At 68.8% G+C, this 113,255-nt stretch carries 109 protein-coding genes, 7 tRNA genes and 1 pseudogene (2 of these 117 cut by a window edge); 73 read left to right on the top strand and 44 right to left on the bottom strand.

All coding sequences use genetic code 11. The features are described 5' to 3' along the window. From PP359_RS02800 to orn, 5 genes are all read right to left on the bottom strand, one after another. Nucleotides 1-132: the beginning of a DUF2017 family protein gene (locus PP359_RS02800; protein WP_135949162.1), read on the bottom strand. Its footprint begins 354 nt before the window's first position; the window shows 132 of its 486 coding nt (coding positions 1-132); the start codon lies at nucleotides 130-132; its stop codon lies off the left edge, out of view. Then, the gene (clpS, locus tag PP359_RS02795; protein WP_499249863.1) at nucleotides 129-413 is read right to left on the bottom strand and encodes an ATP-dependent Clp protease adapter ClpS; all 285 of its coding nucleotides are present in this window, start codon (nucleotides 411-413) and stop codon (nucleotides 129-131) included. The genes PP359_RS02800 and clpS overlap by 4 nt, the downstream gene beginning before the upstream one ends. Then, nucleotides 410-760, bottom strand: coding sequence for a metallopeptidase family protein (locus PP359_RS02790; RefSeq protein WP_499249862.1), 351 nt, complete (start codon nucleotides 758-760; stop codon nucleotides 410-412). The genes clpS and PP359_RS02790 overlap by 4 nt, the downstream gene beginning before the upstream one ends. 25 nt (nucleotides 761-785) lie before the next feature. Then, nucleotides 786-861 (bottom strand) — tRNA-His (locus PP359_RS02785). A gap of 34 nt (nucleotides 862-895) precedes the next feature. Further along, the gene (orn, locus tag PP359_RS02780; RefSeq protein WP_036285393.1) at nucleotides 896-1,519 is read right to left on the bottom strand and encodes an oligoribonuclease; all 624 of its coding nucleotides are present in this window, start codon (nucleotides 1,517-1,519) and stop codon (nucleotides 896-898) included. Between the two features lie 86 nt (nucleotides 1,520-1,605). Here orn and PP359_RS02775 point away from each other — a divergent pair. Next, nucleotides 1,606-1,677, top strand: a tRNA-Arg gene (locus tag PP359_RS02775). Nucleotides 1,678-1,694: 17 nt separating this feature from the next. Here PP359_RS02775 and PP359_RS02770 read toward each other — a convergent pair. Then, entirely contained in the window at nucleotides 1,695-2,786 is a 1,092-nt protein-coding gene (locus tag PP359_RS02770; RefSeq protein WP_499249861.1) for a methionine synthase, read from the bottom strand. Further along, nucleotides 2,753-3,745, bottom strand: a complete 993-nt coding sequence (locus PP359_RS02765; RefSeq protein WP_499249860.1) for a putative oxygenase MesX — start codon at nucleotides 3,743-3,745, stop codon at nucleotides 2,753-2,755. The genes PP359_RS02770 and PP359_RS02765 overlap by 34 nt, the downstream gene beginning before the upstream one ends. A gap of 119 nt (nucleotides 3,746-3,864) precedes the next feature. Here PP359_RS02765 and PP359_RS02760 point away from each other — a divergent pair, with 119 nt between their 5' ends. Then, entirely contained in the window at nucleotides 3,865-4,806 is a 942-nt protein-coding gene (locus PP359_RS02760) for a LysR family transcriptional regulator (protein WP_112931426.1), read from the top strand. A 67-nt stretch (nucleotides 4,807-4,873) separates the two neighbouring features. After that, nucleotides 4,874-5,083 carry a hypothetical protein gene (locus PP359_RS02755; protein ID WP_036285410.1) on the top strand — a complete coding sequence of 70 codons (210 nt, stop codon included), beginning with the start codon at nucleotides 4,874-4,876 and terminating at the stop codon, nucleotides 5,081-5,083. Between the two features lie 53 nt (nucleotides 5,084-5,136). On the opposite strand, the gene yczE is transcribed toward PP359_RS02755, so the two are convergent. Next, nucleotides 5,137-5,781 carry a membrane protein YczE gene (gene yczE, locus PP359_RS02750; protein WP_499249859.1) on the bottom strand — a complete coding sequence of 215 codons (645 nt, stop codon included), beginning with the start codon at nucleotides 5,779-5,781 and terminating at the stop codon, nucleotides 5,137-5,139. A gap of 62 nt (nucleotides 5,782-5,843) precedes the next feature. On the opposite strand from yczE, the gene yczR reads away from it, so the two are divergent. Then, entirely contained in the window at nucleotides 5,844-7,259 is a 1,416-nt protein-coding gene (yczR, locus tag PP359_RS02745; RefSeq protein WP_204947233.1) for a MocR-like transcription factor YczR, read from the top strand. Nucleotides 7,260-7,280: 21 nt separating this feature from the next. Here the strand turns inward: yczR and PP359_RS02740 are convergent, their stop codons facing one another. Then, nucleotides 7,281-7,427, bottom strand: coding sequence for a hypothetical protein (locus tag PP359_RS02740; RefSeq protein ID WP_231477064.1), 147 nt, complete (start codon nucleotides 7,425-7,427; stop codon nucleotides 7,281-7,283). A 390-nt stretch (nucleotides 7,428-7,817) separates the two neighbouring features. Between PP359_RS02740 and PP359_RS02735 the strand changes: the two genes are divergently transcribed. From PP359_RS02735 to PP359_RS02720, 4 genes are read left to right on the top strand one after another with little or no spacing between them, the layout of a single operon-like run. Continuing rightward, the gene (locus tag PP359_RS02735) at nucleotides 7,818-8,351 is read left to right on the top strand and encodes a single-stranded DNA-binding protein (RefSeq protein WP_036316707.1); all 534 of its coding nucleotides are present in this window, start codon (nucleotides 7,818-7,820) and stop codon (nucleotides 8,349-8,351) included. A 19-nt stretch (nucleotides 8,352-8,370) separates the two neighbouring features. Then, nucleotides 8,371-8,862, top strand: a complete 492-nt coding sequence (locus tag PP359_RS02730; protein WP_499249858.1) for a DUF6993 domain-containing protein — start codon at nucleotides 8,371-8,373, stop codon at nucleotides 8,860-8,862. A 53-nt stretch (nucleotides 8,863-8,915) separates the two neighbouring features. Continuing rightward, on the top strand, nucleotides 8,916-10,595 hold the full coding sequence (ettA, locus tag PP359_RS02725; protein WP_039416832.1) for an energy-dependent translational throttle protein EttA: 1,680 nt from the start codon (nucleotides 8,916-8,918) through the stop codon (nucleotides 10,593-10,595). Next, nucleotides 10,588-11,061 carry an acyl-CoA thioesterase gene (locus PP359_RS02720; RefSeq protein WP_036320082.1) on the top strand — a complete coding sequence of 158 codons (474 nt, stop codon included), beginning with the start codon at nucleotides 10,588-10,590 and terminating at the stop codon, nucleotides 11,059-11,061. The genes ettA and PP359_RS02720 overlap by 8 nt, the downstream gene beginning before the upstream one ends. Before the next feature lie 20 nt (nucleotides 11,062-11,081). Here the strand turns inward: PP359_RS02720 and PP359_RS02715 are convergent, their stop codons facing one another. Next, nucleotides 11,082-11,948 carry an acyl-CoA thioesterase gene (locus PP359_RS02715; protein ID WP_499249857.1) on the bottom strand — a complete coding sequence of 289 codons (867 nt, stop codon included), beginning with the start codon at nucleotides 11,946-11,948 and terminating at the stop codon, nucleotides 11,082-11,084. 56 nt (nucleotides 11,949-12,004) lie between these two features. Here PP359_RS02715 and PP359_RS02710 point away from each other — a divergent pair, with 56 nt between their 5' ends. Further along, nucleotides 12,005-12,673, top strand: a complete 669-nt coding sequence (locus tag PP359_RS02710) for a DUF8185 domain-containing protein (RefSeq protein ID WP_295774697.1) — start codon at nucleotides 12,005-12,007, stop codon at nucleotides 12,671-12,673. Between the two features lie 33 nt (nucleotides 12,674-12,706). Here PP359_RS02710 and PP359_RS02705 read toward each other — a convergent pair whose 3' ends face one another. The 7 genes from PP359_RS02705 to PP359_RS02675 are packed head-to-tail and all read right to left on the bottom strand — an operon-like array spanning nucleotide 12,707 to nucleotide 19,734. Continuing rightward, nucleotides 12,707-14,368 carry an FAD-binding dehydrogenase gene (locus PP359_RS02705; RefSeq protein ID WP_295774699.1) on the bottom strand — a complete coding sequence of 554 codons (1,662 nt, stop codon included), beginning with the start codon at nucleotides 14,366-14,368 and terminating at the stop codon, nucleotides 12,707-12,709. A 42-nt stretch (nucleotides 14,369-14,410) separates the two neighbouring features. Next, nucleotides 14,411-14,869 (bottom strand): globin, encoded by a 459-nt coding sequence (locus PP359_RS02700; protein ID WP_036320094.1) that lies wholly within the window; start codon nucleotides 14,867-14,869, stop codon nucleotides 14,411-14,413. Further along, the gene (locus tag PP359_RS02695) at nucleotides 14,866-16,026 is read right to left on the bottom strand and encodes a mechanosensitive ion channel family protein (RefSeq protein WP_378793426.1); all 1,161 of its coding nucleotides are present in this window, start codon (nucleotides 16,024-16,026) and stop codon (nucleotides 14,866-14,868) included. Before PP359_RS02695 ends, PP359_RS02700 begins: the two co-directional genes overlap by 4 nt. 10 nt (nucleotides 16,027-16,036) lie before the next feature. Further along, nucleotides 16,037-16,759 carry a response regulator gene (locus PP359_RS02690; RefSeq protein ID WP_036320102.1) on the bottom strand — a complete coding sequence of 241 codons (723 nt, stop codon included), beginning with the start codon at nucleotides 16,757-16,759 and terminating at the stop codon, nucleotides 16,037-16,039. Then, nucleotides 16,756-18,000 carry a sensor histidine kinase gene (locus tag PP359_RS02685; protein WP_378793424.1) on the bottom strand — a complete coding sequence of 415 codons (1,245 nt, stop codon included), beginning with the start codon at nucleotides 17,998-18,000 and terminating at the stop codon, nucleotides 16,756-16,758. Before PP359_RS02685 ends, PP359_RS02690 begins: the two co-directional genes overlap by 4 nt. 10 nt (nucleotides 18,001-18,010) lie before the next feature. Next, a complete protein-coding gene (locus PP359_RS02680) occupies nucleotides 18,011-18,826 on the bottom strand; it encodes an ABC transporter permease (RefSeq protein ID WP_499249856.1) in 816 nt (271 codons plus the stop codon). Continuing rightward, nucleotides 18,823-19,734, bottom strand: a complete 912-nt coding sequence (locus PP359_RS02675) for an ABC transporter ATP-binding protein (protein ID WP_378793422.1) — start codon at nucleotides 19,732-19,734, stop codon at nucleotides 18,823-18,825. The genes PP359_RS02680 and PP359_RS02675 overlap by 4 nt, the downstream gene beginning before the upstream one ends. Nucleotides 19,735-19,872: 138 nt before the next feature. Between PP359_RS02675 and PP359_RS02670 the strand changes: the two genes are divergently transcribed. Further along, entirely contained in the window at nucleotides 19,873-20,247 is a 375-nt protein-coding gene (locus PP359_RS02670; RefSeq protein ID WP_167487143.1) for an SdpI family protein, read from the top strand. Nucleotides 20,248-20,251: 4 nt separating this feature from the next. On the opposite strand, the gene pepN is transcribed toward PP359_RS02670, so the two are convergent. The 3 genes from pepN to PP359_RS02655 all read right to left on the bottom strand — a co-directional run bounded on the left by pepN (nucleotide 20,252) and on the right by PP359_RS02655 (nucleotide 24,884). Beyond that, nucleotides 20,252-22,798, bottom strand: a complete 2,547-nt coding sequence (gene pepN, locus PP359_RS02665) for an aminopeptidase N (protein WP_499249855.1) — start codon at nucleotides 22,796-22,798, stop codon at nucleotides 20,252-20,254. A gap of 74 nt (nucleotides 22,799-22,872) precedes the next feature. Beyond that, on the bottom strand, nucleotides 22,873-24,519 hold the full coding sequence (locus PP359_RS02660; RefSeq protein ID WP_499249854.1) for a SulP family inorganic anion transporter: 1,647 nt from the start codon (nucleotides 24,517-24,519) through the stop codon (nucleotides 22,873-22,875). Next, complete coding sequence (locus PP359_RS02655) at nucleotides 24,516-24,884, bottom strand: ArsR/SmtB family transcription factor (protein WP_039416813.1); 369 nt, start codon at nucleotides 24,882-24,884, stop codon at nucleotides 24,516-24,518. Before PP359_RS02655 ends, PP359_RS02660 begins: the two co-directional genes overlap by 4 nt. 90 nt (nucleotides 24,885-24,974) lie before the next feature. Between PP359_RS02655 and PP359_RS02650 the strand changes: the two genes are divergently transcribed. Genes PP359_RS02650 through PP359_RS02635 form a run of 4 tightly spaced genes read left to right on the top strand, consistent with a single transcriptional unit; the run spans nucleotide 24,975 to nucleotide 28,735 of the window. Then, nucleotides 24,975-25,517, top strand: coding sequence for a ribose-5-phosphate isomerase (locus PP359_RS02650; RefSeq protein ID WP_036318338.1), 543 nt, complete (start codon nucleotides 24,975-24,977; stop codon nucleotides 25,515-25,517). Further along, nucleotides 25,517-26,515, top strand: a complete 999-nt coding sequence (locus PP359_RS02645) for an Fpg/Nei family DNA glycosylase (protein WP_347417325.1) — start codon at nucleotides 25,517-25,519, stop codon at nucleotides 26,513-26,515. The genes PP359_RS02650 and PP359_RS02645 overlap by 1 nt, the downstream gene beginning before the upstream one ends. A 7-nt stretch (nucleotides 26,516-26,522) precedes the next feature. Continuing rightward, nucleotides 26,523-27,233, top strand: a complete 711-nt coding sequence (locus PP359_RS02640; RefSeq protein WP_499249853.1) for an FMN-binding negative transcriptional regulator — start codon at nucleotides 26,523-26,525, stop codon at nucleotides 27,231-27,233. Nucleotides 27,234-27,238: 5 nt separating this feature from the next. Next, a complete protein-coding gene (locus PP359_RS02635) occupies nucleotides 27,239-28,735 on the top strand; it encodes an amidohydrolase (RefSeq protein WP_499250806.1) in 1,497 nt (498 codons plus the stop codon). Between the two features lie 59 nt (nucleotides 28,736-28,794). Here the strand turns inward: PP359_RS02635 and PP359_RS02630 are convergent, their stop codons facing one another. Then, the gene (locus PP359_RS02630) at nucleotides 28,795-29,256 is read right to left on the bottom strand and encodes a Dps family protein (protein WP_499249852.1); all 462 of its coding nucleotides are present in this window, start codon (nucleotides 29,254-29,256) and stop codon (nucleotides 28,795-28,797) included. Between the two features lie 156 nt (nucleotides 29,257-29,412). On the opposite strand from PP359_RS02630, the gene PP359_RS02625 reads away from it, so the two are divergent. After that, complete coding sequence (locus PP359_RS02625; protein WP_036318334.1) at nucleotides 29,413-29,952, top strand: gamma carbonic anhydrase family protein; 540 nt, start codon at nucleotides 29,413-29,415, stop codon at nucleotides 29,950-29,952. Nucleotides 29,953-29,997: 45 nt separating this feature from the next. Here PP359_RS02625 and PP359_RS02620 read toward each other — a convergent pair. Then, nucleotides 29,998-30,071: transfer RNA gene (locus PP359_RS02620), tRNA-Gly, on the bottom strand. Nucleotides 30,072-30,177: 106 nt separating this feature from the next. Between PP359_RS02620 and PP359_RS02615 the strand changes: the two genes are divergently transcribed. The 6 genes from PP359_RS02615 (at nucleotide 30,178) to PP359_RS02590 (ending at nucleotide 35,241) form a co-directional block, all read left to right on the top strand. Beyond that, nucleotides 30,178-30,251 (top strand) — tRNA-Pro (locus tag PP359_RS02615). 71 nt (nucleotides 30,252-30,322) lie between these two features. After that, nucleotides 30,323-31,816: a trigger factor gene (gene tig / locus PP359_RS02610; RefSeq protein WP_499249851.1), complete on the top strand. Its 1,494-nt coding sequence runs from the start codon at nucleotides 30,323-30,325 to the stop codon at nucleotides 31,814-31,816. 171 nt (nucleotides 31,817-31,987) lie between these two features. Then, complete coding sequence (locus PP359_RS02605) at nucleotides 31,988-32,572, top strand: ATP-dependent Clp protease proteolytic subunit (RefSeq protein WP_016465111.1); 585 nt, start codon at nucleotides 31,988-31,990, stop codon at nucleotides 32,570-32,572. A gap of 11 nt (nucleotides 32,573-32,583) precedes the next feature. Beyond that, a complete protein-coding gene (locus tag PP359_RS02600) occupies nucleotides 32,584-33,249 on the top strand; it encodes an ATP-dependent Clp protease proteolytic subunit (protein ID WP_016465112.1) in 666 nt (221 codons plus the stop codon). A gap of 155 nt (nucleotides 33,250-33,404) precedes the next feature. Continuing rightward, on the top strand, nucleotides 33,405-34,673 hold the full coding sequence (gene clpX / locus PP359_RS02595) for an ATP-dependent Clp protease ATP-binding subunit ClpX (protein WP_039416804.1): 1,269 nt from the start codon (nucleotides 33,405-33,407) through the stop codon (nucleotides 34,671-34,673). Nucleotides 34,674-34,677: 4 nt separating this feature from the next. Then, nucleotides 34,678-35,241, top strand: a complete 564-nt coding sequence (locus PP359_RS02590; RefSeq protein ID WP_239498587.1) for a hypothetical protein — start codon at nucleotides 34,678-34,680, stop codon at nucleotides 35,239-35,241. Nucleotides 35,242-35,290: 49 nt separating this feature from the next. Here PP359_RS02590 and PP359_RS02585 read toward each other — a convergent pair whose 3' ends face one another. Beyond that, on the bottom strand, nucleotides 35,291-37,348 hold the full coding sequence (locus PP359_RS02585) for a M3 family metallopeptidase (protein WP_499249850.1): 2,058 nt from the start codon (nucleotides 37,346-37,348) through the stop codon (nucleotides 35,291-35,293). A 71-nt stretch (nucleotides 37,349-37,419) separates the two neighbouring features. On the opposite strand from PP359_RS02585, the gene PP359_RS02580 reads away from it, so the two are divergent. From PP359_RS02580 to PP359_RS02570, 3 genes are read left to right on the top strand one after another with little or no spacing between them, the layout of a single operon-like run. Then, complete coding sequence (locus PP359_RS02580; RefSeq protein WP_036316170.1) at nucleotides 37,420-38,040, top strand: winged helix-turn-helix domain-containing protein; 621 nt, start codon at nucleotides 37,420-37,422, stop codon at nucleotides 38,038-38,040. Further along, nucleotides 38,037-39,335 (top strand): MFS transporter, encoded by a 1,299-nt coding sequence (locus PP359_RS02575; protein ID WP_499249849.1) that lies wholly within the window; start codon nucleotides 38,037-38,039, stop codon nucleotides 39,333-39,335. The genes PP359_RS02580 and PP359_RS02575 overlap by 4 nt, the downstream gene beginning before the upstream one ends. A gap of 47 nt (nucleotides 39,336-39,382) precedes the next feature. Further along, complete coding sequence (locus PP359_RS02570) at nucleotides 39,383-39,955, top strand: dihydrofolate reductase family protein (RefSeq protein WP_208656998.1); 573 nt, start codon at nucleotides 39,383-39,385, stop codon at nucleotides 39,953-39,955. 12 nt (nucleotides 39,956-39,967) lie between these two features. On the opposite strand, the gene PP359_RS02565 is transcribed toward PP359_RS02570, so the two are convergent. Further along, complete coding sequence (locus PP359_RS02565; protein ID WP_036285474.1) at nucleotides 39,968-40,216, bottom strand: hypothetical protein; 249 nt, start codon at nucleotides 40,214-40,216, stop codon at nucleotides 39,968-39,970. 1 nt (nucleotide 40,217) lies between these two features. Continuing rightward, the gene (gene valS / locus PP359_RS02560; protein WP_135949180.1) at nucleotides 40,218-42,800 is read right to left on the bottom strand and encodes a valine--tRNA ligase; all 2,583 of its coding nucleotides are present in this window, start codon (nucleotides 42,798-42,800) and stop codon (nucleotides 40,218-40,220) included. 264 nt (nucleotides 42,801-43,064) lie between these two features. On the opposite strand from valS, the gene PP359_RS02555 reads away from it, so the two are divergent. Beyond that, the gene (locus PP359_RS02555) at nucleotides 43,065-43,892 is read left to right on the top strand and encodes an endonuclease domain-containing protein (protein ID WP_499249848.1); all 828 of its coding nucleotides are present in this window, start codon (nucleotides 43,065-43,067) and stop codon (nucleotides 43,890-43,892) included. A 137-nt stretch (nucleotides 43,893-44,029) separates the two neighbouring features. Here PP359_RS02555 and PP359_RS02550 read toward each other — a convergent pair whose 3' ends face one another. Both PP359_RS02550 and PP359_RS02545 read right to left on the bottom strand, forming a co-directional pair. Further along, entirely contained in the window at nucleotides 44,030-44,599 is a 570-nt protein-coding gene (locus PP359_RS02550) for a GNAT family N-acetyltransferase (RefSeq protein WP_499249847.1), read from the bottom strand. Next, the gene (locus PP359_RS02545) at nucleotides 44,596-45,273 is read right to left on the bottom strand and encodes a pentapeptide repeat-containing protein (RefSeq protein ID WP_499249846.1); all 678 of its coding nucleotides are present in this window, start codon (nucleotides 45,271-45,273) and stop codon (nucleotides 44,596-44,598) included. The genes PP359_RS02550 and PP359_RS02545 overlap by 4 nt, the downstream gene beginning before the upstream one ends. Nucleotides 45,274-45,516: 243 nt before the next feature. Between PP359_RS02545 and ileS the strand changes: the two genes are divergently transcribed. Genes ileS through ndk form a run of 4 tightly spaced genes read left to right on the top strand, consistent with a single transcriptional unit; the run spans nucleotide 45,517 to nucleotide 51,095 of the window. Further along, the gene (ileS, locus tag PP359_RS02540) at nucleotides 45,517-48,936 is read left to right on the top strand and encodes an isoleucine--tRNA ligase (protein WP_499249845.1); all 3,420 of its coding nucleotides are present in this window, start codon (nucleotides 45,517-45,519) and stop codon (nucleotides 48,934-48,936) included. After that, nucleotides 48,933-50,285, top strand: coding sequence for a bifunctional folylpolyglutamate synthase/dihydrofolate synthase (locus PP359_RS02535; protein ID WP_347417335.1), 1,353 nt, complete (start codon nucleotides 48,933-48,935; stop codon nucleotides 50,283-50,285). The genes ileS and PP359_RS02535 overlap by 4 nt, the downstream gene beginning before the upstream one ends. Beyond that, entirely contained in the window at nucleotides 50,282-50,680 is a 399-nt protein-coding gene (locus tag PP359_RS02530) for a DUF4233 domain-containing protein (RefSeq protein WP_244295658.1), read from the top strand. The genes PP359_RS02535 and PP359_RS02530 overlap by 4 nt, the downstream gene beginning before the upstream one ends. A gap of 1 nt (nucleotide 50,681) precedes the next feature. Then, on the top strand, nucleotides 50,682-51,095 hold the full coding sequence (gene ndk, locus PP359_RS02525) for a nucleoside-diphosphate kinase (RefSeq protein ID WP_005053482.1): 414 nt from the start codon (nucleotides 50,682-50,684) through the stop codon (nucleotides 51,093-51,095). Between the two features lie 87 nt (nucleotides 51,096-51,182). On the opposite strand, the gene PP359_RS02520 is transcribed toward ndk, so the two are convergent. After that, nucleotides 51,183-51,797: a vitamin K epoxide reductase family protein gene (locus tag PP359_RS02520; protein ID WP_039416789.1), complete on the bottom strand. Its 615-nt coding sequence runs from the start codon at nucleotides 51,795-51,797 to the stop codon at nucleotides 51,183-51,185. A gap of 306 nt (nucleotides 51,798-52,103) precedes the next feature. Here PP359_RS02520 and PP359_RS02515 point away from each other — a divergent pair, with 306 nt between their 5' ends. Then, entirely contained in the window at nucleotides 52,104-54,587 is a 2,484-nt protein-coding gene (locus PP359_RS02515) for an Rne/Rng family ribonuclease (protein ID WP_499249844.1), read from the top strand. A gap of 24 nt (nucleotides 54,588-54,611) precedes the next feature. Here PP359_RS02515 and PP359_RS02510 read toward each other — a convergent pair whose 3' ends face one another. Then, nucleotides 54,612-54,884 (bottom strand): DUF4031 domain-containing protein, encoded by a 273-nt coding sequence (locus PP359_RS02510; protein WP_036318562.1) that lies wholly within the window; start codon nucleotides 54,882-54,884, stop codon nucleotides 54,612-54,614. Between the two features lie 192 nt (nucleotides 54,885-55,076). Between PP359_RS02510 and rplU the strand changes: the two genes are divergently transcribed. From rplU to nagE, 11 genes are all read left to right on the top strand, one after another. Continuing rightward, the gene (gene rplU, locus PP359_RS02505) at nucleotides 55,077-55,385 is read left to right on the top strand and encodes a 50S ribosomal protein L21 (protein ID WP_005053490.1); all 309 of its coding nucleotides are present in this window, start codon (nucleotides 55,077-55,079) and stop codon (nucleotides 55,383-55,385) included. Between the two features lie 18 nt (nucleotides 55,386-55,403). After that, entirely contained in the window at nucleotides 55,404-55,661 is a 258-nt protein-coding gene (gene rpmA, locus PP359_RS02500) for a 50S ribosomal protein L27 (protein WP_023950785.1), read from the top strand. Between the two features lie 108 nt (nucleotides 55,662-55,769). Next, the gene (obgE, locus tag PP359_RS02495; protein ID WP_499249843.1) at nucleotides 55,770-57,290 is read left to right on the top strand and encodes a GTPase ObgE; all 1,521 of its coding nucleotides are present in this window, start codon (nucleotides 55,770-55,772) and stop codon (nucleotides 57,288-57,290) included. After that, nucleotides 57,287-58,120 carry a glutamate 5-kinase gene (proB, locus tag PP359_RS02490; protein WP_036318567.1) on the top strand — a complete coding sequence of 278 codons (834 nt, stop codon included), beginning with the start codon at nucleotides 57,287-57,289 and terminating at the stop codon, nucleotides 58,118-58,120. The genes obgE and proB overlap by 4 nt, the downstream gene beginning before the upstream one ends. Nucleotides 58,121-58,169: 49 nt before the next feature. Beyond that, nucleotides 58,170-59,441 carry a glutamate-5-semialdehyde dehydrogenase gene (locus PP359_RS02485; protein ID WP_499249842.1) on the top strand — a complete coding sequence of 424 codons (1,272 nt, stop codon included), beginning with the start codon at nucleotides 58,170-58,172 and terminating at the stop codon, nucleotides 59,439-59,441. Between the two features lie 40 nt (nucleotides 59,442-59,481). Beyond that, complete coding sequence (locus PP359_RS02480; protein WP_039416779.1) at nucleotides 59,482-59,709, top strand: hypothetical protein; 228 nt, start codon at nucleotides 59,482-59,484, stop codon at nucleotides 59,707-59,709. Between the two features lie 9 nt (nucleotides 59,710-59,718). After that, nucleotides 59,719-60,321: a nicotinate-nucleotide adenylyltransferase gene (gene nadD / locus PP359_RS02475; protein WP_499249841.1), complete on the top strand. Its 603-nt coding sequence runs from the start codon at nucleotides 59,719-59,721 to the stop codon at nucleotides 60,319-60,321. Then, nucleotides 60,318-61,232, top strand: a complete 915-nt coding sequence (locus PP359_RS02470; RefSeq protein ID WP_499249840.1) for a hypothetical protein — start codon at nucleotides 60,318-60,320, stop codon at nucleotides 61,230-61,232. The genes nadD and PP359_RS02470 overlap by 4 nt, the downstream gene beginning before the upstream one ends. Next, a complete protein-coding gene (gene rsfS, locus PP359_RS02465) occupies nucleotides 61,229-61,606 on the top strand; it encodes a ribosome silencing factor (protein WP_036320905.1) in 378 nt (125 codons plus the stop codon). Before PP359_RS02470 ends, rsfS begins: the two co-directional genes overlap by 4 nt. 72 nt (nucleotides 61,607-61,678) lie before the next feature. Next, nucleotides 61,679-61,754, top strand: a tRNA-Ala gene (locus PP359_RS02460). 158 nt (nucleotides 61,755-61,912) lie between these two features. Then, complete coding sequence (nagE, locus tag PP359_RS02455; protein WP_499249839.1) at nucleotides 61,913-63,892, top strand: N-acetylglucosamine-specific PTS transporter subunit IIBC; 1,980 nt, start codon at nucleotides 61,913-61,915, stop codon at nucleotides 63,890-63,892. 59 nt (nucleotides 63,893-63,951) lie between these two features. Here the strand turns inward: nagE and PP359_RS02450 are convergent, their stop codons facing one another. From PP359_RS02450 to PP359_RS02440, 3 genes are read right to left on the bottom strand one after another with little or no spacing between them, the layout of a single operon-like run. Next, nucleotides 63,952-64,662: an SOS response-associated peptidase gene (locus tag PP359_RS02450; RefSeq protein WP_499249838.1), complete on the bottom strand. Its 711-nt coding sequence runs from the start codon at nucleotides 64,660-64,662 to the stop codon at nucleotides 63,952-63,954. Nucleotides 64,663-64,671: 9 nt separating this feature from the next. Then, complete coding sequence (locus PP359_RS02445; RefSeq protein WP_039415894.1) at nucleotides 64,672-65,733, bottom strand: App1 family protein phosphatidate phosphatase; 1,062 nt, start codon at nucleotides 65,731-65,733, stop codon at nucleotides 64,672-64,674. 4 nt (nucleotides 65,734-65,737) lie between these two features. Continuing rightward, nucleotides 65,738-66,421: a DedA family protein gene (locus tag PP359_RS02440; protein WP_499249837.1), complete on the bottom strand. Its 684-nt coding sequence runs from the start codon at nucleotides 66,419-66,421 to the stop codon at nucleotides 65,738-65,740. Between the two features lie 82 nt (nucleotides 66,422-66,503). Here PP359_RS02440 and PP359_RS02435 point away from each other — a divergent pair, with 82 nt between their 5' ends. The 6 genes and pseudogenes from PP359_RS02435 to holA all read left to right on the top strand — a co-directional run bounded on the left by PP359_RS02435 (nucleotide 66,504) and on the right by holA (nucleotide 74,637). Next, a complete protein-coding gene (locus PP359_RS02435) occupies nucleotides 66,504-67,826 on the top strand; it encodes an anthranilate synthase component I family protein (protein ID WP_499249836.1) in 1,323 nt (440 codons plus the stop codon). A gap of 70 nt (nucleotides 67,827-67,896) precedes the next feature. Continuing rightward, nucleotides 67,897-70,479: a leucine--tRNA ligase gene (gene leuS / locus PP359_RS02430; RefSeq protein WP_499249835.1), complete on the top strand. Its 2,583-nt coding sequence runs from the start codon at nucleotides 67,897-67,899 to the stop codon at nucleotides 70,477-70,479. 90 nt (nucleotides 70,480-70,569) lie between these two features. Then, the gene (locus PP359_RS02425) at nucleotides 70,570-71,178 is read left to right on the top strand and encodes a ComEA family DNA-binding protein (protein WP_499249834.1); all 609 of its coding nucleotides are present in this window, start codon (nucleotides 70,570-70,572) and stop codon (nucleotides 71,176-71,178) included. Then, nucleotides 71,175-72,674: pseudogene (locus PP359_RS02420) on the top strand (ComEC/Rec2 family competence protein); the annotation flags it as partial. The gene PP359_RS02425 and the pseudogene PP359_RS02420, both read left to right, overlap by 4 nt. After that, nucleotides 72,663-73,541: a ComEC/Rec2 family competence protein gene (locus tag PP359_RS02415; RefSeq protein WP_499250805.1), complete on the top strand. Its 879-nt coding sequence runs from the start codon at nucleotides 72,663-72,665 to the stop codon at nucleotides 73,539-73,541. The pseudogene PP359_RS02420 and the gene PP359_RS02415, both read left to right, overlap by 12 nt. A gap of 49 nt (nucleotides 73,542-73,590) precedes the next feature. Beyond that, entirely contained in the window at nucleotides 73,591-74,637 is a 1,047-nt protein-coding gene (gene holA, locus PP359_RS02410; RefSeq protein ID WP_036315495.1) for a DNA polymerase III subunit delta, read from the top strand. Nucleotides 74,638-74,705: 68 nt separating this feature from the next. Here the strand turns inward: holA and rpsT are convergent, their stop codons facing one another. After that, on the bottom strand, nucleotides 74,706-74,966 hold the full coding sequence (gene rpsT / locus PP359_RS02405) for a 30S ribosomal protein S20 (RefSeq protein WP_036285140.1): 261 nt from the start codon (nucleotides 74,964-74,966) through the stop codon (nucleotides 74,706-74,708). 238 nt (nucleotides 74,967-75,204) lie between these two features. On the opposite strand from rpsT, the gene PP359_RS02400 reads away from it, so the two are divergent. Then, entirely contained in the window at nucleotides 75,205-76,500 is a 1,296-nt protein-coding gene (locus tag PP359_RS02400; RefSeq protein ID WP_294945438.1) for an MFS transporter, read from the top strand. On the opposite strand, the gene PP359_RS02395 is transcribed toward PP359_RS02400, so the two are convergent. Together PP359_RS02395 and PP359_RS02390 are read right to left on the bottom strand one after the other, a co-directional pair. Further along, nucleotides 76,430-77,173, bottom strand: coding sequence for an alpha/beta fold hydrolase (locus PP359_RS02395; protein ID WP_135949778.1), 744 nt, complete (start codon nucleotides 77,171-77,173; stop codon nucleotides 76,430-76,432). The two genes, PP359_RS02400 and PP359_RS02395, sit on opposite strands and share 71 nt — an antisense overlap. Nucleotides 77,174-77,294: 121 nt before the next feature. After that, nucleotides 77,295-82,043, bottom strand: coding sequence for an ExeM/NucH family extracellular endonuclease (locus PP359_RS02390; protein ID WP_499249833.1), 4,749 nt, complete (start codon nucleotides 82,041-82,043; stop codon nucleotides 77,295-77,297). A 306-nt stretch (nucleotides 82,044-82,349) separates the two neighbouring features. Here PP359_RS02390 and lepA point away from each other — a divergent pair, with 306 nt between their 5' ends. From lepA to leuA, 13 genes are all read left to right on the top strand, one after another. Further along, on the top strand, nucleotides 82,350-84,200 hold the full coding sequence (gene lepA, locus PP359_RS02385) for a translation elongation factor 4 (protein ID WP_112931464.1): 1,851 nt from the start codon (nucleotides 82,350-82,352) through the stop codon (nucleotides 84,198-84,200). Between the two features lie 28 nt (nucleotides 84,201-84,228). Further along, a complete protein-coding gene (locus tag PP359_RS02380) occupies nucleotides 84,229-84,879 on the top strand; it encodes a DUF1990 domain-containing protein (protein WP_499249832.1) in 651 nt (216 codons plus the stop codon). Beyond that, nucleotides 84,879-86,096 (top strand): radical SAM family heme chaperone HemW, encoded by a 1,218-nt coding sequence (gene hemW, locus PP359_RS02375; RefSeq protein WP_499249831.1) that lies wholly within the window; start codon nucleotides 84,879-84,881, stop codon nucleotides 86,094-86,096. The genes PP359_RS02380 and hemW overlap by 1 nt, the downstream gene beginning before the upstream one ends. Before the next feature lie 58 nt (nucleotides 86,097-86,154). Further along, the gene (gene hrcA / locus PP359_RS02370; RefSeq protein WP_499249830.1) at nucleotides 86,155-87,192 is read left to right on the top strand and encodes a heat-inducible transcriptional repressor HrcA; all 1,038 of its coding nucleotides are present in this window, start codon (nucleotides 86,155-86,157) and stop codon (nucleotides 87,190-87,192) included. Between the two features lie 52 nt (nucleotides 87,193-87,244). Next, nucleotides 87,245-88,354, top strand: a complete 1,110-nt coding sequence (gene dnaJ, locus PP359_RS02365) for a molecular chaperone DnaJ (RefSeq protein WP_499249829.1) — start codon at nucleotides 87,245-87,247, stop codon at nucleotides 88,352-88,354. A 1-nt stretch (nucleotide 88,355) separates the two neighbouring features. Further along, nucleotides 88,356-89,108 carry a 16S rRNA (uracil(1498)-N(3))-methyltransferase gene (locus tag PP359_RS02360; RefSeq protein ID WP_499249828.1) on the top strand — a complete coding sequence of 251 codons (753 nt, stop codon included), beginning with the start codon at nucleotides 88,356-88,358 and terminating at the stop codon, nucleotides 89,106-89,108. Nucleotides 89,109-89,131: 23 nt separating this feature from the next. Beyond that, nucleotides 89,132-89,479: an HIT domain-containing protein gene (locus PP359_RS02355; protein WP_499249827.1), complete on the top strand. Its 348-nt coding sequence runs from the start codon at nucleotides 89,132-89,134 to the stop codon at nucleotides 89,477-89,479. Continuing rightward, on the top strand, nucleotides 89,472-90,614 hold the full coding sequence (locus PP359_RS02350) for a PhoH family protein (protein ID WP_499249826.1): 1,143 nt from the start codon (nucleotides 89,472-89,474) through the stop codon (nucleotides 90,612-90,614). The genes PP359_RS02355 and PP359_RS02350 overlap by 8 nt, the downstream gene beginning before the upstream one ends. Further along, nucleotides 90,611-91,078 (top strand): rRNA maturation RNase YbeY, encoded by a 468-nt coding sequence (ybeY, locus tag PP359_RS02345; protein WP_499249825.1) that lies wholly within the window; start codon nucleotides 90,611-90,613, stop codon nucleotides 91,076-91,078. The genes PP359_RS02350 and ybeY overlap by 4 nt, the downstream gene beginning before the upstream one ends. After that, a complete protein-coding gene (locus tag PP359_RS02340; protein WP_499249824.1) occupies nucleotides 91,075-92,394 on the top strand; it encodes a hemolysin family protein in 1,320 nt (439 codons plus the stop codon). The genes ybeY and PP359_RS02340 overlap by 4 nt, the downstream gene beginning before the upstream one ends. Beyond that, entirely contained in the window at nucleotides 92,391-93,293 is a 903-nt protein-coding gene (gene era, locus PP359_RS02335) for a GTPase Era (protein ID WP_036315535.1), read from the top strand. The genes PP359_RS02340 and era overlap by 4 nt, the downstream gene beginning before the upstream one ends. Nucleotide 93,294: 1 nt before the next feature. Then, nucleotides 93,295-94,242 carry a quinone oxidoreductase family protein gene (locus PP359_RS02330; RefSeq protein ID WP_499249823.1) on the top strand — a complete coding sequence of 316 codons (948 nt, stop codon included), beginning with the start codon at nucleotides 93,295-93,297 and terminating at the stop codon, nucleotides 94,240-94,242. 162 nt (nucleotides 94,243-94,404) lie between these two features. Next, on the top strand, nucleotides 94,405-96,165 hold the full coding sequence (leuA, locus tag PP359_RS02325) for a 2-isopropylmalate synthase (protein ID WP_499249822.1): 1,761 nt from the start codon (nucleotides 94,405-94,407) through the stop codon (nucleotides 96,163-96,165). A 37-nt stretch (nucleotides 96,166-96,202) separates the two neighbouring features. Here leuA and PP359_RS02320 read toward each other — a convergent pair whose 3' ends face one another. Next, nucleotides 96,203-96,889: a trimeric intracellular cation channel family protein gene (locus PP359_RS02320; RefSeq protein ID WP_036321079.1), complete on the bottom strand. Its 687-nt coding sequence runs from the start codon at nucleotides 96,887-96,889 to the stop codon at nucleotides 96,203-96,205. Between the two features lie 55 nt (nucleotides 96,890-96,944). Between PP359_RS02320 and recO the strand changes: the two genes are divergently transcribed. Genes recO through PP359_RS02305 form a run of 3 tightly spaced genes read left to right on the top strand, consistent with a single transcriptional unit; the run spans nucleotide 96,945 to nucleotide 99,180 of the window. Next, nucleotides 96,945-97,673, top strand: coding sequence for a DNA repair protein RecO (gene recO / locus PP359_RS02315; RefSeq protein WP_499249821.1), 729 nt, complete (start codon nucleotides 96,945-96,947; stop codon nucleotides 97,671-97,673). Next, the gene (locus PP359_RS02310) at nucleotides 97,670-98,485 is read left to right on the top strand and encodes an isoprenyl transferase (RefSeq protein ID WP_295819971.1); all 816 of its coding nucleotides are present in this window, start codon (nucleotides 97,670-97,672) and stop codon (nucleotides 98,483-98,485) included. Before recO ends, PP359_RS02310 begins: the two co-directional genes overlap by 4 nt. A 29-nt stretch (nucleotides 98,486-98,514) precedes the next feature. After that, nucleotides 98,515-99,180 carry a DsbA family oxidoreductase gene (locus PP359_RS02305; protein WP_039415916.1) on the top strand — a complete coding sequence of 222 codons (666 nt, stop codon included), beginning with the start codon at nucleotides 98,515-98,517 and terminating at the stop codon, nucleotides 99,178-99,180. Nucleotides 99,181-99,286: 106 nt separating this feature from the next. On the opposite strand, the gene PP359_RS02300 is transcribed toward PP359_RS02305, so the two are convergent. After that, entirely contained in the window at nucleotides 99,287-99,790 is a 504-nt protein-coding gene (locus PP359_RS02300) for a glutathione peroxidase (RefSeq protein ID WP_295778245.1), read from the bottom strand. 62 nt (nucleotides 99,791-99,852) lie between these two features. On the opposite strand from PP359_RS02300, the gene dusB reads away from it, so the two are divergent. The 6 genes from dusB to PP359_RS02270 all read left to right on the top strand — a co-directional run bounded on the left by dusB (nucleotide 99,853) and on the right by PP359_RS02270 (nucleotide 105,713). Further along, nucleotides 99,853-101,019, top strand: coding sequence for a tRNA dihydrouridine synthase DusB (dusB, locus tag PP359_RS02295; protein ID WP_499249820.1), 1,167 nt, complete (start codon nucleotides 99,853-99,855; stop codon nucleotides 101,017-101,019). After that, nucleotides 101,009-102,397: a deoxyguanosinetriphosphate triphosphohydrolase gene (locus PP359_RS02290; RefSeq protein WP_499249819.1), complete on the top strand. Its 1,389-nt coding sequence runs from the start codon at nucleotides 101,009-101,011 to the stop codon at nucleotides 102,395-102,397. The genes dusB and PP359_RS02290 overlap by 11 nt, the downstream gene beginning before the upstream one ends. Further along, nucleotides 102,397-104,295, top strand: a complete 1,899-nt coding sequence (gene dnaG, locus PP359_RS02285) for a DNA primase (protein WP_499249818.1) — start codon at nucleotides 102,397-102,399, stop codon at nucleotides 104,293-104,295. Before PP359_RS02290 ends, dnaG begins: the two co-directional genes overlap by 1 nt. Nucleotides 104,296-104,363: 68 nt before the next feature. Next, entirely contained in the window at nucleotides 104,364-105,134 is a 771-nt protein-coding gene (locus PP359_RS02280; protein ID WP_036318385.1) for an ATP-binding cassette domain-containing protein, read from the top strand. 73 nt (nucleotides 105,135-105,207) lie between these two features. Continuing rightward, nucleotides 105,208-105,280 (top strand) — tRNA-Asn (locus tag PP359_RS02275). A 58-nt stretch (nucleotides 105,281-105,338) separates the two neighbouring features. Beyond that, nucleotides 105,339-105,713 carry a bleomycin resistance protein gene (locus tag PP359_RS02270; RefSeq protein ID WP_036318384.1) on the top strand — a complete coding sequence of 125 codons (375 nt, stop codon included), beginning with the start codon at nucleotides 105,339-105,341 and terminating at the stop codon, nucleotides 105,711-105,713. A gap of 21 nt (nucleotides 105,714-105,734) precedes the next feature. Here the strand turns inward: PP359_RS02270 and def are convergent, their stop codons facing one another. Continuing rightward, complete coding sequence (gene def / locus PP359_RS02265) at nucleotides 105,735-106,301, bottom strand: peptide deformylase (RefSeq protein ID WP_378793350.1); 567 nt, start codon at nucleotides 106,299-106,301, stop codon at nucleotides 105,735-105,737. Nucleotides 106,302-106,343: 42 nt separating this feature from the next. On the opposite strand from def, the gene PP359_RS02260 reads away from it, so the two are divergent. From PP359_RS02260 to PP359_RS02250, 3 genes are all read left to right on the top strand, one after another. Beyond that, nucleotides 106,344-107,411, top strand: coding sequence for a DMT family transporter (locus PP359_RS02260; protein WP_039415921.1), 1,068 nt, complete (start codon nucleotides 106,344-106,346; stop codon nucleotides 107,409-107,411). Nucleotides 107,412-107,425: 14 nt separating this feature from the next. Next, nucleotides 107,426-107,502, top strand: a tRNA-Ile gene (locus tag PP359_RS02255). Between the two features lie 119 nt (nucleotides 107,503-107,621). Next, a complete protein-coding gene (locus tag PP359_RS02250) occupies nucleotides 107,622-108,134 on the top strand; it encodes a DUF3145 domain-containing protein (RefSeq protein ID WP_294982213.1) in 513 nt (170 codons plus the stop codon). Nucleotides 108,135-108,280: 146 nt separating this feature from the next. Here PP359_RS02250 and PP359_RS02245 read toward each other — a convergent pair whose 3' ends face one another. The 6 genes from PP359_RS02245 to aceE form a co-directional block, all read right to left on the bottom strand. Further along, entirely contained in the window at nucleotides 108,281-109,519 is a 1,239-nt protein-coding gene (locus PP359_RS02245; protein ID WP_294982211.1) for a beta-ketoacyl-[acyl-carrier-protein] synthase family protein, read from the bottom strand. A gap of 67 nt (nucleotides 109,520-109,586) precedes the next feature. After that, on the bottom strand, nucleotides 109,587-109,835 hold the full coding sequence (locus tag PP359_RS02240) for an acyl carrier protein (protein WP_005049448.1): 249 nt from the start codon (nucleotides 109,833-109,835) through the stop codon (nucleotides 109,587-109,589). A gap of 93 nt (nucleotides 109,836-109,928) precedes the next feature. Beyond that, complete coding sequence (locus PP359_RS02235) at nucleotides 109,929-110,945, bottom strand: beta-ketoacyl-ACP synthase III (protein WP_499249817.1); 1,017 nt, start codon at nucleotides 110,943-110,945, stop codon at nucleotides 109,929-109,931. Next, nucleotides 110,942-111,862 carry an ACP S-malonyltransferase gene (locus PP359_RS02230; protein ID WP_294945500.1) on the bottom strand — a complete coding sequence of 307 codons (921 nt, stop codon included), beginning with the start codon at nucleotides 111,860-111,862 and terminating at the stop codon, nucleotides 110,942-110,944. The genes PP359_RS02235 and PP359_RS02230 overlap by 4 nt, the downstream gene beginning before the upstream one ends. A gap of 93 nt (nucleotides 111,863-111,955) precedes the next feature. Beyond that, nucleotides 111,956-113,179: a PucR family transcriptional regulator gene (locus PP359_RS02225; protein ID WP_036318379.1), complete on the bottom strand. Its 1,224-nt coding sequence runs from the start codon at nucleotides 113,177-113,179 to the stop codon at nucleotides 111,956-111,958. Between the two features lie 8 nt (nucleotides 113,180-113,187). After that, nucleotides 113,188-113,255, bottom strand: partial view of a pyruvate dehydrogenase (acetyl-transferring), homodimeric type gene (aceE, locus tag PP359_RS02220; RefSeq protein WP_499249816.1) — the 3' portion only. Its footprint extends 2,662 nt past the window's final position; the window shows 68 of its 2,730 coding nt (coding positions 2,663-2,730); its start codon lies off the right edge, out of view — the gene reads right to left on this strand; the stop codon is at nucleotides 113,188-113,190.

Raw genomic sequence — 113,255 nt, 5'->3', positions numbered from 1 at the left:
GGGAACAAGGCGCGCGACGCCCGGATCATCGACTCCGTCGATGGACTCGGCGAGCAGATCCGTGAACTGCAGGACGATGTCCGTGAGATGCGCGGCTTCCAGCGCGGACACCGCCATCCGCACCCTCGTCATGTGTCGGCCTTCCTGACGGTCGCCCAGAGGCCGTAGTCGTGCATCGCCTGGACGTGGAGCTCCATCTGCTCACGCGCGCCTTCGGCGACGACCGCGTGGCCCTCGTGGTGCACCAGCAGCATCAGACGCTCGGCATACTCGCGGGTGTAACCGAAGTAGGTGCGGAAGACATGGACGACGTAGCTCATCAAGTTGACCGGATCGTTCCAGACCACCGTCTGCCAGGGACCGGTCACCTCCGAGCGCTCCTCCAGGCGGACATCCTCGAGGGGAATCGTCATGCCCAACCCAACTCGTGCAGGCGCTCGTCGTCGATCCCGTAGAAGTGCGCGATCTCGTGCACCAGTGTGGTGTGCACTTCGTCCCGGAGCTCCGCGATCGATCCGCAGGCGTGCAGATGCGGCTCACGGTAGAGGATGATCCGGTCGGGCAGCTCCCCGGTGCCGTAACGGTCGCGCTCTGTCAACGCCAGACCGTCGTAGAGACCCAGCAGGTCGAGGGAACCGTCCTCGGGCCGGTCCTCGACGACGAAGACGACGTTGTCGAGTCCGACGAGCATGCGCTCGGGCAGCAGATCGAGTTCGTCGGCGACGAGAGCTTCGAACGCGTCGGCGTCCATCTCGATCATGTCGACATCCCGATCGGGGAGAAAGTGGGGTGGCTAACGGGGCTTGAACCCGCGACCCCCGCGACCACAACGCGGTGCTCTACCAACTGAGCTATAGCCACCATGCGCCTGCTTCCAGGCAACCAGACGATTGTATTACACACCGGAGGCATACGACGACACGACGGCGGCCGCCGCGTCGCGTGCCTGGTCGCTGGAGGGCCCCGGCTCCGGAACGAAGACGGCCTGCCGGTAGTACGCCAGCTCACGAATCGACTCGAGGATGTCGGCCAGTGCCCGGTGGCCACCGTCCTTCGCCGGTGCGTTGAAGTACGCGCGCGGGTACCAGCGACGAGACAGCTCTTTGATACTGGAGACGTCGACGCTGCGGTAATGGAGCCAGCGGTCGACACGCGGCATGTACTTTGCAAGGAACATCCGGTCGGTGCCGATCGTGTTTCCCGCAAGCGGCGCCTTGCCCTCAGGAGCGAACCTCTGGATGTACTCGAGGGCTTCGAACTCCGCCTCGGCCAGGCTGATACCGTCCGGGATCTCGGCGAGGAGCCCGGAGGTCTCGTGCATACGCGTGACGAAATCGTTCATGTTCGCCAGCGCCGAGGCGTCGGGTTTGATCACCACCTGGAAGCCGGGGTCGAGGACGTTGAGCTCGAAGTCGGTGACCACGATCGCGATCTCGACGAGTTCGTCGACGTCGAGGTCGAGACCGGTCATCTCGCAATCGATCCAGACGAGACGATCGTTCTCCGCGGCATTCACCATGCGTTCATCCTAATGAGGGCCTGCGACCTCGGCACCGATGCGTCACAATCAGCGACGGGCCGGCGACCACAGTACGCTGGGAGAGCGCCTCCGTAGCTCAGTGGAAGAGCGACGGCCTTCTAATCCGTTGGTCGCAGGTTCGAATCCTGCCGGGGGCACCGCATCGAGCCGCCCGTCACGAGTCCGCGCCTGCCAGCTCGGCGCGCACGAGTGCTGCTCCGGCGGACAGTGCGCTCAGTTTGCCGAATGCGACCTCCCGTGACAGCGGGGCCATCCCGCAGTTCGAACTCGGAATCAGCTTGTCGGCGTCGACGAACGGCAGCGCCCGCCGCAGCACCGCCGCGACCTCTTCCGGGGTCTCGACGTGCGTGCGGGCCACGTCGAGGGCGCCGAGCATGACCTTCTTGCCGCGGATGAGTTCGATGAGCTCGATCGGCACATTCGAGTGCTGGCTCTCCAGCGAGACGATATCGATACGCGAGCGCTGCAGAAGAGGGAAGGACTCCTCGTACTGACGCCACTCGGATCCGAGTGTCGCCTTCCAGTCGGTGTTCGCCTTGATGCCGTACCCGTAGCAGATGTGCACCGCGGTCTCGACGCGCAGGCCCTCCGCGGCGCGTTCGAGCGCAGCGATTCCCCAGTCCTTCAACTCGTCGAAGAAGACGTTGAACGCCGGCTCGTCGAACTGGATGATGTCCACTCCGGCGGCCTCGAGTTCGCGAGCCTCCTCATTGAGGATCGTCGCGAACTCCCACGCGAGCTTTTCACGGCTGCCATAGTGCCGATCCGCCAACGTGTCGATCATCGTCATCGGTCCTGGCAGAGCCCATTTGATGGGCAGGTCGGTCTGCCCGCGCAAGAACGCGGCATCCTCGACGAAGACGGACGCGCGACGACCGACCGCGCCGACCACCGTCGGCACGCTGGCGTCGTAGCGGTTGCGGATGCGCACCGTCTCGCGGTTGTCGAAGTCGACGCCGTCGAGGTGCTCGATGAAGGTCGTGACGAAGTGCTGACGGGTCTGTTCGCCATCGGTGATGATGTCGACGCCGCGCCGCTGCTGCTCGTGCACCACGGCGCGCAGCGCGTCGCGTTTGCCATCGGCGAGCACGTCGCCGTGCAGCTGCCACGGCGACCAGAGCACCTCGGGCTCGGCGAGCCAGGCGGGCTTGGGGAGGCTGCCGACCGTCGTCACCGGCAGCAGAGGAGCCTGATGGACGGTGCCGTCGCCGGTCATGCGACGGGCTCCGCCACGCCGGCGATCCACTGTTCCAGGGTCTGGAGGTGGGGCTTCACGAAGTACTCCTCGGCGTAGCGGCCCTGGGTGACGGCCAGCTGGCTGCGCTCCTCACGGTCGTAGTCGATCTCGGTGCGGACGAAGTCGACATGGTCCAGGGTGGGACGGTAGACCTCGCCGGCGGGGGCGAGTGCGTTGTACACCTCGGGACGATAGATCTTCTGGAACGTCTCCATCGTCGCGATCGTGCCGATCAGTTGCAGATCGGAGAAGTCGTTCAGCAGGTCGCCGCGGAAGTAGAACGCCAGTGGTGCGACGGAGCCGCGCGGCATGAAGTAGCGCACCTGCAGACCCATCCGGGCGAAGTAATCGTCGGTGAGAGAGAAGGCATCCTGAACGTACTCGGTGCCGAGTACCGGGTGCACGAGGCCCGTGCGACGGTACGTTCGGCTTGTCGACACGCTGATGCAGATCACCGGGGAGCCCGCGAAGCGCTGCCGGTAGGCATCCGACGCCAAGAACCGTTGGAAGAGCTCACCGTGCAGGATGCCGAAATCCTCCGGAACGGTGAACGTCCCCGCGGCAGCTGTCGCTGCCGGCAGCACGACGCTGAAATCGTAGTCGCGCAGATATGAGGAGAAGTTGTTCCCGACGATGCCGCGGTGGTGCTCACCCGTGCGGTGATCGAGGATGCCGACGTCGAGAACCTCGATGATGGGGAAGCGCTCGGCCTCGGCCGTGTCGTCGAATTGAAGCTGCACCGTGACGATGTCGAGTTCGACCCGATAGCTTTCGGCGCCCTGATCGTCGCCGGCGGCGAGCTCGTTGAACCGACGGTCGATCATCGCGAGCGCGTTGCGGAGGTTCTGGCGCCGCCCGGCGCCACGCGCCAGATTCGCGAAGTTCGTCGTCACACGCGAATGCGCGGCGGGTGCGTAGTCCTCGTCGAAACGAGTGGTCGTGATGCTGAAAGCGATGTCGTTCGCCATGCGAGGGCCAATCCTGGGCAGGGGCCGGTACGGCCGCGAATGATGCTGATCCGAGCATGCGGGACGAGCGCTGTCATCGAGTAATGCGCTCAAACTATGCACCCATATAGTCTGTGGCTATGTCTCGACCCCCGATGGGAATCACGCTGCAACAGCTCCAGTACTTCATCGAGGTCGCTGCGGAGGGGTCGATCAGTGCTGCGGCCGACCTGCTGTTCGTGTCGCAGCCGACGATGTCCGCTGCGATGCGCGACCTCGAGAAGAAGATCGGACGCGACCTACTGCTGCGATCCGCGCGCGGAGTGAGCCTGACCACCGACGGCATCGAGTTCCTCGGATACGCCCGCCAGGTCGTCGAGCAGGCTGCACTGCTCGAACAGCGCTACCTCGGCACTGCTCCCTCGCGGCGCCTGCTGGGCGTCTCCACCCAGCACTACTCCTTCGCCGTCGACGCGTTCGTCCGCATGGTCAGAGCAACTGATGCCGCCGAGTACGAGTTCTCGCTGCGGGAGACGCGCACCTTCGACATCATCGAGGATGTGCGCACGCTGCGCAGCGAACTCGGCATCCTGTTTCGCAATGAGTTCAACCGCAACGTCATCGGAAAGCTCCTGCGCGACTCAGGGCTGGCATTTCACACGCTCTTCGTCGCCGCACCCCACGTCTTCGTCTCGCGCCGAAACCCGCTCTCGCTGCAGCGGAGCGTGAGTCTCGAAGACCTCTCATCGTTGCCTCGACTCACGTTCGATCAGGGTGCGAACAACTCGTTCTACTTCGCCGAAGAGATCCTGTCGACGCTGTCGAGCTCGCGCGAGATCCGCGTCTCGGATCGCGCCACGATCTTCAACCTGATGATCGGCTTGAACGGTTACACCATCTCGACGGGCATCATCAGCGACGACCTCGATCCCGAGATCGTGGCCGTTGCGCTCGACGTCGACGAGCAGATCGAGATCGGATGGATCGGGCGCACGGCGGTGCCGTTGACCGACCAGGCCCAGCGCTACCTCACCGAACTGCGCCAGGTGGTGGCCGGCTTCGGAGTGTCGCTCGTCGGATGACGGTGAGCCGACCCCTCGATAGTTCCGCCGCGAGCGCGTACCGTCGGCGGTGACGAGAGGAGTCATCATGACCTCGGCATCATCCACCTTGTGGGTCGCATACGGCACTGACGGCAACGTCGTCGGCACGGTGAGAAAGAGCGAGGAGGGCTACACGCCCACGGTCGCCGGCGCCACCGCGAGTGTCGGCACGTATCCGTCCATGGAGGTCGCGAAGAGCGCCCTCCACAGCCACCTTGCTCCCGGGTCCGACTGGCCGCAGTTCCGCCAGCACTAGGCGCTCTGCTGCGCAGCCCGCACCGCCACGGCGCGCGTCCCTGCGCGATCGGATCAGCCCACGCGCGGGGCGCCCGCCGCCGCGACCGGGTCTCGACCGGGGTCGACCTCGGCCGCGGCCCCGCGACGTGACACGTCGAGCAGTTGTAGAGCGACGTGGACCAGGGGACCGATGCCGGCTGCGAACAGCACCGTGCCGAGGCCCACGGTGCCGCCGAGGAGCCACCCGAACAGAAGCACGGTCGCCTCGATCGTGAGTCGACATGCCCACACCGGCCACCCGAGCCGGGAGTTCATGCCGGTCATGAGGCCATCGCGCGGCCCCGGCCCCAAACGCGCTCCGATGTAGATTCCCGAGGCCAGCGCGACCAGCGCCATCCCGCCGAGGAACACGATCACTTGCGTCACGAATCCATTCATCGCCGGAAGCGCCAAGATCGTCAGCTGCATGCTGGTTCCGACGAGGAGGATGTTGGCAAGGGTGCCGATGCCCGGCCGTTGGCGCAGCGGAATCCACAGCAGCAGCACGAGCAGGCCGACGAGGTTCGTGATCCATCCGATGCCCACCCCCGTCTGCACCGACAGTCCCTGCGCGAAGACCGTCCAAGGATCCACGCCGATCTGGGCCTGCACCATGACGCCGCAACCAACGCCGTAGAGGATGAGACCGATGAGCAGGCGAGCAAGACGTGCAGTCATGCCGCAATCCAATCTCACAATTGGACATCTACTACCAGTCCAATTCGGATACTGTGGCCACCATGGACTCGAGGATCGGGGCACGGACGTTCGCCGGGATGCTGGGCGGGTGGCGCACGCGGGAGCCGGCGTATGAGGCCCTCGCCGACAGCATCCGTATCCTGTGTCTGGACAACCGCATCGCCGCGCACACCGCTCTTCCCGCCGAACGAGAACTCGCCGCTGCACTCTCGGTGAGCCGAACGACGGTCGCTGCGGCATATCGAAGCCTGCGCGACACCGGTCATATCGCAAGCCTTCGCGGATCGGGAAGCGTGACGACGGCGCGGCCGAGCCGTGACATCGGAGGCGCAGCGGCCACGACCGGCGCCATCGATTTGCAACAGGCCAGTCCCGCCGCGTGGCCGGGGCTCGCCGGCATCATCGCGGAGGCCGCGGCGGATGCCGCACGCATCGTCGCTCGGTCGGGCTATGACATCCGGGGCGCCATCGAACTCCGAGAAGCGATTGCAGACCGATACAGCGCACGCGGCATCCCGACCGACCCGAGCCAGATCGTCGTGACGACAGGTGCGCAGTCGGCGATCCACCTGCTGTCGACCGTTCTCGTCGGTCGTGGGGATCGGGTGGTCATCGAGACGCCGACGTACCCCCATGCGGCCGAGGCGATTCGTGCCGCCGGCGCGCGACTGGTAGCTGTGCCGGTCACGATCGGCGGAGGCTGGGACCTCGATCGCGCGGCTCAAGTGTTCACACGAACGCAGCCACGGATGGCCTATCTGATGCCACGCTTCCAGAACCCGACGGGCCGCTCGATGACGGACGAGGAAGAGGCAGCCTTCGCACACGCTGCCCGCGCCTCGCGCTCCACTCTCGTCATCGACGAGACGACCGCCGATCTGACCATCGACGTTCCCGCCGCATCACCGGCGTTCGGCCACGATGCCGTGGTGCGCGTCGGCTCGCTCGGCAAGATCGTCTGGGGTGGTCTGCGCATCGGGTGGATCCGCGCGGACGGGGAACTCGTGCAGCGGATCGTCGCGGCGCGCCCCGCCAGGGAACTGGGCACACCGGATTTCGAGCAGGCGGTCGCCGCTCGTCTCTTCAGCCACCTGCCGGAGATTCTCACGCAGCGTTCTCTGCTGCTCAGATCGGGCCGAGACGCTCTCGTCGATGCGCTCACCCGCCGCCTGCCGGAGTGGAAGATCCCGCAGGTGCACGGCGGCGTGGCGCTCTGGGTGGAGCTGGATGCGCCTCTGAGCACGGGGCTCGTCCTCGCAGCCCGCGCCCATGGCGTTTCTCTCTCGTCCGGGTCGCGATTCGGGGTCGACGGGACGCACGACCGTCATCTCCGCCTGCCTTTCACGGCACCACCCGAGGAGCTCCGACGCGCCGTCGACACGCTCGCCGACGCGTGGCCCTCGGTGCGAGCCGCCGCGCCCGTGCACGGCGGCGAGATCCTCGACGCGGTGGTGTGACGAGCGCGGCTTGCTCGCTCGTCAGCGCAGATACGCCAGGCACTCGACCGCCTCGTCGAGCCTGCAGAACGAGCCCAGCTCGCGCATTCTGGCTCGGGCGAGTTCGAAGCGCTCCGCGTGAAAACGCGTCCCCTGCGCCGACTGCTCGCGCCGGACGTGTCCGATCACGACGCCGCGCCTGTCGATGACCCTCCACCGACGGTCGGACACCGCCCGCAAGGAACACCCGCGCACGGACCGAGGTAGGGCCGTTGCCGCACTGATCATGTCGCCACTCCCGTCACCATCACGTCACCGCCACGTCACCGTCACTGACACCGCCACTTTCGAAGATACGTTCCCCCTCCGACATCGGCGGCACCCCCGTGCCCCGCCGACGGACGACCGATCGACACCTCCTCCCCACCTCTGCGCTTCGGCGCCCTCTCCACAATCTGCTCGCGCCTCGCGTCGACGCTCTGCGGCGAGAAGGACGCTGGGGGTGCCGCGGCGCACGAAGGGTACGCCGGTCGCGGCGCCAGCCGGATCGTCCGGGCATCGAAGACAAGGAGAGTCATCATGAGCGATCGCATCACCGTCATCGGCAACGTCGCGTCCCAGCCCGAGCGTCGGGAACTGCCGGGCGGCATCCCCGCCATCAGTTTTCGACTCGCGAGCAGCGAACGACGCCTCGAGAACGGTCAGTGGGTCGACAGTCACACCAATTGGTACTGGGTGTCGGCATACAGGAAGCTGGCCGATCACGCCCTGGCATCGTTGGAGAAGGGGCAGCGGGTCATCGTCACCGGACGGTTCCGCGTCAAGCAATGGGAGTCGGGAGGAAAGAGCGGATCCTCCGCCGAGATCGACGCGGAAGGACTCGGCCACGACCTCATGTTCGGCACCACGAGCTTCCAGAAGGGAACCACACCGTCGGCGTCGGCTACTGTGGCGCAGAGCACGGGGTGGGCCGTGCCCGGCGACGGCCCCTCCGACATTCCACAGAGCACGGAGGCTTCCAGCGACGCGGCCTCCTCACCCGAAGAACCGGATGTCGCCCTCGTCAGCGCCAGCGGGTGGGCCACAGCGGGCGAGGACACAACCCCGTTCTGACGCCGCCTAGACTCGTGACGTGCGAAACGTCGGTCAGCGTGCGGTCCCTTTCTCCCTCGCCGCATGCGTCGGCGCGGTCCTCATGCTCAGCGGCTGCACCACCGCAGCCCCCACCCCGACACCCACACTGTCGGTGTCCCTCACGCCCACGGCGACACCCACACCGACTCCGACGGGACCAGCGCTGATGCCGAACGGCTCTGCCACCCAGAACCTGCCCTACTTCACGTCGATCGTCGACGCGGTGGCGTCCGGTGCACAGGCGGCGCAGGGGCGGGCATACATCGACGCGCTCACTGCGGGCGGCTTCGACAAGTCGGCCATGGAAGTCACGCAGGACCTGACGACGGTCGGAAATCAGGCCGACTCGATCCAGTTCTCCGTCAAGTGGAAGGGCGAGTGCCTGGTCGGACAGGTCGGCCCGTCGGTACCCGGCCCGCAGGCACGCGTGCTTCCGCTCGTGCCGGAGGGCACGTGCCTGGTTGGACAGACACGCCCGATCGACTGGTGACCGGGCGCCCGCACGCCGTGGAGGTCACCACGGCCGCGTAGACTTGGGCCGTTATGGCCGAATACATCTACTCCATGGTCCGTGCCCGCAAAGCGGTGGGCGAGAAGCTCATCCTCGACGACGTCACGATGGCGTTCCTCCCCGGAGCCAAGATCGGCATGGTCGGCCCCAACGGCGCCGGCAAGTCGACGATCCTGAAGATCATGGCCGGTCTCGACGCACCGTCGAACGGGGAGGCCAAGCTGACGCCGGGCTTCACCGTCGGCATCCTGATGCAGGAGCCCGAGCTCGACGAGACCAAGACCGTCCTGGAGAACATCCAGGACGGCGTAGCCATCAAGGCCAAGCTCGATCGCTTCAACGAGATCTCCGCGCTGATGGCCGACCCGGATGCGGATTTCGATGCCCTGCTGGCCGAAATGGGCGTGCTGCAGGAAGAGATCGACGCGGCCGACGGCTGGGACCTCGACTCGCAGCTCGAGCAGGCCATGGACGCGCTGCGCACCCCGCCCGCGGACGAGCCCGTGACCAAGCTCTCCGGAGGCGAGCGCCGCCGGGTGGCACTGGCGAAGCTGCTGCTGCAGAAGCCCGACCTGCTGCTGCTGGACGAGCCCACCAACCACCTCGACGCGGAGAGCGTTCTCTGGCTCGAACAGCACCTGCAGTCGTACAAGGGCGCAGTCATCGCCATCACCCACGACCGGTACTTCCTGGACAATGTCGCGGAGTGGATCGCGGAGGTCGATCGCGGTCGACTGATCGGCTATGAGGGCAACTACTCGACCTATCTCGAGAAGAAGGCAGAACGCCTCGACATCCAGGGCAAGAAGGACGCGAAGCTCGCCAAACGCCTGAAGGACGAGCTCGAGTGGGTCCGTTCCTCGGCGAAGGGACGGCAGACGAAGTCGAAGGCCCGCCTCGCCCGATACGAGGAGATGGCCGCCGAGGCGGAGCGCACGCGCAAGCTCGACTTCGAAGAGATCCAGATCCCGGCCGGTCCGCGCCTGGGCAGTGTGGTCATCGAAGCCAAGAAGCTGCAGAAGGGGTTCGGCGATCGTTCCCTGATCGACGGCCTGAGCTTCAGCCTGCCGCCGAACGGCATCGTGGGCGTCATCGGCCCCAACGGTGTCGGCAAGACGACGCTCTTCAAGACGATCGTGGGGCTGGAGCCGCTCGACGGCGGCGATCTGAAGGTCGGCGAGACGGTCAAGATCAGCTACGTCGACCAGAGCCGCGCCAACATCGACCCGAACAAGACGCTGTGGGAGGTCGTTTCGGACGGTCTCGACATCATCACCGTCGGCAAGACCGAGATCCCCTCGCGTGCGTACGTGTCGAAGTTCGGCTTCAAGGGCCCCGACCAGCAGAAGAAGGCGGGAGTGCTCTCCGGCGGTGAGCGCAATCGCCTGAATCTGGCGCTCACCCTGAAGGAGGGCGGAAACCTGCTGCTGCTCGACGAGCCCACCAACGACCTCGATGTCGAGACGCTGAGCTCGCTGGAGAACGCCCTCTTGGAGTTTCCCGGATGTGCGGTGGTGATCACCCACGACCGGTGGTTCCTCGACCGCATCGCGACCCACATCCTCGCCTACGAGGGCACCGACGAGCACCCCGACAAGTGGTACTGGTTCGAGGGCAACTTCGAGGCGTACGAGGCCAACAAGATCGAGCGCCTCGGGCCCGACGCCGCCAACCCGCACCGATCGACCCACCGCAAGCTCACCCGTGACTGAACGACTGCACGTGCCCATCCATTTGCGATGGGGAGACCTGGACGCGTTCAACCACGTCAACAACGCGACGATGTTGAAGCTGCTCGAAGAAGCGCGCGTGCGGGTGTTCTGGACGCCGGTCTTCGGCGACGAAGCGCCCGACACCGCGGTGATCGACGCGGGCACCGATGCCGGCGTGCTGACGCTCATCGCACATCAGGAGATCGAGTACCTCGCGCCGGTGCCGTACCGGCGCGAGCCGCTCGACGTGCAGATGTGGTTCGGAAAACTCGGAGGATCGAGCATCGAGGTCTGCTACGAGGTTTACAGTCCACGAAGCGACGACCACCGCACGCTCTACGCGAAAGCATCCTCTTCCGTCGTGCTGGTCGATGCTCACACCTTCCGGCCGGTGCGACTCACCGACACGATGCGTGACGCGTGGGGCCCCTACCTCGGCGAACCCGTCTCGTTCCGGCGCCGCTGAGCGGGCGAGGACGGCCCGCGTCAGGGGACGCGGACCATGATCTCCTGCCCGACAGATGCGACGAGCTCGCCCTCGCGGGTGAAGATCCGCCCCGATGAGAGTCCTCGCCCTGCGCGGGCGCTGGGCGAGTTCTGCACGTACAAGAGCCACTCGTCGACGAGCACGGGCCGGTGCCACCACATCGCGTGGTCGAGGCTGGCGACTTTGAGTCCGGGCTGCGACCACGGGATGCCGTGTCCACGCAGCACCGGCTCCTGGATGGTCAGATCGCTCATGTACGCCAGCACGGCGCGGTGCAGGGCGGCATCGTCTCCGAGGGGCCGCTTCGCTCGCATCCAGACGTTCTGGGCGGCAACGTGGGCACCCTCCACCGCATCGTAGATCGCTCCCTCGGCATGCACGACTTCGATCGGATTGCGGTCCAGGAGGCGCTGCGACAGCGGATGCCGCCGCGTTGTCTCCCACCGCGCCAGGGCCTCCTCGGGGCTGAGGACGTCCTCGGGCATACGGCTCTGATGGTCGAGGCCGTCATCCTCCTGTTCGAACGAGGCGATCATCGAGAAGATCGGCACCCCGTCCTGGTATACCTGCGTACGGCGTGTGGAGAAGGAACGGCCGTCGTGGATGCGGTCGACGGACAGCGTCACGCCCCGCATTGCGTCCCCGGGGCGCAGGAAGTAGCCGTGCATGGAATGCGGAACGCGGTCGTCGCCGGTCGTCCTGTCCGCCGCGATGATGGCTTGAGCCAGCACCTGGCCGCCGAAGATGCGGCCCGACGGCATCGGGTGGGAGATCCCGGTGAAGATGTCTTCAGTGGTCCGCGCATCGCCGGAGGAGATATCCAGGACCTCCAGCATTTCGGCGACCGGATCGCTTTCGCCCTGCATTCCCGTTCCCACACGCTCTCCGTCCGTGGTGCATACAGCTTGATAGTTTAGGTCGGATGTCCGCACAGCTGTTGTTCCCCGATCCGTCGACGGCGTCCGACGTCCTCACCTTCGCCGACCGTGCCGCGCGACTCGGCGATGGAGCCGTGCGGTTGCGCGCCGTGCAGGGGACGCTCGGGGTGACATCGGCGCCGCTTGCGCCCCAGACGCTCCTGGAGTCGACCCCCACCGTTCTCGGGATGCGGTTCGTGCGCGTGGACCCCGAACTCGAGTGCGACCTCGTCGTGGATGCCGCGTCGCTCACGATCGGCGACGATGAGCGCTCGGTCCTTCTGCCCGACTCCGCCGTCTCGGCACCGTGGGCCGGTGTGTCGCCACCCCGGGGCGGCTGGACGCAGGCGAGCGGCATCGATGCCGCCACTCTCGCATCGCGCGCCCAGTGGGGGATCGCAGCCGTGGCCGAAGCGGTGCCTGCGTCCGCCGGCGAAGATGTGGTGCGTCTCGTGCGCGCTCAGGTATGGGGAGAGCCCGACGCCGAGCTCGCGGATCTTCCCCGGGGAGTCGCGTTCGCCGCCTTCGCTCTGGGCTTCGTCGCCGGCGCCGAGACGGCTGCCGTGCGCCGCAGCGGCCCGTGGACGCGGATCACCCTGCAGCGAGGTCACGTGCTGACGAGGACGCGAGTGCACACGGGGCTGACGGAGGTCCGAGCCACGGGCGCCCTCTGAGACGGGCGGGAGCCCGCGTTCGGCGGCGACGGATCAGCCGGCCGCGGCCCGTCCGGCAATGCGCCCGGAGAAGAGGCATCCGCCGACGAAGGTGCCCTCCAGAGCTCGGTAGCCGTGCACACCGCCACCTCCGAAGCCGGCCGCCTCACCCGCGGCGAACAGGCCGGGGATCACTGTGCCTCGTTCGTCCAATGCCCGCGCGGACAGGTCTGTCTCGATACCTCCGAGGGACTTCCGCGTGAGGATGTGCAGCTTGACCGCGATGAGCGGCCCGTTCGCCGGGTCGAGAATCGCATGCGGCGCCGCCGTGCGGATGAGACGGTCACCGCGGAACGCGCGCGCCGACCTGAGCATCGCGATCTGCGCATCCTTCGTGAAGTCGTTGGTGATCTCGCGGTCGCGCGCCTCGATCTCACGGCGCACGAGCTGGGGATCCAGCAGCTCGCCTCCCGGGAGCGCCTGCATACCGTCGATCAACTCGTCCAACGAACGCCGGACGACGAAGTCCGCGCCCTGATCCATGAAGGCCTGGACGGGCCCCGCGGCCCCCTTGCCCAGGCGCGATCGCAACAGCAGTCGTACGTCCTTGCCGGTGAGATCGGGATTCTGCTCGCTTCCGGAGAGCGTGAACTCCTTCTCGATGATCTTCTGCGACAGCACGAACCAGGAATGGTCATGGCCGGTGCGTCGCAGGTGCGCGAGTGTCCCGAGAGTGTCGAAGCCCGGGTACAGCGGCACCGGCAGTCGTGCACCGGTCGCATCGAGCCACACGGACGACGGGCCGGGGAGGATCCGGATGCCGTGGTTCGGCCAGATCGGGCTCCAGTTCTGGATGCCCTCGACGTAGTGCCACATGCGATCCCCGTTGATGAGGTGCGCTCCCGCCGCCCGAGCGACCGGCTGCATGGACCCGTCGACGTACGCGGGAACGCCCGTGATCATCTGGGTCGGGGGCGTGCCCAATCGCGCCGGCCACTGCGCGCGGACGAGCTCGTGGTTGCCGCCGATGCCCCCCGAGCACACGATCGTCGCGCTCGCGCGGATCTCGAAGGAGCCGGCGACCTCTCGTGACGTCTGCTCTCCTCGCGCGGCCGCCGAGGGGACGAGCACCTCGCCGTGCGCGCCCGTGACAGCGTCCGCGTCGGTCAGCAGGGCGGTGACGCGGTGACGGGGGAGTACGGTGATGCGACCGGAGGCCTCTGCGGCCTCCACCTCGGCCTGAAACGGCGCGACCAGCCCTGGGCCCGTTCCCCAGGTGATGTGGAACCGAGGCACCGAGTTTCCCGGACCCGTCGCGTTGTAGCCGCCGCGCTCGGCCCAGCCGACGACGGGGAAGAAACCGACTCCTTTCCCGCGCAGCCACGCCCGCTTCTCTCCATGTGCGAAGTCGAGGTAGGCATCGGCCCATCGGCGGGGCCACTGATCTTCGTCGCGGTCGAACTGCGCCGTCGCGAACCAGTCCTGACGCGCGAGTTCCAGCGAGTCGGAGATACCGAGTCGTCGCTGCTCAGGCGAATCGACGAAGAACAAGCCGCCGAACGACCAGAACGCCTGGCCGCCGAGATTGCATCGTGGTTCCTGATCGACGATGATCACTCGGCGCCCGGCCGCGGCGGCCTCCGTGGCGGCAACGAGCCCGGCGAGCCCCCATCCGATCACGAGGATGTCCGTCTCGTGAAGCTGCGTCTTCGCCAAGGTCGACTCCTTCGTCGTGATCTCGGTGCCCGGGGACGGGCGTCAGTTGGTCTGGTCCGAGGAACGGACCGCCAGCGAGGATGCCGTCGCTGGCCGTTCCGGGCCGATTCCGGTGGGCTCGAATGTGTTCACCATCGCATGCGCGGCGCGCTGGAGATAGTCCCAGAGCGTGGCCTCGTGCAGCGGCGACAACTCCAGCTCGTCGACGGCGCGGCGCATGTGGAGCAGCCACCGATCACGAGCATCCGGATTCACGTGGAACGGCACATGCCGCATGCGCAGACGAGGATGTCCGCGTCGCTCGCTGTAGGTCGTCGGTCCGCCCCAATACTGCTCGAGAAAGAGGGTCAGCCGCTCGGCGGCCGGGCCGAGGTCTTCCTCGGGGTACATCGGCTTGAGCACGTCGTCGGCCGCCACACCGCGGTAGAACGCGTCCACCAAGCGCACGAAGGTCTCGTGCCCGCCGACCTGTGCATAGAACGTCTCTGCGTCGTCGCTCACGCGTCCCCCTCATCGGTCCTCTTCGGCGCGGGTGTCTTCGGTGCCGGCGTCGCGCCGGATGGGGGCGTCGCGACCTCCACCTCGCCGTCGACCGCGGGCGCCTGAGTCGCTCGGCCGCCGCGCTTGGGCTTCCAGATGCCTTTTCCATCGGCGGTCGCGACGGGTGTCGGTCGGGTACGCGGCGGATTGGCACCGCGCACGCGCTGGGCGCCCTCGAGGCCGGCCAGCATGACGGTGTTCATGGAGGGGAGCGTGACGCCCAACTCGTCCATCGCGCGCTTCAGGCGCATCCTCAGCTCGCGGGCGACATCATCCTTCGCGTTCGCGCGGGTCTTCATCACGAGGCGGATGACGAGGGCATCGCCGGTGATCGACTCCAGGCCCCAGACCTCGGGCTGCTCGATCACGCGGGTGCGCCACTTCGGATCCTTCGCGAGGTTCTTCGCCGTGGCGAGCATCGTCTTCTCGACCTGCTCGATGTCGACGTCGACCGGCAGAGCGAGGTCGATGATCACGCGAGACCATCCCTGGGACATGTTGCCGATGCGGGTGATCTCGCCGTTGCGCACGTACCAGAGGGTTCCGTTGACATCGCGAACGTGCGTGATGCGGACGCTGACGTACTCGACGATGCCGGTGGCCAGCCCGAGATCGACCACGTCGCCGATGCCGACCTGGTCCTCGGCGACGATGAAGATGCCGTTGAGCACGTCTTTGACGATGTTCTGCGCGCCGAAACCGAGACCGGCACCGATGGCTGCCGACAGTAGCGCGAAGGAGCCGAGCGCACTGGGCGCGAGGACGTTGAAGATCAGCAGAATCGCGATGGTGACGATCGCGACGTTGACGATGTTCTGCAGGATCGAACCGAGCGTGCGCGTGCGCTGCACGAGCCGCATGGCCGCGAGGGGCGAGCGCTCCAACGCCTGCGTGTCGTCGACGTTCGCCTTGCTCTTGGCTCCCGAGACGATGCGGTTGACGATCCTCCGGATGACCAGGCGCAGTACCCACGAGACGACGAATGCGCCGGCGATGATGCCGGTGATCGTGAGGAGGTTCACCCCGGCCTCGCCGAGCCAGGTCAGGATCGCCGTCCATATCCCCGGGTCGACCACGGGGGCCGTCGCTCCACCGCCGGAATCAGAGAAGTACCTCATCGTGTCGATCCTAACGAGGCTGGCTTTGCCCGCTCTGGGAAGCCACGGGGGAGTCGTCGGTCCACCCGCCCCGATGGGCCAGAATGACGGCCTGGATGCGATCTCGCGCGCCGAGCTTGGCGAGCACGCGGCCGACGTGAGTCTTCACGGTCGTCTCACTGAGAAAGAGCTCTCTCGCGATCTCTGCGTTCGTCAGACCCCGCGCCACCGCGAGGAAGACCTCCTTCTCCCGCGGCGTGAGCCCGCCCACCCGCGCCTCGATCGCCGACCGCTCGGCACCATCCGCCGCGGGCGCCGCCGGCGCCCCGAGTCCCTGCCGACGCAGCACTTCACGGGTGACCCGCGGCGCCAGTACGGCATCGCCTGCGGCGACGGCGCGGATGGCCGCGACCAGCGCGCTGCGCTCGACGTCCTTCAGCAGAAAGCCGCTGGCCCCGGCATCCAGGGCGCCGAAGGCATACTCGTCGAGATCGAACGTGGTGAGCACCAGCACCCGCGCCTGCGGCACCGCGGCGATCACGCGCGCCGTCGCCGCCACACCGTCGAGTCGCGGCATGCGAACATCCATCAGCACGACGTCCGGTCGGAGCGCTGTGCACATGGCGACGGCATCGGCGCCGTCGACCGCCTCGCCCACCACGGCGATGTCCGCCTCGGCGTCCAGGACCAGGCCGAAACCCAGCCGGATGAGCTGCTGGTCGTCGGCGATCACGACACGAATCGGGTCGGTCATGACAGCATCCGCTCCGCCGACGCGGGCACGGTCAGCCGCACATGCCACCGCCCGTCCGGCCGCCGGCCCACCTCCGCGACGCCGCCCACCTGTGCGGCTCGTTCCTGCAGACCGCGAATGCCGTAGCCTCCGCGGGACGCGGGCCCTTCGACGCCGTCGTTGACGACCTCAGCGACCACCTCGCTGGTCGTCGTCGAGATGGTGACGGTCACCTCCTGCGCCGTTGGAGCGTGTCGGATGACGTTGGTCAACCCCTCCTGCACCACCCGCGCGACAGCCAGACGCACGGAGAGATCCGTGATCTCGCCACCGGTCGTCCGCAGCACGACGGGGATGCCCGCGCTTCGTGCGGCTGCAACGGCGTCGCGCACCGTGCCGCCGTCCAGCGGTGCCAGCGGTGCTCCAGCGGCGTCGCTGCCGCGCAGCACACCCAGCATGGCCCGCATCTGATCGAGCGCGCCGCGGCCGGTCGTCGCGATCTGGCCCGTCGCCGCACGGGCGCGCGCCGCATCCTCCGTGGCCGTGGCGCCCTCGGCCAACGCGACCATCACCGTGAGCGAGTGCGCCACGACATCGTGCATCTCGCGGGCGATGCGCGCACGCTCGGCTGCGGCGGCGTGCTCCGCGTGCTGCGCGCGTTCGGCCCACAGCTGACGGGAGGTCTCCATCAGCGCCGCGACGTAACGGGCGCGGTTGCCGATGTTCACGCCCACGAGGCACCCGAGCAGGAGGCCCACCGCAAGAGCGGCGCACCCGTTGACCGCCGTCGACCACGGCAACGCCCCGAGCAGGACGGCGGTGCCCGCGGCCATCGTCGCCGCACCGATCGCGATGCCCGAGGCGATCCAAGCGGCCGACGAGCCCGCATACACCGCGACGGCGTAGACGGCGACGGCCGTCGTGCCCGACCCCACCCCCGAACCGGACGATACGGCGAGCAGGGCTCCCAGCGCCGCAAGCGAGAACGGCACCAGTGGGCGGCGGCGACGCCAGAGCATCGCGACGCACGCCAGCGTGAGCACCACGACGACGACGGGACGCACGCCCGTCCACAGTCGATCGTCGCCGGCGAGATCGTCCCGTCCGGGAGCGGGGAACGTCACCAGCGCGGTGAGGAGGGCGACGATGACGTCCGTCACGCGTGGATGACGTGCCCAGAAGCGGCGGATCACGCCTGGCGGACGCGGAAGCCGCAGCTCGCCGGACGCGGGGTCGAGCGAGCTGCGGCTCAGAGCGGTCATCTCTTCCAGCTCAGGTGTCCCGACTGCGCAGGCTCGCCCACGCTCCCAGCAGCAGCGCAGCGGGCCACGCGGCGAGGGTCACCAGGCCGCGCATCACGTCCTCGCCGCCGGCGGTGGTGGCGGACTGCGCACCCGACATGGGCAGGTACGCGCTGGCATCCACGATCCACTTCCAGCCTTCGCCGGCGAAGGAGAACATGCTGAGGACGATGGGCAGCACGAACAGCACCCCCACCGTGGCCGCGATCGCACCGGCGCCGTTGCGCACGATGAAGCCGAAGCCGAGGCCGATCAGGGCGAACATCGCCATGGCGAACACACCCGCCAGCAGCGGGAACCAGGACAGCGTGGGATCCGACCAGTCGATCGCCGTCTTGAGGATCGGTGCCGTCGTCAGCACGGCGATCGCGTAGGTCACCGCGGTGGTCAGGGCCAGGACGACCGCCACGACGAGGGCCTTCGCGACCAGCACGGCGCCACGACGCGGCTCTGCCGTCAGAGTCGAGCGGATCATCCCCGTGGAGTACTCCCCGGTGATGGCGATCGCTCCCAGGATGCCGGCGACGAGCATCGTGAACTGCATCGGCATGACGATGACCATCACCGGCGCGAACCCCGCGTCGAAGTCACGCAGGGCCGAGGCCATCAGCAACGAGATGCCCACCGAGAGCGCAACGGTGATCGCGAGCGACCACCAGGTCGAGCGCAGCGACAGCAGTTTGAGCCACTCGCTGCGAACGACGCGGGCGAACGTGAGGTGGTAGGGCGAGGCCGCGGCACGTGTCTGCGCAGCGGACGATGCCATCGGGGCGGTCGCGGTGGTCATGCGATCTCCTTCGTCTTGTACTGCACGGAGCCCTCGGTGAGCGCCATGTATGCCTCTTCGAGCGACCCGGTCCGTGGGGTGAGCTCGTGCAGGGGGATGCCGCGATCCGCGGCGAGGTCGCCGATGGCGCGCGCGCTGACACCCGCGACCAGCAGGGATCCGTCCCCGGCGTCGGTGACCGTGACGTCCGGCGACGCGAGCACGCCGACGAGGTCTGTCGCTCGAGGGGTGCGAACGAGCACTTCGTTGCGTGTCCATGCCCGCACCAGCTCGGGAAGCGGCGCGTCGGCGAGCACGCGACCACGGCCCAGGACGATCACGTGGTCGGCGGTCTGCGACATCTCGCTCATCAGGTGGCTCGACAGCAGCACGGTACGGCCCTCACCGGCGAGGTGACGGACGAGCTGTCGCACCCATCGCACGCCTTCGGGGTCGAGGCCGTTGACCGGCTCGTCGAGAATCAGCGTCTGCGGGTCGCCGAGAAGTGCCGCCGCGATGCCGAGCCGCTGTCCCATGCCCAGCGAGAACTTTCCCGCTCGCTTGCCGGCGACCGCCTCGAGACCCGTCAGGGCGATCACCTCGTCGACGCGGGAATTCGGGATGCCGTGGGTCGCGGCCATCGCACGCAGGTGTCCTCGCGCCGAACGTCCGGTGTGCACGGCTTTCGCGTCGAGGAGCACGCCGACTTCGGTGAGCGGCGAGCGGCTCCGCGCGTAGCGGTGTCCGCCCACGCTGACGCTGCCGGACGAGGGGGCGTCCAGCCCGACGATCATTCGCATCGTCGTCGACTTTCCCGCGCCGTTGGGGCCGAGGAAGCCGGTCACCTGCCCGGGTCGCACCGCGAACGAGACGTCGTCGACGGCGGTGGTGCTTCCGTATCTCTTGGTGAGGTTCTCCGCAACAATCATGCTTCGACGCTACGGCGACGGAGGTCGGCACCACATCCTGCGGGAGGATGAGATCAGCGACATCAGATGTCGTCCTCGCGGACGATCACGCGCGATCCCGTCGTCGTCAGGATGGAACTTGACGACAGGGGACACAGGATGATCGAGACAGGTGTGGGCGCTCTCGCCCTTGCGGGCTTCGCCGCGCTGCTCGCGTGGTGGGCACGCAGTGCTCACACGGGCAGTCTTCCGCGCAACGCGTTGCTCGGCTATCGCAGTCGCCTGACGCTCCACGATGCAGAGGCCTGGCGGGTCGTCAACCGCGCGACATCCGCGTCGGTCTACGTCGCCGCCGCAGGGACGGCCTTCGGCGCGGTGCTCTCGATCGTTCTCGCCCCGACGGTGGGCCCCGACGCGGCGGCCGCCGCACTCGGGACGGCAGTCGTCTGGGCTCTCGTGTGGATCATCGTGGGGTTCTTTCCCGCGCGTCGGGCCTCGCGCGAATATACGCGCGCGGCCCGACGCCCGCGGTGACGCCTCAGCGGTCGGCGTCGCGCTCCTGCACGGCGAGGGCGCGCTCGACACCGGCGAGATTCTCGTTGACGAGTCGGCGAAGGGCGGCCGGCGCGTCGGCGTGGGCGGCGAGCCACTGGCGGGTCGCGTCGCGCAGTGCGAGAGAAGCCAGTGGCGCGGGATACAGCCCCGTAATCAGGTAGTTCGCGATCTGGTAGGTCCGCGACTCCCAGACCGGCAGCAGCATGTCGAAGTACGGCTGGACGAAAGACTCCAGCGCCGCGACGCCGGCCGGGTGCACGAATCCGAGAGCGGCCGAGCGCACGACGGTGTTCGGCAGATCGGCGCTGTCGACGAGCGACGCCCACGCCGCGCGCTTGGCGTCGACCGTGGGCAGGGCCGCCTTCGCCTGCGCTGCGAACTCTCCGCCCTTGGCCGTGTTGTCTGCAGCCAGCGCCGCATCGATCTGCTCGGCCGAGACGAAACCACCTGCTGCCAGCGACACCAGCAACGCCCACGAGAGGTCGGCGTCGATCTCGAGTCCCGGCAGCGTCAGCTCGCCGTCGCGCAGGGTGCGCACCGTCTCCCACTGGGCGGGAGTCGCCGCCGCCGAGGCGAAGGCGGTCACGAACTGCAGCTGGCTGTCGCTGCCCGCCTCGGCATCCTGAGCCAGTTCCCACAGCCCGTTGGCGACGCGTACCCGCGCGGCCTCGCGCTTGTCCGGGGCGACGTAGGCGTTCGCGGCGAGCTGCAGCTGCGCGAGGGTCGTGCGTACCGTCGTCGACTCGGTCTCGGCGCCGATGTTGCGCAGCACCAGGTCGATGTAGTCGGATGCCGACGCTTCGGCATCCCGCGTCTGGTCCCAGGCCGCACCCCACACGAGCGAGCGCGCCAGCGGGTCGCTGATGCCGGCGAGGTGGTCGATCGCGGTGGTGAGCGATCTCGCATCGAGACGGATCTTCGCGTAGGCGAGGTCGTCGTCGTTCAACAGGATGAGGTCGGGCTGACGTTCACCGACGAGCTCGGGCACCTCGGTGAGGTCGCCGTCGACATCCAGTTCGATGTGGCGCGTGCGCACGAGCGCTCCGCCCTCGAGCGCATAGAAGCCGACGCCGAGGCGGTGCGGACGGATCGTGGGGTAGTCGGCCGGCGCGGTCTGCACGATGGCGAACCGCGAGATGACGCCGTCATCGCTCACGCGAAGCTCCGGCGCCAGCGTGTTGACGCCCGCGGTCTCGAGCCACTTCTGCGACCAGCCGGACAGGTCGCGGCCGCTCGTCGCCTCGAGCTCGACCAGCAGGTCGGACAGCTCGGTGTTGCCGAACGCGTGTTTCTGGAAGTACTGACCGACGCCCGCGAAGAAGGCGTCGATGCCCACCCACGCCGCCAGCTGCTTGAGCACGGATCCACCCTTGGCGTAGGTGATGCCGTCGAAGTTGACCTGGACGTCTTCGAGGTCGTTGATCGTGGCGACGACCGGATGCGTGGAGGGAAGCTGATCCTGGCGGTAGGCCCAGGTCTTCTCCATCGCGTTGAAAGTCGTCCACGCCTCGGTCCACTCGGTCGCCTCGGCTGTGGCGATGGTCGACGCCCACTCGGCGAACGACTCGTTGAGCCAGAGGTCGTTCCACCACTTCATGGTCACGAGGTCGCCGAACCACATGTGGGCGAGTTCGTGCAGGATCGTGACGACGCGGCGCTCCTTGACGGCGTCGGTCACCTTGCTGCGGAAGACGTAGGTTTCGGTGAACGTCACTGCACCGGCGTTCTCCATCGCCCCCGCGTTGAACTCGGGGACGAAGAGCTGGTCGTACTTGGCGAACGGGTAGGGGACGCCGAACTTCTCCTCGTAGTACGCGAATCCCTGGCGAGTCTTGTCGAAGATGTACTCGGCGTCGAGGTGCTGCCAGAGGCTCTTGCGGCCGTAGACACCGAGCGGAACGACGGCGCCCGAAGCGCTGGTCAGCTCGCTGAAGGTCGCCTCGTACGGGCCGGCGACGATCGCCGTGATGTAGGAAGAAATCCGCGGGGTGGGCTCGAACGCCCAGATCGCGGCGCCACCGTCGCCGGGCACCGGCTCGGGCGTGGGGGAGTTGGAGATGACCTTCCAGGCGGCGGGGGCCGTGACGGTGAAGCGGAACGTCGCCTTCAGATCGGGCTGCTCGAACACGGCGAAGACGCGGCGGGAGTCGGGAACCTCGAACTGCGAGTAGAGATAGACCTCGCCGTCGACCGGGTCGACGAAGCGGTGCAGGCCTTCACCCGTGTTGGTGTACAGGCAGTCGGCGTCGACGATGAGCTCGTTCTGCGCGCGCAGACCCTCCAGGGCGATGCGGGAGTCGGCGAAGGCGGACACCTCCACGGCGTCACCGTTCAGGGTGATCTCACGCACATCGCGGGCGATGAGGTCGATGAAGGTCGAGGCCCCCTCGGTGGCGCCGAAGCGCACGACCGTGCGTGAGCCGAACACCTCCGGGCCACGAGTGAGGTCGAGCGCGATGTCGTACGACTGCGTCTCGACGATGGCGCGGCGCTCCTGCGCCTCGATGCGGGTGAGGTTCTCTCCAGGCACTGCGGTACTCCCGTGGGTGAGGGGTGTGGTCTGAACCATCCGGCACTGCTGGCGCCGACGGCAACCCGACCAGCCTACGCGGTCGCCGTTTCGCGCTGCACGTGGGTGCGGGCGTGTGCGATAGCGGAGGGCAGATCGGCGAACAGGTGGTTGTGGTGACGGAGAGCCGCCAGCACGCCCACCGAACGGAATAGCTCTTCGTGTCGGGGCTGCACCCCCTTGATCAGCACCGTGATGCCGCGGCGCTCCAGCGCCTGCGTGAGCTCGCCGAGCATGTGCGCCCCGGTCGCATCGACCAGTTCGAGCTGACTCATCCGCATGATGACGACCGAGACGTCTCGAATCGCGTCGACCTCGGCCGACACCCGGTCTGCCGAGGTGAACGACAGCGGTCCGTCGAAGCGCAGGATCGCGATGCGCTCGTCACCGGGCTGCGTGTGTCCACGCACGTCTTCCCGCCGCACCTGTGACGCTTGCGACATGCCGCGCAGCGCGAAGAATCCGGCGAAGGCGACTCCGATGACGACCGCCACGATCAGATCGAACGAGACGGTGATGACGGCCGTGGCGACGAAGGCCACGGCATCCGCGCGCGTGGAGCGCAGAATGGCCCGCACGGTTTCCACGTGCACCATCCGGACCGCGGTGACCATCAGCACGCCCGCCAGGGCGGCGAGAGGGATCTGCCCGACGGGGCCGGCGGCCGCGAGCACAACCAGGAGCAGGACGACGGCATGCGTCACCGCGGCGAGGCGGCTGCGGGCGCCGGAGCGGACGTTCACGGCAGTGCGCGCGATCGCTCCGGTCGCGGGCATTCCACCGAACAGCGATGAACCGATCGAGGCGAGCCCCTGCCCGACGAGCTCGCGGTCGGGGTCGTACGTGCCCGTGTCCCCGAGGCTCGCCGCGACGCGGGCGGACAGGAGCGATTCGATCGCGGCCAGGGCCGCAACCGTCGCCGCGGGAGCGGCCAGAGCCGTGAGGCTCGAAAGATCGATCGCCGGCACAGCGGGAGCGGGCAGCGTGCCGGGGAGGGCGCCGATCCGCGCCAGCGGAGCGCCGACGACGAGCGCCGCGGCGGCGACGACGACGATGCCGACCAGAGAACCGGGAACGCCGCGGTGCAACCGAGGGGCGCCCCACATGCAGACAACGACGATGCCGACGGCTCCCAGCGCCCACGCGGCATACGCGGGATCGAGATCGGTGACGGCCTGCACGGCTGCGACGATCGCGTTGGAGCTGTGCTCGCTCGCGCCCGCGACATGGGGGGATACGAGTGCCGGGATCTGCTGGGCGAAGATGATCACCGCGATGCCGAGCGTGAATCCTTCGATGACCGGCCACGGGATGAACGAGACCGCCCGCCCGAGTCGCAGCACACCGGCGAGCATCACCAGGATGCCCGCCAACAGCGTCACCACCACGACGGCGCCCGGCCCACGTGTGGCCACGATCGGGACCAGGACGACGACCATCGCTCCGGTGGGTCCGGAGACCTGGACGTGGGAGCCACCGAACACCGCCGCGAGCACCCCGGCCACGACGGCCGTCACCAGGCCCGCCTCCGCGCTGAGGCCCGCGCTCACGCCGAAGCCCAGCGCCAGGGGGAGGGCGACGATCCCCACCGTCACACCCGCGACAAGGTCACCGCGCCACGAGCGCGCGAGACCCGCGTAGTCCGCGCGCGAGGGCAGCAGGGTGCGGACCCGCAGGTTCACGAGCGCGCCGCCGGCAGGGCGGGCAACGACTGCGCATCGACGAGGAGGTCGCCGTCCGCGCTCAGGATGCCGAGAAGCAGCTCGCGCGCCGCGGTCAGCAGGTCCGCGACGCGGGGATCGGCCAACCGGTAATAGACGTGACTGGCGCGGCGCTCGGACTCGACGAGGCGGTGACGGCGCAGCACGGAGAGGTGCTGCGACAAGTGGGACGCCTCCAGCCCGGTCTCCGCCTGGAGGTCCGCGACGCGCACCTCCTCGGCCCCGGCGAGCAGTTCGAGAAGGCGAATGCGGAAGGGGTGCGCGAGGCCTTTGAAGAGGTTCGCCTTGACCTCGTAGAGGGGACGCTGACTCTGGGTGAATGGCATGATCAATCCATCATATCGACACGTGCTGCGGCGCCACAGTGACGTCGCAGCGACGCCGCAGTGACGCCGAGCGCTCCCTAGGATGGGGGCATGCGCATCCACATCGCCACCGATCATGCGGGGCTCGAGTTCTCGACGCAGCTGCAGCACCACCTCGCGGAGCAGGGCCACGACGTCGTGGACCACGGCCCGATCGAGTACGACCCGCTCGACGACTACCCCGCCTTCTGCATCCGTGCCGCCCAGGCCGTCGTGCGCGACCAGGCCGCCGGGATCGAGACGCTGGGCGTCGTCTTCGGCGGATCGGGTAACGGCGAGCAGATCGCCGCCAACAAGGTACGCGGCATCCGGGCGGCGCTCGTGTGGAGCATCGCCACGGCCGAGCTGGCGCGGGAGCACAACGATGCCAACGTGATCTCCATCGGCGCGCGCCAGCACACCGTTGATGAGGCGATCGCCTTCATCGACCGCTTCATCGCGACACCGTTCTCGGGTGAGGAGCGCCACGCGCGCCGCATCGCTCAGCTGGCCGCATTCGAGACGGACGGCACTCTGGTTCCCGACCCGCGGGCGGGGACGTCGGCGCCGGCCGGTGGCGAGTCCGTCGACGCGATGGATCCCGAAGCCGGCTGATGCCCGAAGGTCACTCCGTACACCGCATCGCGCGCCAGTTCGATCGGAACTTCGTCGGACGAGAGGTCTCGGCATCCAGTCCGCAGGGCCGCTTCGCCGAGGGCGCCGCGGTCGTCGACGGCCGTGAAGCCCTAGAGGTGCGCGCCGTCGGCAAGCAGATGTTCCTCGCCTTCGACGGCGACGTCTGGCTGCGTGTGCACCTCGGCATGTACGGCGCGTGGGACTTCGCAGGCGAGATCGAGATCGACCCCACCATCGCCTCGGCCAACGGCCGCATGGGACAGACCAATCAACGGGGAACCGACCTCGGTGCCGTCTACGACGCCGCCGGCGAGAACTCGCTGAGCTCGATCGGCGCACCGCGCAAGGCTCGCGTGCACGTCCGGATGAGCGAGCAGACACGCGGCCTCGACGGCGCCGACGAGACCGCGTGGCCTCCGCCGATCGTCGGACAGGTTCGGCTGCGCCTGCTCACCGCCGTCACCTCCGCGGACCTCCGAGGCCCCACCGCCTGCGAGCTGCAGACGCCGGACGAGGTGCAGGCGACGATCGCGAAGCTCGGACCCGACCCTCTGGTCGATGATCTCGCCGAGGGGGAGGAGCGCTTCGTCGCGGCCGTCCGCCGCAAGGCGACGCCGATCGGCCTTCTGCTCATGGACCAGTCCGTCGTCAGCGGCATCGGCAACGTCTACCGCGCCGAGCTGCTGTACCGCGCACTGCTCGACCCGCACACGCCCGGAAAGATCGTTCCCGAAGAGCTCGTCCGACAGCTCTGGCGCGACTGGACGCGCCTGCTCGTGATCGGAGTCGAGACGGGTCAGATGATGACCATGGACGACCTCGATCCCGAGGCCTACCGGCGCGCGATGGCGAGTCGCGATGATCGGCACTGGGTGTACCACCGCGCCGGGCTGCCCTGTCGCGTCTGCGGCACCGAGATCGTGCTCGAGGAGATGGCCGCCCGAAAGCTCTACTGGTGCCCGAACTGCCAGAAGTGAGGCATCGATGAGACAGAACCCGAGCTTCACCGTGACCGACGTCGCGGAGCTGCGTCGCATCCTCGACGAGAACCCCTGGATGACGCTCGTGAGCCACGGCCCTGACGGTCTGGTCGCCTCGCATTACGCCGTGCTCCTGGACGACGACCACGACGACCTCACGGTCGTCGGTCACGTCGGCAAGCCGGACGATGCGATCCACGGCCTGGGACAGCACGAGCTGCTGGTGATCGCCCAGGGGCCGCACGGGTACATCTCGCCGCAGTGGTACCTGCCGGGGCCGAACGTCCCGACCTGGAACTACGTCGCCGTGCACCTCTCCGGCATCCCCGAGATCCTCACCCCGGACGAGAATCTCCGTGTGTTGGAGCGGCTGGTGGCACGCTTCGAGAGCGCACTGCCCCAGCCGCGGCTGATGTGGCAGCCGCCCAACGACGAAGACTTCATCCGCCGACTGGAACGGGGCACGGTCGGCTTCCGCCTGACGCCCACGAAGGTGGTGGCCAAGCGCAAGCTGAGTCAGAACCGACCAGACGAGACCGTTGACGAGATCGTCGAACAGTTGGAAGCCGGCAGTCCCTACGCCGACCCGCGCCTGGCCGGGGAGATGCGCCGCGCGCACGAGGCCCTGCGGGCCGCGCGTGGTGCACAACTCCGCCTGAACGGGCCGGGGCAGCCGTCGCCGTCGCCGTCGCCAGGTCGTGAGGAGGAGTTGTGAACGGGATGCCGCCGCGAGGCGCGACCGTCGACGTGATCGCCGATGCCCGCCTGACGGGTGCGGAGCGTCTCGACCCGTTCGGTGACGACCCGGTCGACATCCACCTCACCCAGGGGCGGATCGTCGACATCGCCCCGTCGCGCGCGCTTCCCCGACGCGGCGAGGTGCTCGACGCGGATGGCGGCTGGGTGATCCCGGGACTCTGGGACCACCACGTGCACACAGTCCAGTGGGCGCTCGTCGCGCAGCGCGTGGCGCTGGGCGGAGTCAGATCGGCCGCAGAGGCTGCAGCGATCATGGGCCGCACCGCACCGTTGGCCGACGGCCGCCGGGTCGGAACGGGCTTCCGTGACGCACTGTGGCCCGATGAGATGTCACTCGCGACCCTGGATGCAGCGACCGGCGACGTTCCGACGTATCTCATCAACGCCGATGTGCACAGCGTGTGGCTCAACACGGCGGCGTTGCGTCGTGAAGGGTTCGCGCCCGACGACAGCGGCGTTCTCCGCGAAGAGCCCGCCTTCGAGATCTCGCGCAGGCTCAACGCCGCCGATCCTCTGGAGGGCGATCGCCTTGTCGGCGACGCGCTGAGCGCGGCTGCAGCTCGCGGGGTCGTGGGCATCGTCGATCTCGACATGGCGTGGAACGCCGACGCGTGGCGGCGTCGCCTGTCCGCCGGCTTCGACACGACCCGCGTGCGCTTCGGCATCTATCCACCGCAGCTCGATCGCGCCCTGTCGGAGGGACTGGCGTCGGGTGATGCCCTGGACGCCGCGGGACTCGTGCGGGTCGGTCCGCTCAAGATCATCACCGACGGGTCGCTCGGCACCCGGACGGCGGCGTGCTCGCACGCCTACCCCGACGATCCGCACAACCACGGCGTGCTGACCGTGACGCCGGAGGTGCTCGTCGACCTGATGACGCGCGCCACCGGGGGAGGCCTGGCCTGTGCCGTCCACGCCATCGGCGACGTCGCGAACTCGCACGCTCTCGACGCCTTCGCCGGCACGGGAGCGACGGGGACGATCGAACACGCGCAGTTGGTCGCGCATGCGGATATCCCGCGCTTCGGGAGGCTCGGCGTCGGCGCGAGCGTGCAACCCGAGCATGCGATCGATGACCGCGACATGACCGACACGATCTGGGCGACACAGACGAGTGTGCCGTACGCGCTGCGCTCGCTCGCCGCAACAGGGGCGAACCTTCTGTTCGGATCCGACGCGCCGGTCGCGGCCCTCGACCCCTGGGCCGCGATGGCGGCCGCCGTGTTCCGCACGCGCGATGGCCACCCGGCCTGGCGCCCGGACGAGGGAGTGGATGCCGCCACCGCCCTCGCCGCGTCCACGGAGGGCGGCTCGCACACCGGCTCGGCGCTGTTTCCCGGCGACATCGCCGACCTCGTGGTCGTCGACCGCGACCCGCTGACGGCCGCGGAGGCGGATCTGCGCGCGACGCGCGCACACGCGACCATGATCGAAGGCCGCCTCACACACGTGGGGTGAGCCCGAGCAACGACGAACGCCCCGGGATCCGATCCCGGGGCGTTCGTGGCGAGCCGTCGTTACGCGGCGAGGTGGGCCGAGAGGAACCAACGGTCCTTCTCGAGGCCGGCCTTGATCGCGATCGCGACGTCCTGGCTGGTGAGGTCGGTCTCGTCGAGGCCGTCGATCGCGGCCTGCACGTCGGCGATGACGTCATCCATGTCCGAGACGATGGAGACGATCTCGTCCTGCCACTGCGCGAAGCCCGCGGGAACCGCGGTCGCTCCGGTCTTCTCCGCGACGGTGGACACGCGCGCGTCGAGAGGCAGGCCGAGGGCGACGATGCGCTCGGCGGCCAGGTCGGCGAAGCCCTGGGCGTTGCTGACGACCTGGTCGAGCAGCTCATGGATCGCGATGAAGTTCGCGCCGCGCACGTTCCAGTGCGCCTGCTTGCCGTTGACGGCGAGAGCCTGCAGTCCGAGAACCACGGGCGTCAGGAACTGGGCGGTGCCGGCGGCCGCCTCGGGGCCGGCAGCGGTCATGGAAATGTTCTGCGTCTTGGTCATGATCTCGTCTCCATTCGTCGTGGGTCTCCCACGTTGATGACAACGCTAGCGAGCGCCTCGCATTCCGCAAGGAAGAGAAGGCTGGGCTTACGGACGGGCCGTGAATTTGATACGGAGACTATCGTCGGCCTCATGACGATCGCCGAAGACGCCTCGATTCTGTCCATCCCTGCCGGTCGGCCGGTGCTGCACGAGACCGCGTTCGTCGCCTCGGGCGCGCGTGTCGTCGGTGACGTCACTCTCGAAGAGGGCGCGAGTGTCTGGTACAACGCCGTCGTGCGCGGCGACAGCGCTTCGATCGCTCTGGGAGCCGGAAGCAACCTGCAGGACAATGTCTCGGTGCACGTGGATGCCGATCACCCCGTGATCATCGGGCGGAACGTGTCGGTCGGTCACAACGCGGTCGTCCACGGATGCACGATCGGCGACGGCTCACTGATCGGGATGGGCAGCGTGGTTCTCTCTGGCGCGGTCATCGGTTCGGGATGCCTCATCGCCGGGGGAGCGGTGGTGCTGGAGGGGACCGTCATTCCGGATGGATCGCTTGTGGCCGGTGTCCCCGCCAAGGTGCGCCGCGAGCTCACCGCCGAAGAGAAGGCCGGTATCCTCCGCAACGCCCAGATCTATCGGGCGCACTCGACCGCGCACGCGACGGCATCCGACGGGCGCTGATCTTGCCACGCCCGTGATCTTGTCGCAGGCCCCTCGATGCTCATGTGGAGGGGATGACGGGAATCGAACCCGCACCATCAGTTTGGAAGACTGAGGCTCTACCATTGAGCTACATCCCCGAGGCCGCTTGCGAGCGGCATCCCGAAGAGTCTACAAGGTCTTGTCGGCTAGACTGACCAACGGCCGTTATTCGGCGCACGCGACCTGAAAAGGTGAGTGCGCGCCCGGGGCGTAGCTCAGCTTGGTAGAGCGCCCGCTTTGGGAGCGGGAGGCCGCAGGTTCAAATCCTGTCGCCCCGACACGAACGACCCCCAGACCTAAGAAACCACGGACGCGCACGTGCGCGTCCGGACACGAGGAGAACACAGGCATGGTCACCAGCACCGTCGAGAAGCTCAGCCCCACGCGGGTCAAGCTGCACATCACGGTCACCCCGGACGAGCTCAAGCCGAGCATCTCGCACGCGTACGAGCACATCGCCCAGGACATCCAGATCCCCGGTTTCCGCAAGGGCAAGGTTCCCGCCCCGATCATCGACCAGCGCGTCGGCCGTGGTGCCGTCATCGAGCACGCGGTCAGCGAGGGACTGGATGCCTTCTACCGCGAAGCCGTCACCGCCAACGAGGTGCGCATCGTCGGCCGTCCGTCGGCCGAGGTCATCGAATGGCCCAGCGACAAGGACTTCTCCGGTGACCTCAAGGTCGAGGTCGAGGTGGACGTGCGTCCCGAGTTCGATCTGCCGGCCCTCGACGACGTCACCGTCGAGATCGACGCCGTCGAGACCGACGCGGCCGCCGTCGATGCGGAGCTCGACCGCCTGCGCGGCCGCTTCGGCACGCTGGTGACCGTCGACCGTCCCGCAGCCAAGGGCGACTTCGTCGAGCTGAACCTCGTCGCAACGATCGACGGCGCGGAGATCGACCGCGCAGAGGGCGTGTCGTACGAGGTCGGCTCGGGCGAGCTGCTCGAGGGCATCGACGAGGCCGTCGAGTCGCTCACCGCCGGTGAGGACACGACGTTCCGCAGCTCCCTCGTCGGCGGCGACCACGCCGGCCAGGAGGCGGAGGTCTCGGTGACCGTCACCGCCGTCAAGGAGCGCGAGCTGCCCGAGGCCGACGACGACTTCGCGCAGATGGCCAGCGAGTTCGACACCATCGCAGAGCTGCGCGAGAGCCTCGCCGAGCGTGTCTCGGAGCAGTCGGTGTACCTCCAGGGCGCTGCGGCGCGCGACAAGCTCATCGAGGCGCTGCTCGCCAAGGTCGAGATCCCGGTGCCGGCGCAGCTGGTCGAGGACGAGGTGCACACGCACCTCGAGGGCGAGGGCCGCCTGGAGGACGACGAGCACCGTGCCGAAGTCACCGAGGCCAGCGAGAAGCAGTTCCGCACGCAGATGATCCTCGACAAGCTTGCCGAGGCTCACGACGTGCAGGTCTCGCAGGAGGAGCTGACGCAGTACCTCATCCAGTCGGCCGCGCAGTACGGTATGGCTCCCCAGGAGTTCGTCGACGCTCTTCAGCAGGGTGGGCAGCTGCCCGCCATGGTCGGCGAGGTCGCCCGCAACAAGGCCCTCGCGATCGCCCTCGGCAAGGTGTCGGTCGTCGACACCAACGGCAAGGCGGTCGACCTGACCGGCTTCGTCGTCGAGGATGAGGCAGAGGCAGAGGCAGAGGTCGTCGCGGAGGCGGAGGAGATCGCCGATGAGGCGGCCGCCGCAGAGGCGAAGCCGGCGAAGAAGGCGCCCGCGCGCAAGCCCGCGGCCAAGAAGGCCGACGCGGATGCCGCCGAGGAGCCGGCCGCGAAGAAGCCCGCCGCGAAGAGGCCCGCCGCCAAGAAGGCGCCGGCGAAGAAGGCCGACGCGGAGTAAGTCGCCCGGGATCGTTCCCCCTGAAGGGCCGGATGCTGCGGCATCCGGCCCTTCGGCGTCGTCCGGGCGGCGCACGCGACACGAGGCTCCGCCGACGGCGAACACGGGCGAGGCGGCCTGCCTGCGCAGATAGATTCAATGGCGTACGGAAACCCGGAATCAGGAGTATCCATGGCTGAACCACTTGTCGCTACGAGCGTCTTCGACAGACTGCTGAGAGACCGCATCATCTGGCTGGGGTCGGAGGTGCGCGACGAGAACGCGAACGAGATCTGCGCCAAGATCCTGCTTCTCGCGGCCGAAGACAGCGAGAAGGACATCTACCTCTACATCAACTCGCCCGGCGGCTCGATCACCGCGGGCATGGCGATCTACGACACGATGCAGTTCGTCCCGAACGACATCGTCACCGTCGGCATCGGCATGGCCGCCTCGATGGGACAGCTGCTGCTCACCGCCGGCACCAAGGGCAAGCGCTACATCACGCCGAACGCCCGCGTGCTGCTGCACCAGCCGCACGGCGGCTTCGGCGGCACGGCGAGCGACATCCAGACGCAGGCACAGCTCATCCTCGACATGAAGAAGCGTCTCGCCGAGATCACCGCCGCCCAGACCGGCAAGTCGGTCGAGCAGATCAACGCCGACGGCGACCGCGATCGGTGGTTCTCCGCCGAGGAGGCCCTGGCGTACGGCTTCGTCGACCACATCCGCGAGTCGGCCACCGATGTCATCGGCGGCGGCGGCACCAAGAACTGAAGGAGCTGAGAATGAACATGCCCACTGCCGGCATCCCGCAGGGCTTCCAGATGCCCTCCAGCCGCTACATCCTGCCGCAGTTCGAGGAGCGCACCGCCTACGGCTACAAGCGTCAGGATCCGTACAACAAGCTGTTCGAGGATCGGATCATCTTCCTCGGCGTCCAGGTCGACGACGCGTCGGCCGACGATGTCATGGCGCAGCTGCTTGTGCTCGAGTCTCAGGACCCGGACCGCGACATCATCATGTACATCAACTCGCCGGGCGGCTCCTTCACCGCGATGACCGCCATCTACGACACGATGCAGTTCGTGTCTCCGGAGATCCAGACGGTCGTCCTGGGGCAGGCAGCCTCCGCCGCCTCCGTGCTGCTCGCTGCCGGGGCCCCGGGCAAGCGGCTGGCACTGCCCAATGCCCGAATCCTGATGCACCAGCCCGCCGTCGGCGAGTCGGGACACGGTCAGGCATCGGACATCGAGATCCAGGCCGCCGAGATCATGCGCATGCGCACATGGCTGGAGGAGACGATGGCGCGCCACACCAACCGCACGCAGGAGCAGGTGCACAAGGACATCGACCGCGACAAGATCCTGTCGGCCTCCGAAGCGCTCGAGTACGGCGTCGTCGACCAGGTGCTGACCTCGCGCAAGCGCGTTCCGGCTGCGCTCACCTCCTGACCGGGCACCACCCGACACAGGCCCCGCCGTCGCTTCGACCGCGGGGCCTCGTCAGGTGCGCAGAGTTTCACAACCGTGTCGCAATCCGGCGAGATGTCGGTCGCAGCGGTTAGGCTCGAATCGCATCCCTGAGAGTTTTCTGGAGGAGGAGCACCATGGCTCGCATCGGTGAGAGCGCCGACCTGTTCAAATGCTCCTTCTGCGGCAAGAGCCAGAAGCAGGTGCAGCAGTTGATCGCCGGTCCCGGCGTCTACATCTGCGACGAATGCGTCGAGCTGTGCAACGAGATCATCGAAGAACGCATGGCCGAGTCTTCGGACGGTGTCGTCAGCGACTTCGACCTCCCCAAGCCTCGCGAGATCTTCTCGTTCCTCGAGGAGTACGTCGTCGGTCAGGAACCGGCGAAGAGGGCTCTCGCCGTCGCCGTCTACAACCACTACAAGCGTGTGCGCGCCCACGGCACCCTGCAGTCGGCCGAGCAACGTGCCGACGAGGTGGAGATCGCGAAGAGCAACATCCTCCTGCTCGGTCCCACCGGCTGCGGAAAGACCTACCTCGCCCAGACGCTCGCAAAGCGCCTCAACGTGCCCTTCGCCGTTGCGGATGCGACCGCACTGACCGAGGCCGGCTACGTCGGCGAAGACGTCGAGAACATCCTGCTGAAGCTCCTGCAGGCCGCAGACTTCGATGTGAAGCGCGCCGAGACCGGCATCATCTACATCGATGAGGTCGACAAGATCGCGCGCAAGGCCGAGAACCCCTCGATCACCCGCGATGTGTCAGGCGAAGGCGTTCAGCAGGCGCTCCTGAAGATCCTGGAGGGGACGGTCGCGTCCGTGCCTCCGCAAGGCGGTCGTAAGCACCCGCACCAGGAGTTCATCCAGATCGACACCACCAACGTCCTGTTCATCGTCGCGGGGGCCTTCGCCGGTCTCGAGGACATCATCTCGGCGCGTGTCGGCAAGCACGGCATCGGGTTCGGGGCACCCCTGCACCGAAAGTCGGAAGATCTGAACCTCTTCGGCGAGGTGCAGCCCGAAGACCTTCACAAGTTCGGCCTGATCCCCGAGTTCATCGGTCGACTGCCCGTCGTGACCTCCGTGGCGCCGCTCGACCAGGCCGCGCTCATCGAGATCCTCACCGGGCCGAAGAACGCGTTCGTGAAGCAGTATCAGCGCATGTTCGAACTCGACGGTGCAGAGCTGGAGTTCGAGGACGATGCGCTTCGCGCGATCGCCGACCTCGCCGTGGCGCGCAAGACCGGCGCGCGCGGCCTCCGCGCCATCCTCGAGGACGTCCTCGGTCCCATCATGTTCGACATCCCCTCCACCGACGACGTCGCCAAGGTCATCGTGACCCGCGCAGCCGTGACTGAAGGAGCTCCGCCGACCCTCGTGCTGGAGCACAAGCGCAAGAGCGCCTGACGCGGTGTCCGCGCCGAACACGTCACCCGAGCAGCCCTCCAAGGCCGTTCGCGTGCTCCGCGTCACCGTCGCGATCGTGATGGCCACCCTCATCCTCGTCGGTGTCGGAGCCGTCACCTTCATGCACGCCTTCGGCCCGCGCGACGGAGAATCGATCGCGCATGCGCGCGTCGACATGGCGGCACGCGAGCTGCAACGGCGGGTGAACCAGCCGGGCCCGGGTGTGGATGCACAGACGCTCGCCGCCGCCGAGTTCATCGGGACGGTCGGGGGAGCAGACGTCCACGCGTATTCGTGGCGCGGGTCGACGTCCGATCCCGACGGGGCACGCATCGACGTCCGCCTGCGCGTGAGCGTCCAACCGCAACCGTCCCGCGAACTCTTCCAGCCCGGTGTCGCCGCAGGAAGCGCCACGGAGTGCTTCCGGTTCCACGTGCGGCAGGGTCGCTCGTCCTATCGGCCGATCGAATGCCCCGCCTCGATTCCGTCCTCGACGCCGACCCTCCCCGCGTCCGCGGCCCCCTCGCCGTCAGCGACGCCCCTTCCGATTCCCTCGGCGACACCCTGAGCGAGGCAGCGGGAGGTGGCGCCATCGCACACCGCCTCCCGCCCGCTCGTCAGCTTCCGAGTCCTCGCCGCACCAGCAGAGGCGCGATGTCGGCATCCCGCCCGCGGAAGTCACGGTACGCCTCCAACGGGTCCTTCGAGCCGCCCACTCCGAGCACGCGGTCGCGGAAGCGATCGCCACCGGCGCGGGTCAAGCCCCCGTTCTCCGCGAACCACTCGACCGTGTCGGCGTCGAGCACTTCGCTCCAGATGTACGAGTAGTAGCCCGCGCTGTAGCCGCCCGAGAACACGTGAGCGAAGTAGGTGGACGAGTACCGCGTCGGCACGACCGGATTGTGCAGACCGATGTCCGCCAGCGCCGCTGCCTCGAACGCGGCGACGTCCGTCACCGCACCGGCCTCCTCGACGTTCACGCCGTGCCATGCCTGGTCGAGCCACGCCGCGGCCAGGTACTCACTCGTGGCGAACCCCTGGTTGAAGGCTTCGGAGGCGTGCAGGCGGGCGACGACGTCGGCGGGCAACGGCTCGCCTGTGTCGATGTGCCGAGCATACGAGGAGAGCACCTCCGGCCAGAGGATCCACATCTCGTTCACCTGACTCGGGAACTCCACGAAGTCGCGGAAGACCGCGGTGCCGGCGAAGTGCGGGAAGGTCACCGTCGCGAACAGACCGTGCAGCGCGTGCCCGAACTCGTGGAACATCGTCGTGACCTCGTCGAGCGTCAGGAGCGTCGGCTTGCCGGCCGCCGGCTTGGGCACGTTGAGGTTGTTCACGACGATCGAACGCGTACCGCGCAGGTGCGACTGCGTCACGATGGAGTTCATCCATGCCCCGCCGCGCTTGGTGTCGCGCGTGTAGAGGTCGAAGAGGAACAGGCCGAGCGCGGATCCGTCGGCGTTGTGCACTTCGAAGACGCGCACGTCGGGGTGGTAGGCGGGAAGATCGGGACGTTCGGTGAACGTGATGCCGTACAGCGAGGTCGCGGCGAAGAAGACCCCGTCGACGAGCACCCGCTCCGCCTCGAACCAGGGCCGCAGTGCCGTGCGATCCACGGCATACTCCGCTTCGCGCACACGCTCGGTATAGAACGCCCAGTCGTGCGCTTCGAGCGGGAACGACTCGGGCTCAGCGTCCACCATCGCCTGCAGCGCCGCCTGCTCCGCACGCGCGTTGGCCGCCGCCGGTGCAGCGAGCTGCCGCAACAGCGCACGGACGGCCTCGGGAGAGCCGGCCGTCTCGTCGCTGGTCACGTAGGCGGCGTGGTTCTCGTATCCGAGGAGCGCAGCCCGCTGCGCACGCAGGCGCACGATCTGACGCAGCACGTCGCGATTGTCGTTCGCGTTGCCGCGCGAGCCACGCGATCGCGAGGCCGCGAGCAGACGTCGGCGGCTCTCGCGGCGCGTGAGGCTCGACAGGTACGGATGCCCGGTGAAGAGCGTGAGCGTCACGACGTAGCGTCCCTCGAGTCCGCGGTCCGCGGCATTCTGCGCGGCGGCAGACAACTCACCGTCCGTCAGGCCGTCGAGCTCGTCCGCGGAGTCGAAGACGACGGCGAGGTCGTTCGTGTCCGCGAGCAGATTCTTCTCGAACGTCGTCGTGAGCACCGACAGCCGCTGGTTGAGATCCGTGAGCTGCTGCTTCTCGGCATCGTCGAGCCCCGCGCCGGCATGAGCCATCTCGCGGAATCGACGTTCGACCAGATAGCGCTCCTCTGCGCTCAGCGCATGTTCGTCGCGACTGTCGAAAACGGCCCGTACTCTCGCGAAGAGCGCGCCGTCCAATTGCACGGCATCGTGATGGGCGGCCATCAGCGGCGCGAGCGTCTCTTCGATCTCCTGGATCTCGGGCGTCGCGTCGGCGGAGGAGACCGTGTAGAAGGTGCGCGCCACCTGGCCCAAGAGCTCTCCGGCGCGCTCCAACGCGACGATCGTGTTCTCGAAGGTGGGGGCGGACTCGTCAGCGACGATGGCATCGATCTCGCTGCGGTGCCGCGCGAACCCCTCCATGAACGCGGGGAGATAGTGCGCCGGGGCGATCGACGAGTAGTCGGGGAGGCCGTAGGGCAGTGAAGAGGGTGCCAGCAGAGGATTGGAGTCGACGTCGATCATCCCTCCAGCGTAGGCCGGAAATCTCCAAAGATCTGGTTGCAAAGCATTCTTTGCAAGAGTAGCTTTGCATCATGACCCCCGATGATGCACCCGACGGATCCGTAACGGGACGCGCCGAAGAGCGCCGACTCGACGCCGGAGCGCTGCGCGCCCTCGCCCACCCGCTGCGGATCGAGATCTTCGACATCCTCAACCAGTACGGCCCGCAGACGGCCAGTTCCTTGGCGGCGATGACGGGGGAGTCGTCCGGGGCAACCAGCTACCACCTGCGCGCACTCGCGAAGCACGACCTCATCCGAGAGATCAGTGACCGCGGCACGGGACGCGAGCGCTGGTGGGAGCGGCCCCGCGGCGGCATCTCCTTCACCAACCCGGAGGCGATGAAGACGCCCGCCGGCAAGGCGGCCACGCAACTCGTCATGAGCGAGTTCCTCACGCGGCGTCACCAGCAGTTGATGCGCTACGTGACCGAGAGCTTGGCCTCTCCCGACGGCCTCGACGAAGCCAACGCGATGGTCGCCACCTCGACGTTGCGACTCACTCCGGCACAGACGGAGGCGCTCATCACCGAGATGCACGAGCTCGTGCTGCGCTACGGCGACCTCTACCGCGATCAGACCGGCGAGGACCTCCATCCCATCAGCATCCGCACCGACGTTTTCCCGCTCCCCGAAGACGGACTCAGCTCATGACGACTCCCGCCACTCACGAGGATGCCGGGGCACCGGCGTCCTCGCCGATGCCAGCCGCCCACCGGGCCCCGCTCGGGCGGGGTTTTCGCACGCTGTGGTCGGCGGCGGTCTTCAGCAACCTCGCCGACGGTGTCGGACGCACGGCGGTGCCCCTGATCGCCATCACGCTGAGCTCCGACCCGCTGGTGATCTCGGTGCTGTCGGCATTGGCGTTCGTGCCGTGGTTGATTTTCGGCTTGCCCGCGGGGATGATCGTCGACCGCCTGGATCGGCGCTACGTCATGGCGTTGGCGAACGTGATCCGGGGAAGCGTGGCGCTGTGGCTCGCCGTCCTCGGTGCCTCCGGCAGCCTGAGCCTCTGGGCGCTGTTCGTCGGCACGCTGGTGTTCGGCCTGGGCGAGACGCTGTTCGACAACGCCACGAATGCGGTCATCCCCGGCGTGGTCGAGCGTGATCAACTCGATCGCGCGAACGGGTGGATCCAGGCTGCTCAGGTGACCGTCGACAGTTTCATCGCCACCCCGATCTCCGGCATCCTGTTCGCCGTCTCCCTCGCCCTGCCGCTCTGGATCGGTTCGGCGGGGTACCTTGTCCCGGTCGTCCTCGCTCTGCTGCTTCCCCTTTCGGCGGCTCGGCCGCTTCGCGCGCCGGCCGACCCCGACGACGCCGCTCGTCCTGCTGCACAGCGCTCGGGGGCGCGGGAGGCGCTCGCCTACCTGTGGCATCACCGCTATCTGCGCACGATGGTCGTGTTCACCTCGTTCACCGGAAGCGCGCTGGCTTTCGCGCAGGCGGTCATCGTCCTCTTCTTCGTCGACGCGCTGGCCGTCCCGGCCGCTGCCATCGGGTTCGTCACCGCCGGTCTCGGGGTAGGCGCCCTGTGCGGATCGCTGCTCGCGCCGCGTCTGGTGGCTCGATGGGGGCGGGGCACGGTGATGTTCGCAGCAATCCTCAGCGGAGGTGTCGCGATGCTTCTCACCGGCATCGCACCGTCGGTCTGGACGGCCATCCTCGCCTTCGCAACCGCCGCGTGCGCGGTGTCGATCTGGAACGTGCCGTGGGGCAGCCTGCGTCAGCAGATCATCCCGCCCGACATGTTCGGCCGCGTGCTCGGCATCACGCGCACCCTCACCTGGGGGCTGTTCCCGATCGCCACGATCCTCGGCGGCCTCGTCGCGCGGATCGATCTGCGCCTGCCCTTCCTCATCGGTGGCGCCGCGACGGCGATCGTCGCTCTCCTCGGCATGCGACTGCTCATCGCGGGGACGCGACAGGCGGGAGCGGAGATCGCTTGACGGCGCTCGAGGCGGCGATGTCAGAGCAGACCCCTACTGTCGTCGGCATGGGCCGAATCATCTTCGACACCGCCGTTTCGCTCGACGGCTTCATCGCCGATACGGACGGCTCACTCGAGTGGCTCTTCGCTGCGGCCGGCGGGACCGACCCCGATCCAGACCTGCTTCCCTCGAACGCCGGCGCTCTGGTGGAGGGGGCGACGACGTACGAGTGGGTACTCGCGGCGGAGGATCTGCTGGTGCACCCCGAGCGCTGGCGAGAGCTCTATGGCGACACGCCCACGTTCGTCTTCACCACGCGCGCGCTGCCGATTCCCGCGGGCGCCGATGTCACCTTCGTCTCCGGTGCGGTCGCTGCGGCGCTGCCGCGGATCCGCGCGTCGGCAGGAGACCGTGACATCTGGGTCGTGGGGGGCGGAGACCTGGCGGGTCAGTTCTTCGACGCGGGTGCCCTCGACGAGATCGCCGTGTCGGTCGCGCCCGTCACGCTCGGCGCAGGGGCGCCGCTGCTGCCCCGGCGCATCGAAGCAGAGCGCCTCTCCTTGCGCTCTGCTCACGCGGCTGGGCCCTTCGCCCGGCTCGTCTACGACGTCCTGCCGCCGACGCCGTCCTTCACCTAGGAGCGCCCGTTCTCAGCCGAACTCATCCTCGTCGTCGTGCCGCACGAGCACCTCACCGGATGCCGTGGCCTCCACGATCACGCCGGTGTCCAACTCGGCGATCGGGCGCCCCTCCAAGAAGGTCAGCGTCCAGCGAGGGCGCGGCTGGCCGAGGTCGTCGCCGGGTAGGGCGCGATCGACAGCGTGGATCTGCGGTCGCAGGACGGCAGGAACGGCCGCCGGCGGCTCGTCGCCGCTGGTCCAGCGTGTCCCGAGCTGCATCTCACGCCTCCGGAGCGAGCTCGACGGCCTGCACGACCAGGCCTTCCCCGCCACCGACCAGCTCCAGCTCGGCGATGCGCCCGACAGCCTTGAGGTCGCCCTCCGCGAGACGGAGGGCGGCGATGGTCACGTCGTCACCCCCGAGCACGAGGCGCGCCACCGGCGTCTTCTGAGACGCCTTGGCCTCGGTCTTGGCACGGCGGATGCCGATGAGCGCAGCGCTGGCCGCCGCGAGCACGCCCGGGTCACCGGGTGCGCCGCCGTCGACAGGCTCAGGCCAGGACGCGGTGTGCACCGAGCCGTCCTCGAACCATGACCAGGCTTCCTCCGTCGCGAACGCGAGCACGGGGGCGAGGAGACGCAGCAACGTCGACAGCGCCGTGCGCAGCGCCAGGGCGGCAGAAGCCTGACCGACGTCGGTCTGGTTGTAGGCGCGCTCCTTGACCAGTTCGAGATAGTCGTCGCAGAAGGTCCAGAAGAACGCCTCGGTGATCTCCAGGGCGCGTGCGTGGTCGTACGCCTCGAAGGCGGCCGTCGCGTCGCGCACGACGCGGTCCAGGGTCGCGAGCATCGCGGCGTCCAAGGCGTGCGTCACTTCGGCACCCGCGGGAACCGGGAACGACAGCACGAACTTGGCGGCGTTGAGCACCTTGATCGCCAGTCGTCGCCCGATCTTCACCTGGGTCGGGTTCTGGGGATCGAAGGCCGCGTCGGCGCCCAGACGGCTGGACGCGGCCCAGTAGCGCACCGCGTCGGTGCCGTGCTGGTCGAGGATGTCGGCAGGCGTGACCACGTTGCCCTTGGACTTCGACATCTTCTTGCGGTCGGGATCGACGATGAAGCCGCTGATGGCGGCATCCGACCACGGAGCCCGATCGTCCTCGAGAGCCGAACGCACCATCGTCGAGAACAGCCACGTGCGGATGATGTCCTGTCCCTGCGGACGCAAGTCGAACGGTGCGACGACATTCCAGAGCTCGTCGTCGCGCTGCCACCCGCCGGCCAGCTGGGGAGTCAGCGAAGACGTCGCCCACGTGTCGAAGATGTCCTTCTCTCCCTCGAAGCCGCCGGGCACGCCCCGCTGCGACTCGTCATACCCGGGGGCCGCGTCGGTCGTCGGATCCACCGGCAGCGACGCGGCATCCGCCGTGATCACAGCGCCGTCGATCCTCTCGCCGTTCTCGTCGAGCGGGTACCAGACAGGGATGGGCACACCGAAGAAGCGCTGACGGCTGATGAGCCAGTCACCGGTGAGGCCGTTGGTCCAGTTCTCGTAGCGCACGCGCATGAAGTCCGGATGCCACTGCATGCCCTGACCGAGTGCGATGAGCTTCTCGCGGAACGCCTCGTCGCGGGCGCCGTTGCGCAGGTACCACTGGCGCGTCGAGACGATCTCCAGCGCACGGTCGCCCTTCTCGTAGAACTTCACCGGGTGACTGAACGGCTTCGACACCTGCAGCAGCTCACCCGATGCCTCGAGCAGTTCGACCATCTTCTTCTTGGCACTGAAGACCGTGAGCCCGGCCAACTCGGCATAGGCGGCCTTCGCGGACGCCGTCGTCAGAGCTTCGGGGGCGTCGGGCAGGATGCGACCGTCCTGACCGAGGATCGTGCGGTTGGGCAGGTCGAGCTCACGCCACCAGACGATGTCGGTGACATCGCCGAACGTACACACCATCGCGATGCCCGACCCCTTGTCCTGCTGGGCGAGGGGATGCGCGAGAACGGGCACCTCCACGCCGAAGACCGGAGTACGCACCGTCTGGCCGAAGTACGGCTGGTACCGCTCATCGCCGGGATTGGCCACGACAGCCACGCAGGCCGCGAGCAGCTCGGGACGGGTCGTCTCGATGTGGATGTCGCCCGAGCCGTCGCTCTTGTGGAAGGCGAGACGATGGTAGGAGGCCTGCTGCTCGCGATCCTCGAGCTCGGCCTGGGCGATGGCGGAGCGGAAATCGATGTCCCACAGGGTCGGGGCGAGCGCTTGGTAGGCCTCGCCGCGCTGGAGGTTGCGCAGGAACGCGAGCTGGCTCGTTCGGATGGTGTCGTCGGAGATCGTGCGGTACGTCTGCGTCCAGTCGACCGAAAGTCCGAGCTGACGGAAGACAGCCTCGAACGCCTTCTCGTCTTCGAGCGTCAGCTCCTCGCACAACTCGATGAAGTTGCGGCGGCTGATGGGCACCTGATCGGCGGGCTTCAAGCTCTTCGCGTCGCCGCGGAACGGGGGAGTGAAAGAGGGGTCGTACGACAATGACGTGTCGCAGCGCACTCCGTAGAAGTTCTGCACGCGACGCTCGGTGGGCAACCCGTTGTCATCCCATCCCATGGGGTAGAACACCGTCTTGCCCCGCATCCGCTCGAAGCGCACCTTCACGTCGGTGTGGGTGTAGCTGAAGACGTGGCCGATGTGCAGCGAACCCGACGCGGTCGGCGGGGGCGTGTCGACCGAGAACACACCCGCGCGTCCCTTCGCCTTCGCGGCGTCGCGATCGAACAAGTAGGTTCCCGCCGCACTCCACGCGGCATCCCACTTCTTCTCGAGGCCTTCCAGGGCGGGCTTGTCGGGAATCTGCGCGTCGGACATGGGTCTCCTCGAGCGATATGTGCGGCACTGTGTGAGCGTGCCTGAGTGTGGAATGTGCCCCACAGTCTACCCGGCTCGCGCCGCTAAGTTCCGAGGAGCTGGCGAATGCCGAGGAGTCCCCGGCCGCACTCGCTCCTCAGTTCGCGACATCTCCTCGGCATCCGGCGCACCGCCTCTTCCTCCCCAGCCCGCGCGGATCGCCCGCGACATCCACAGGACGGAGATCTCCGACCACGGCACCGGCAGAACAGCGACCCTGATCCCGTGTCGATCGAAGACGAGGTGCGCGGTGCCGGCGGGATCGTGCGCGTGCGCCGACTGCGCGAGCGCGGATGGAACGAGCGCAGTGTGCGGGCAGCGGTCGACCTGCAACGGTTGCAGCGACCCCGAAAGGGCTGGGTGGCCGTCCCCGACGCCGATCCGCACCTCGTGGCTGCGGCCCGCGCGGGAGTCGTCGTTTCGTGTGTGACCCAGGCCGAGAGGCTCGGTCTCTGGGTGCTCGACCGCAGCCAGCGACCCCACGTCGCCGCACCACCGCGCTCGGGTGGGGTCCGCGCCGCGCGGGCGCACGTGCACTGGGCGGAGCCGATCGTTCCGCGGCATCCCGACGCCCTCGTCGACGAGATCGAGAACGTGCTGGCGCTGGTCGCTCAGTGCCTCGCCTTCGAGGAGGCACTGATCGTGTGGGAGTCCGCCCTCGACAAGAAGCTCGTCCGCCTGGAAGAGCTGCACCGCCTGCCGTTTCACGGCGCAGCCCGCCGGCTTCGGGAGCGTGCGAGCCCCTATTCGGGTTCGGGGTTGGAGACGATCTTCGTGTCGCGTCTGGGCTGGCTCGGTGTGCCGATCGTGCCGCAGGTGTGGATCGCGGGCCACCGTGTCGACTTCTTGATCGGAGCGCGCCTGGTCATCCAGATCGACGGCGCCACGCACGTCGGCGCGCAACGCACGAGCGACATCGCGCATGACGCCGAACTCATGCTTCTCGGCTATCACGTCATCCGCGTCGGCTACAGCCAGGTCGTCCACCGCTGGCACGAAGTGCAGGCCCTGATCATGCGCGCCGTCGCGCAGGGGCTGCACCTCGAGCGGTGAGAGGCATCACGACCGGGGCCAGGCCACGCGGCGGATGCCGAGGAGACGGCGGATGCCGAGGAGATGGCGGATGCCGAGGAGATGGCGGATGCCGAGGAGATGGCGGATGCCGAGGAGATGGCGACCGCATCCGCTCCTCAGTTCGCGGCCTCTCCTCGCGAACCGATCGACGGCGAGCCGGCGCGGCGGGCCCACGCGTCACGGTCGACGGCGAAGGCGAGGTGTGGCATGTCGACGCCGCGGTAGTGGGTGGTGAAGGTGCGGCGCACCGTCATGCCGAGTCGGATCGCGACGTTCATCGAGGCCACGTTCGTCGAGCGGATCTTCGCGTACAGCTCGTCGATCCCCAGCGTCGAGAACGCCCAGTCACGACACCCGGCGGCGGCCTCCACGGCGTACCCGTGACCCCAGTGAGCGCGCTGGAACAGGTAGCCGACCTCGACGATCTCGTCGTCATCGATCTGCTGCCGCGTGATGCCGCACTGCCCGATCATCCTGCCCGTCCCGCTGTGCACGACCGCCCACAGCCCGAAACCGTCGTCCCGGTACCGCTGCTGCATGCGACGCAGCCACGCCGACGATTCCGCATCGCTGAACGCGCCGTTGTACGCCGTCATCGCCTCCGGGTCGTGGAGGATCGCGCGCAGGTCCGGCAGATCCTCGTCGGTCATCTCGCGCAGCCGCAGCCGCGCCGTCTCGATGTTCACGCGACGATCCGGATGCCGAGAGCCTGCGCGAACGCGGGGGCGTGAAGCTCAGCCTGTCGGGGCTGGAGCCAGGCACCGGTGAGCGCACGAACATCGGTGAATGCCAGCGCTTCGAGCCCGCGCAGATCCACATCGTCGCCTCGCATTCCACGCGTGTCGACCTCGTCGGCGCGGCATCCCTCGAAGGCGACCCGCGCGAGTCGCGCCTCAGGCAGATCGATCGAGCCGAAGCTGCAGTCGACGAAGAGCACGTCGGTGAGCTCGGCGGACGGCAGCGAGAGGTAGTCGATGTGCGCGCCGCGCACCACGACGCTGTCCCAGCGCACCCGCAGCCCGTCGAGCGTCGCGATGCGCCCGCCGGTCAGCTCGACATTGCGCCAGCTCCCGTCACGCGCGACCAGTGCCATCGCGCGGAGCTGGTCGACCGCGACGTCGACGAACGTGGCACCCGTGGCGTCGACGTGACCGGCGGCCGGTCCGGAAGCCGCATCCACCCGAGACTCGACGAGACGGCAGTGCGCGGCATCCACCTCGCCGCCCACGCCGTCAACGAGAACGCCGAGCAGGTCGACCCGGCTGCGCAGCGCGCTGACCGCGTCGAGGTCGGTGGGAACGTCGGGGGCGCTGATTCGCGGAGGCCGGGGGCCGAGAGAACCGGAGGAGCGGGCAGCCATCCCTCGAGCCTACGCGCCCGGTATGATGGTCTGATCAGCACCGATCCGGCCATCACCGGGGAGCTCGCGGAAGAACGCCCAGGGAACCCCCGGGGTCACTAGAACCGCGCGGGGCAGGCCCGTCACAGCCGTCGCATGAGTGGCCGACGATGGGTGTCGGCAAGCGGGGTGGTACCGCGGTCGCACGATCGTCCTCGCAGGAAGACTGCACGAATCCGATGCACGAGCACCTGCTGGAGTGACATGAGCTACCCCCGTCCCTCGACGAACCCCGCCGCCGGCGTCACGAGCGCTTTCGGTCCCGCCGCCGACGTGTCTCCGAGCCCCCGCTTTCCCGCCATCGAGCGCGACGTGCTCGACTTCTGGACGCGCGACGACACGTTCCGCGCCTCGATCGCGCAGCGCGACGGCGCCGAGGAGTGGGTCTTCTACGACGGCCCGCCGTTCGCCAACGGTCTGCCGCACTACGGACACCTGCTGACCGGATACGCGAAGGACCTCTTCCCGCGCTTCCAGACGATGCGGGGCAAGAAGGTCGACCGCGTCTTCGGCTGGGACACGCACGGACTTCCGGCGGAGCTGGAGGCCATGAAACAGCTCGGCATCACCGAGAAGCGCGAGATCGAGCAGATGGGGATCGCTTCCTTCAACGCGAAGGCCCGCGAGTCGGTGCTCGAGTACACCCAGCAGTGGGAGGACTACGTCACTCGACAGGCCCGATGGGTCGACTTCGAACGCGGGTACAAGACCCTCGACACCGGCTACATGGAGTCGGTGCTGTGGGCGTTCAAGGAGCTCTGGGACAAGGGCCTCGCCTACGAGGGGCACCGCGTGCTGCCCTACTGCTGGCGGGATGAGACTCCTTTGTCGAACCACGAGCTGCGCATGGACGACGACGTCTACAAGATGCGGCAGGACCCCTCGGTCACCGTCACGTTCCCGCTCGTCGGCGTGAAGGCGGAGAGCCTGGGGCTCACCGGTGTCCGCGCCCTCGCGTGGACGACCACGCCCTGGACGCTGCCGACCAACCTCGCCCTCGCGGTCGGTCCCGACATCGAGTACGTCGTCGTGCCCGGTGGGCCGAACGGAGCGGCGGATGTCCCGGCATCCGGCGACGACGAGGGCGCGGCGGCACATCGCTACCTGCTCGCTTCCGATCTGCTCGGCGGTTATGCGAAGGATCTCGGATACGAGAACGCGGCCGAGGCGGCCGAAGCCGTGGAACGGACCATTCTCGGCAGCGAGCTCGCGGACGTGCATTACGACCGACTCTTCGACTATTACGCGGATGCCGAGGTGTGGGGAACCTCGTCGGCCTGGCGCATCCTCGTCGACGATTACGTCAGCACGACCGACGGCACTGGCATCGTGCACCAGGCACCGGCGTTCGGTGAGGACGACCAGCGGATCACCGAGGCGGCCGGCATCCCGCTGATCATGAGCCTCGACGACGGCGGGCGCTTTCTCCCGCAGGTCGGCGATGTCGCGGGCGAACTGTGGATGGACGCCAACCGCCCGCTCATCCGCCTGCTGCGCGCCGAGGGCCGCCTGCTGCGCGAGGCGTCTTACGAGCACTCGTATCCGCACTGCTGGCGCTGCCGCAACCCTCTGATCTACAAGGCCGTCTCCAGCTGGTTCGTCCGCGTCACGGCGATCAAGGACCGTCTGATCGAACTGAACGAACAGATCACCTGGGCGCCGGAGAACGTCAAGCACGGCCAGTTCGGCAAGTGGCTCGAAGGCGCCCGCGACTGGTCCATCAGCCGCAACCGCTTCTGGGGCTCGCCGATCCCGGTCTGGCGCAGTGACAACCCGGAGTACCCGCGCGTGGATGTGTACGGGTCGCTCGCCGACCTGGAGCGCGACTTCGGCCGGCTCCCGCGCAATGCCGCCGGCGACGTCGATCTGCACCGTCCCTTCATCGACGAGCTGACGCGCCCGAACCCGGACGATCCGACGGGAGCGAGCACGATGCGGCGCATCGAGGACGTCTTCGACGTCTGGTTCGACTCGGGGTCGATGCCGTATGCCCAGGTGCACTACCCGTTCGAGAACCGGGAGTGGTTCGACGAGCACGCGCCGGCCGACTTCATCGTGGAGTACATCGGCCAGACGCGCGGCTGGTTCTACGTCATGCACGTCCTGTCCGGTGCCCTGTTCGACCGGCCCGCCTTCACGGGTGTCGCCTGCCACGGCATCGTGCTCGGAAGCGACGGGCAGAAGATGAGCAAGTCGCTGCGCAACTATCCGGATGTCAGCGAGGTGTTCGACCGCGACGGCTCCGACGCCATGCGGTGGTTCCTCATGGCGTCCTCGGTGCTTCGCGGCGGCAACCTCATCGTCACCGAGGAGGGGATCCGCGCCGGAGTGCGCGAGTTCCTGCTGCCGCTGTGGAACACGTGGTACTTCTTCGCGACGTACGCCAACGCCGCCGCCCCCGGGGGCTACCAGGCGACGTGGCGCACCGACTCGACGAACGTGCTCGACCGCTACATCCTCGCGCTGACCGGAGACCTCGTGCGCGGCGTCGCCGCCGACCTGGAGCAGCTGGATTCGACGACCGCCGCGGCCACGCTCCGCGACTTCGCCGAGGCGCTGACCAACTGGTACGTCCGCCGATCGCGCGACCGCTTCTGGGTGGGGGTGACCGACGACCCGGCATCCACCGAAGCGTTCGACACGCTCTACACGGTGCTCGAGACGTTGACGCGCGTCGCCGCGCCGCTGATCCCGCTGATCTCCGACCGCGTGTGGCAGGGCCTGACCGGTGGTCGCAGCGTGCACCTGGAGGACTGGCCCGACGCCGGCGCGTTCCCGACGGCATCCGACATCCGCACCGCGATGGACGCCGTCCGTGAGGTCTCGAGCGTCGCGAACGCCCTCCGCAAGAAGGAGGGCAAGCGCGTGCGCCTGCCCCTGCCGCGGCTCACGGTCGTGGTGCCGGACGCCGAGGCGCTCGCACAGTTCGAGGACATTCTGCGCGACGAGCTCAACGTGAAGGCCGTCGAGCTCGTCGAGCTCGAGGCGAGCACGGCGGTCGACTACGGCATCACGCACCGCCTGTCGGTCAACGCCCGCGCCGCCGGTCCCCGCCTGGGCAAGCAGGTGCAGCAGGTGATCGCCGCCGCCCGCGCAGGGGAGTGGACGGACGCCGACGGCTCTGTCGTCGTCGGCGGGATCGCCCTGGAGCCGGGGGAGTACGACCTCGTGCTCGAGACCGCCGGACGCCCCGACGGCGAGGCGCTCGCGGTGCTGACGGGTGCGGGAGACCGCCAAGGCGGCTTCGTCCTGCTCGACACCACCACGACGCCCGAGCTCGAAGCGGAGGGTCTCGCGCGCGACATCATCCGCGCCGTGCAGGACACCCGCAAGGCCGCCGGCTTCGACGTGAGCGACCGCATCCGCCTGCAGCTGCTGTTCTCCGCATCGGAGGATGCCGCGGCCGTCGCGGCCGCCTTCGCCACCGCGGACGTCGCGGGCGAGACACTCGCCCTCGACTACGCGGTCGTCTCACCCGAGGGCACCGCGCTCGTCGGGGAGGGATCGGTGTTGGCTGCCGCCGAGACGATCGACGCCGATCACACGGCGGTGGTCGCCGCCGGCACGTACGCCAACACCGGCGACGTCACCGTTGCCGTGACCCGGATCGGAGCGTCCTCGTGAACGACCGCCAGCGCGCCGACGCCGTCTACCGCGCCCTGTTGACCCGCCAGGGCGAGCAATGGGTGCAGCCCCGCGTCGAACGCACCCGCCGCGTGCTGGAACTGCTCGACGACCCGCAGCGGACGTATCGCGTCGTGCATGTGACCGGGACGAACGGGAAGACCTCGACCAGCCGCATCATCGAATCGATCGTGCGCGCCCACGGGTTGCGCACGGGGCTGTTCACGAGTCCTCACCTCGAACGCTTCACCGAGCGGATCATGATCGACGGGGAACCGATCGACGACGGCCTCATCGCCGACGCCTGGGACGAGATCGCCCCGATCGTCGACCTCGTCGATGCCGAGCTCGCGGCATCCGGCGATGCAGCTCTCACCTTCTTCGAGCTGCTCACGGTACTCGCCTTCGTGGCATTCGCCGACGCCCCGGTGGACGTCGCGGTCATCGAGGTCGGGATGGGCGGAAGCTGGGACTCGACGAATACGGCCGACGGGGACGTCGCAGTGATCGCACCGATCGATCTCGACCACGCCGACAAGCTCGGCCACACGATCGCCGAGATCGCCGCCGTCAAGGCCGGAATCATCAAGACCGGTGCCTCCGCGGTGTCGGCGCAGCAGCAGCCATCGGCCCTGAGCGTCCTCACCGCGGCCGCGGCTGCACGGGGCGCGTCCCTCGCCGTGGAGGGAACCGCCTTCGGTCTGACGAGCCAGGCCCTCGCCGTCGGGGGCCAGCAGCTGAGCGTGCGTGGCCTCGCGGCGACATACGACGATCTCTACCTGCCCCTCTATGGCGCCCACCAGGGTCACAACGCCGCCCTGGCGATCGCGGCCGTCGAGTCGCTCATCGGCGCCGGAACGCAGCCCATCGCACCCGACGTGCTCACCGACGGCCTCGCACAGGTGACCTCGCCCGGACGCCTCCAGCTGATCGGGGTCGCGCCCACCGTGCTCATCGACAGCGCGCACAACCCGCACGGCGCACGCGCCCTCGTGGCCGCACTGGGCGACTCGTTCGACTTCGACGAATGGGGCGTCGTTCTGGGTGCCTTCGCCGACAAGGACACGGCGGGGATCGTGGCCGCTCTCGCCCCGGCGGCGACCCAGGTGTTCGTGACGGCGCCGGACTCCGATCGGGCAGCCGACCCCGACGCGCTGGCCGACCTGGTCGAAGCTGCGGGAGTTCCCGTCACCGTGCACCGCGACCTCTCCGACGCGGCCGAAGCCGCCCGTGAATGGGCGGCGAGCTCGAACCGACGCGCGGTCGTCATCGCGGGCAGCGTCGTGCTGGCGGGCGAGGCCCTGCAACTCGCTGCCGACGGTGACTGGAAGGCGGGGTGGAGCGCGTGAGCGGGCGCGTGCGACGCGCGCGCGGCGCGGAAGAGTCGCTCGCGCAGGTCGTGCTCGGATTCGAGTCGATCATCGTCTTCCTCGGCGGCCTGGCGATCTATGGCCTGAACGCGCTTCCCGACGGCATCCCCTCATGGTGGGGGATCGTCGGCGGCTCCGTCCTCGCGGCACTCATGGTCATCACCACCGGCCTGACCCGCTCACGTGTGGGCATCCTGCTCGGCTGGCTCTGGCAGGTCGTCGTCGTGCTCGGCGGACTGATCGTGCCCGCACTCGTCCTCGTCGGAGTGATTTTCGGGGGCATGTACGCGTATGCGACCATCAAGGGCAGAGCGCTCGACCGCCGCAACGCGGTCCGCGCAGGCGCTTCCCCGCACGTCACGAACGGAGACTGAAATGCCCACCGAAGAGACCCTCGTCCTCGTCAAGCCCGACGGCGTGGCGCGCGGCCTGACCGGAGCGATCCTCGCGCGCATCGAGGCCAAAGGCTACGCCCTGGTCGACATCAAGCTGGTCGAGCCCGACCGTGACGTCCTCGAGCAGCACTACGCCGAGCACGCGGGGAAGCCCTTCTACGAGCCGCTTCTCGAGTTCATGCTCTCAGGGCCGTCTGTTGCGATCCGTCTCGCCGGCAACCGCGTTATCGAGGGCTTCCGTTCACTCGCCGGCACGACCGATCCCACGACCGCGGCACCCGGCACGATCCGAGGAGACTTCGGCCGAGACTGGGGCCTGAAGGTTCAGCAGAACCTCGTCCACGGCAGCGACAGCCCCGAGTCGGCCGCACGTGAACTGGCGATCTGGTTCTGATCCCACCCTGCGCGATCCGGTGCCCTTCCGTCCCTGAGACGGGAGGGCACCGGCCGTTCGAGCGCCGGGCGCCGGCGACGCGGAGTCTCAGAAGATGACGTCGAGCAGCTGCGGGACGGCGTCCAGGCGCAGCTGCGCCAGGAGGAGGACGACCCCGTACGACACGAATGCCATGAGCGGAACCCATGCGGCCAGCGCCGCACCGACGGCGCGCACGCGCGGCTGCGAGGAGACCACGCCCGAGCGCAACAGATGGACGGCCACGGCGTAGAAGGTCGGGATCGTGACGATCCACGTGACCATGCACCACGGGCAGAGAGTTCCGAGGAAGAAGATGCTCTGCGTGATCAGCCAGATCACGAAGCCGAAGGCGAAGGTGATGCCGGCGAAGAAGGTGATCCAGAACCACCGAGCAAAACGCGCTCCGGCGAGAACAGCCATCCCCACCACGATCGGCGCCATCCACCCGGTGAGGCCCAGGATGGGATTGGGGAAGCCGAAGACGCTCCCCTGGGCGGAGTCGAGGTTCGCGCTGCATTGCACGACGACACTGAAGTCGCACGAGGCCGGTGCGGTCGATCCGGCGGCTTTGTCGAACTTCTCCAACGTCAGGGCGAACGCCGCGATCCAGCCGATCACCCCGGCGATCACGAGCCAGATGGCGAGGATCTTGGGGCGTGCATCGACGGTCTGCGCGGACATGCTGGCGATTATCGCATCCACACGCATGGTCCTCGCTGAGAGGTCGGGCGAGGGCCGGATGATGCTCCGAGCGTCGCTCTGCTCAATCTTCGCCGGATGATGCGATAATGGACGCCGATGCATTGCGGCCGCGCCGCACCCCGCATCACCGAAGACTTCGGGCGATGAACGCCCTTGGCAGCACGAGTCCCGCCGACGAGCGGGTGAGGCTGCAGACCGAGTGAGTATGCGGTTCCCCAGCATCGGGTGACGCCGCCAGAGTTCACCCGACGGCACGCGGAGCCGGCGGCGAGGAGTAAGCCAGAGATGGCCGATGAGAACAACGATCAGTCCACAGCCCCTGCCGACGAGGTCCTGACCCCGCCGCTTCTCGTCTCCGAAGGCGACGTCGCGTCGACGGACGCAGACACGCCTGACGCCGAGACCGGCGCCGAGGCGGAGCCCGAGTCGACGGCGCCGGTGACGCCCGAGCAGGCTGCGGATGTGCAGCCGGTCGCGGAGGACCCGAGCGTCGAGACCGCCACCGCGGACAGCACCGCCACCGACACCGCCGAGCCCGAGACGGAAGAGGCCGTCGCGGCCGACACCGCCGAGCCCGAGACGGAAGAGGCCGGCGCGGCCGACACCGCCGAGCCCGAGACGGAAGAGGCCGGCGCGGCCGACACCGCCGAGCCCGAGACGGAAGAGGCCGTCACGGCCGTGAGCCTCGGACTTCTGCCCGCGGACTTCGTCTCCGCCGTCTCCACGAAGCTGGTCTTCTACGCTCCGACCATCGTGCCGCTTCCCGCGCGTCCCGGCGTCCGCCTGGATCCCCGAGACGATCGCGACGAGGGCGCGTCCGAGTCGGGCACGAGCGCGCGCCGGCGCAACCGTCGACGTGGCGGCGGATCGTCGGCCAACGATGATGACGCCCCGCGAGAGCAGAGCCAGCCTCGCCGGCGCGCCGTGGAGTTGATCACCGAGCCGCAGCGAATCAAGGGATCGACGCGCCTCGAGGCCAAGAAGCAGCGTCGCCGCGACGGCCGCGAGGCCGGACGCCGCCGCACCGTCGTCACGGAGGCCGAGTTCCTCGCCCGCCGCGAGGCCGTGGACCGCGACATGATCGTGCGCTCGAAGAACGGTCGCATCCAGATCGCGGTTCTCGAAGACAACGTGCTGGTCGAGCATTACGTCGCTCGCAGCCAGGAGTCCTCGCTCATCGGCAACGTCTATCTCGGCCGCGTGCAGAACGTCCTGCCGAGCATGGAGGCGGCCTTCGTCGACATCGGCCGGGGCCGCAACGCCGTGCTCTACTCCGGAGAGGTCGACTGGGATGCCGTGGAGACGGGCAACCAGCCGCGGCGAATCGAGCTGGCGCTCAAGAGCGGCGACCGCGTTCTCGTCCAGGTCACGAAGGACCCCGTCGGCCACAAGGGCGCGCGCCTGACGAGTCAGATCTCGCTGCCGGGCCGTTACCTCGTGTACGTGCCGGGCGGCGCCATGAACGGCATCTCGCGAAAGCTCCCCGACACCGAGCGCGCGCGCCTCAAGCGCATCCTCAAGGAGGTGCTGCCGGAATCCAGCGGCGTCATCGTGCGCACGGCCGCAGAGGGCGCCACGGAAGAGCAGCTGACGCGCGATGTGCAGCGGCTCACCGCACAGTGGGAGCACATCTCGTCGCAGGTCGAGAAGATCGGCGCCCCTGCGCTCCTTCACTCCGAGCCCGACCTGCTCGTGAAGATCGTCCGCGATGTCTTCAACGAAGACTTCTCCAAGATGCTCATCCAGGGCGAGGACGCTTACCAGACGATCACGGCCTATCTGGCCGGCGTCGCGCCGGACCTTCTCGAGCGCGTGGAGAAGTACGAAGACGACCAGGACCCGTTCGACCGCTTCCGCGTGACGGAGCAGATCGAGAAGGCGCTGGACCGGAAGGTCTGGCTGCCGTCGGGCGGCTCGCTCGTCATCGATCGCACGGAGGCCATGACGGTGGTCGACGTCAACACCGGCAAGTTCGTCGGCTCCGGCGGCAACCTGGAGGAGACGGTCACCAAGAACAACCTCGAGGCCGCCGAGGAGATCGTCCGCCAGCTCCGCCTGCGCGACATCGGCGGCATCATCGTCGTCGACTTCATCGACATGGTGCTCGAGTCCAACCGCGATCTCGTGCTGCGACGCCTCGTCGAGTGCCTCAGCCGCGATCGCACCAAGCATCAGGTCGCCGAGGTGACCTCGCTCGGCCTCGTGCAGATGACCCGCAAGAAGCTGGGACTGGGACTGCTCGAGACCTTCAGCGAGGCGTGCGAAGTCTGCGCGGGCCGTGGCGTGATCGTGCACCACGACCCGGTCGTCAAGCACCGCGGTGCGCCGGCGCCCGCATCGAACGGCGGACGTCGGTCGCGCCAGAACTCCTCGCCCGCCACCTCCGCCGGCAACGGCTCCGTGAGTGGGGGGACGCACGTGATCACCGAGAGCGCGAAGTCGGCGCTCGCCCAGATCGCGGCGTCCACCATCCACACCGCAACCGAGGATGCACAGGAAGCCTCCGAGGTCGCCGAGGTGACGCTGCCCGACGTCCAGCCGGAGGTCGCGCCCGAGCGCGCGAAGCGCCCGCGCAAGAAGCGCGAGTCGGCTCCTCGCTCGTCGTCCACCGAGCGGAGTGAGAAGGAGATCCTTCTCGACTCGGTTCTGAGCGCTCTGCCGGAGCCGAAGGCGCCCGGCCAGGGGCGGGGACGTCGTCGCGTGACCACCGCGGCGCTGACCGGCACCCCGGTCGCGGCGACGCCGAGCGCCGAATCCGCTGCGGAGTGACGTTCGCGCGTCGCGGGGGCGCTCTCAGCCCTCGCGACGCTCGCGCGCGGTGATGCGCAGACCCGAGGCGATCAGGCGTTTGACGAGTTCGCGGCCGCTGACGTGCTCGGCTCCGGCAGCGATCAGACGCGGCAGCGCGTCTTCCGGGACGTCGTAGTGGTCGCGATCGAATCCGCGCCGAGGGATGCCGTTCGCGGCGGCGAAGGCGTGCAGTTCATCGAGGTCGCTGTCGCTGACCAGATGCGCCCACATCCGCCCGTGGGCGGGCCAGCGCGGGTCATCGATGAGGATCGCCATCCCCGCAGTCTAGGTCGACGCGCGACACGCCTCGCTTCGCTTTTGCCGATGGCCTCGGCATCCGGTAAAGTAGACCCTTGGTGCGTCGAGTTTCGCCTCCGCACTGGATATTTGGGTACACCCTCAGGGGACGTACTCGTCCCATGAAGACAGCCGGGGCCGTTGGCTCCGCAGAAGAAAAACAGGTGTGAAGTGGTTTACGCAGTTGTGCGCGCCGGTGGCCGTCAGGAGAAGGTGGAGGTCGGCACGATCGTCGTCCTCGACCGTCAGCAGGCCAAGATCGGCGACAAGCTCGAGCTGCCCGCGGTGCTGCTCGTCGATGGTGACGCCGTGACGACCGACGCCGACAAGCTCGCGAAGGTGACCGTGACCGCCGAGGTCCTCGGCGAGGAGCGCGGCCCGAAGATCGTGATCCAGAAGTTCAAGAACAAGACCGGCTACAAGAAGCGCCAGGGCCACCGTCAGGACCTCACGCGCGTCAAGATCACCGGCATCAAGTAAGCGGAAGAGGCACACGAGATGGCACACAAGAAGGGCGCAAGCTCTACCCGTAACGGTCGTGACTCCAACGCCCAGCGACTGGGCGTGAAGCGTTTCGGCGGCCAGGCCGTCAACGCGGGCGAGATCCTCGTTCGCCAGCGCGGAACGCACTTCCACCCGGGCGCCAACGTCGGTCGCGGCGGAGACGACACGCTGTTCGCCCTCGCCGCCGGTGCGGTCGAGTTCGGCACCAAGGGCGGCCGGAAGGTCGTCAACATCGTCGCCGCCGCGGAGTGACCGCGCGTTCGACCACGAACATCATGAGGTGAGGGGCGGGCTTCGGCTCGCCCCTCCTTCGTTAGATCCCCTTTTCCCCTTTCCCACCTTCCCCGTCAGGAGACCGACATGGTGACCTTCGTCGATCGAGTGACGCTCCATCTGCGCGCCGGCAAGGGCGGCAACGGCTGTGTGTCCGTGCGCCGCGAGAAGTTCAAGCCGCTCGCCGGTCCCGATGGTGGCAACGGGGGACACGGCGGCGATATCGTCCTCGTCGCCGACCCGCAGGTGACGACGTTGCTGTCGTACCACCACTCGCCGCACCGCGCTGCCGGAAACGGCGGTTTCGGCATGGGTGACAACCGCTCCGGCGCCGCGGGGGAGAGTGTCGAGCTCGCCGTTCCGGTCGGCACGGTGGTGAAGGATGCCGAGGGGCAGACGCTCGCGGATCTCGTCGTCCCCGGTACCCGCTTCGTCGTCGCCCCCGGCGGTCAGGGCGGGCTCGGCAATGCCGCTCTTGCGAACCCCAAGCGCAAAGCGCCCGGCTTCGCACTGCTCGGTACGCCCGGGTGGGAGGGTGACGTCCTCCTCGAGTTGAAGACGGTCGCCGATGTCGCCCTCGTCGGCTTCCCCTCCGCCGGCAAGTCCAGCCTCATCGCGGCGATCTCCGCGGCACGCCCCAAGATCGCCGACTACCCGTTCACGACGCTGCATCCGAACCTGGGCGTCGTGCAGGCCGGCGACACGCGCTTCACCGTGGCCGACGTACCCGGACTCATCGAGGGCGCGAGCGAGGGCAAGGGGCTGGGACTGGAGTTCCTGCGCCATGTCGAGCGCTGCACCGCACTCGTGCACGTCCTCGACTGCGCGACCCTGGAACCCGGTCGTGACCCGCTGAGCGATCTCGACGTGATCCGCGAGGAACTCGCGAACTACCCGGTTCCCGAAGGACAGACGCCGCTGCTCGATCGCCCGCAGCTCGTGGCTCTGAACAAGGTCGACGTGCCCGAGGCCAAGGATCTCGCCGACTTGGTGCGCCCCGATCTGGAAGAGCGCGGCTACCGGGTGTTCGAGATCTCGACGGTCAGCCACGAGGGTCTGCGGCAGCTGACGTTCGCGCTGGGCGACATCATCGCGCAGCATCGTGTGCAGGTGGCCGAGTCTCCCGCAGCGGAGCGCATCGTGATCCGCCCCAAGGGCGCGCAGAAGGACTTCGAGATCCGCGTCGAGGGCGGGACCTACGGAAACGTCTATCGCATCCTCGGCGACAAGCCGCTGCGATGGGTACAGCAGACAGATTTCCAGAACGAAGAAGCGGTCGGCTTCCTCGCAGATCGCCTCGAAAAGCTGGGCGTGGAAGATGAGCTGTTCCGCGTGGGAGCGGTCGCGGGCTCGACGGTCGTGATCGGGCCGGGCGACGGCATCGTGTTCGACTGGCATCCGTCGCTCTCGTCGGCCGCCGAACTGATGACGGCTCCGCGCGGCACCGACCCCCGCCTCGACCTGAACCCGCGCCGCACCACATCACAGCGACGCGAGCGCTACCACGAGCGGATGGACGCCAAGGCGGAAGCCCGGGCGGAACTCGAGGCCGAGCGCCTCGGGGTGCCGGACTTCTCCTTCGACGGAGAGGATGACGAGCAAGCGTGAGCGTGCACGATCGGTCCGGCATCGCGGGGGCGCGTCGCGTCGTCGTGAAGGTGGGCTCCTCTTCCATCAGCGGCGATAACCATCACCGCATCGAATCGATCGTCGACGCACTCGCGGCCGCACACGCCCGCGGCACGCAGGTCGTGCTGGTCTCCTCCGGCGCGATCGCCACGGCGCTGCCCCTGCTCAACCTCGACGGCCGGCCCTCCGATCTCGCGACCCAGCAGGCGGCGGCCGCGGTCGGTCAGAACGTGCTCATGTGGCGCTATCAGACCACGCTGGAGCGATACGGGCTTCTCGCCGGCCAAGTGCTGCTGACGGCCGGTGACCTCGAGAACGCCGCACACCGCGCCAATGCCCGCCGCGCAGTGGATCGGCTGCTGGGTCTGGGCGTTCTGCCCATCGTCAACGAGAACGACACCGTCGCGACGCACGAGATCCGCTTCGGCGACAACGATCGCCTCGCCGCCCTCGTGGCCGAGCTGATCGGGGCCGATGCGCTCATCCTTCTCAGCGACATCGCATCGCTGTACACCCGTCCGCCGTCCGAGCCCGGCGCCGAAGCGATCCACACGGTGCCCTACGGCGACGACCTGAGTCGCTTCGAGTTCGGATCGGTCGTCGTCAACAGCGTCGGCACCGGGGGAGCGGCCACCAAGGCATCCGCGGCACGCCTGGCCGCGGCATCCGGCATCGGCGTGCTCGTCACCAGTGCCGACCTCGTCGAGCAGGCACTGTCGGGCGACGACATCGGCACCTGGTTTGCTCCGAACCCCGAAACGCCGCCGCGCGTGGGCACCACGCCGTTGCCCACGGTGAGCTCCGTCTGACCCCGCCGCCCACGTCGGAGGCCGGGGCACCGCTCGGTAGAATGAGCGGATGACCACCGTCTCCGTCGACGCGCCCACCGCCGCACGCCACCGCATCGAACGTGCGCACGAGGCGGCACGCGGCGTGGGACTGCTGACCGATGCGCAGAAGGCCGAGGCGCTGCGCGCGATCGCGGACGCGATCGAGGCAGCCACCGACGACATCGTCTCGGCGAACACCGTCGATCTCGAGCGCGGACAGCGCGACGGCCTGTCCGACGGCCTCCTCGACCGCCTTCGCCTCGATCGCGTGCGGGTCGCGGCCCTCGCCGCTGCCGTGCGCGACGTCGCCGAGCTGCCAGACCCGGTCGGCCGCGTGCTGGACGAGCGCGCGCTGAGCAACGGTGTGCGCCTGCAGAAGGTCTCGGTGCCGTTCGGCGTCGTCGGGTCGATCTACGAGGCCCGCCCGAACGTCACCGTGGACATCGCGGCGTTGGCGCTGCGTTCCGGCAACGCCGTCGTCCTGCGCGGTGGCACGGCGGCGCAGGCGACGAACGCCGCACTCGTTTCCGCCATGCGCGATGCGTTGGCGGGCCAGGGGATCGACCCCGAAGCGATTCAGACCGTCGACGACTTCGGCCGCGAGGGCGCGCACGCTCTGATGCAGGCACGCGGCCTCGTGGACGTGCTGGTCCCGCGTGGCAGCGCGCAGCTCATCGAGACCGTCGTCACGCAGTCAGCCGTCCCGGTGATCGAGACCGGTGCCGGTGTGGTCCACATCGTCCTGGACTCGTCGGCTCCGCTCGAATGGGCCGAGCAGATCGTCGTGAACGCCAAGGCCCAGCGGCCGAGCGTCTGCAACGCAGTGGAGACGGTTCTCGTCCTGCGTGACGCTGCCGAGCGGCTGGTGCCTCCGGTGGCCGCCGCGCTGCAGGATGCCGGCGTCACCATCCACGGCGACGAGACCGTGCGCGAACTCGTCGTGGACGCCGTGGCAGCGACGGACGCCGATTGGTCGACCGAGCACATGAGCCTCGACCTCTCGATGCGCGTCGTGGACGACCTCGACGAGGCACTGGCCCATATCCGTCGCTACTCGACCCATCACACGGAATCGATCGTGACGACGGATGAGGCCCGAGCAGAGCGGTTCCTCGCCGAAGTCGACTCCGCCGTGGTGATGGCGAACGCGTCGACGCGCTTCACCGACGGCGGCGAGTTCGGCTTCGGCGCCGAAGTCGGGATTTCGACACAGAAGCTGCACGCCCGAGGGCCGATGGGCCTTCCCGAGCTCACCAGCACCAAGTGGCTGGCGCGTGGGTCCGGGCAGATCCGTATCTGACGGCCTAAACTGGACAGACCCGACTTTCGAAGGAGTCCGAATGACCCTCGCCACGACCCTCGCCCTCGCTGCGGCGCAGGCAGAGCCTCACGGCAACGTCCAGGCCCAGACGTTCATCTTCGGCCTGATCGCGTTCATCGTGTTCCTGGCGCTGGGACTGGTCACGGTGTCCTACCGCAACGTGGCGAACCGTCACTCGCACAAGGCCGAGGCATACGCCAAGGCGCACCCCGTCGACCAGGCGCAGGTGGGACACGGCCACCACTAGGACGTCGGCATGACCTCGGTACGCGCCCCCCGCATCGGGGTCATGGGTGGGACCTTCGACCCGATCCACCACGGACACCTCGTGGCGGCGAGCGAGGTCGCGCAGTCGTTCGAGCTCGACGAGGTGATCTTCGTCCCGACAGGAATGCCGTGGCAGAAAGACAAGGAGAAGGTCACCGCCGGTGAACATCGGTATCTGATGACCGTCATCGCGACGGCATCCAATCCGCAGTTCACCGTCAGCCGCGTGGACATCGACCGCGGCGGCCCCACCTACGCCATCGACACCTTGCGCGATCTGAAGAGCACACGTCCCGACGCGGAGCTCTTCTTCATCACGGGAGCCGATGCGATCGCCCAGATCCTCGGATGGCGCGACCACGATGACCTCTGGGACCTGGCCCACTTCGTGGCGGTGTCCCGGCCGGGACATGTCCTGTCCACCGAGGGCCTTCCCGAGGACGTCGTCAGCAGACTCGAGATCCCCGCCCTGGCGATCTCGTCCACCGACTGCCGTGAGCGGGTGAACCGAGGCCACCCGGTGTGGTACCTCGTGCCCGACGGCGTCGTCCAATACATTGCGAAGCACCACCTTTACCGGAGCGAGGCATGAGCACACCCGACCAGCCCGATACTCCCCAGCTGACCCGCCGTCAGTTGCGCGAGATGCGCAACACCGCCTCGACGCCGGTGATCACCCCCGCGGATGCCGAGAAGGCGACTCAGCCCGCCGAACCGACACCTCCCGTCGTCGCGCCGCTGCCGCGCGCGGCCGAACCCGTCGAGGTGGCCGCCGCACCGCCCGCGGCGGCGGATGTCGACGTCGAAGCGCCGTCGTTCACGCGCCGCGCCGCGCGCCGCCAAGAGCGGCTGCGGACGGCTTCGGTGCCGGTCGCCGACGAGACACCAGCCCCCGCCGCGACCAGTTCCGAGGCAGGTTCCGAGGCCCGCCCAGAAGACGTCGCCGCGGCGGATGCCATGGCGGAGAACGCCCCCGAGCCCGCTCAGGACGAGGAACGTCCCGTGGTCGCGCCGACGTTCGGTTCTGGTCTCCTTGCCGGCGAGAGCGTGGAGATCGACCTCCCGGCATCCTTCGATCAGCTCTTGACGCGCGGCAGCACCGCCACAGGGGCACTGTCGGCGCCCAATGCGCTGATCCTGTCGCAGACACCGGAGACCGGTGCGCTCGTCTCGCCGATCACGGGCACCGGAGAAGTCCTCATCACCGGGACGTTCTCGCTTCCCGAGTCGTTCGGGTCGACCGGCACCATGCCGGGTCGCACCGACAACAAGGAGACGGACGCCGTCCTCGTCGACGGCGAGCTGCCCGCCTCCTCTTCACCCACCCCGATCGCGGCCAGTTCCGCGATCAGCACGATCAAGAGTGCCGAAGACATCATCAAACCGCCCGCGCCCGAGAAGGGGAGCCGGCTGATGCTGGCCCTCGTCATCACCGCGGGGGCGCTGGCGCTGGCCTTGACCGGCGTGCTGATCGTGGCCCTCGTGACAGGAGCATTCCGATGACCGCCGCCGACACCACCCGCACCCTCGTGAACGTCGCCGCGGCGGCCGCCGAGAGCAAGGGCGCCGAGGACCTGCTCGCCTTCGACGTCTCCGAGCCTCTGCCGCTGGTGGACGCCTTCCTCCTCGCCACCGGATCCAGCGAGCGCAACGTGGCCGCCATCGCTGACGCGATCGAGGAGGCGATGCTCGAGAACGGTGTCAAGCGTCTTCGCCGCGAAGGCCGCCAGGAGTCGCGGTGGGTGCTCCTCGACTTCGGCGACCTCGTCGTCCACGTCTTCCACGAGCAGGAGCGCGTCTTCTACGGACTCGAGCGGCTGTGGAAGGACTGCCCGATCATCCCGATCGAGGTGCCCGCACCCGCCGTCGCGGACTGAGTCGTGTTCGTCGCACCCCTCGGCATGTAGTAAGCTTGAGGGGTTGCCGCGGAGCGGTGACAAACTGAAAATGGGCCTGTGGCGCAGCTGGTAGCGCACCTGCATGGCATGCAGGGGGTCAGGGGTTCGAGTCCCCTCAGGTCCACCAAGAACCCCCGGGTAGCTCCCCGGGGGTTTCGCGTTTTCGTCGGAGATTTCGCCGATTCCTGAGTGAATGCTGTGCGTTTGGTCTGATCGGGGGTAGCGTCCCATGCGTGGCTCGCGCGCTCGCGAGAGCCAGTGCCCCACCAGGACGGAGTTTCATCGATGAAGTTCTTGCAACGCTTGGGTCGGTCGATCATGCTGCCGGTGGCCGTGCTGCCGGTGGCCGCGATCCTCTCCGGCATCTCGTACTGGATCAGCTCCGCTGCGGGCGGCGCCAACACCGCCTCCGCCTTCCTCGGCGCGGCCGGCGGGGCACTCCTGGACAACATGCCGCTCCTGTTCGCCGTCGGCGTGTCGATCGGTATGGCCAACAAGACCGACGGCACGTCGGCTTTGGCGGGCCTCGTATCGTGGCTCACGATCACCACCCTCCTTGCGCCCGCCACGATGCAGAAGCTGCTGGGGCTGGGGGAGTTGGGCGATGTGAACCCCGCCTTCGGCAAAGTCCAGAACGTCTTCGTCGGCATCGTCGCCGGCCTCATCGGCGCGTGGTGCTACAACCGGTTCAAGGACACGAAGCTGCCCGACGCACTCTCGTTCTTCTCGGGCAAGCGCTCCGTCGCCATCGTGACGGCCGGCCTGTCGCTCATCGTCGCCGTCGTACTGATGTTCGTGTGGCCCGTCGTCTTCGGCGCGCTGGTAACTTTCGGCGAGTGGATCTCCACGATGGGTCCGGTGGGAGCCGGAATCTACGGCTTCCTGAACCGTCTGCTGATTCCGACAGGTCTGCACCACGCGCTCAACTCGGTGTTCTGGTTCGATGTGGCCGGCATCAACGACCTGGTCAACTTCCTCAACGGCACCGGAACCTACGGCGTCACGGGCCAGTACATGGCCGGGTTCTTCCCGATCATGATGTTCGGTCTGCCGGGCGCAGCCCTTGCGATGTATCTCACGGCCGACACGCGTCGCAAGAAGATCACCTACGGAATCATGCTCTCGGGCGCGATCTCCTCGTTCTTCGTCGGCGTCACCGAGCCGCTGGAGTTCTCCTTCATGTTCGTCGCGCCGTGGTTGTACCTCATCCACGCTGTCTTCACGGGCATCTCGGTGATGATCACCGCGATGCTGCCCACGCGCCTGGGCTTCGGCTTCTCGGCGGGCTTCATCGACATGGTGCTGCAGTGGACGAACCCGATGGCCGAGAACCCGTGGATGCTGCTGCTGCTCGGCGTCGCCTGGTTCTTCATCTACTTCTTCACGTTCTACTTCGTGATCAAGCGCTTCAAGCTCAAGACGCCCGGCCGTGGCGACGAGCTCGACGAGCAGGACGCCGACAACGCCGGCACGAGCCTTTCCGGGTATCACGGCACGGCGGAGAAGTTCATCGCGGCTCTCGGCGGCAGGGACAACATCATCGAGGTCGACAACTGCGCCACACGTCTACGGATGGAGATCGCCGACCCCTCGCAGGTCGATGAGCACGCCCTCAAGCGCGCCGGAGCCGCGGGGACCATCAAACCGGGAGGCCACTCCGTGCAGGTGGTCTACGGCCTAAACGTCCAGTTCGTCAAGGACGCGATGGAGGACATCCTCAACGATCGCACCATCGAGGCTTTCCGCGGGGCCGATGCCGGCCAGACCGGCGCACTGGCAGGCTTCGTCGGGGGTGTCGGCGGCGCCGCGATCGCCGCGGGTGCTGCTGCCGAGCAGCGGCTGGATTCGTCAGTTCCGCCGGCGGTCCTGCAGCTTCGTCAACCGGTGGCGGGCCGCGTGCTCGCACTTTCCGAGGTTCCGGATGCAATGTTCGCCCAAGGAACGATGGGCCCGGGCCTCGCGATCGACCCCACCGGAGACACGATCGTCGCGCCGGCCGGCGGCACGGTCGCATCGGTCTTCCCGACCGGGCATGCGATCGGCCTCGCCCTCGCGGACGGCACGGAGCTTCTGATCCACGTCGGCATCGACACGGTCGACATGAAGGGCGACGGCTTCGAGACGCTCGTGACAGCCGGAGACACGGTCGAGCCCGGCACGCCGCTCCTTCGCTTCGACCCGGAGAAGATCCGCCGCGCGGGGCACTCCGCGATCACTCCGGTCATCGTGCTCAACAACGAGGATGCGACGATCGAGTTCGCGTAGGGATCGAACGATCCTGCCAACTACGGCGGGACGGGCCTTCGGGTCCGTCCCGCCGTTCGTCACGACAGGGGTGCGATCAGCTGCGGACCGTTGTTGCGCACGTTGCCGACGGCGCGGTCGACTTCTCGCATGAGCATGCCGTCCACCAGGGCGGGGGCAGCGTCGATCGTCGCGTCCAGCAGATCGCCGACGTTCTCCGTGGTGGGGTCGAGCCACACATCGGCGTAGTCCGCGTCGATGAACAGCGGCATGCGGTCGTGAATCGAGCCGAGCTGGCCGACGGCATCCCGGGTCATGATCGTGAAGCTCAGCACCCATCGTGAAGGATCATCCGTGGTCTTCGCCGGGTCTTTCCACCACTCGTAGAGACCCGCGAAGAACAGCGGCTCATCGTCGGCGGGGTGGATGTAGTACGGCGTCTTCACGCCGTCTTCGGTCTTCCACTCGTAGTAACCGGATGCCGGGACGATCGCCCGCCGCGCGATCAGCGCCTGCCGGAACATCGGCTTGTTCTCGACCTCTTCGGCGCGGGCGTTGATCGCCTTCGCACCGATACCCATGTCCTTCGCCCAGCCGGGGATCAGACCCCAGCGCGCCGCCTCCAGGCGACGCGTCGGGGGCTCGGTCTTCGCAGAGTCGAGCACGATCGCCACGCGGTCGGTCGGCGCCACATTGAACGAGGGCTGGGGCAGATCGTCTCCGACGACATCCACCCGCAGCACACCGACGAGCTCGGAGCCGGAGCTGCCCACGACGAATCGACCGCACATGCGGCCAGCCTACGCGGGGCCCCCGACGCCGTCGGCCGGGCCGCCCACGACACCGATCTCGGCGAGACGATCGAGAAGGGCGGCTCCGTCGTCACCGGCTACCCACGGCACCGTCGCGGCCGTGTGATCGTCCACGGCCGTACGTCCTCCGGCGAGCACCGCCTCTGCCGGCGACAGCCGTCGGATCGCGACGGCCGTGACGTGCTCGGGGTGCGCGCCCGTGAACGCCGTGTACAGAGCATCGTCGTGCTGCCCGTCGTCGCCGATGAGCACCCATCTGACGTGGGGGAACTCACGCGCGAGGCGCCGGAGATTCTCCTCCTTGTGGGCGCGGCCACTGCGGAACCACCGGTCGTGCGTGGGGCCCCAGTCGGTCAGCAGCAGGGCGCCGGGAGGGAACAGATGACGACGGAGAAAACGCTGCAGCGTCGGCGCGACGTTCCAGGCGCCCGTCGAGAGGTAGATCATGGGTGCGCCCGGATGCTCCCGCACGAGACGCTCGAGCAGCACGGCCATGCCGGGCACCGGTTGGCGAGCGTGCTCGTTGACGACGAAGGAGTTCCAGGCCGCGATGAGCGGCCGGGGCAGGGCCGTCACCATGACCGTGTCATCGACGTCGGAGACGATGCCGAAACGAACGTTTGAGCCCACGACGAACACACGCGTCGAGAACGGTTCGGAGCCCTCGACGGTCATCGACAGGGGCTGCCACCCCGGCTGCAGCCGGGCCGGCAGCACGGCGTCGATGACGCCGCCACGGTCGGCGATCACCTCGTGGGTGGCTCCGTCCACGGTCACGGTCACGGTCGCATAACCGACGGGAACGGCGGCGAAGCTGCGCCAACCACGGACACCGCCGTCGTCGCCGCGCCGACGACGGACGCGGACGGGAGGGACGATCAGCACACGGCCGAGGACGCGCACCCAATCCTCGCCGCCGTAGCCGGGATACGCCGACACACTGGCGCGCAGGCCGCGGGCGCGCGCCCGACGCTCTCGCCACGCATGGAACCGGTACTCCAGTCGGGCGATCCAGAGCACCTTCAGGCGCGGTGCGGGTTCGGCGGCCATCGATTCAGTCTCCCACGCCGTCCGAGCGCTGCGTGCCGGTCGCCTCGTCCTCCGGTCGCATGTGGCGCGCTTCGCGTGCCACGATCACGCGCTTGGCGACGTAGGCGAGAAGAAGGAAGACGACGATCGCGCCGACGAAGAAGTAGCCCGCCGTGTGCAGACGGTCGGCCAGCTCGCGATAGGTGCCCGCCGCCGCCGCCGCCACGCTGACGTAAGCCGCCGCCCACACCGTACAGGCGGGTGCCGTCCACGCGAGGAAGCGCCGATAGGAGAACCCGCTCATCCCCACTGTCAAGGGCACGAGCGAATGCAGAACCGGCAGGAAGCGGGAGAGGAAGATCGCCGGTCCGCCGCGCCGTCGCAGATAGAGCTCGGCGCGCGTCCAATTGTCTTCGCCGATCCGACGTCCGAGCCGCGAGAACCGGATGCGGGGGCCCAGCCATCGACCGAGCCAGAATCCCACGCTCTCGCCGATCAGAGCGCCCACGACGACCACGACCATGAGCATGACGGCCTCGCCGACCGAACCGACAGCGGTGGAAGCGACGATGACGACGGTGTCTCCGGGCACGATCAGGCCGACGAGAACACTGGTCTCGAGCATGATGGCGATACCCGCGAGAACCGTGCGCAGGACGGGGTCCACACTCTGCACGGCATCGAGCAGCCATGAGAGGAACTCGTTCACCTCTCCAGCCTATGGCGGGTGAGGGTGTGTGCATGCTGAACATTGCCGGACGGCCGCCGAGCGTCCCGACTAGCCTGGAGCGATGACCACGCGCCTCGTCGCCCGTCGGCACGACTGGGTCGACCCGGCCGTCGTCTTCGAGGCGATCCTCAGCGGCGAGGAGCACGCGTTCTGGCTGGATGCCGGGCCGGGCGCCACGACAGGATTCAGCTGGCTGGGAGCGGGCGCTCCCGGCGTCGGTCCCCGAGATGTTGCGCTGGTGCCGGACGCGCGCCCGGCGGCGGTCGTGCCCGGTCCGTTCCAGGGCGGGTGGGTGGGGTGGTCGGGCTTCGATGACGCCGCTGCGGCTGCCGGCGCCCCCGGGCGAGCCGACCCCGCCGACGGACCACAGGAGCTGTGGCTGCGAATCGAGTGGTTCGTCGTCTTCGACCACGCCGCCCACGAGGTGTGGATCGCCGCGCCGGCCGACCGCGGCGAGACACTCGCCTCCGCGGTGGACGGCGCCGCGACGGCCGCGCCGCAGACGGCGACGCCCCGCGGTTGCGCCGCACACCGTCCGCCGCCGGTGGCATCGGCACGCCAGACGCCCGAGGAATATCGCGCACTCATCGCCCGGTGCCGCGACGCGATCCGCGCCGGCGACGCCTACCAGCTCTGCCTGACGACGCGGTTCACGGTCGCGGCATCCGCACCGTTCGATCCCACCTCGACGTATCTGACGCTGCGGGAGGCGCTGCCCGCGCACCACGGCGGAATCATCCGCAGTGGCACGACAGCGCTGCTCAGTGCGAGCCCGGAGCGTTTTCTCGACGTCGCCGACGGCCTGGTGCGCACGCGCCCGATCAAAGGCACCCGGCCGCGCGGCCGCGACGCCGACGAGGACGCCGCACTGCGTCGCGAGCTCGTCGACAGCGTGAAGGAACGGGCCGAGAACGTCATGATCGTCGACCTGATGCGCAACGACCTGCAGCGGGTGTGCCAGCCGGGAACGGTGCGCGCCGAACGCCTGCTCGAGGTCGAGTCGTACGCGGCCGTCCACCAGCTGGTCAGCACGGTAGCGGGCAGGCTCCGACCGGAAGCCACCCTCGGGCAGCTGCTGGGCGCCGCTTTTCCGGCGGGGAGCATGACCGGAGCGCCGAAGCTGTCAGCGATGACGGTCCTGTCGGGGCTGGAAGGGCGAGGCCGCGGCATCTATGCCGGATGCTTCGGCTGGGTCGGCACCGACGGCCACGCGGACCTAGCGATGACGATCAGGTCCATCGTGCTTCGTCCGGACAGAGCGTACGTCGGCGCCGGCGGCGGCATCACCTGGCTCTCCGATCCCGACGAGGAGGTCGCCGAGGTGGGACTCAAAGCCCGCGGCCCCCTCGCGGCGCTGGGTGCGGATCTGCCGCCGGGATGGTAAGGCGGGTCCGCTAACCTGGAAGCACGCCTCTCGCGCGTTCCCGAGCTTTCAGATTGGTCTTCCCCTTCCCATGAGCAGCCCCACAGACATCGCCACCGCCGCCGAGAACGGACCGTACGACGTGCACGCCGTGCAGGAGAAGTGGCAGCGCATCTGGGCCGAGAAGGACCCGTTCCGTGCCGGTGGCGAGGACGACACCCGCCCGCGGAAGTACGTGCTGGCGATGTTCCCCTACCCGTCGGGCGATCTGCACATGGGTCACGCGGAGAACTACCTCTACTCCGACATCGTCGCGCGCTTCTGGCGTCACCGCGGGTACAACGTTCTCAACCCGATCGGCTGGGACAGCTTCGGCCTGCCGGCCGAGAACGCCGCGATCAAGCGCGGCGTCGAGCCGCGCGGGTGGACCTACGGCAACATCGCACAGCAGCGCTCCAGCATGCAGCAGTACGGCGTCTCGTTCGACTGGTCGCGCGTGCTGCACACCTCCGACCCCGAGTACTACCGCTGGAACCAGTGGCTCTTCCAGCGGCTGTACGAGAAGGGACTCGCGTACCGCAAGGACGCACTGGTCAACTGGGACCCGGTCGACCAGACCGTGCTCGCCAACGAGCAGGTGCTGCCCGACGGGACGTCGGAGCGCAGCGGCGCCGTCGTGGTCAAGAAGAAGCTCACCCAGTGGTTCTTCCGCATCACCGAGTACGCCGACCGCCTGCTCGACGACCTGAACCAGCTCGAGGGATTCTGGCCGCACAAGGTGCTGCAGATGCAGCGCAACTGGATCGGACGTTCCGTGGGCGCCGACATCGACTTCGAGATCGAGGGTCGCGCCGACAAGATCACGGTGTTCTCGACGCGCCCTGACACGCTCTACGGCGCGACGTTCATGGTCGTGGCGCCGGATTCCGACCTCGCCGCCGAGCTCGTGTCCTCGGCATCCCCGGAGGCGCGCATGCGCTTCCAGGACTACCTCGACACCGTGCAGAAGACGAGCGAGATCGACCGGCAGACCGCCGACCGCCCGAAGACCGGTGTCTTCCTCGAGCGCTACGCGATCAATCCGGTGACGGGGGAGCGGCTGCCGATCTGGGCCGCCGACTACGTCCTCGCCGGGTACGGCCACGGCGCCGTCATGGCGGTGCCCGCGCACGATCAGCGCGACCTCGACTTCGCCCGCGCGTTCGACCTGCCCATCAAGGTCGTCGTCGACACCACGGCGCCGGTCACCGGCGCGATCCCCGTCATCGAGCTGGATGCCGAGGGCGTCCCGCTCGATCCGGGCGCCCCCGGCATCGACGAGATCGACCCGGCGAAGACCGGCGTCGCGCTCACGGGCGACGGCCGCATGATGAACTCGGGCCCGCTCGACGGGCTGAGCAAGCGCAACGCGATCGCCCGCGCCATCGAGCAGCTGGAGGCCGCCGGCACCGGTCGCGCCGCCAAGACCTACCGCCTGCGCGACTGGCTCATCTCGCGTCAGCGCTACTGGGGGACGCCGATCCCGATGGTGCACACCGCCGATGGGCGCATCGTGCCCGTACCCGACGAGCAGCTGCCCGTCGAGCTGCCAGCCATGGAAGGGCTGGATCTGACGCCGAAGGGCTCGTCACCGCTGGGCGCGGCGACCGGCTGGGTCGAGACGGTCGACCCCACCACCGGGGAGCCTGCGCTTCGCGACCCCGACACGATGGACACGTTCGTCGACAGCTCGTGGTACTTCCTTCGTTTCCTGACGCCGGGTGACACGACGCAGGCGTTCTCGTCGAAGGATGCCGACCGGTGGGGCCCGGTCGACTTCTACATCGGCGGCGTCGAGCATGCGATCCTGCACCTGCTGTACGCGCGCTTCATCACGAAGGCGCTGTTCGATATGGGCCTCGTCGAGTTCACCGAGCCGTTCTCGAACCTCATCAATCAGGGCATGGTCATCCTCGACGGCGCCAAGATGAGCAAGAGCAAGGGCAACCTCGTGCTCTTCCAGGACGAGCTGAACGCCCACGGTGCCGATGCGTTGCGGGTCGCGCTCGCTTTCGCCGGGCCGGTGGAGGACGACAAGGACTGGAGCGATGTCTCCACCACGGGCGCCGCGAAGTTCCTGGCGCGCGCCTGGCGCATCGCACACGAGGTCACCAGCGCGCCGGATGTCGTGTGGGCGGAGGGGGACCAGGCCCTTCGCCGTGTCACCCATCGCCTCTGGGCCGACGCCCCGGCGCTGATCGAGCAGACCAAGTTCAACGTGGTCGTCGCCCGCCTGATGGAGCTCGTCAACGCCACCCGCAAGACCATCGACGGTCCCGCCGGCGCGGGCGACCCCGCCGTCCGCGAAGCCGCTGAGGCGATCGCGATGATCCTCGACCTGTTCGCCCCGCACACCGCCGAGGAGATGTGGGAGCAGCTCGGTCACGAGCCGTTCGTCGGCCTTGCGACGTGGCGGCAGGCCGACCCGACCCTGCTGGTCGAGGAGTCGGTCACCGCGGTCGTGCAGATCGACGGCAAGGTGCGCGGCACCCTGACCGTGCCCGCGCGCATCTCGGCCGACGAACTCGAGGCGCTGGCGCGCGCCGACGAGAAGGTCGTGCGCTCGCTGGCCGGTCGCGAAATCGCCCGCGTCGTCGTCCGCGCCCCCAAGGTGGTCAGCTTCACGACCGCGTAGTCTCCTCCCCACGGCGGGGATCCGCTCCGCTCGTCCACGGATACCGAGCGCGCACTGATCTCGGTGGCACGCCGATGGCACGGTGTGGAGGTGAGTTCGCCCGACATCGACCACGCGCCGCCCACCGCCGCGGACGCGCGTCGCACGCGGCGTCGGCGCGTCGGGGTCGGTGCGTCCGTCGTGCTGGTGCTCGTCGCCGCGGCGATCGCGGTGGCCGTCGGAGTTGTGCGGTCGGTGACGACCGCCGACGGCGGCGTCCCGCTGGCACCGGTGGAGATCTCGGCCGCGGCGCTCTACGTGCATGTGTCGGGCGCGGTGGGACGCCCCGGGCTCTACCGCCTCGACGGCGGGGCGCGCGTCGTCGACGCGGTTGCCGCCGCCGGGGGCTTCACGGAGGCCGCCGACCGCACCGTGCTCAACCTCGCGCGACCGCTCGTCGACGGCGAACAGGTGCACGTGCCGGAGGCGGGGGAGGCGTCGACGCCCGGTGCGCCCGTCAGCGCTGACGGACGCGTCAACCTCAACACCGCCGATGTCGCAGCCCTCGACACGCTTCCCCGCGTCGGGCCCGCGATCGCCGAGCGCATCATCGCGTGGCGCGAGGAGAACGGGCGGTTCACGAGCGTCGACGACCTTCTGTCGGTTCCCGGCATCGGTGAGAAGATGCTCGCCGGCCTCCGTGACCTGGTGACGGTGTGAGCGGCGCCGCACCGGCGGCACCGCGCGCGACGGGGGCCGGCCGGGGCGGGCGATCCGCGCGACGAAGGGATGCGCGCCTCGTGCCCGTCGCCGCCGGAGCGTGGTTGACGGCAGGCGTCGTCACCGGTGCGCCGGATGCCGCGGCATCCGCGGCCGTCCTGCTCTGGGCGATCGCTTTCGTCGTCCTCGTCGCGCTCGTGCGCCCTCGGCGCTGGGGTGGGTCCGGCGTGGCACGCGTCGCGCATGTGCTCGCCCACGTCGCCATCGTCGTGGGTGTCGCGGCGGGGGTCGCCTCGCATGTCGCCGCCGCGCTTCCTGCGCGCGCCGCGGTTGCGGCGGCCGAGGTTTCCGGCGGCCGCTCGCTGACGGTCGACGTCGTCGCCGTCGGGAAGATCGAACGCGGTGCTGCCGGCTGGCGATTCGATGCCTTACTGGGGCGGCTCGCGTACGGGGACACCGCGATCACGACGCCGGTGCCGGTGCTCGTGCGCACCGGCGATGTTCCACCGGGACTCGATCTCGGCGCTCGCGTAACGGTGACGGGTACGGCGTGGACCCCGGAGCCGGGCGAACGGGCCGTCCTCGTCATCGACGCATCCACGACACCGACCCTGACCTCCACGCCCACCGGCGTGCTCGCGCTGGCATCGCTGCTCCGCCACGGGCTCATCGCCGTCACAGCGGGGCTGCCCGAGCCCGGTGGCGGTCTGATCGCCGGCCTTGCGGTCGGCGACACCTCCCAGGTCTCTGACGGGCTGGATGCCGCGATGAAGTCATCGTCGCTGTCGCACCTCACCGCCGTGAGCGGGGCGAACTGCGCCCTTGTCGTCGGCATCGCCTTCGCTGTGGCGGCCGTGTGCAGAGCGGGGAGAGCCGTGCGCGTCGCCGCCGGGCTCGGAGCTCTCGTCGCGTTCGTGATCCTCGTCTCACCCGAGCCGAGCGTCGTCCGCGCGGCGACGATGGCCGCGATCGCCATGCTGGGCCTGCTGCTCGGCCGTATCGGGGCCGGGCTGTCGCTGCTGACGGCTTCCGTCGTGCTCCTGCTCCTTCTCGACCCGTGGCTGTCGCGCTCGATCGGGTTCGCTCTCTCCGTGGCCGCCACCGCCGCTCTTCTCGTGCTCGCCGGACCCCTCGCGGACGGCCTGTCGCGCTGGATGCCACGGCCCCTTGCCTTGGCCGTATCCGTGCCGCTGGCCGCACAGCTCGCCTGCGGCCCGATCATCGCGCTGATCTCGCCGCAGGTCTCGGTCGTCGGCGTCGCCGCCAACATGCTGGCTGCGCCGGCCGCGCCCGTCGGCACGGTGCTGGGGCTCATCGCCTGTCTGTGCGCCGGCATCCCGCTGCTGGGAACCGGGGTGGCGGCGCTCGCCTGGGTGCCCGCGGCGTGGATCGCGGCGACCGCGACGACCCTCAGCGCCCTCCCGGGCAGCGCGATCTGGTGGCCCGACGGTGTCGGCGGGTTCGCCGCACTGGGTCTGATCAGCGTGGCGGTGGTCATCCTGCTCGTGCGCTCACCGCGACCGGCACGGGTCGCTGCCAGTGCCGTGATCGCCGTCACGATCGTCATCGCCGCCGGCGCCGTCCCCGCCGCGCAGATCGGACTTCGTGCCCGCCTGCCCGAGGCCTGGGCGATCGCCGTGTGCGACGTCGGCCAGGGCGATGCGATCGCGATCCGCGCCGCCGGTCACATCGCCCTCGTGGACACCGGCCCCGATCCGCGGGCGCTCACGGCATGTTTGGAGACGCTCGGCGTGGAACGGGTGGATCTTCTCGTCCTCACTCACTTCGATCACGATCACGACGGAGGAACGAGCGCAGTCGCGGGGAGGGTCGACACCGTTCTGCACGGGCCGACAGCAGCACCCGACGACGAGCGCACCCTGACCCGATTGCGCGACGCGGGAGCGCGCCTCGTGCGTGCCGATGCGGGGATGACCGGCACGCTGGGAGACGCTCGCTGGCGCGTGCTGTGGCCGCATCCGCGCACCGAAGCGGGAAACGACGGCAGCGTCGTGCTCGACATCGCCGGCCCGAGCGTGCCCCCCATGCTGATGCTCGGTGACCTGTCGGCCGAGGGCCAGCGACGCCTGATGGCGACGGCATCCCTGCGCCCCACCTACGCCGTCGTGAAGGTCTCGCACCACGGCAGCGCCGACCAGGAGCCCCGACTGTACCGGCGCGTGCGTGCGACGGTGGCGCTGATCTCTGTGGGAGCGAACACGTACGGGCATCCACGCAGCGAGACGCTTGCGATGCTCGCATCCGTCGGGGCACGGCTGGCCCGCACAGATCTCGAAGGGCTGATCATGCTGTGGACCGAGGCCTCGACCGTGCGGCTGTGGCACGAGAGGGAGCCTCCCTGAGTCCCGCGGGGCGGCATCGGTGTCGCACGCCGTCGGTAGGCTGGTGCTCATGCCGTCCGCGCCCCGCCGTCCCCCCTCGCGTGGGGGTGCGCGCGCCGCGTCGGCGATCCCGCAGATCTCCTGGCGGTCGCCGCAGCCCGCTCCCGTCGTTCTCGTGTCGGGACCGGAGGACGTCTGCGCAGAGCGCGCGACCGCCGGCATCCGCGAGTTCCTGCGCGCGGAGGACGCGAGCTTGGAGGTCTCCGACCTGCGGGCCGATGACTACGCCTCGGGAAGCCTTCTGACGCTCACGTCTCCGTCACTGTTCGGCGAGCCGAGGCTCGTGCGCGTCGGAGGCGTGGAGAAGTGCTCCGACGCCTTCCTGACGGAGGCCCTCGCCTACATCGAGGCTCCGCAGGACGGCGCCACCGTCGTTCTCCGCCACACGGGTTCGAGCGTGCGCGGCAAGAAGCTGCTCGACGCCATCCGCTCCGGCATCGGAGGCGGCATCGAGATCGCCTGCCCAGCGGTCAAGCGCGATTCCGACCGCTTCGACTTTGCGGCCGGCGAGTTCCAGGCCGCGCGCAAGAAGATCGCTCCGGTCGCCCTCCGTGCCCTCGTCGGCGCCTTCTCGGACGACCTCACCGAACTCGCGGCGGCCTGCCAGCAGCTCATCTCCGATGTGCCGGGCGACATCACCGAGCAGGTCGTCGAGCGGTACTACGGCGGCCGTGTGGAGACCTCGGCCTTCACCGTCGCCGATACCGCCATCGCCGGCCGCTACGGCGACGCCCTCGTCGCCCTTCGCCATGCCCTGGCCAGCGGAGCGGATCCCGTGCCGCTGGTCGCGGCGATCGCCTCGAAGCTGCGCACGATGGCCCGCGTCGCCGGCATCCGCGAGTCGTCCGCGTCGCTCGCGGCTCGACTCGGCATGAAGGACTGGCAGGTCGACCGCGCCCGGCGTGACCTGACCGGGTGGAACGAGGCCAGCCTCGGCCTGGCGATCCAGGCGGCGGCGCGAGCGGATGCCGAGGTCAAGGGCGCCTCGCGCGATCCCGTGTTCGCCGTGGAGCGACTCATCACGATCATCGCCACCCGGGCTCCCTACGGCGCCTGAGGCCGCACCGACGACGAAGGCCCGCCGCCGCAGATGCGGGGACGGGCCTTCATCGATGTGGATGCGGCTCAGAGAGCGGCGACCTGCTTCGCGATCGACGACTTGCGGTTCGCGGCCTGGTTCTCGTGGATGACGCCCTTGCTCACGGCCTTGTCGAGCTTCTTGGACGCCTTCGCGAGCGCCTTCTCCGCGGCAGCCTTGTCACCGGCGGCGATGGCCTCGCGGGTGCGACGCACCTCGGTCTTCAGCTCGCTCTTGACGGCCTTGTTGCGCTCGCGCGCCTTCTCGTTGGTCTTGTTGCGCTTGATCTGCGACTTGATGTTCGCCACGTTCGACGGCTCTTTCGTTCGGTTTTCGATGGATGTGCCGGGGTAGCGGTAGAGGGACGCCTCCGGCGGCGTGCGGGGTGGGACCCACACGCAAGCCAATCACCGAGTCTATCAGGTCACCGCGCGCCGCCCCCGCAATGCGCCCGTTGCCGCACGGCATGCGGCATGATCGGATCGATCGGGCTCCGTTCCCGCTCGCCCCGTCCCCTCGACGACGCGCACCGACGAAGGAGTCGCCGTGACCGCAGCAACCCCGGGCCCGCACACCTCGGCGACGACGAGGCGCGCCGGGGCCGCATGGTTCACGTTCTTCACGCTCGCGTGGCTGGCGATCTGGACGGCCCAGCTGACGCCGCTGCAGCTGCTCATCCCCCTGCAGCTGAACACCCCCGGCGACGCGGACCGATGGATCTCGGGCGTCGTGTCGTCGGGACTGGTGCTGGCCGCGGGCGGCCTGGCGGGTGTCATCGCCGGCCCGCTCGCCGGCGGCATGAGCGATCGCACCCGCGGCGCCTTCGGCAGGCGTCGCCCGTGGGCACTCGGGGGAGTGCTGCTGGGTTCCGGTTCGCTTCTGGCCCTCGCCTTCGCCACGGATGCGTGGGGTGTGGCCGTCTCGTGGATCGGTGTGTCCGTCGGCGTCGCCGTGGCCTCCGCCGCCTTCACGGCGATGATCGCCGACCAGCTCACCGACCAGCGCGGTACCGCCTCCGCCGCGATCTCGTCGTCGCAGGCCCTCGGCATCGTCGTGGGCGTCGGGGTGATCGTCCTTCTCGGTCTCGGGGTGATCGCGGGCTACCTCGTGCTCGGCAGCATTCTGCTGGTCGCCGGTGGCCTCGGCGCGCTGATGCTGCCCGACCCGCCCGCACCGGCGGCCTCCGACACCGCGCGCACGCGTCTGAGCGCCGCGGAGCGTTTCGCCGTCTTCAGGGACAGAGATTTCGCCTGGATGCTGTGGGGGCGGCTCGTGGTCAACATCGGCAACGCGCTCGGCACGGGGCTTCTGTTGTTCTTCCTTCTCTACGGACTGCACCGCGATCCGACGGGCGCCCAGGACGAACTGCTCCTGCTCATCGTCGTCTACACCGTCTTCGTCGTCGTGGCATCCATCGTGGCGGGGGCGGTCTCGGATCGCACCGGACGCCGACGCGGCCTGACGGCCGCCGCTGCGCTCGTGCAGGGCGGTGCCGCCGTGTTGCTGGCGGCGTTCCCCTCGTTCGAGCTCGCCCTGGTCGCGGCCGCGCTGCTGGGCGTCGGGTACGGCGCATACATGGCCGTCGGACTCGCGCTCGGCACCGACCTCCTGCCGTTTCCGGAGGACAGCGCCCGCGACTTGGGCTTCGTCACCGTCGCGGCGAGCCTGGGGCAGTTGCTCGGGCCGCTGGTCGGCGCCGGACTGGTCGCCGCCGTCGGGGGATTCTGGCTGCTGTTCCTGGGCAGCGCCGTGCTGTCGGTGGTCGGCGGACTCATGACCCTGATGGTGCGGGCGGAGCCGCGGCATCCATCGTCGCCAGCGCCACGTCGATCACGGCGTTGAAGACTCGTGGGCGCATCGCGGTGACCAGGTGCGAGGTCCGTGGCACCACGATGAGCTCCGCACCTGGGACGCGCGAGGTGAACAGCCGCTCGTTGATGCGCAATTGGTCGAACTGCCCGTTCACGAACCATGTCGGTATCCGAATGCGACCGAGCGCGCCGAGCAGATCGAGCACCGACAGGCTGCGCAGCGCCGTGTCCTGCGCGTCGTACGCGTAGCCACCGGCACCGAAGTCGGCGCGCGTCTCGGCGGGCAGTGTGCGATCGAGCACCCACTCCGCGATCGGGGCACCACGACCGGGAAGCCGATCGAACCCGCGGGCGAGCGAGCGGTAGGTCTGCAGCGCCACGCCGCGCGGGATGGCGGTGCAGGATGCCGCGATGAAGGCGTCGACCGGCGGGCGGTCCGCACCGCCGACGTACTCGATGGACACGAGACCACCCATCGAATGGCCGACGAGCAGCACGCGACCTCGTTCAGCGGCGTCGCGCACGGCCCGGTCGATCGTCCCGAATGCCCCCTCGAGCGTGAACTGCTCGGCCATCCGCGCACCGTGGCCCGGGAGGTCGAGCGCGACCGCGTCGATACCGCGGCGCCGCAGATGTTCGACCTGGGCACGCCACATCGTCGCCGAGGTACGGATGCCGTGCACCATCACCACCGTCGTCGCCACACCCGCCAGCTTACGGAGCGACGGCACCGCCGGGGCCGAGCACGGCACAGGCCCCGGACACCCGCCGAAGCGGGGCCGGGGCCTGTGGGGGAGCGGACGGCCGAGGCAGCCGCCCGCTGCGTCAGCCGATGGTCACACGGCGGCGGCGCGTCATCGCCAGCAGAAGCCCGGCGACAAGCAGGAGCGCGCCCCCGAAGGCGAGCCCCCACGGAAGCTCCGCACCGGTGGTGGCCAGTGTGCCCTCACCGACGACCTGCAACGGCAGGTTCAGGACCACCCGGCCGTCGGCACCCAACACGATGAGGTGGTGGGTTCCGAGCGGCAGCGACTGCGGAACGTTCACCGTGAAGGTGACGCGACCGTTCGCATCGGCGGCGGGGATGCCCGTGATCACGATCGGGTCGCTGTTCAGCGTGGCCACGACCTGCTCGAAGGCGCCGAGGCCCGTCAGGGTCACGGTGAACGAAGACCCGCGCTCGATCCGCCCGTCCGCAGACAGGCCCGTGCTCGACGCACCCACCGTCACCCCGCCGGTTGCCGGCAGCGTGCTCGTCGGAGAGGGCGACGGCGCGCCGGTCGGCGACGCGCTCGGCGTTGCCGTCGGAGTCGCGGTCGGAGTCGGCGACGGGGTGGTGTCGCTGACCAGGACGGCGCGCCCCACCGACGACGGGGCGATCGGCTTGATCGCCTTCGCGTACGCAAGGGTTGCGTCGAGGTCGACCTGACCGGTGTCGGTGCGGTTCGTCCCCTGGGCGAACGGCGTGAAGCCGTCTCCGCCGTTGGCGAGGAACGAGTTCGTCACCACCGTGAAGGTGTCGGCGTCGGTGATCTTCTTTCCGTCCAGCGACATCGACACGATGTGTCCCGACCGCGAGGCCGTCTGACCGGCGGGCGGCGCATCCTCGGTGTACTCGTAGGTGAACCCCTTCGAGACACCCAGGTGCAGCTTGGGACGGTCGCCCGTCGCCTGCCACTGGCGCGTCAGGATGTCCTTCAGCTGGGCACCCGTGAGCGTCACCGTGACGAGCGTGTTGGCGAAGGGCTGCACGTCGGCGAGCTGCTTGTAGGTGACGGTGCCGTCACCCGTGTATCGCAGGTCGGCGCGCAAACCGCCCGGGTTCATCAGCGCGATCTGCGCCTTCGTGCCCGCGTAGGCCGGGTTGGTGCTGGTGGCCCAGAGATAGATGTCGGCGACGGTGTTGCCCATGGTCGACTCGACTCCACGGTCCGACCCGCTCGTGCCGCCACGCAGGATGTTGGCCGTGATGGCACCGACCGGCTGGGCGCCGATCGTGTTCGCCTGGTCCGTGAAGCCGGCGACCATCGAGGCGACCGCCGCGTCGGCCGGGTAGGCCTTGGCGAGCGTCTGCGTGGATCCGGTCGCCGACACCAGCTCGTGAGCGTCGGTGTCGTACGTCAGCGAGAGCTGGCCGAGCGCCTTGCCGTACTCGGACGCCTGGATGACGGGACGCAGCTTCCCACTGGAGCCCACCTGCACGTTGCACGCGTAGGTCTGGTGGGTGTGGGCCGACACGATGGCGTCGATGTGGGCCGACGCTCCGCGGATGAGGGTGCCGAACTCCGACGGGTCGGTGGCGACCGCATCGCACTGGTTCGACACCGACGACCCGGAGTGCGTGAGCAGCACGGTCACATCGGCGAGGTCGCCTGCGGCGATCTTGTCGGCGACGCGGTTGGCCGCTTCGAGCTGGTCGCCGAAGTCGATGTCCTTGATGCCCTGCGGATCGACCATGCGTGCCGTGTCGGTGGTGACGGTGCCGATGAAGGCGACGCGCACGCCGTCGAGTGTCTTCACGGTGTACTCCGGCAGCGCCGGCGTCTTCGTGCCCTTCTGGTAGACGTTGGCACCGAGCGCGTAGGGCGAGCCCGCCGCGACCTGCTCCGGCGTCACGTTCGACGGGTCGGTGTTGCCACCGAAGCGCGGAAGCACCCGGTTCTTCAGGTCGGCGAAGCCGCGGTCGAACTCGTGGTTGCCCACCGCCGACACCTCCAGACCGGATGCCTTCAGGGCATCGATGGTCGGGGTGTCCTGCTGGATCAGCGACGTGAACGTCGAGGCCCCGATGTTGTCGCCGGCCGAGACCAGGAGCGTGTTCGGGTTCTGCGCCTTCTTGGCCGCGACGGCGCCGGCGAGGACGGCAGCGCCCGCTTCACCCTGCGATCCGGCCTCGATACGACCGTGGAAGTCATTGATCGTCAGGATGTCGATCGTCGTCGGTGCGCTCTTACGGGCCGACAGACCGACCTTCAGCGGATCGTGGTCGCTCGAGCGGTACGGGCCGTCCTGCCAGAACAGCGTGCCGTGGTTGTTGTAGCGGCTGTACTCCAGCGCCACCGACTCCCCGGAGTTGATGTTCCAGACGTCGCCGCCCGTGACGCGCTTCCAGGCCGCGGCGTTCAGCAGCACGTGGTCGAGCGAGCCGGAGAGGCCGTCGAACGAGTACGTGGAACGCCCCACCTTCAGCGCCGACTCGGCATCCGTGTACCCCGCGTCGTAGAGGACCTTCAGCGGGTCCTCCTGGGTGTAGGAGTTGAAGTCGCCGACGAGCACCGCCGCTTCTCCGTTCGCGGTGAGGGAAGAGACCCAGTCGCGCAGCGCGCTCGCCTGCGCGATCCGGGCCGGGTTCCACGCCCCCTGTCCGTCCTTCTGGTCGGCCTGCGCGCCGCTGGCGCCGCTGGAACCCTTGGACTTGAAGTGGTTCACGACGAAGAGGAACGGCTCGCCGCCACCGGCGGGCGCGAACTTCTGCGCGATCGGCTCGCGCGCGTTGTCGAAGGCCTGTCCGGATCCCGACTGCGTCCCGAGCGCCAGAGCCTCACCGACGGGTGCGACGCGGGCCGGCTGGTAGATGATCGCGTTGCGGATGACGTCCTGCTCGGATGCATCGGGCAGCTGCGCGGATGCCGGGACGTACGCCCATTTCTCACTTCCGGCAGCGGCGTTCAGCGCCGCGACCAGGGTCGCGACAGCCTTGTCGGGCGTCGACGGCGTCGACTTCGCCGAGTTCTCGATCTCCATGAGCCCGACCACCGAGGCGTCCAGTGTGTTGATCGCCGAGACGATCTTCGACTGCTGACGCGCGAGGTCTGCGGCACCCCAGGCTCCGCGGAGGTCGCAGCCTCCCCGGACGTTCGTGCCGACGCCGGCACGGTCGGTGTACGGCTGGCAGGCCGCATCGGACGAGCCGAGCGTCGTGAAGTAGTTCAGCACGTTGAACGAGCCCACGCTCAGGTCGCCGCCGACGGGGGCAGGAGCTGCGGTACGCGGGTTGGTGAAGCTCGCCTGACCCTGCGTCTTGCCGTCGCCGGAGAGGAAGGTCACCGGGTTCAGCTTCCACGCGTTGTTGCGGTAGTCGAGCACAAACGAGCCGCTCAGGGACGCGGTGGCGCCGACGACGACCGGCTTGTCGAGCGAGACGTACGCCGGCGTCAGGTCTCCGTTCAGGAGCGCACCGGCGCCGTTGTTGGCGCGCGCGGCATAGTCGAGCGAACCGCCGTCGTCGAGGACGACGCCGCGGGCTAGGTTGTCCGCCGCGGCCGCGGCGGCCCCGGCGCTGCCGGGGCGGGCGACGTCCGTCGGCTGACGGAGCACTCCGGCACCGGCGGCGAGACCCACCTCGCCGTAGCGGTTCGTGTTGTTGGTGTTGGTCACCGTGAAGGTGCCGGTGACGCTCACGAGCATCGACTCGAGGCTCTCGCGCTGCGCGATCGAGGCCGGCCACGTCGTGAGCACGACGGGCTTCGGGGCCGCAGCCGCGTCGATCTTGCGAGCCGCGCCCGTGTCGACCGCGAGCTGGGTGAGGCCGTTGAACTCGGACGCCTTGCCGGTGACGCGGACAGTGTCTCCGAGCGCGACCTCGTTGGCGACGGCCGGGGTCTTCGCGTAGACGAAGATGGCGTCGGATGCCGTGTGGGCGCTCAGATCGATCGCGCCGCCGGTCCCGGGCGTCTGGATGACGTAGCCGTTGTAGCCGCCGGTCGCATACTGAGCGGTGACGACGCCTTCGGTCGTGACGGTCTGGCCGTTCAGCGGGGTGCTGTCGCCGGAGCCTTGGATCGCCGCGATCGGTGTGATCGTCTCGGTCCCGGGGGTTCCCGTCGAGGTCGGCTGCGGCGTCGGGGTGGACGTCGTCGTGGGCTCGGGAGAGGGAGACGCGGTGCCGGTCGGCGCGGGCGTCGGCTCCGTGCCCGCACCGGAGTTCTGCGGAGTGGGGGCGCCCACGGCGAAGTCCGCGCTGTTGACGGCGGTGTTGGTGTGCGACGCGTCGCGCGAGATGCTCGTCGGGTTCTCGGTGCCGCGAGCGGGCGAGCCGGCCGCGGGGGTCGCGGACGAGCCCCAGGCCACGTAGTCGACGACGTCGGCATCGCTCGGTCCGGTCACGATGGCCGCACTCGAGACCAGGGCCACCTTGCCGGTCGTCCCGCTCAGCGCGAGCGAGCCGACGGCATCCGGTGTCGGAAGGGGCGTCGTCCCGCCTTGCCCCTTCGCCTCCTGGACGAGGAAGGTGCGTCCGGCGGGGATGGTGCCGCTCAGCGCCTGCGCCGAGAACTTCTTGTCGCCGCCTGCTGCGGCGTACTGCAGCGTCCAGCCGTCGAGGCTGACCGGCGCCGACGAGACGTTCACGAGCTCGACGAAGTCGTGGGTGTAGGTGGCGCCGGAGTTGCCGCCCCCGCCGTACACCTCGTTGATCAGCACGGCGGCGTTCGGCGAGACGGCCGCCTGAGCCGGAATGGTCGCGAATCCCGCGCCGCTGAGGGCGAGGGCTCCGGCGGTGATGGTGGCGACGATCGCGCGCCTGTTCCGCCTCTCGGCGGTGGGACGCGTGGCGTCCCGTGTCGGATCTGACACGTGTTCTCCCTGGTTTCGCATGCAACAGCGGACAGCCGCATACACGGCGGTCCTCTTCGGTGATTGAGTGCCGATGATGAGGTGGCTGTGAGACGAAAAGGTTGCACCGAAGTGAACGCCGCACGACATCCGGTCCCATCGAACGTGAGATCGAGCTTCCGTGGCGCGGATCGCGGCGGCAAGAGAAAGGGCGGTTAACTCTTTCTCATCCGGCGCAGCCCTGGCGCGTCGCGTGAGGGAGAGGCTAAAGTCCCGCGCGCGGTCGCGCGGGGCCCGCCCTGCGGACGCCGGTAGACTGCACGGGACATGTCACCCCGCGCCCTGAAGCCTCTCGAGCCGTCTGCGACCCCTCCAGAGCTGATCCGCAATTTCTGCATCATCGCCCACATCGACCACGGCAAGTCCACGCTGGCCGACCGCATGCTGCAGATCACCGGTGTGGTCTCGGACCGCGACATGCGTGCGCAGTACCTCGATCGCATGGACATCGAGCGCGAGCGCGGCATCACCATCAAGTCGCAGGCCGTCCGCATGCCCTGGGCCACCGCCGAGGGCACCTTCGCACTGAACATGATCGACACACCCGGCCACGTGGACTTCACATACGAGGTCTCGCGCTCGCTCGCCGCCTGCGAAGGCGCCATCCTCCTGGTCGACGCCGCGCAGGGAATCGAAGCGCAGACCCTTGCGAACCTCTACCTGGCGCTGGAGAACGACCTCCAGATCATCCCGGTTCTCAACAAGATCGATCTGCCCGCCGCCGATCCCGAGAAGTACGCCGCAGAGCTTGCGAACCTCATCGGCGGCGACCCCGCCGACGTGCTGCGGGTGTCGGGCAAGACGGGCATGGGGGTGGAGGAGCTGCTCGATCGCATCGTCGAGCGCATCCCCGCCCCGGTCGGGGACGCCGCGGCCCCGGCGCGCGCCATGATCTTCGACTCGGTCTACGATGCCTACCGCGGCGTGGTGACGTACGTCCGCATGGTCGACGGCAAGCTCGAGCCGCGCGAGCGCATTCAGATGATGTCCACGCGCGCGACGCACGACCTGCTCGAGATCGGTGTCTCCAGCCCCGAGCCGGTTCCGACCCGGGGCCTCGGCGTCGGCGAAGTGGGCTACCTGATCACCGGCGTGAAGGACGTGCGCCAGTCGAAGGTCGGCGACACGATCACCAACCACCGCAAGCCCGCGAGCGAAGCCCTGGCCGGCTACACCGACCCCAAGCCGATGGTGTTCAGCGGGATCTACCCGATCGACGGCAGCGACTACGCCGACCTGCGTGAGGCGCTGGACAAGTTGAAGCTGTCGGACGCCTCGCTGCAGTACGAGCCGGAGACCTCCGTCGCCCTGGGCTTCGGATTCCGCTGCGGGTTCCTGGGCCTGCTGCACCTGGAGATCATCACGGAGCGCCTGTCGCGCGAGTTCGGCCTCGACCTCATCACCACGGCACCCTCGGTGACGTACGAGGTCACGACCGACACGGGCGAGTCGGTCACGGTCACCAACCCGAGCGAGTACCCCGACGGGCGCGTCGCGAGTGTCTCCGAGCCGGTCGTCAAGGTCGGCATCCTGTTGCCCAAGGATTACGTGGGCACGGTGATGGAGCTCTGCCAGCAGCGCCGCGGAACGCTCCTCGGCATGGAATACCTCAGTGAGGACCGGGTCGAGCTGCGCTACAACATGCCGCTCGGCGAGATCGTCTTCGACTTCTTCGATCAACTGAAGTCCAAGACACAGGGCTACGCGAGCCTCGATTACGAGCCCGCCGGATCCCAGGAGGCCGATCTGGTCAAGGTCGACATCCTGCTGCAGGGTGAGAAGGTCGACGCGTTCAGCTCGATCGTCCACCGCGAGAAGGCGTACGCGTACGGCACTCTGATGACCGAACGCCTCCGCAAGCTCATTCCGCGCCAGCAGTTCGAGGTGCCCATCCAGGCCGCCATCGGCGCACGCATCATCGCGCGCGAGAACATCCGAGCCATCCGCAAGGACGTTCTCGCCAAGTGCTACGGCGGCGACATCACCCGTAAGCGCAAGCTGCTGGAGAAGCAGAAGGAGGGCAAGAAGCGCATGAAGATGGTCGGTCGTGTCGAGGTGCCCCAGGAAGCCTTCATCGCCGCGCTCTCCGGCGACGTCGAGGGCAAGGACAAGAAGTAGGCAGGACGCCCCGGTTAGGCTGGACATCATGCGTCGCGGAAGCTTTCAGGACGACACGGTCGACTATGCCGCCGTCGGCGCCACGCAGGCGCACGACCTCATGAGCTATCCGCCCGAGAACAGCGTTCCGGCGGAGGACTCCTGGCTGCTCGGCAGCGGGCAGGCGCGCTTCGAGTCATCGGCCGACGCGCTGCTGTCGTGGACCGCGCTACGCGGTGCGGGCCTGGCGATCTCGGACGTGCGTCCGGCTGCCGGCCCGATGTACACGGGAGTCGGCTACGACGTCGACGGCAATCCGACGGTGGCGAGCCGCATGGAGGCCGATCAGCGCTTCGACGCCGACGGCACTCCGTACGTGGCAGCGGGAACGACCGTGCGGGTGCGGGGACACGTCAAGGGCATGAACGCGGACGGTGAGCTGCGAGTCATCTACGCGATCGAAGAGCCGCGACGCGTGGGCTTTGCTCTCGGAACCGTCGGGGACTCCGTCGTCAGCGGCGAGGAGTCGTTCGTCGTGACCTGGGCGGACAACGACGAAGTCCGGTTCACGGTGCGCGCTTTCGATCGTCCCGTCGCCACGTTCTACCGCATCGTTCCGGCTCTGGTGAAGCGTCGCCGGCGCGAGCTCTTCCGCGGGTACCTGCGCGCCCTCTCACCGCTGTACACGACGCCCGCCTGATGGGCTCCGCCCTTCCTCTCGGCGACCCCGCTCCGCTCGACGGCGCGCTGCCGTCCGACATCGTGATCGACCCCGTCCGTGATTTCGGCGTCTACGTGCACGTGCCCTTCTGCCGCGTGCGCTGCGGCTACTGCGACTTCAACACCTACACGGCGACAGAGCTGCGCGGCGCTCGCCAGGACGCGTACGCCGACGAGGTTCTCCGCGAGATCGAGCTGTCACGAGGCGTGTTGTCGCAGCGAGGTCCTCTGCGCGCGGCATCCACCGTGTTCTTCGGTGGCGGCACACCGACCCTGCTGCCGGCGGGGCATCTGGCCCGGATGCTCGACGGCATTCGCACCGCCTTCGCACTCACGACCGACGCCGAGGTCACCGTCGAGGCCAACCCCGATACCGTGACCGTCGCGATGGCTCACGAGCTCGCCGAGGCCGGCGTGACCCGCATGTCGATCGGCATGCAGTCGGCCGTGCCGCATGTGCTCGCCGCCCTCGACCGCACCCACGATCCCGCCGCTGTGCAGACGGCCGTCCACGCGGCGCGCGCGGCGGGCCTCGATGTGAGCGTCGATCTGATCTACGGTGCACCGGGGGAGTCGCTGGACGACTGGCGGCGTTCGATCGAGGAAGCCGTGGCGCTGCGACCGGATCACATCTCCGCGTACGCGCTCATCATCGAGGAAGGCACCAAGCTCGAGCGCCAGATCCGCCGCGGCGAGCTCGCCGCACCGGATGACGACCTCCAGGCCGACATGTACGAGCTGGCCGACGCGACGTTCGACGCGAACGGATTCGGCTGGTACGAGGTGTCGAACTGGGCGACGGACGCCGCCCACCGCTCTCGCCACAACCTCGCATACTGGCGCGGCACGGATTGGTGGGGGTACGGGCCCGGAGCACACAGTCATGTCGACGGACTGCGATGGTGGAACGTCAAGCATCCCGCGGCATACGCACAGCGCCTCGCCGCCGGCACCTCCCCTGCGGCGGCCCGTGAGCGCCCGGATGCCGCGGCACGGCGACTCGAGGACGTGCTGCTGCGCTCGCGCATCGCTGAGGGCATCGCGGTGTCCGAGCTGACCGGCGAGGGCCGCCACGCGGTGGCTGCGCTCATCGCCGACGGGCTCATCGAGGGGTCATCCGCCGTGCGCGGGCGCGTCGTCCTCACTCGCCGTGGCCGTCTGCTGGCGGATGCCGTGGTGCGCGCCCTCACCGCCTGAGCACACGATCGCGGTAATATTGGCACTCGATCACCCTGAGTGCCAATAAGGAGGAGCGATGGTCTCGGAACGCGGCCTGCAGGTCCTCCGTGCGATCGTGCAGGACTACGTCGACACGCACGAGCCCGTCGGCAGCAAGGCGATCGTCGAACGGCACCAGTTCGGCGTGTCCGCCGCGACCATCCGCAACGACATGGCGCTCCTGGAGGACGAGGAGCTCATCGCAGCGCCGCACACCTCCTCCGGACGCGTGCCCACCGACAAGGGCTACCGCGTGTTCGTCGACCATCTCGCCGAACTGCGCCCGCTGTCGACGGCGCAGCGTTCGGCGATCTCGTCGTTCCTCACCGACCCGGGCGACCTCGACGAACTCTTGATGCGCACCGTGCGCGCCCTCACACAGCTCACCGGCCAGGTCGCCATCGTGCAGTACCCGTCATTCGCCCGCGCGAACGTCACTCACGTCGAGTTCGTGCACCTGGGCGGAGCACGCGTCGTCGTCATCGTCGTCACCGACACCGGCCGGGTCTCCCAGCGCGTGGCCTTCCTCGCCGAGGAACTCACCGAAGAGGCCGCCCAGCAGGTCAAGACGGCGATCTCGCGGCTGGTCACGGGCAAGCCCGTCGCGGAGGCTGCGGCCGCGATCGTCGAACTCTCGGCGTCAGCCCCCGACGGCACCCGCATCGATGCCGCGCTGCGCACCGTCGCGCGGATCGTCGGCGAGGAACTGGAGGACTTCCGCCAGGACCGGCTCGTGATGGCCGGGAGCGCGACACTCGCGCGGCGCGAGAGCGACTTCCGCGGGAGCATCTACCCGCTGCTGGAGGCCATCGAGGAGCAGGTCACCCTGCTGCGTCTGATGGGCGAGATGGTCGCCGACGAGCAGGGACTCGCGGTGAGCATCGGCCGGGAGAACGAGCCCTTCGGGCTCACGGAGGCCTCCGTCCTGACGAGCGAGTACGACGCGACAGGTGCACGCGCGCGCGTCGGCCTCCTCGGCCCCACCCGAATGGACTACCCCACCAACCTCGCGGCGGTCCGCGCCGTCGCGCACTATCTGAGCCGACTGCTCGACGAGGACGACACGTCCCGCTGAGCGCTCCGCTCCCGAACACCGACCCGCGCCCGCAGGGGCAGGAAAGGCGATTGTGGCCGACCACTACGAAGTCCTGGGTGTATCCCGCGATGCGAGCCCCGACGAGATCAAGAAGGCGTACCGGCGTCTCGCGCGCGAACTGCACCCCGATGTCAACCCGGGAGCGGAGGCGTCCGAGCGCTTCAAGCTCGTGACCCACGCGTACGACGTCCTCAGCGACCCGGAGCAGCGCCAGCGCTACGACATGGGGGGCGACAGCTCGCCTTTCGGTGGAGGCGGCGCGGGGTTCGGCGGCTTCGGCGACATCTTCGAGACCTTCTTCGGCGGCGGGGGAACGCGCGCCGGCCGGCCGCGCTCGCGCCGTGAGCGCGGCCAGGATGCACTGGTGCGGGTGACGCTCGATCTCGGCGACGTCGTGTTCGGGACCCACCGTGACATCGAGGTCGATACGGCGGTGCTGTGCGAGACGTGCCAGGGATCGTGCTGCCAGCCGGGGACGCAACCGGCGACCTGCGACATCTGCCACGGATCCGGTCAGGTGCAGCGCACCGTGCGCAGCCTGCTCGGCAACGTCGTCACCTCGCAGCCCTGCACCACCTGCCAGGGCTACGGCACCACGATCCCGTACCCGTGCGCGAGCTGCCAGGGCCAGGGCCGCGTCCGTGCGCGGCGGACGGTCTCGGTCGACATCCCCGGGGGCGTCGAGACCGGACTCCGCCTGCAGCTGCCGGGCTCCGGCGAGGTCGGTCCCGCAGGCGGTCCGAACGGTGATCTCTACCTCGAGGTCACCGTCGCCACCCACGAGGTCTTCAGCCGGGAGGGCGATGACCTGCTCGCCACCCTCGAAGTGTCGATGCCCGACGCGATCCTCGGCACGCACACCACGATCTCCTCGCTCGACGGTGACGTCGACCTCGAGGTGCGCTCCGGAGTGCAGTCCGGCGACGTCCTGACGATCAAGGGCCGCGGCATCACGCCCCTGCGCGGCGGCACCCGCGGCGACCTTCGGGTCGGTGTGCAGGTCGTCACCCCCACGAAGCTCGACGCCAAGGAGCGCGCCCTCATCGAGGACTTCGCCAAGCGGACGAAGGCCCCGGCTCCCCGCCTGGCGCAGTTCCACCAGGGCATGTTCTCGAAGCTGCGCGACCGGTTCCGCGGCTGAGATGGCTCTGCACTTCCTCGTCGACGAGCCGTCGCCGGACGGGCCGGCCGTCGCCGACGCCGCCTGGGGCGACGAGATCATCATCGCCGGCGCCGAGGCTCATCATGCGGCGGTCGTGCGTCGCGTCCGTGTCGGTGAGGAGGTGACGGTCGGCGACGGTGCGGGCGTCTGGCTCACGGGCGTCGTCGCGGCATCCGCACCCAAACGCGTCGCGGTGACGGTGACCGAGCGCACCGTTGCCGCACCGCCCAGCCCGCGCCTCGTGCTCGCCCAAGCCCTCGCGAAGGGCGACCGCGACGAGCTCGCCGTGCAGGCGGCGACCGAGCTCGGCGTCGACGAGATCGTGCCGTGGCAGGGCGCGCGCAGCGTATCGCGCTGGAGCGACGACAAGGCGGTCAAGGGCGTCGCACGCTGGCAGAGCATCGTCCGCGAAGCCGCCAAGCAGGCGCACCGCCCCTGGGTTCCCCGCGTGGCGGCGCCGGTATCCGTCGCCGGGCTCGCCGCACGTGCCGCGCGGGCGCGCGTGCTCGTCCTCGAGCCCAGCGCCGCCACAGCCTTGAGCGCGGTTTCGGTGGCCGACAGCGCGGAGATCGTTCTCGTCGTCGGCCCCGAAGGCGGCATCGCTCCCGACGAACTCGAGGCGCTCGCGGATGCCGGAGCCATCGCCGTCCGCCTCGGCGACACCGTGCTGCGCACCTCCACGGCGGGACCGGCTGCCCTTGCCGTGGTCAACGCCCGCCTCGGCCGCTGGTGACGGGCGCTGACTACACTCGGAGTATGAGCGAACCGTCCATCTTCACGCGCATCCTGGAGGGCGAGATCCCGGCCGAGGTCCTCGCCGAGACCGAGAACGTGTTCGCGATCCGCGACATCGCACCACAGGCACCGGTGCACCTGCTGGTGATCCCCAAGAGCGCTGCCTACCGCAACGTCGTCGAGCTCGCCGCATCCGACCCGGCTCTCATGAGCGAGATGGTGGGGCTGGCGAATACGCTCGCAGCCGAACACGCGGACGGCGACTTCCGCCTCGTGTTCAACACCGGTCCGGCCGCCGGCCAGACCGTGTTCCACGTCCACGCGCACGTGCTCGCCGGAGGACTGGACGAGGGGAGCCTCGGTGGCTGATTCCACCGACGACGCGAACGCGTCCGCCCCCGCCGTCGACCGCCTTTTCGCGGACGGAGTGGCGATGGTCCAGCTGCTCGGACCCCAGGACCGGCTGCTGCGCGTCGTGGAGCGCGAACACCCCGACGTGCAGGTGCACGTGCGCGGCAACGAGATCACCCTGACCGGCCTCGCCGCCTCCGTCGCCCGCGCCCGCGCACTCGTGGACGAGCTGATCGCCATGGCCCGCGCAGGTCAGGGCCTCGAGCCCTCCGACGTGCAGACCTCGAACCGCATCCTCCGCGCCGATACCGGCGAACGCCCGTCAGAGGTGCTGGGCGAGGCGATCCTCAGCTCGCGCGGGCGCACGATCCGCCCGAAGACACTCGGTCAGAAGCGGTATGTCGACGCGATCGACGAGAACACGATCGTCTTCGGCATCGGTCCTGCCGGAACCGGAAAGACCTACCTCGCGATGGCGAAGGCCGTTCAGGCCCTGCAGCGCAAGGAAGTCGACCGCATCATCCTGACCCGACCGGCGGTGGAGGCGGGGGAGCGCCTGGGCTTCCTGCCCGGTACCCTGACCGACAAGATCGACCCGTATCTGCGGCCGCTCTACGACGCGCTCAACGAGATGATGGACCCCGAGATCGTCCCCAAGCTCATGGCATCGGGCACGATCGAGGTCGCTCCGCTCGCGTACATGCGCGGGCGGACGCTCAACAACTCGTTCGTCGTCCTCGACGAGGCCCAGAACACGACGCCCGAGCAGATGAAGATGTTCCTCACACGTCTGGGCTTCGGCACCCACATGGTCGTGACCGGTGACATCACTCAGGTCGACCTGCCGCAGGGAGCCTCGGGGCTGCGGCTGGTCACCCGCGTGCTGAAGGACATCGACGACATCCACTTCGCGATGCTGACGAGCGAGGACGTGGTGCGCCACAGCCTCGTCGGCCGGATCGTCGACGCGTACACCGTGTACGACGAGCAACGTCTCGCCGCACGGCGAGAGCGCGACGAGGCCGCCGAGTTCGCCAACCGCGCCGAGCGCCGCAGCGCCATCCCGCGCTCCGGCGGACCGAGAGACCACCTGCCGCCCCGGGACAACCGCGGACACCAAGGCCCCCACGGAACACAGCGAGGACGCTCATGACCATCGAGATCACCAATGAGTCCGGCGTCGAGATCGACGAGACCGTGCTGCTGCGCCTGACCGAGAACAACCTCGCCGAACTGCACGTCAGTCCGGATGCCGACGTCGCGATCCTCCTCGTCGACGAGGGCGCGATGGAAGCACTGCACGTGCAGTGGATGGACGAACCGGGCCCCACCGATGTGCTCAGCTTCCCCATGGACGAGTTGCGACCCGGAACGCAGGAACAGCCCACGCCGCCGGGCCTGTTGGGCGACATCGTGCTCTGCCCCCAGGTCGCCGAGACACAGGCCCTGGCGGCCGGACACACGACGGTCGACGAGCTGATCCTGCTCACCACGCACGGACTGCTGCACCTGCTGGGCTTCGATCACGCCGAGCCCGAGGAGGAGCGCGAGATGTTCGGCCTGCAGCGCGATCTGATCGCGGCCTTCCACGCGTCGGAGCGCCGACGACGCGCATGACCGAGATCCTCCTGCTCATCGCGGCGGCCCTCCTGGTCGCGCTCGGCGGTCTGATGGCGGCGCTGGATGCGGCGCTCGGCGTCACCTCGCGCGCCGACCTCGCCGAGATGGCGACGGCAGGTCGTAGCGCCGTCGCTCTCGGCCGGATCGGCGCCGATCCCGAAGCGCACGGCAACGCCGTCGTGTTCATCAGGATCCTCGCCGAGACGACGGCGGCCGTCGTCGTGACCGTGGCCTTCACGATCGCGTTCGACAGCATCTGGTGGGCCATGCTGGCCGCTGCGGTGCTGATGACCGTGGTGTCGTTCGTCCTCGTCGGGGCGAGCCCTCGTGCCGTGGGCCGCCAGCACGCGCGCGGACTGCTGCGGGCGTGCGCCCCGCTCGTGCGCGGCGCGCGCATCGTGCTCGGCCCCCTCGCGCATCTGCTCGTCATCGTCGGCAACCGGGTGACGCCCGGCATCCATCGCGGAGCGTCGTTCGCCAGCGAGGAGCAGTTGCTGAGCATGGTCGACGAGGCCGCGTCCCAGGACCTCATCGAGGAGGACGACCGCGAGCTCATCCACTCCGTGTTCGAGTTCACCGACACGTACGTGCGCGAGGTCATGGTTCCGCGCACCGACATGGTGACGATGGATGCTGCCGCCACGACACAGCAGGCGATGCAGCTCTTCCTCGACAAGGGCGTCTCGCGCGTGCCCGTCGCCGACGGTGAGGCCGACGACATCACCGGCGTCGTCTATCTCAAAGACCTCGTGCAGTTCGCCTACCGCGACGAGACGGCATGGCGTGACGCGCCGGTCGCACAGATCGCTCGCCCCGCTGTCTTCGTGCCGGAGTCGATGAAGGCCGAGACGCTCCTGCAGCAGATGAAGCGGGATGCCGTGCACGTTTGTCTCGTCGTCGACGAATACGGCGGCGTGTCGGGACTCGTGACCCTCGAAGACCTCATCGAGGAGCTCGTCGGCGAGATCTCCGACGAGTACGACGCCCGCTCCAACGAGATCGTCGACCTCGGCGGGGGACGTTTCCGCGTGAGCGCCCGATTGGGACTCGACGAGGTCGGGGAGTTGTTCGGCCTGGAACTGGAGGACGAGGACGTCGACTCGATCGGCGGGCTGCTGGGCAAGCTGCTCGGCCGCGTGCCCCTGCCGGGCGCGACCGCGGAGTACTCCGGGCTGCGGCTGACCGGAGGCGCCTCCCGCGGGCGCGGACGAGGCCTGGCCACCGTGTTCGTCGAACCCACCGACAGCCTGCTCGCCGTCGACGCCGCCTTCGGCGACGACAACCGCACCGATCGGGAGGACTCCCACCGATGACCGCCAGCCCGCAGACCCGCTCCGGGTTCGTCACCTTCGTCGGCCGACCCAACGTCGGCAAGTCCACGCTGACGAACGCCCTGGTGGGTGAGAAGGTCGCGATCACCTCCGACAAGCCACAGACGACGCGGCGCGCGATCCGCGGCATCGTCAACCGCCCCGCCGGCCAGCTCGTCATCGTCGACACCCCCGGCATCCACAAGCCGCGCACGCTGCTCGGCCAGCGCCTGAACGACCTCGTCGAGCAGGTCCTCGGCGACGTGGACGCGATCGGCTTCCTCGTGCCGGCCACGGAGAAGGTGGGTCCGGGCGACCGGCGTATCGCGGCATCCCTCGACGGGTACCCCCGCGCGAAGAAGGTCGCCATCGTCACGAAGACCGACATCGCATCGCGCGACGAGATCACCGAACGACTGATGGAGGTCGACAGTCTGCGCGAGGACTGGGATGCCGTCATCCCCCTCTCCGCCGTCGCGAACGAGCAGCTGGACGTGCTCGCCGACGAGCTGCTGACGCTCATGCCCGAAGGACCCGCCCTCTACGAGGACGGTGTCGTCACGGATGAGTCGCTGGAGGACCGCATCGCCGAGATCATCCGCGAGGCGGCGCTGGAGGGCGTTCGAGACGAACTGCCGCACTCGATCGCCGTCACGATCGACGACATCTCCCGCCGCGACGAGGGCGAGCTGACGGACATCTACGCGAACCTCGTCGTCGAGCGCGACAGCCAGAAGGCCATCATCATCGGGCACAAGGGCTCGCGCCTCGCGTCGGTCGGCGCGCGCGCCCGCGCCCAGATCGAACCGCTCGTGGGCACCAAGGTGTTCTTGAAGCTGCACGTGCGCGTCGCCAAGGAATGGCAACGCGATCCGAAGCAACTCGGAAGGCTGGGATTCTGACATGACGCACACGACGGCACGGCAGTGGCGGGCGGTACGGGCCGGTGGGCCCGAGACGTGGGAACTCGCCGAGGTCGAGGTTCCCGCCCCGGCCCCCGGAGAGGTGACGATCCGCGTGCGCGCGGCGGGCATGAACCCCGCCGACGCCAAGCACGTCGCCGCCGAGAACGGGCAGTCCTGGCCTGTGCCGATCGGGTACGAGGTGTCGGGCGAGATCACCGCGATCGGTCTCGATACGGAGATCGGGTCGGGACCCGCGGCGAAAGGTGACGAGGTCGTCGCCTTCCGCGTGCAGGGCGGCTATGCGACGGAGATGACGGTGGATGCCGCGAAGGTGTTCCACAAGCCCGAGCCGCTCAGCCATCCGGAGGCGGCGAATCTGCTGCTGACCGGCACGACCGCCGCGGAGATGCTGCACGTCGTCGCCGCGAAGCCGGGAGAGACGATCCTCCTGCACGGCGCGTCGGGTGCCGTGGGCGTCGCCGTGCTGCAGTTGGCGGCGCTGCGCGGCATCCATGTCATCGGCACGGCGGCCGAAAGCTCGTTCGAGCGCGTGCGGCGCTTCGGCGGCGAGCCCGTCGCCTACGGACCGGGGCTCTTCGAGCGGGCGGTCGCGATCGCCGGTGACGTCCCCATCGTCGCGGCGCTGGATGCTGTCGGGACGGATGAGGCCATCGACGTGTCGCTCGCGCTGGTCGCCGACCGTGCTCGGATCGTGACGATCGTGTCGCCGTCGCGGGCGAAAGCCGACGGATTCCACTGGATCGCCGGGGCACTGCCCGACAGCGCGCGCTTCCGCGACGCGGCGCGGGCAGGCCTGATCGCGGCCGCGAACGCCGGCACTCTGGCCGTCCCGGTGGCACGTACGTTCCCCCTCACCGATGCGCCTGCGGCGCTCGCCCTGTTGGCCAAGGGACACGCCGGGGGAGCCCTGGCACTGGTCCCGTGAGTTTCGTCGAGTTCGACGGACAGGTGTACGCTGTCCCCATGCGCGCGTTCGGCCTCCTTCTTAGCCGCCGCGACGAGACCTCGTTCTAGGGCCCTCCTCGTCGCGGAGCTTGTCATCGTCTGACACTCGGCCCGCACCATCTGACGAAGAGAAGCGAACCCCATGAAGAACATGCAGCAGCCTTCCGGCATGCCGATCCACAAGTACCGCCCGTTCCACGAGCAGATCCGCGTCGACCTGCCCGACCGCACCTGGCCCGATGCCCGCATCACGACGGCTCCGCGCTGGTGCGCCGTCGACCTGCGCGACGGCAATCAGGCCCTCATCGACCCGATGAGCCCCGAGCGCAAGCGCATCATGTTCGAGCTGCTCGTGGGCATGGGCTACAAGGAGATCGAGGTCGGCTTCCCCTCCGCGAGCCAGACCGACTTCGACTTCGTCCGTCAGCTGATCGAAGAGAACCTGATCCCCGACGACGTGACCATCCAGGTGCTGACGCAGGCGCGTGAGCACCTGATCGAGCGCACCTACGAGGCGATCGCCGGAGCGAAGCAGGCGATCGTGCACCTCTACAACTCGACGAGCGTCCTGCAGCGCGAGGTCGTCTTCCGCAGCGACAAGCAGGGCATCATCGACATCGCTCTGAACGGGGCACGGCTGTGCCGTGAGTTCGAGAAGCGCATCCCCGAGACCGCCGTGTACTACGAGTACTCGCCCGAGTCCTACACCGGCACCGAGTTGGAGTTCGCCGTCGACATCTGCAACCAGGTGATCGAGATCTTCGAGCCCACTCCTGAGCGCAAGGTCATCATCAACCTGCCGGCAACGGTCGAGATGGCCACGCCCAACGTCTATGCCGACTCGATCGAATGGATGGGCCGTCACCTCGCGCACCGCGAGAACGTCATCATCTCGCTGCACCCCCACAACGACCGCGGGACGGCCATCGCCGCCGCCGAGCTCGGTTACATGGCCGGAGCAGACCGCATCGAGGGCTGCCTGTTCGGAAACGGAGAGCGCACCGGCAACGTCGATCTCGTCGCGTTGGGCATCAACATGCTGACGCAGGGCATCGACCCGCAGATCGACTTCAGCGACATCGACCAGGTCAAGCGCACGGCCGAGTACTGCAATCAGCTGCCCGTCCCCGAGCGCAGCCCCTGGGCCGGCGACCTCGTCTTCACCGCATTCAGCGGCTCGCACCAGGACGCGATCAAGAAGGGGTTCGAGGCCATGGAGGCGCGGGCCGCGGCATCCGGGGTCACCGTCGACGACATCAAGTGGGCGGTGCCGTACCTGCCGATCGACCCGAAGGATCTCGGTCGCTCCTACGAGGCCGTGATCCGCGTCAACTCGCAGTCCGGCAAGGGCGGCGTCGCCTACCTGCTGAAGACGGACCACGCGCTGGATCTGCCTCGCAAGCTCCAGATCGAGTTCTCCGGTGTGGTGCAGGCCAAGACGGATGCCGAAGGCGGCGAAGTCTCCAGCGACCAGATCTGGGCGATCTTCACGGATGAGTATCTGCCTGCGCGGGAGGCGGACGAGAAGTGGGGGCGGTTCGAGTTGCTGTCCACGCGGACGCAGAGCGACATGTCGGGCGAGGTTTCGCTCGAGGTCACCCTCCGCGACGGCGAGGAGACCGTTGCGACACGCGGCGTCGGCAACGGCCCCGTATCGGCTTTCCTGGAAGTCGTGCGTGCGCAGGGCTTCGACATCACGCTCTACGACTACGTCGAGCACACGCTCAGCGCCGGGGGCGACGCGCAGGCCGCGTCGTACGTCGAGCTGCAGGTCGATGGTGAGCGCTTGTGGGGCGTCGGCATCGACGGTGACATCTCGACCGCGTCGCTGAAGGCGATCGTCTCCTGCGTGAACCGCGCTATCCGTACGCGCGAGCGCTCCGGCTCGCTCGCCGCCGTCTGACGCCGCGTTTCGACTCGTCGCTGCGCGTCGAAACGCCTCAGGGCCGGATGATCGGGATCGCGCTGGTCTCCACCGCGACCTTGCGCCGGTAGAGCGCGCGCTGTTCGGGCAGCGAGATGTCGAAGATCACCGCGAGCAGTCGGATCACGGTCGTGACCACGACCGAGGCGATCGCCGCGGCCACCAGCGGCGCACCGACGGCGTGTGCGAACGCGAGCAACGCGCAGCCGACCGCGGCCGCGACGGCGTACAGCGATCCGACGTGCATGATCGCCACCGGCAAGCCCATGATCACGTCGCGAAGAATGCCGCCGCCCACCGCGGCGCAGACCCCGACGAAGACCGCCGGGACGGGGGGAAGGCCGAGCGCCAGCGCCTTGGAGGTGCCGAAGGCACCAAACAGACCGATCACCACGGCGTCAAGGGCCACGATCACCGCGTTGAGGCGCTCGAAGATGTTGGCCAGCAGCATGCCGACCAGAGCCGCGCCGACGGCCGTGATCAGGTACCAGTTGCTCTTCAGCGTCGCGGGTTCGACGTTGAGCAGGAGGTCGCGGATGATGCCGCCACCCATGCCCATCACGGTGCCGACGATGACGACGCCGAGCAGGTCGAGTCGGCGCTGTCCGACGAAGCCCGACGAGAAAAGCGCGCCCTGTACACCGCCCAGTCCCACGGCGAGGAGGTCGGCCCAGAGGGGGATCACGAACAGCTGCTCCGTCACCTGACCATTGTCTCCAATGCCGCCCGATGTCGGCACCGGCGGGGATAATCGAGGGGTGCCCACCTACCGCGACGAGGTCGTGGTCCTGCGCACCCACAAGCTGGGTGAAGCGGACCGCATCGTGACCATGCTCAGCCGTCGCCACGGCAAGGTACGCGCTGTCGCAAAGGGTGTGCGCCGCACGTCGTCGAAGTTCGGGGCCCGCCTCGAGCCGTTCATGGTCGCCGACGTCCAGCTCTACCAGGGGCGCTCGCTCGACATCGTGCAGCAGGCCGAGTCGCTCGGCTCCTACGGGGCCGCGATCGTGGCGGACTACGACCGTTACACGGCTGCGCACGCCATGGTCGAGACCGCCGACCGGCTGAACGAAGCCGAAGCCACCCCCCAGCAGTACCTGCTGCTCGTGGGAGGACTGCGCACCCTCGCCCAGGGCGGACGGGAGTCGCGTTCCGTACTCGACTCGTACCTGCTGCGCGCGATGTCGCTGTCGGGCTGGGCTCCCGCCCTCTTCGATTGCGCGCGATGCGGCGCGGTCGGCCCGCACGATTGGTTCGTCTCGCAGCTCGGCGGCGTCGTCTGCGGCGACTGCGCTCCGGCCGGCTCGGCGCGCCTTCGTCCGGAGACGGGTGCGCTGCTGCGCGCTCTCATCGCGGGAGAATGGGACGTCGTGGATGCCGCGACCCACGCCGCCACCGCCTCGGCATCCGGCCTCGTCGCCGCCTACGCGCAGTGGCATCTCGAGCGCGGCATCCGTTCCCTGTCCCATGTGGAGAGCACCCGTTGAGCCCCAAGCCCTACACGCATCGCGATGCCGTGCCGTACCGCCCGCTCGATTGGACCGGCATCCATCCGCCGCGTTTTCCGAAGGGCGGTGTGCCGAACCACGTTGCGATCGTGATGGACGGCAACGGACGGTGGGCCAACCGCCGGGGACTGACACGAATCGAAGGACACCGGGCGGGCGAGGAGGTGCTCCTCGACGTCGTGGCCGGCGCGATCCAGGCCGGAGTGAAACACCTCAGCGTCTACGCCTTCTCGACCGAGAACTGGGCCCGCTCACCGGAAGAGGTGCGCTTCCTGATGGGCTACAACCGCGACGTGCTGCACCGCCGCCGTGATCAGCTGAACGAATGGGGCGTGCGCATCCGCTGGGCGGGCCGCAAGCCGCGCCTGTGGGGATCGGTCATCAAAGAGCTGCAGTACGCCGAGCAGCTCACCGCCGGCAACGACACGCTCACCCTGACGATGTGCATCAACTACGGCGGCCGGCTCGAGCTCATCGACGCGATGCGCGCGATGGGCGAACAGATCGCCGCGGGGCGGCTGAAGCCGTCGGCGATCACGGAGAAGATGCTCCGCAAGCACTTGTACGTGCCCGACATGCCCGATGTCGACCTCTTCCTGCGCTCCAGCGGCGAGCAACGCACCTCGAACTTCCTGCTGTGGGAGTCGGCCTACGCCGAGATGGTGTTCCTCGACACGCTGTGGCCAGACTTCTCGCGCACGGATCTGTGGGGCGCGATCGAGCTGTATCTGGGTCGCAGCCGCCGATTCGGCGGCGCGATCGATGCCCCCACCGCTGACGCAGCGGAATAGACCGACGCCCGCGGAGAGTTGCACCCGACATGACAGACAAGATCACCATCGACGTGTGGAGTGACATCGCCTGCCCGTGGTGCTACATCGGCAAGCGCAATCTCGAGGCCGGCCTCGCTCAGACGGCGGCCGACACCGACGCCCCGCAGGTCGACGTGACCTTCCACTCCTTCGAGCTCTCTCCCGACACTCCGGTCGACTTCGAGGGCGACGAGGTCGACTTCCTTGCCGGACACAAGGGAATGCCGCGAGAGCGCGTGCGCGAGATGCTCGACCAGGTGACCGGCGTCGCGGCCGGCTCGGGACTCGAGTATCGCTTCGACCTCCTGCAGCACACCAACACGGTCAAGGCGCACGAGCTGCTGCACTTCGCGAAGGCTCAGGGACGCCAGTACGAGATGGCCGAACGTCTCATGTCGGCGTACTTCACCGAGGGCAAGCACGTCGGTCGCGTCGACGACCTCGTCGACCTCGCCGTGGAGGTCGGCCTGGATGCCTCGGACGTGCGTGACGCCCTCGAGTCGGGACGCCATCTGGCCGATGTGCGCGCCGATCAGGCACAGGCGCAGGCTTACGGCATCCAGGGCGTGCCGTTCTTCGTGATCGACGGCAAGTACGGCGTGAGCGGCGCGCAGCCGGCCGACGCGTTCGCGCAGATCACCCGACAGGTGTGGGCGGAGAAGCAGGACGCCTGAGACGTCGCGTTTCGACTCGTCGCTACGCTCCCGCGCTCAACGACCGGCGACGAACCTCTCCGGTCGTTGAGCGAGCGCAGCGAGTCGAAACGGGCCGCAGCAGGGCTCAGGCGGGGAGGCTGGCCTCGATCGCCGCGATCACCTCGGGCGCATCGGGCTTGGTCTGCGGACGGAAACGGTGCACCTCGCCGGTCGGCGTGACCAGGAATTTCTCGAAGTTCCACATGACCGGGCCCTTCGCCCCCTCCACGTTCTTCGCCTTCTTCAGCGCCTTGTAGAGGGGAGCGGCGTGCGAGCCGTTCACCCGCACCTTGTCCATGATGGGGAAGCTGACGCCCCACGTGACGGCGCAGTACTCCAGGATCTCCTCCATGGAGCCCGGCTCCTGACCCATGAACTGGTTGCAGGGGAAGCCGATGACCTGCAGACCCCGGTCGCCATAGGTGCGCTGCAGCTCCTCGAGCTGCTCGTACTGCGGCGCGAGTCCACACTTCGAGGCCACGTTGACGATGAGGACGGCACGATCGCCGTACTCGGAGAGGGTGTGCTCGACGCCGGTCGCGTCGACGTAGGGGATGTCGCGGAGCTCCGCGGTCTGTGTGTCGGCCATGTTGTCCACGATAGAGGCGCAGACCGGCGCACCGGCCGCGTGAGTCTGGGAGAATGGACAGGATGTCCCTCTCCGTCTCAGCCGGCGCCGCGCTGCGCATCGGCCCCATCGCGCTCGATGCACCCGTGGTGCTCGCGCCGATGGCCGGTATCACCAACACCGCCTTCCGTCGGCTCTGCCGCGAGTACGGCGCGGGACTCTACGTCTCGGAGATGATCACCACTCGCGCCCTGGTCGAGCGCAACGCGACCACGATGCGTTTGATCACGCACCACGAGTCGGAGACTCCGCGCTCGATCCAGCTCTACGGCGTCGACCCGGCGACCACCGAAGCGGCCGTCCGACTTCTCGTCGACGAGGACCGCGCCGATCACATCGACCTCAACTTCGGCTGTCCCGTGCCCAAGGTCACGCGCAAGGGCGGGGGAGCGGCACTGCCGTGGAAGCTCGGCCTGTTCCGCGAGATCGTCACGCGCGCCGCACGCGCCGCCGGCGACGTGCCGCTCACCGTCAAGATGCGCAAGGGAATCGACTCCGACCACCTCACGTTCCTCGACGCCGGCCGCATCGCGGAGGATGCGGGCGTCGCCGCGGTGGCCCTCCACGCGCGCACGGCTGCGGAGTTCTATTCCGGCCAGGCCGACTGGTCGGCGATCAGCGCTCTGAAGCAGGCGGTGACGAGCATCCCCGTTCTCGGCAACGGCGACATCTGGTCAGCGGAGGATGCGGCACGCATGATGACCGAGACCGGGTGCGACGGTGTCGTGGTCGGCCGTGGGTGCCTCGGTCGACCGTGGCTGTTCGGTGACCTCGCGCGAGCCCTCGGCGGCCCGGATGCCGCCAACGGCGCACCCGTCGACGCGACCCTGGGCTTCGTCGCGGCCGCGTTCCGCCGGCACGCCGAACTGCTCGTCGAGTTCTTCGAGGACGAGGGTCGCGGATGCCGCGACATCCGCAAGCACGTCGCCTGGTACTTCAAGGGCTACCCCGTCGGCGGCGAGACGCGCGCACAGCTGGCGACCGTGTCGAGCCTCACCGGGATCGACGATCTGCTCGCGACGCTGGATCTCGACGCCCCCTACCCGGGCGCCGCCGCCGAGGGCCAGCGCGGTCGTGCCGGCACACCCAAGCGCCCGGCACTGCCCGACGGGTGGCTGCTCAGCCGCGATATGAGCGGCGACGCCGCGCGCGCGCTGGCTGACGCGGAGGTCGACACCAGTGGCGGCTGACGGCAGCAGCGTCGGCATCGCCTCGGGCCGACCCGCTGGCTACGACGACCACGATGCCGACCGTTTCGTCCCCGAACAGCATCGATCCCAGCGAGACGGGTTCGCCCGCGATCGCGCTCGAGTGCTCCACTCGGCGGCCCTGCGCCGCCTCGCCTCGAAGACCCAGGTGCTCAGCCCCGCGAGCCCTGCGGACTTCGCACGAAACCGACTGACGCACTCCCTCGAAGTCGCTCAGGTGGGCCGCGAGCTGGCGATCGCTCTGGAGCTGTCACCCGACGTGGTCGACACGGCCTGTCTCAGCCACGACATCGGCCACCCGCCGTTCGGTCACAACGGGGAGCGCGCTCTGAACGACTGGGCCGAGGACATCGGAGGGTTCGAGGGCAACGCACAGACGCTGCGGATCCTCTCGCGTCTCGAGCCGAAGGTGCTGGATGCCGGGGGGCGCAGCGTGGGGCTCAACCTGACCCGCGCGAGCCTCGACGCGACGTGCAAGTACCCGTGGACGGTCGAGCACGGTGTTCCCGACCCCGGTGGACGAGAGAAGTTCGGCGTCTACCCCGAGGACGAGGACGTCTTCCGCTGGATGCGCATCGGCGCGCCCGGTCGCGTGCGCTGCATCGAAGCCGAGGTCATGGACCTCTCCGACGACATCGCGTACTCCGTGCACGATTTCGAGGACGCGGTGCTCAACGGCTACCTCGACCCGGCGCGCCTCGCCGACGCGCGCGAGCATGACGCTCTGCTGACGGCGATCCAGGCGTGGGTGGGCTTCGGCTTCACCCGCGACGAGCTGGCGGACGCGCTGTACCGGCTCACACGCATGCCGGAGTGGCTCACCGGATTCGACGGCTCTCGCGCCGCACTGGCCGGCCTGAAGAACCTCACGTCCGATCTCATCGGCCGCTTCGCGCGCGCAGCCACGACGGCGACGCGCGACCACTACTCGGTGCCGGTGCTCACGCGCTACCGCGGCCGCGTCATCGTGCCGCGGGTGATCGAGGCCGAGATGGCCGTGCTCAAGGGCATCATCGGCGCCTTCGTGGTCACGATCGACGGTCGCCGCGGGCTGTACAAGGAACAGCGTCGCGTGCTCAAGCGCCTCGCCACCGCGCTGTGGGAGCGTCCCGAGCACCTCGACCGGCTGCACGCGGAGGACTTCGCCGCGGCATCCACCGATGCCGCCCGCAAGCGCGTGGTCGTCGACCAGGTCGCGAGCCTCACCGATCGCTTCGCCATCGAGTGGCATGCCCGACTGATCGGCCCGGTCGATCTGCGCGAGCTCGGCCTGCGCTCCGGCGACGACCGCACGATCGCACCCAGCGGTTTCGCTCTTCCCGAGCCGCTCGCCGGGCTGTGGCCGGCGGAGGGTCACTGATGGCACGGATCCGGCAATCCGACGTCGACGAGGTCAAGGCACGCACCAACATCGGTGACATCGTCGGCGAGCGGGTCGCCCTCAAGTCAGCCGGCGTCGGGTCACTGAAGGGCCTGTGCCCCTTCCACGACGAACGAAGCCCGAGCTTCCACGTGCGCCCGCAGGTCGGCTATTACCACTGCTTCGGATGCGGCGAGTCGGGCGACGTCTACTCCTTCCTGCGCGCCATGGACCACCTGTCCTTCACCGAGGCGGTCGAACGCCTGGCCGCGCGCATCGGCTACACGCTCCACTACGAAGACGGCGGCGCGGCGCCGGAGACCAGCGGCCGCACGCGTCTCTATCAGGCCAACTCGGCCGCTGCGGAGTGGTTCCGCACGCAGCTGTCGTCCCCGGAGGCCGACGCCGGCCGCCGCTTTCTCGGTGAACGCGGCTTCGACGCCGGAGCCGCGGCCCACTTCGGTGTCGGCTACGCACCGAAGGGCTGGAACAACCTTCGCGACGCGCTGCACAGCCAGGGCTTCACGGACGAGGAGCTGTCGGCCGCGGGTCTCGTCTCCCAAGGCCAGCGCGGCGTGTACGACCGCTTCCGTGGCCGTGTCGTGTGGCCGATTCGCGATCTGACCGGCCAGACGATCGGTTTCGGGGCGCGCCGCCTCTACGACGACGACCAGGGTCCGAAGTACCTCAACACGCCCGAGACCACGATCTACAAGAAGGCGCAGGTGCTCTACGGCCTGGACCTCGCGAAGAAGGATGTCTCACGTTCGCACCGCGTCGTCGTCGTCGAGGGATACACCGACGTGATGGCCTGCCATCTGGCGGGCGTCACGACGGCGGTGGCCACCTGCGGGACGGCGTTCGGCTCCGACCACATCACGGTCCTGCGACGGGTCATGGGCGATGACAGCGCCGCCGGCGACGTCGTGTTCACGTTCGACCCCGATGCCGCGGGGCAGAAAGCGGCCCTGCGCGCCTTCGCCGACGCGAAGCGCTTCAACGCGCAGACCTACGTGGCTACCGGCCCGCAGGGACTGGATCCCTGCGATCTGCGACTCGAGCGCGGCGACGCGGCGGTACGTGCGATGCTCGACACGAAGGTTCCGATGTTCGAGTTCGTCATCGATCAGCGCCTCTCGGGGTTCGATCTCGCGAGCGTCGAGGGCCGCGTCGGGGCCCTGCGAGCCGCCGCACCGGTCGTGGGGGAGCTGCGCGACCCGCTGCTGCAGCCGGAGTACACCCGCGTGCTGGCCCGCCGCCTCGGGATGGACACCGAGGATGTGCGGCGCGAGGTCGACCGCGCCGCTCGCGACAGCGTGCGCCGCGAGGGCGACATCCCGCGCTCCTCGTCGACGGCGTCCGTGAGCGCAACGGCCGGGATCGACGGCCCCGCTCCCACGCCGTCGGTCGATGAGCCCGCACTCCGGATGAGTCTGCGGACGCTGCCGCGCACCGCCGATGCAACACTGGAGCGTGACGCCCTCATGGGAGTGCTGCAGTACGGTCACCTCGTCGACGGCGAGGAGGTGGATGCCGCGCTCGCGCTGCCCATGCAGATCCCCGCTCTCGACGCGGTGCGCCAGTCCCTCGTCGCGCAGGGAGACCGCAGACGCATCGGCTGGGCGTCGACGGCGGTGGAGTCGGTGCGTGAGCCCTACCGGTCGCTGGCGGTGGAGTTGCTGACGGCCGATTTCCCTGCATTGACGGAGGCGGAGGCCGCGGCCTACACACGCGGGCTCGCGCGCAAGCTGCGGGTGCGCGCGGTCGACCGGGAGAAGAACGAGTTGCTCGGCACGATCCAGCGGCTTCCCGCCGATTCGGAACAAGGGCGGGCGGTCCGTCTGGCGCTGCGCGAGCTGGACGCGCGCCGGCGCGCTCTCACCGAGGCGTCGCTCTGACCCCGCGGCACGGTCGCACGCCCGGTCGCACGGTGGCGCCCGCGGGCCAGAGCGGGCAGGATGAGCGCATGCCGCGTCGTGCCCCCACCGACAATCCTGCCGCGCTTCGTTGCGACGACCTCTCGATCGCGCGCGCAGGAGTGCGCGTCGTCGAAGGCGTCAGTTTCCGGGTCGACCCGGGCCGCGCGCTGGCAGTCATGGGCACGACCGGATCGGGCAAATCGACCCTCGCGACCCTGCTCGCTGGCACGAGCGACGACTCGCTGTCGGTGGTGGGTGGCGACGCCTGGGTCGATGGCACGGCCGTTCGGCGCAGGGGGCGCGCTGCGCGTGTGCGCGCGTACTACACCGGGTATGTCCCGCAGCGCGCGGGAGCCGGCCTTCCGGCTCGACTGACCGTCGGAGACGTCATCGGCGAGCCGATCACGAGCCGAGATCGACGTGTCAATCAGCGCGCGCTGGCCGTCCGCGTCGCGGGGTTGCTGGACGAGTTCGAACTCCCGCTCGGCGCAGCCACACGGTATCCCTATGAGCTGAGTTCGGGGATGCGCCAGCGTGTCGCGATCGCTCGCGCCCTCGTGCTCGGCCCGAAGGTCTTCATCGGCGACGATCCGTACGCGAACCTCGACGTCGAGGTGAGACATGCCGCGCGCGACGCGCTGCTGCGCCGGCGCGACGAGAACGGCATGGCGATTCTCATGGTGACCAACGACGCCGAAGCCGTGCGGGAGCTCGATGCCGATGTGCTGGTGCTCCGAGCAGGTCTGCCCGTCGCCTACGGGCATGGCATCGCGGATCTGCTCTGGACTCCGGACGGCGGTGCCCGCCTCGTGTCGTGAAGACGCGTATCGTGTCACGAGCACACCCCGACGTTTGCTAATATGGACGGGTTGCCCGCTCGCGGGTGATTGATCCTCGGTAGCTCAATTGGCAGAGCAGCCGGCTGTTAACCGGCAGGTTCTTGGTTCGAGTCCAAGCCGGGGAGCGAACGGCCCCAGACTCCACTCTGGGGCCGTTTTCGTTGCCGCCGCTAGGCTTCGGACATGCCAGACCGTGCTGTCCCGAACCTGCCATCGCGTGATTTCGGCGGCACGGTCCGCTTCTACGGGGGTTTCGGATTCACTCCGAGCTACCGTGACGACGCGTGGCTGATCCTTCGTCGGGGCGAGCTGGTGCTCGAGTTCTTCCGATTCGACGACCTGGTGCCCGAAGCGAGCTCCTTCATGTGCAGCGTCCGCGTCGACGACGTGGACGAGCTGTACGAGGACATCAAGCGATCCGGCGTCCCCGAGCACGACGCGGGCCTTCCGCGGCTGCGACCCGTTCAGACGCAGTCCTGGGGACAGCGAGCCGGATTCCTCGTCGACGCAGACGGAACCCAGCTCACCCTGATCGAAAACGGCGCACCCGACGCCTAGCGATACCCGACCGGGAGTCGCTCAGCCCTCCAGATCGTCGACTCCCGGCGTCCAGGACGCGCCGGCGCGACCCCAACCGCGCTTGCGCGCGATCTTCTGGACGGTCTTCCAGTCGCCGTCGTCCAGACGGTCCACGTAGAGGATGCCGTCGAGGTGGTCGAACTCGTGCTGCATGATACGCGCACGCCAGCCGTCCACCTGGATGCGTACGGGCTCGCCGTCCAGGTCGATACCGGTGACCAGGACTTCATCCGAGCGGCGCAGGGCGAAGCGCTCACCGGGGAACGACAGGCACCCCTCGGACTCGTCGTCCGGGTCCGGCGCGCCGGGTACGGGAGGCCGCATCCACAGCTCCGGGTTGAGGATCACACCGCGCCAAGGCTGCCCGTCATCGTCTTGGTAGCTGTAGGTGTAGATGCGCAGACCCACGCCCACCTGCGGGGCGGCGAGGCCGACACCGGGCGCGGCATCCATCGTCTCGAACATGTCCGCGACGAGCCCGCGGATCTCGTCGGTGATCTCGGAGACAGGATCGGCGGGGGAGTGCAGGACGGGATCGCCCATGATGCGAATCGGAAGAACAGCCACGTCCTGAGCCTATCGAGCGCACCTGGCCGTTAGTGTCGAGGGGTGCATGCCGCCCTCAACGACCTCGGAGATGTGACCGACAAGCTCGTCGGCGTCTTCGCGGACCCCGGCATCCTCATCGGCATTCCGCTCGCCCTGCTCGGCGCCGTCTTCATGTCCTTCGGCGCGCAGTATCAGCACCGCGGGGTGCAGAAGGTCGAACGTCTCACGGCGACCGCCGGGGGCACCGGTCTCACCGGCGGCCAGATCTGGAACCTGCTGCGCCGGCCGTCGTGGGTGGCCGGCACCGTGATGCTGGGGCTGGCGATCGTCTGCCAGCTGTCCGCCCTGTCGTTCGCCCCCCTCATCCTGGTGCAGCCGCTCGGCGCCGTCTCGTTGGTCATCACGACGCTGCTGAACGCGCGAATCAGCGGCCTCAAGCCCACGAAGCGCTCCCTGACCGCCATCGGCCTCTGCGTCGCCGGCATCTTCGTGTTCGTCACGATCGCCGCCCTGTACGCCACCGAGACCCCGATCAGCGACGGACAGCTGATCACCGTGCTGCTGATCCTCGCCGGTGTCGCCATCGTCCTGACTGCACTCTGGCTGTGGCTGCGCACCCGCATGGGAGCCCTGTTCTACATCGTCGCCGCCGGCATCATGTACGGCTTCGTCGCCACGCTGGCGAAGGTCGTGCTCAGCCGGATCCGCACCGGCGACTTCGAGTGGCTCACGATCGTGTGCATCGTCGCCCTGCTCACCGGTACTGCGATCGGCGCCTACTTCGTGCAGACTGCCTACGCGTCCGGCCCGCCCGACCTCGTCATCGCCGGTCTCACCGTCATCGATCCGATCGTCGCCATCGTGATCGGCCTGGCCGTACTGCGCGAAGCCGACGGCGCCCCCCTCTGGGCCTACGGCGGCTTCGTCGTCGCCGGCGCGCTGGCCGTCACCGGCGTCTTCCAACTGGCTCGCCACCACCCGCAGGTGATCAGCGACAGCCAGGAGATCCCCATCACACGCGGGAGCGGCGAACAGGTCTCGCCCGGATCGCAGCGCCTCACGGATGCCGTGGCGAAGGTGTGGCCCGAGCCACCCGTGCGCGATCGGGACGACCCGCGCCCCCGCTAGACTTCCGGGGACAGGGGGCGGTGGCCAAGCTGGTCAAGGCAGCGGGCTCATAACCCGACGATCGTGGGTTCAAGTCCCACCCGCCCTACCAATGACACGGTTGTGATTCCGCGTCGTTATCGGCCATAATGGGCCCACAACCACATAGCCGCCACGCATCCGGCACTCAGGTCGTAGGGGAAGACGTACCTGAAGAAACGGAGAATCGCGATGGCGACCACGTCGACCCCACAGGCGCGCGGAGTGATCTACATCCACTCCGCGCCACGTGCGCTGTGCCCCCACCTCGAGTGGGCGGTCGGGCGTGCCCTCGGGCGTGCTGTGAGTTTCGAGTGGGCGGATCAGCCCGTGCTCGCCGGCAGTCGTCGCGCCGAGTTCTACTGGGAGGGTCCCGCCGGCACCGGCGCGGCCCTGGCGACCGCGATCCGCGGATGGGAGCATCTGCGGTTCGAGGTCAGCGAAGACCCCACGCCGCGCTCGGACGGCGGGCGCTGGATGCACACTCCTGATCTCGGCATCCACTACGCCCAGACCGACACGGCGGGCAACGTCGTGATCGGTGAGGACCGCATCCGCTACGCGATGGAGATCGCCGCGGGGGACCCCTACGACCTCCAGCGCGAACTCCAGGTCGCGCTGGGATCGACCTGGGACGAGGAGCTCGAGCCGTTCCGTCACGCCAGCGACGACGCACCGGTCGTCTGGCTGCACAAGGTGGGCTGAGAGACCCGCCACCGACCTCAGACGGGTGGAGGCGCCAGTACCGGCTTCGGAGGGCTTCCCGGAGACCGAGACCGCGCATCCCCGTCTGACACGAAAGACGCCCCCGCCATCCTCACGGACGCGGGGGCGTCTTCACGCGGCGATGCTCAGACCGAAGCGAAGGCGGCGACGGCGTTGTGGCCGCCGAAGCCGAACGAGTTGCTGATCGCGAGCTGCGGACCGTCGCCCAGCGGCGTCGGCGCGCCCGACAGACGGAACGGGACCGCGGGATCCTGCTCCGTGATGTTGATCGTCGGAGGGGCCACCCGGTCGCGGATGGCCAGGATCGTGAAGATCGCCTCGAGCGCGCCGGTACCACCGAGCAGATGACCGGTCGAGGCCTTCGTCGCCGACACGGGGATCTCTTCGATGCGGTCACCGAACACACTCTTCAGCGCGACGTACTCGTTCGGGTCGCCGACCGGCGTCGAGGTCGCGTGGGCGTTGACGTGGGTCACGTCGTCGGGGGAGGCATCGGCCATGGCCAGAGCCATGTTGACGGCGCGCGCGGCGCCCGTGCCCTCGGGATCGTTCGCCGTGATGTGGTACGAGTCCGCCGTGACCCCTCCGCCCACGACGACCGCGTAGATCTTCGCGCCGCGGGCCTTGGCGTGCTCCTCCGTCTCGAGGATCAGCACGCCGGCACCCTCGCCCATGACGAATCCGTCGCGGTCGATGCTGCCCGGACGCGACGCCGTCTCGGGGGAGTCGTTCCGCTTGGAGAGCGCCTGCATCGACGAGAACGAGGCGATCGTGACGGGGTGGATCACCGACTCGGTGCCTCCCGCGATCACCACGTCGGCGAGGCCGTCACGCAGGTGCTCGATGGCGTTGACGATCGACTCCGTGCTGGACGCACAGGCGCTGGCGACCGTCCGCGCATACGCGCGGGCACCGAAATGCAGCGACAGGTTGCCCGCCGCCGCATTGGGCATCAGCATCGGAACGGTCATCGGCAGCACCCGACGCGGGCCCTTCTCGCGAAGCGTGTCCCACGCATCCAGGAGGGTCCAGAGACCCCCGATGCCGGTCGCGAAATCGACCCCCAACCGTTCCGGGTCCACCTCCGGGCTCCCGGCATCCGCCCACGCCTCCATCGCGGCGACGAGCGCGAACTGCGAGGACGGGTCGAGACGCTTGGCGATCGGGCGCTCGAGCACGGTGTCCGGGCGCACGGCGGCCTGCGCCGCGAAGGTGACGGGCAGGTTGTACTGCTCGACCCAGTCGTACTCGAGGGTGCGAGCGCCGGAGGCGCCACCCAGCAGCGCGGCCCAGCTCTCCGGCGCGGTGCCCCCGATGGGGCTCGATGCGCCGATGCCGGTGACGACGATTCGGGGAATGCTCATGGTCTCCTCGGATGCTCCGGTGGGGGCACGACGGCCCCCACCGGGGTGCAGGTGGCGAGGCCTGAGGTCAGGCCTGGTTGGTGGTGATGAAGGTGACGGCGTCGCCGACGGTCTTGAGGTTCTTGACCTCTTCGTCGGGGATCGTGACGCCGAACTTCTCCTCGGCGTTGACGACGATCGTCATCATCGAGATCGAGTCGATGTCGAGGTCGTCGGTGAACGACTTCTCCAGCGCGACCTCGTCCGCCGAGATGCCGGTCTCGTCCGTGATGAGCTCGGCGAGCCCTGCGAGGACCTCGTCGTTGCTGAATGCCATGGGATTCTCCTTGTTTATCGGGGTTTCACCGGCCCTGCGGGGCCGACGTTCAGTCTAGGTGCGACGGCTGTCGCGACCGGGTATCTCGGGCCGTCAGGGAAGGACGACGACCTGCGCGCCGAAGACCAATCCGGCGCCGAATCCGATCTGCAGCGCCAGCCCGCCGGACAGTTCCGGGTGCTCGGAGAGCAGGCGGTGGGTGGCGAGGGGGATGGATGCCGCCGACGTGTTGCCGGTGGTCTCGATGTCGCGGCCGATCACGACCGTGTCGGGGAGCTTCAGCTGCTTGGCGAACTCGTCGATGATGCGCATGTTCGCCTGGTGGGGCACGAAGGCAGCGAGGTCGGAGGGCTGCACACCGGCCTCTTCCAGCGCCTGGCGGGCGACCTTGACCATCTCCCACACGGCCCAGCGGAAGACCGTCGGACCCTCCTGACGCAGCGTCGGCCAGGGTGCCGTGCCGTCGCGGAACTCGGTGAGCGTGTGGTTCATCCCGACCGCATCGGCCTTCGAGCCGTCCGATCCCCAGACGGTGGGACCGATGCCCGGAAAGTCGCTCGGTCCGACGACCACGGCGCCGGCGCCGTCACCGAGCAGGAACGAGATCGAGCGGTCCGTGGGGTCGACGACGTCGCTGAGCTTCTCTGCGCCCACGACGACGGCGTAGTTCGCGGCGCCGGCCCGGATGAGGGCGTCCGCCTGCGCCACGCCGTACGCGAAGCCCGCGCAGGCGGCGTTCAGGTCGTACGCGGCCGCGGGGTTGGCGCCGATGCGATCGGCGACGATCGCCGACACCGAGGGAGTCTGCTTCGGGTTCGAGATCGTCGCGACGATCACGGCGTCCACCAGCGACGGGTCGATACCGGCGCCGGCGATGGCCTCGGCCGCGGCGTCGGCAGCGAGTTCGATCGCCGTCGTTGCGGCATTCGCGCGCACACGCGTGATGATGCCGGTGCGCTGGCGGATCCACTCATCGCTGGAGTCGATGGGGCCCACGAGGTCGTCGTTGGGCACGGCGTTCTCGCCACGGGCAGCGCCGTAGGCGTAGATGCGGGTGTGTGCCGGTCCCGTCGCCTGGACGAGGGTCGGTCGGGTGGGCGCGTCGGTCACGCGTCGCCTCCTGTCAGCAGGGCGGCCGCAGCCGCGAGGTCGTCGGGTGTCTTCACGGCCACGGTGGGCACGCCGCGGAGGGCGCGCTTCGCAAGGCCCGTCAGCGTTCCGGCCGGCGCGAGCTCGATGATGCCGGTGACCCCCGCATCCGCGAACGATTCCATGCACAGATCCCAGCGGACGGGGGAGGAGACCTGCGCGACGAGTAGGTCGAGCGCCTCGCGGCCGCCGTCCACCCGGGCGCCGTCGCGGTTGGTCCAGAGCGTGAGACGGGGGTCGGATGCCGAGACCTCGGCGGCCGCGGCACGCAGGGTGTCGACGGCCGACGCCATGTAAGACGTGTGGAAGGCGCCGGCCACCTGCAAGGGGATGACGCGGCTGCCGGCGGCGGGGTGGGCCGCAAGCTCCGAGAGGGCGTCCAGCGCGCCTGCGGCGACGATCTGTCCGGCGCCGTTGTGGTTGGCCGCGGTGAGCTCCAACTCGTCGAGCAGAGCGAGCACGGCGTCGCGGTCGCCGCCGAGGATCGCGCTCATGCCCGTCTGCTCCTGCGCGGCGGCATCGGCCATGGCCCGTCCGCGAAGCCCGACCAGACGCATGCCGTCGTCGTCGCTGAGGACGCCAGCGGCGACGAGGGCCGCCACCTCACCGACCGAATGTCCGGCGACGCCGGCAGGCGAGAGGCCCGCGGCATCCTGGAGAGCGGCGTACGACAGCAGGCTCGCCGCGACGATCAAGGGTTGCGCGACCGCCGTGTCACGAATGCGGTCGGCGTCCCACTCGGTGCCGGCGGACACGAGGTCCACCTGCGCCGCTTCTGCATAGCGTTCGAGACGCTCGCGGGAGCCCGCGAGTTCGAGCCACGGTGTCAGGAACCCGGGGGTCTGCGACCCCTGACCGGGGAAGACGGTGATGATCACGTGCCTATCCTTCCAAGTTCTTCGCCGCCGCGCTGGCGACGACGTCACAACAAACGCGAGATGCTTTGTGTCAGAGCGACAACGGCACGAGGCTCAGTCCGCGCGCGCGGACCGTCGCGCTGCGCTTCCGCGCCGTCGCGTCGCCTCGGTGCCGATCGATCCGATGATGAGCGCCGTCTGCAGGATGAGGGCCTCACGCGGGCCGGTCGCATCCCAGCCGATGACATCGGAGACCCGCTTGAGTCGGTAGCGCACGGTGTTGGGATGGACGAACAGCTCGCGGGCGGTCGCCTCGAGGGAGCGGCCATTGTCGAGATAGCTCCACAGCGTCGCGACCAGATCGGCCGAGTGCGCCTGCAGAGGACGGTAGATCCGCTCGACGAGCGTCGCCTTGGCCATGGCGTCGCCGGCGAGGGCACGCTCGGGCAGCAGGTCGTCGGCTTCGACGGGGCGCGGCGCGTGGCGCCAGGCACCGGCGACGGCGAAGCCCGCCAACGCGGCACGGGCGCTGAGCCCGGCATCCACGAGTGCGGGCACCGTCGGCCCCAGCACGAGATGCCCCGGCCCGAAGCCCGGCTCCAGACGGAGGGCGATCTCCGTGAACGGCAGCTCTTCGGCGACGGGCTCACGCCCGGGCAGCACGGCGCGGCCGATCACGAGCACGAGACGAGATCCCTGCACGCCGATGAGGACATCGACACCCAGCTTGCGTGCCACTCGACGCAGATGATCGACGTCCAGTTGCGGCGGAGTGGTTCCGACGAGAACCGCGACCTCGCCGTGGCCGTGCCAGCCGAGGGCGGCGATGCGGCTGGGCAGCTCCTCGTCGGCTTCGCCGGTGAGGATGGAGTCGACGACAAGGGCCTCCAGGCGCGCATCCCACAGCCCGCGCGCCTCCGCCGCCCGCGCGTACACGTCCGCGGAGGCGAAGGCGACCTCGCGGGAGAACAGCAGGATGCTCTCGCGGAGATCCTCCGCCTTTCCCGCGACGCGTTCCTCCGTGACGGCGACGGTGACGCGGATCAGCTGGAGAGTCTGCGTCAGGCTGACACTGCGCAGCAGCTCACGGGGAGCAGCGGCGAAGATGTCGGCAGCGATCCACGGCGTCGAGCCGGGATCCTCGTACCACTGGATGAACGACGCGATGCCCGCCTGCGCCACCAGGCCCACCGCCGAGCGACGGGCCGGAGGCATGTCGGCGTACCAGGGCAGAGACTCTTCGAGCCGCTTGATGGTCGCCGTGGCCAGGTCTCCGGAGACCCGGCGGAGCCACGCGAGTGTCTCCGCCTTCTCCTGAGGGGTGGGGCGGGCGGGCATCGAATCGATCAGCTTTCGCCGCCGGCGTTTCCGCTCGTTCCCGCGGTCACATCGTGCAGGCGGTACTTCTCGATCG

Origin of the sequence: Sphingomonas sp. BLCC-B65, assembly GCF_028550675.1 — a bacterium.
Taxonomy (GTDB): Bacteria; Actinomycetota; Actinomycetes; order Actinomycetales; family Microbacteriaceae; genus Microbacterium.
Note: the sequence above shows the minus strand (reverse complement) of the source record. Positions and strands in the feature narration are given on the sequence as shown.

Coding starts and splice junctions, on each gene's coding strand:
- hrcA (WP_499249830.1), top strand. CDS start 86,155: ATGGTCTCGGAACGCGGCCTGCAGGTCCTCCGTGCGATCGTGCAGGAC.
- PP359_RS02355 (WP_499249827.1), top strand. CDS start 89,132: ATGAGCGAACCGTCCATCTTCACGCGCATCCTGGAGGGCGAGATCCCG.
- nagE (WP_499249839.1), top strand. CDS start 61,913: ATGAAGTTCTTGCAACGCTTGGGTCGGTCGATCATGCTGCCGGTGGCC.
- PP359_RS02625 (WP_036318334.1), top strand. CDS start 29,413: ATGACGATCGCCGAAGACGCCTCGATTCTGTCCATCCCTGCCGGTCGG.
- PP359_RS02680 (WP_499249856.1), bottom strand. CDS start 18,826: ATGACCACCGCGACCGCCCCGATGGCATCGTCCGCTGCGCAGACACGT.
- PP359_RS02435 (WP_499249836.1), top strand. CDS start 66,504: ATGACCACGCGCCTCGTCGCCCGTCGGCACGACTGGGTCGACCCGGCC.
- PP359_RS02605 (WP_016465111.1), top strand. CDS start 31,988: ATGGCTGAACCACTTGTCGCTACGAGCGTCTTCGACAGACTGCTGAGA.
- PP359_RS02735 (WP_036316707.1), top strand. CDS start 7,818: ATGAGCGATCGCATCACCGTCATCGGCAACGTCGCGTCCCAGCCCGAG.
- PP359_RS02790 (WP_499249862.1), bottom strand. CDS start 760: ATGATCGAGATGGACGCCGACGCGTTCGAAGCTCTCGTCGCCGACGAA.
- PP359_RS02305 (WP_039415916.1), top strand. CDS start 98,515: ATGACAGACAAGATCACCATCGACGTGTGGAGTGACATCGCCTGCCCG.
- holA (WP_036315495.1), top strand. CDS start 73,591: ATGCCGTCCGCGCCCCGCCGTCCCCCCTCGCGTGGGGGTGCGCGCGCC.
- PP359_RS02575 (WP_499249849.1), top strand. CDS start 38,037: ATGACGACTCCCGCCACTCACGAGGATGCCGGGGCACCGGCGTCCTCG.
- yczE (WP_499249859.1), bottom strand. CDS start 5,781: ATGACTGCACGTCTTGCTCGCCTGCTCATCGGTCTCATCCTCTACGGC.
- tig (WP_499249851.1), top strand. CDS start 30,323: ATGGTCACCAGCACCGTCGAGAAGCTCAGCCCCACGCGGGTCAAGCTG.
- PP359_RS02480 (WP_039416779.1), top strand. CDS start 59,482: ATGACCCTCGCCACGACCCTCGCCCTCGCTGCGGCGCAGGCAGAGCCT.
- PP359_RS02695 (WP_378793426.1), bottom strand. CDS start 16,026: ATGAGGTACTTCTCTGATTCCGGCGGTGGAGCGACGGCCCCCGTGGTC.
- era (WP_036315535.1), top strand. CDS start 92,391: ATGACCGCCAGCCCGCAGACCCGCTCCGGGTTCGTCACCTTCGTCGGC.
- PP359_RS02690 (WP_036320102.1), bottom strand. CDS start 16,759: ATGACCGACCCGATTCGTGTCGTGATCGCCGACGACCAGCAGCTCATC.
- PP359_RS02330 (WP_499249823.1), top strand. CDS start 93,295: ATGACGCACACGACGGCACGGCAGTGGCGGGCGGTACGGGCCGGTGGG.
- PP359_RS02280 (WP_036318385.1), top strand. CDS start 104,364: ATGCCGCGTCGTGCCCCCACCGACAATCCTGCCGCGCTTCGTTGCGAC.
- PP359_RS02675 (WP_378793422.1), bottom strand. CDS start 19,734: ATGATTGTTGCGGAGAACCTCACCAAGAGATACGGAAGCACCACCGCC.
- PP359_RS02570 (WP_208656998.1), top strand. CDS start 39,383: ATGGGCCGAATCATCTTCGACACCGCCGTTTCGCTCGACGGCTTCATC.
- PP359_RS02650 (WP_036318338.1), top strand. CDS start 24,975: ATGCGCATCCACATCGCCACCGATCATGCGGGGCTCGAGTTCTCGACG.
- yczR (WP_204947233.1), top strand. CDS start 5,844: ATGGACTCGAGGATCGGGGCACGGACGTTCGCCGGGATGCTGGGCGGG.
- PP359_RS02545 (WP_499249846.1), bottom strand. CDS start 45,273: ATGGCTGCCCGCTCCTCCGGTTCTCTCGGCCCCCGGCCTCCGCGAATC.
- ndk (WP_005053482.1), top strand. CDS start 50,682: ATGCCCACCGAAGAGACCCTCGTCCTCGTCAAGCCCGACGGCGTGGCG.
- PP359_RS02670 (WP_167487143.1), top strand. CDS start 19,873: ATGATCGAGACAGGTGTGGGCGCTCTCGCCCTTGCGGGCTTCGCCGCG.
- ettA (WP_039416832.1), top strand. CDS start 8,916: ATGGCCGAATACATCTACTCCATGGTCCGTGCCCGCAAAGCGGTGGGC.
- PP359_RS02765 (WP_499249860.1), bottom strand. CDS start 3,745: ATGGCGAACGACATCGCTTTCAGCATCACGACCACTCGTTTCGACGAG.
- ileS (WP_499249845.1), top strand. CDS start 45,517: ATGAGCTACCCCCGTCCCTCGACGAACCCCGCCGCCGGCGTCACGAGC.
- PP359_RS02635 (WP_499250806.1), top strand. CDS start 27,239: ATGCCGCCGCGAGGCGCGACCGTCGACGTGATCGCCGATGCCCGCCTG.
- PP359_RS02240 (WP_005049448.1), bottom strand. CDS start 109,835: ATGGCATTCAGCAACGACGAGGTCCTCGCAGGGCTCGCCGAGCTCATC.
- PP359_RS02600 (WP_016465112.1), top strand. CDS start 32,584: ATGAACATGCCCACTGCCGGCATCCCGCAGGGCTTCCAGATGCCCTCC.
- hemW (WP_499249831.1), top strand. CDS start 84,879: ATGGGCTCCGCCCTTCCTCTCGGCGACCCCGCTCCGCTCGACGGCGCG.
- PP359_RS02585 (WP_499249850.1), bottom strand. CDS start 37,348: ATGATCGACGTCGACTCCAATCCTCTGCTGGCACCCTCTTCACTGCCC.
- PP359_RS02360 (WP_499249828.1), top strand. CDS start 88,356: ATGGCTCTGCACTTCCTCGTCGACGAGCCGTCGCCGGACGGGCCGGCC.
- PP359_RS02715 (WP_499249857.1), bottom strand. CDS start 11,948: ATGCAGGGCGAAAGCGATCCGGTCGCCGAAATGCTGGAGGTCCTGGAT.
- PP359_RS02565 (WP_036285474.1), bottom strand. CDS start 40,216: ATGCAGCTCGGGACACGCTGGACCAGCGGCGACGAGCCGCCGGCGGCC.
- valS (WP_135949180.1), bottom strand. CDS start 42,800: ATGTCCGACGCGCAGATTCCCGACAAGCCCGCCCTGGAAGGCCTCGAG.
- PP359_RS02685 (WP_378793424.1), bottom strand. CDS start 18,000: ATGACCGCTCTGAGCCGCAGCTCGCTCGACCCCGCGTCCGGCGAGCTG.
- PP359_RS02760 (WP_112931426.1), top strand. CDS start 3,865: ATGTCTCGACCCCCGATGGGAATCACGCTGCAACAGCTCCAGTACTTC.
- PP359_RS02470 (WP_499249840.1), top strand. CDS start 60,318: ATGAGCACACCCGACCAGCCCGATACTCCCCAGCTGACCCGCCGTCAG.
- PP359_RS02515 (WP_499249844.1), top strand. CDS start 52,104: ATGGCCGATGAGAACAACGATCAGTCCACAGCCCCTGCCGACGAGGTC.
- PP359_RS02380 (WP_499249832.1), top strand. CDS start 84,229: ATGCGTCGCGGAAGCTTTCAGGACGACACGGTCGACTATGCCGCCGTC.
- clpX (WP_039416804.1), top strand. CDS start 33,405: ATGGCTCGCATCGGTGAGAGCGCCGACCTGTTCAAATGCTCCTTCTGC.
- PP359_RS02580 (WP_036316170.1), top strand. CDS start 37,420: ATGACCCCCGATGATGCACCCGACGGATCCGTAACGGGACGCGCCGAA.
- PP359_RS02645 (WP_347417325.1), top strand. CDS start 25,517: ATGCCCGAAGGTCACTCCGTACACCGCATCGCGCGCCAGTTCGATCGG.
- PP359_RS02340 (WP_499249824.1), top strand. CDS start 91,075: ATGACCGAGATCCTCCTGCTCATCGCGGCGGCCCTCCTGGTCGCGCTC.
- rpmA (WP_023950785.1), top strand. CDS start 55,404: ATGGCACACAAGAAGGGCGCAAGCTCTACCCGTAACGGTCGTGACTCC.
- nadD (WP_499249841.1), top strand. CDS start 59,719: ATGACCTCGGTACGCGCCCCCCGCATCGGGGTCATGGGTGGGACCTTC.
- PP359_RS02640 (WP_499249853.1), top strand. CDS start 26,523: ATGAGACAGAACCCGAGCTTCACCGTGACCGACGTCGCGGAGCTGCGT.
- PP359_RS02655 (WP_039416813.1), bottom strand. CDS start 24,884: ATGCCATTCACCCAGAGTCAGCGTCCCCTCTACGAGGTCAAGGCGAAC.
- ybeY (WP_499249825.1), top strand. CDS start 90,611: ATGACCATCGAGATCACCAATGAGTCCGGCGTCGAGATCGACGAGACC.
- dusB (WP_499249820.1), top strand. CDS start 99,853: ATGTCCCTCTCCGTCTCAGCCGGCGCCGCGCTGCGCATCGGCCCCATC.
- PP359_RS02710 (WP_295774697.1), top strand. CDS start 12,005: ATGTCCGCACAGCTGTTGTTCCCCGATCCGTCGACGGCGTCCGACGTC.
- PP359_RS02485 (WP_499249842.1), top strand. CDS start 58,170: ATGACCACCGTCTCCGTCGACGCGCCCACCGCCGCACGCCACCGCATC.
- rsfS (WP_036320905.1), top strand. CDS start 61,229: ATGACCGCCGCCGACACCACCCGCACCCTCGTGAACGTCGCCGCGGCG.
- PP359_RS02300 (WP_295778245.1), bottom strand. CDS start 99,790: ATGGCCGACACACAGACCGCGGAGCTCCGCGACATCCCCTACGTCGAC.
- leuS (WP_499249835.1), top strand. CDS start 67,897: ATGAGCAGCCCCACAGACATCGCCACCGCCGCCGAGAACGGACCGTAC.
- clpS (WP_499249863.1), bottom strand. CDS start 413: ATGACGATTCCCCTCGAGGATGTCCGCCTGGAGGAGCGCTCGGAGGTG.
- PP359_RS02250 (WP_294982213.1), top strand. CDS start 107,622: ATGGCGACCACGTCGACCCCACAGGCGCGCGGAGTGATCTACATCCAC.
- lepA (WP_112931464.1), top strand. CDS start 82,350: ATGTCACCCCGCGCCCTGAAGCCTCTCGAGCCGTCTGCGACCCCTCCA.
- PP359_RS02630 (WP_499249852.1), bottom strand. CDS start 29,256: ATGACCGCTGCCGGCCCCGAGGCGGCCGCCGGCACCGCCCAGTTCCTG.
- PP359_RS02445 (WP_039415894.1), bottom strand. CDS start 65,733: ATGGCCGCCGAACCCGCACCGCGCCTGAAGGTGCTCTGGATCGCCCGA.
- PP359_RS02245 (WP_294982211.1), bottom strand. CDS start 109,519: ATGAGCATTCCCCGAATCGTCGTCACCGGCATCGGCGCATCGAGCCCC.
- PP359_RS02520 (WP_039416789.1), bottom strand. CDS start 51,797: ATGTCCGCGCAGACCGTCGATGCACGCCCCAAGATCCTCGCCATCTGG.
- PP359_RS02450 (WP_499249838.1), bottom strand. CDS start 64,662: ATGTGCGGTCGATTCGTCGTGGGCAGCTCCGGCTCCGAGCTCGTCGGT.
- PP359_RS02510 (WP_036318562.1), bottom strand. CDS start 54,884: ATGGCGATCCTCATCGATGACCCGCGCTGGCCCGCCCACGGGCGGATG.
- leuA (WP_499249822.1), top strand. CDS start 94,405: ATGAAGAACATGCAGCAGCCTTCCGGCATGCCGATCCACAAGTACCGC.
- obgE (WP_499249843.1), top strand. CDS start 55,770: ATGGTGACCTTCGTCGATCGAGTGACGCTCCATCTGCGCGCCGGCAAG.
- orn (WP_036285393.1), bottom strand. CDS start 1,519: ATGGTGAATGCCGCGGAGAACGATCGTCTCGTCTGGATCGATTGCGAG.
- PP359_RS02755 (WP_036285410.1), top strand. CDS start 4,874: ATGACCTCGGCATCATCCACCTTGTGGGTCGCATACGGCACTGACGGC.
- PP359_RS02225 (WP_036318379.1), bottom strand. CDS start 113,179: ATGCCCGCCCGCCCCACCCCTCAGGAGAAGGCGGAGACACTCGCGTGG.
- dnaG (WP_499249818.1), top strand. CDS start 102,397: ATGGCACGGATCCGGCAATCCGACGTCGACGAGGTCAAGGCACGCACC.
- PP359_RS02270 (WP_036318384.1), top strand. CDS start 105,339: ATGCCAGACCGTGCTGTCCCGAACCTGCCATCGCGTGATTTCGGCGGC.